The sequence below is a fragment of the Iodobacter violaceini genome (assembly GCF_011601265.1).
GTDB lineage: Bacteria > Pseudomonadota > Gammaproteobacteria > Burkholderiales > Chitinibacteraceae > Iodobacter > Iodobacter violaceini.
Genome location: NZ_JAAOLX010000009.1, coordinates 1 through 115,343 on the forward strand (window position 1 = coordinate 1; position 115,343 = coordinate 115,343).

Annotated in this window: 80 protein-coding genes and 6 tRNA genes; 44 read left to right on the top strand and 42 right to left on the bottom strand. The window is 48.0% G+C overall.

Annotated elements, in window-relative coordinates:
- The first annotated feature begins 50 nt into the window (after nt 1-50).
- The 9 genes from HA050_RS16610 to HA050_RS16650 all read left to right on the top strand — a co-directional run bounded on the left by HA050_RS16610 (nt 51) and on the right by HA050_RS16650 (nt 6,866).
- Nucleotides 51-126: transfer RNA gene (locus HA050_RS16610), tRNA-Val, on the top strand.
- Nucleotides 127-168: 42 nt separating this feature from the next.
- Nucleotides 169-245: transfer RNA gene (locus HA050_RS16615), tRNA-Asp, on the top strand.
- 50 nt (nt 246-295) lie between these two features.
- Nucleotides 296-371, top strand: a tRNA-Val gene (locus tag HA050_RS16620).
- A gap of 37 nt (nt 372-408) precedes the next feature.
- Nucleotides 409-485: transfer RNA gene (locus HA050_RS16625), tRNA-Asp, on the top strand.
- Between the two features lie 22 nt (nt 486-507).
- A tRNA-Val gene (locus HA050_RS16630) sits at nt 508-583 on the top strand.
- Between the two features lie 224 nt (nt 584-807).
- On the top strand, nt 808-1,959 hold the full coding sequence (locus tag HA050_RS16635; protein WP_166828593.1) for a PAS domain-containing protein: 1,152 nt from the start codon (nt 808-810) through the stop codon (nt 1,957-1,959).
- Between the two features lie 407 nt (nt 1,960-2,366).
- On the top strand, nt 2,367-4,556 hold the full coding sequence (locus HA050_RS16640; protein ID WP_166828596.1) for a LamG-like jellyroll fold domain-containing protein: 2,190 nt from the start codon (nt 2,367-2,369) through the stop codon (nt 4,554-4,556).
- A 12-nt stretch (nt 4,557-4,568) separates the two neighbouring features.
- Entirely contained in the window at nt 4,569-4,763 is a 195-nt protein-coding gene (locus HA050_RS16645; RefSeq protein WP_166828599.1) for a hypothetical protein, read from the top strand.
- 45 nt (nt 4,764-4,808) lie between these two features.
- Nucleotides 4,809-6,866: a phosphocholine-specific phospholipase C gene (locus tag HA050_RS16650; protein ID WP_166828602.1), complete on the top strand. Its 2,058-nt coding sequence runs from the start codon at nt 4,809-4,811 to the stop codon at nt 6,864-6,866.
- A 184-nt stretch (nt 6,867-7,050) separates the two neighbouring features.
- Here the strand turns inward: HA050_RS16650 and HA050_RS16655 are convergent, their stop codons facing one another.
- Nucleotides 7,051-7,914, bottom strand: coding sequence for a LysR substrate-binding domain-containing protein (locus HA050_RS16655; protein ID WP_166828605.1), 864 nt, complete (start codon nt 7,912-7,914; stop codon nt 7,051-7,053).
- Nucleotides 7,915-8,104: 190 nt separating this feature from the next.
- Here HA050_RS16655 and hrpA point away from each other — a divergent pair, with 190 nt between their 5' ends.
- Nucleotides 8,105-12,028: an ATP-dependent RNA helicase HrpA gene (hrpA, locus tag HA050_RS16660; protein WP_166828608.1), complete on the top strand. Its 3,924-nt coding sequence runs from the start codon at nt 8,105-8,107 to the stop codon at nt 12,026-12,028.
- Between the two features lie 105 nt (nt 12,029-12,133).
- Here hrpA and HA050_RS16665 read toward each other — a convergent pair whose 3' ends face one another.
- From HA050_RS16665 to HA050_RS16675, 3 genes are read right to left on the bottom strand one after another with little or no spacing between them, the layout of a single operon-like run.
- On the bottom strand, nt 12,134-12,625 hold the full coding sequence (locus HA050_RS16665; RefSeq protein WP_166828611.1) for a YfiR family protein: 492 nt from the start codon (nt 12,623-12,625) through the stop codon (nt 12,134-12,136).
- A 2-nt stretch (nt 12,626-12,627) separates the two neighbouring features.
- A complete protein-coding gene (locus HA050_RS16670; protein ID WP_166828614.1) occupies nt 12,628-14,601 on the bottom strand; it encodes a TonB-dependent receptor plug domain-containing protein in 1,974 nt (657 codons plus the stop codon).
- Complete coding sequence (locus HA050_RS16675; RefSeq protein ID WP_166828617.1) at nt 14,598-15,872, bottom strand: sensor domain-containing diguanylate cyclase; 1,275 nt, start codon at nt 15,870-15,872, stop codon at nt 14,598-14,600. The genes HA050_RS16670 and HA050_RS16675 overlap by 4 nt, the downstream gene beginning before the upstream one ends.
- A gap of 328 nt (nt 15,873-16,200) precedes the next feature.
- Here HA050_RS16675 and HA050_RS16680 point away from each other — a divergent pair, with 328 nt between their 5' ends.
- Nucleotides 16,201-16,626, top strand: coding sequence for an FKBP-type peptidyl-prolyl cis-trans isomerase (locus HA050_RS16680; protein ID WP_166828620.1), 426 nt, complete (start codon nt 16,201-16,203; stop codon nt 16,624-16,626).
- A 63-nt stretch (nt 16,627-16,689) separates the two neighbouring features.
- Here the strand turns inward: HA050_RS16680 and aceK are convergent, their stop codons facing one another.
- The 3 genes from aceK to HA050_RS16695 form a co-directional block, all read right to left on the bottom strand.
- A complete protein-coding gene (gene aceK, locus HA050_RS16685; RefSeq protein WP_308418912.1) occupies nt 16,690-18,492 on the bottom strand; it encodes a bifunctional isocitrate dehydrogenase kinase/phosphatase in 1,803 nt (600 codons plus the stop codon).
- A gap of 240 nt (nt 18,493-18,732) precedes the next feature.
- Nucleotides 18,733-19,914: an acetyl-CoA C-acetyltransferase gene (locus HA050_RS16690; RefSeq protein WP_166828623.1), complete on the bottom strand. Its 1,182-nt coding sequence runs from the start codon at nt 19,912-19,914 to the stop codon at nt 18,733-18,735.
- 158 nt (nt 19,915-20,072) lie between these two features.
- Nucleotides 20,073-21,794, bottom strand: coding sequence for a PHA/PHB synthase family protein (locus HA050_RS16695; RefSeq protein WP_166828626.1), 1,722 nt, complete (start codon nt 21,792-21,794; stop codon nt 20,073-20,075).
- Between the two features lie 244 nt (nt 21,795-22,038).
- On the opposite strand from HA050_RS16695, the gene HA050_RS16700 reads away from it, so the two are divergent.
- Nucleotides 22,039-23,124 (top strand): serine hydrolase, encoded by a 1,086-nt coding sequence (locus HA050_RS16700; protein ID WP_166828629.1) that lies wholly within the window; start codon nt 22,039-22,041, stop codon nt 23,122-23,124.
- Nucleotides 23,125-23,182: 58 nt separating this feature from the next.
- On the opposite strand, the gene apbC is transcribed toward HA050_RS16700, so the two are convergent.
- The 3 genes from apbC to HA050_RS16715 form a co-directional block, all read right to left on the bottom strand.
- Nucleotides 23,183-24,268 carry an iron-sulfur cluster carrier protein ApbC gene (gene apbC, locus HA050_RS16705; RefSeq protein ID WP_166828631.1) on the bottom strand — a complete coding sequence of 362 codons (1,086 nt, stop codon included), beginning with the start codon at nt 24,266-24,268 and terminating at the stop codon, nt 23,183-23,185.
- Between the two features lie 192 nt (nt 24,269-24,460).
- Nucleotides 24,461-24,745, bottom strand: coding sequence for a PsiF family protein (locus HA050_RS16710; protein ID WP_166828634.1), 285 nt, complete (start codon nt 24,743-24,745; stop codon nt 24,461-24,463).
- Nucleotides 24,746-24,775: 30 nt separating this feature from the next.
- Nucleotides 24,776-26,980, bottom strand: coding sequence for a patatin-like phospholipase family protein (locus tag HA050_RS16715; protein WP_166828637.1), 2,205 nt, complete (start codon nt 26,978-26,980; stop codon nt 24,776-24,778).
- A gap of 54 nt (nt 26,981-27,034) precedes the next feature.
- Here HA050_RS16715 and HA050_RS16720 point away from each other — a divergent pair, with 54 nt between their 5' ends.
- The 3 genes from HA050_RS16720 (at nt 27,035) to HA050_RS16730 (ending at nt 31,018) form a co-directional block, all read left to right on the top strand.
- Complete coding sequence (locus HA050_RS16720) at nt 27,035-27,709, top strand: glycerophosphodiester phosphodiesterase (protein WP_166828640.1); 675 nt, start codon at nt 27,035-27,037, stop codon at nt 27,707-27,709.
- Nucleotides 27,710-27,753: 44 nt separating this feature from the next.
- Complete coding sequence (locus tag HA050_RS16725; RefSeq protein ID WP_166828643.1) at nt 27,754-28,524, top strand: substrate-binding periplasmic protein; 771 nt, start codon at nt 27,754-27,756, stop codon at nt 28,522-28,524.
- 169 nt (nt 28,525-28,693) lie between these two features.
- Nucleotides 28,694-31,018, top strand: a complete 2,325-nt coding sequence (locus tag HA050_RS16730) for a Tex family protein (RefSeq protein WP_166828646.1) — start codon at nt 28,694-28,696, stop codon at nt 31,016-31,018.
- A 25-nt stretch (nt 31,019-31,043) separates the two neighbouring features.
- Here the strand turns inward: HA050_RS16730 and HA050_RS16735 are convergent, their stop codons facing one another.
- Together HA050_RS16735 and HA050_RS16740 are read right to left on the bottom strand one after the other, a co-directional pair.
- Complete coding sequence (locus tag HA050_RS16735) at nt 31,044-31,454, bottom strand: hypothetical protein (RefSeq protein WP_166828649.1); 411 nt, start codon at nt 31,452-31,454, stop codon at nt 31,044-31,046.
- A 75-nt stretch (nt 31,455-31,529) separates the two neighbouring features.
- Complete coding sequence (locus HA050_RS16740; protein ID WP_166828653.1) at nt 31,530-32,843, bottom strand: anaerobic C4-dicarboxylate transporter family protein; 1,314 nt, start codon at nt 32,841-32,843, stop codon at nt 31,530-31,532.
- A 186-nt stretch (nt 32,844-33,029) separates the two neighbouring features.
- On the opposite strand from HA050_RS16740, the gene HA050_RS16745 reads away from it, so the two are divergent.
- Entirely contained in the window at nt 33,030-33,836 is an 807-nt protein-coding gene (locus HA050_RS16745) for a flagellin N-terminal helical domain-containing protein (RefSeq protein ID WP_166828656.1), read from the top strand.
- A 36-nt stretch (nt 33,837-33,872) separates the two neighbouring features.
- Here the strand turns inward: HA050_RS16745 and HA050_RS16750 are convergent, their stop codons facing one another.
- Both HA050_RS16750 and HA050_RS16755 read right to left on the bottom strand, forming a co-directional pair.
- Nucleotides 33,873-34,778 (bottom strand): diguanylate cyclase domain-containing protein, encoded by a 906-nt coding sequence (locus HA050_RS16750; protein ID WP_205836482.1) that lies wholly within the window; start codon nt 34,776-34,778, stop codon nt 33,873-33,875.
- 70 nt (nt 34,779-34,848) lie between these two features.
- Nucleotides 34,849-38,637 (bottom strand): response regulator, encoded by a 3,789-nt coding sequence (locus HA050_RS16755; protein ID WP_166828659.1) that lies wholly within the window; start codon nt 38,635-38,637, stop codon nt 34,849-34,851.
- 206 nt (nt 38,638-38,843) lie between these two features.
- Here HA050_RS16755 and HA050_RS16760 point away from each other — a divergent pair, with 206 nt between their 5' ends.
- From HA050_RS16760 to HA050_RS16780, 5 genes are all read left to right on the top strand, one after another.
- A complete protein-coding gene (locus HA050_RS16760; RefSeq protein ID WP_166828662.1) occupies nt 38,844-40,472 on the top strand; it encodes a flavin monoamine oxidase family protein in 1,629 nt (542 codons plus the stop codon).
- Between the two features lie 10 nt (nt 40,473-40,482).
- Nucleotides 40,483-41,523, top strand: a complete 1,041-nt coding sequence (locus tag HA050_RS16765) for a TRAP transporter substrate-binding protein (RefSeq protein WP_166828665.1) — start codon at nt 40,483-40,485, stop codon at nt 41,521-41,523.
- A 196-nt stretch (nt 41,524-41,719) separates the two neighbouring features.
- The gene (locus HA050_RS16770; RefSeq protein ID WP_166828667.1) at nt 41,720-42,292 is read left to right on the top strand and encodes a DNA-3-methyladenine glycosylase I; all 573 of its coding nucleotides are present in this window, start codon (nt 41,720-41,722) and stop codon (nt 42,290-42,292) included.
- A gap of 393 nt (nt 42,293-42,685) precedes the next feature.
- Nucleotides 42,686-45,430, top strand: coding sequence for a response regulator (locus HA050_RS16775; protein WP_166828670.1), 2,745 nt, complete (start codon nt 42,686-42,688; stop codon nt 45,428-45,430).
- Nucleotides 45,424-45,813 carry a response regulator gene (locus HA050_RS16780; protein ID WP_166828672.1) on the top strand — a complete coding sequence of 130 codons (390 nt, stop codon included), beginning with the start codon at nt 45,424-45,426 and terminating at the stop codon, nt 45,811-45,813. Before HA050_RS16775 ends, HA050_RS16780 begins: the two co-directional genes overlap by 7 nt.
- Before the next feature lie 44 nt (nt 45,814-45,857).
- Here the strand turns inward: HA050_RS16780 and trhP are convergent, their stop codons facing one another.
- The 3 genes from trhP to HA050_RS16795 form a co-directional block, all read right to left on the bottom strand.
- A complete protein-coding gene (gene trhP / locus HA050_RS16785; protein ID WP_166828675.1) occupies nt 45,858-47,228 on the bottom strand; it encodes a prephenate-dependent tRNA uridine(34) hydroxylase TrhP in 1,371 nt (456 codons plus the stop codon).
- A gap of 405 nt (nt 47,229-47,633) precedes the next feature.
- Nucleotides 47,634-47,900 carry a DUF2798 domain-containing protein gene (locus HA050_RS16790; protein ID WP_166828678.1) on the bottom strand — a complete coding sequence of 89 codons (267 nt, stop codon included), beginning with the start codon at nt 47,898-47,900 and terminating at the stop codon, nt 47,634-47,636.
- A 227-nt stretch (nt 47,901-48,127) separates the two neighbouring features.
- The gene (locus tag HA050_RS16795; RefSeq protein ID WP_166828680.1) at nt 48,128-48,415 is read right to left on the bottom strand and encodes a hypothetical protein; all 288 of its coding nucleotides are present in this window, start codon (nt 48,413-48,415) and stop codon (nt 48,128-48,130) included.
- A 194-nt stretch (nt 48,416-48,609) separates the two neighbouring features.
- On the opposite strand from HA050_RS16795, the gene HA050_RS16800 reads away from it, so the two are divergent.
- On the top strand, nt 48,610-50,052 hold the full coding sequence (locus HA050_RS16800; RefSeq protein ID WP_166828683.1) for an aminotransferase-like domain-containing protein: 1,443 nt from the start codon (nt 48,610-48,612) through the stop codon (nt 50,050-50,052).
- Here the strand turns inward: HA050_RS16800 and HA050_RS16805 are convergent.
- The 5 genes from HA050_RS16805 to HA050_RS16825 all read right to left on the bottom strand — a co-directional run bounded on the left by HA050_RS16805 (nt 50,049) and on the right by HA050_RS16825 (nt 55,968).
- Nucleotides 50,049-51,338, bottom strand: coding sequence for an HD-GYP domain-containing protein (locus HA050_RS16805; protein ID WP_166828686.1), 1,290 nt, complete (start codon nt 51,336-51,338; stop codon nt 50,049-50,051). The genes HA050_RS16800 and HA050_RS16805 overlap by 4 nt on opposite strands.
- Before the next feature lie 113 nt (nt 51,339-51,451).
- Nucleotides 51,452-52,747, bottom strand: a complete 1,296-nt coding sequence (locus HA050_RS16810) for an HD-GYP domain-containing protein (RefSeq protein ID WP_166828689.1) — start codon at nt 52,745-52,747, stop codon at nt 51,452-51,454.
- 234 nt (nt 52,748-52,981) lie between these two features.
- Nucleotides 52,982-54,844, bottom strand: coding sequence for a 1-deoxy-D-xylulose-5-phosphate synthase (dxs, locus tag HA050_RS16815; RefSeq protein ID WP_240929121.1), 1,863 nt, complete (start codon nt 54,842-54,844; stop codon nt 52,982-52,984).
- Nucleotides 54,844-55,737 (bottom strand): polyprenyl synthetase family protein, encoded by an 894-nt coding sequence (locus tag HA050_RS16820; RefSeq protein WP_166828692.1) that lies wholly within the window; start codon nt 55,735-55,737, stop codon nt 54,844-54,846. The genes dxs and HA050_RS16820 overlap by 1 nt, the downstream gene beginning before the upstream one ends.
- The gene (locus HA050_RS16825) at nt 55,738-55,968 is read right to left on the bottom strand and encodes an exodeoxyribonuclease VII small subunit (protein WP_166828695.1); all 231 of its coding nucleotides are present in this window, start codon (nt 55,966-55,968) and stop codon (nt 55,738-55,740) included.
- Between the two features lie 372 nt (nt 55,969-56,340).
- Between HA050_RS16825 and HA050_RS16830 the strand changes: the two genes are divergently transcribed.
- From HA050_RS16830 to HA050_RS16840, 3 genes are all read left to right on the top strand, one after another.
- Nucleotides 56,341-57,195 carry a beta-1,6-N-acetylglucosaminyltransferase gene (locus HA050_RS16830; protein WP_166828698.1) on the top strand — a complete coding sequence of 285 codons (855 nt, stop codon included), beginning with the start codon at nt 56,341-56,343 and terminating at the stop codon, nt 57,193-57,195.
- Between the two features lie 86 nt (nt 57,196-57,281).
- Nucleotides 57,282-59,069 (top strand): glutamine--fructose-6-phosphate transaminase (isomerizing), encoded by a 1,788-nt coding sequence (glmS, locus tag HA050_RS16835; RefSeq protein WP_166828701.1) that lies wholly within the window; start codon nt 57,282-57,284, stop codon nt 59,067-59,069.
- A 163-nt stretch (nt 59,070-59,232) separates the two neighbouring features.
- Nucleotides 59,233-60,822, top strand: coding sequence for a methyl-accepting chemotaxis protein (locus HA050_RS16840; protein ID WP_166828704.1), 1,590 nt, complete (start codon nt 59,233-59,235; stop codon nt 60,820-60,822).
- A gap of 76 nt (nt 60,823-60,898) precedes the next feature.
- Here HA050_RS16840 and HA050_RS16845 read toward each other — a convergent pair whose 3' ends face one another.
- The 7 genes from HA050_RS16845 to HA050_RS16875 form a co-directional block, all read right to left on the bottom strand.
- Nucleotides 60,899-61,174: a hypothetical protein gene (locus HA050_RS16845; protein ID WP_166828706.1), complete on the bottom strand. Its 276-nt coding sequence runs from the start codon at nt 61,172-61,174 to the stop codon at nt 60,899-60,901.
- A complete protein-coding gene (locus tag HA050_RS16850) occupies nt 61,171-61,563 on the bottom strand; it encodes a phage holin family protein (protein WP_166828709.1) in 393 nt (130 codons plus the stop codon). The genes HA050_RS16845 and HA050_RS16850 overlap by 4 nt, the downstream gene beginning before the upstream one ends.
- Nucleotides 61,564-61,565: 2 nt before the next feature.
- Entirely contained in the window at nt 61,566-61,865 is a 300-nt protein-coding gene (locus tag HA050_RS16855; protein ID WP_099398611.1) for an ElaB/YgaM/YqjD family protein, read from the bottom strand.
- Between the two features lie 71 nt (nt 61,866-61,936).
- Nucleotides 61,937-62,770 carry a carboxylating nicotinate-nucleotide diphosphorylase gene (gene nadC, locus HA050_RS16860; RefSeq protein ID WP_166828713.1) on the bottom strand — a complete coding sequence of 278 codons (834 nt, stop codon included), beginning with the start codon at nt 62,768-62,770 and terminating at the stop codon, nt 61,937-61,939.
- Between the two features lie 71 nt (nt 62,771-62,841).
- The gene (locus HA050_RS16865) at nt 62,842-64,194 is read right to left on the bottom strand and encodes a phosphomannomutase/phosphoglucomutase (protein ID WP_166828716.1); all 1,353 of its coding nucleotides are present in this window, start codon (nt 64,192-64,194) and stop codon (nt 62,842-62,844) included.
- Nucleotides 64,195-64,204: 10 nt separating this feature from the next.
- Complete coding sequence (locus HA050_RS16870; protein WP_166828719.1) at nt 64,205-65,203, bottom strand: YheT family hydrolase; 999 nt, start codon at nt 65,201-65,203, stop codon at nt 64,205-64,207.
- Nucleotides 65,204-65,329: 126 nt separating this feature from the next.
- The gene (locus tag HA050_RS16875) at nt 65,330-66,934 is read right to left on the bottom strand and encodes an ABC-F family ATPase (protein WP_166828722.1); all 1,605 of its coding nucleotides are present in this window, start codon (nt 66,932-66,934) and stop codon (nt 65,330-65,332) included.
- Nucleotides 66,935-67,758: 824 nt separating this feature from the next.
- On the opposite strand from HA050_RS16875, the gene HA050_RS16880 reads away from it, so the two are divergent.
- Together HA050_RS16880 and HA050_RS16885 are read left to right on the top strand one after the other, a co-directional pair.
- Nucleotides 67,759-69,276, top strand: coding sequence for a cyclic-di-GMP receptor FimW-related protein (locus tag HA050_RS16880; protein ID WP_166828725.1), 1,518 nt, complete (start codon nt 67,759-67,761; stop codon nt 69,274-69,276).
- A 104-nt stretch (nt 69,277-69,380) separates the two neighbouring features.
- Nucleotides 69,381-69,470, top strand: a tRNA-Ser gene (locus HA050_RS16885).
- Between the two features lie 163 nt (nt 69,471-69,633).
- Here HA050_RS16885 and HA050_RS16890 read toward each other — a convergent pair.
- The 5 genes from HA050_RS16890 to edd form a co-directional block, all read right to left on the bottom strand.
- A complete protein-coding gene (locus tag HA050_RS16890) occupies nt 69,634-70,731 on the bottom strand; it encodes a porin (protein WP_166828728.1) in 1,098 nt (365 codons plus the stop codon).
- 288 nt (nt 70,732-71,019) lie between these two features.
- Nucleotides 71,020-72,114 (bottom strand): porin, encoded by a 1,095-nt coding sequence (locus tag HA050_RS16895; protein WP_166828731.1) that lies wholly within the window; start codon nt 72,112-72,114, stop codon nt 71,020-71,022.
- Between the two features lie 861 nt (nt 72,115-72,975).
- Nucleotides 72,976-73,992 (bottom strand): type I glyceraldehyde-3-phosphate dehydrogenase, encoded by a 1,017-nt coding sequence (gene gap, locus HA050_RS16900; protein WP_099398614.1) that lies wholly within the window; start codon nt 73,990-73,992, stop codon nt 72,976-72,978.
- Nucleotides 73,993-74,210: 218 nt separating this feature from the next.
- The gene (eda, locus tag HA050_RS16905) at nt 74,211-74,837 is read right to left on the bottom strand and encodes a bifunctional 4-hydroxy-2-oxoglutarate aldolase/2-dehydro-3-deoxy-phosphogluconate aldolase (protein ID WP_099398602.1); all 627 of its coding nucleotides are present in this window, start codon (nt 74,835-74,837) and stop codon (nt 74,211-74,213) included.
- Between the two features lie 124 nt (nt 74,838-74,961).
- Nucleotides 74,962-76,788: a phosphogluconate dehydratase gene (edd, locus tag HA050_RS16910; RefSeq protein WP_166828734.1), complete on the bottom strand. Its 1,827-nt coding sequence runs from the start codon at nt 76,786-76,788 to the stop codon at nt 74,962-74,964.
- A gap of 304 nt (nt 76,789-77,092) precedes the next feature.
- Between edd and zwf the strand changes: the two genes are divergently transcribed.
- The 12 genes from zwf to HA050_RS16970 all read left to right on the top strand — a co-directional run bounded on the left by zwf (nt 77,093) and on the right by HA050_RS16970 (nt 100,903).
- Nucleotides 77,093-78,547, top strand: coding sequence for a glucose-6-phosphate dehydrogenase (gene zwf, locus HA050_RS16915; protein WP_099398600.1), 1,455 nt, complete (start codon nt 77,093-77,095; stop codon nt 78,545-78,547).
- Between the two features lie 64 nt (nt 78,548-78,611).
- A complete protein-coding gene (gene pgl, locus HA050_RS16920) occupies nt 78,612-79,313 on the top strand; it encodes a 6-phosphogluconolactonase (RefSeq protein ID WP_166828738.1) in 702 nt (233 codons plus the stop codon).
- A 123-nt stretch (nt 79,314-79,436) separates the two neighbouring features.
- A complete protein-coding gene (gene hexR / locus HA050_RS16925; RefSeq protein ID WP_115226158.1) occupies nt 79,437-80,288 on the top strand; it encodes a transcriptional regulator HexR in 852 nt (283 codons plus the stop codon).
- Nucleotides 80,289-80,309: 21 nt separating this feature from the next.
- Entirely contained in the window at nt 80,310-81,956 is a 1,647-nt protein-coding gene (pgi, locus tag HA050_RS16930; protein WP_099398597.1) for a glucose-6-phosphate isomerase, read from the top strand.
- 125 nt (nt 81,957-82,081) lie between these two features.
- Complete coding sequence (gene aceE / locus HA050_RS16935; protein WP_166828741.1) at nt 82,082-84,739, top strand: pyruvate dehydrogenase (acetyl-transferring), homodimeric type; 2,658 nt, start codon at nt 82,082-82,084, stop codon at nt 84,737-84,739.
- A 102-nt stretch (nt 84,740-84,841) separates the two neighbouring features.
- On the top strand, nt 84,842-86,470 hold the full coding sequence (gene aceF / locus HA050_RS16940; RefSeq protein WP_166828744.1) for a dihydrolipoyllysine-residue acetyltransferase: 1,629 nt from the start codon (nt 84,842-84,844) through the stop codon (nt 86,468-86,470).
- 174 nt (nt 86,471-86,644) lie between these two features.
- A complete protein-coding gene (gene lpdA / locus HA050_RS16945) occupies nt 86,645-88,423 on the top strand; it encodes a dihydrolipoyl dehydrogenase (protein ID WP_166828747.1) in 1,779 nt (592 codons plus the stop codon).
- 250 nt (nt 88,424-88,673) lie between these two features.
- Entirely contained in the window at nt 88,674-93,539 is a 4,866-nt protein-coding gene (locus tag HA050_RS16950; protein WP_166828749.1) for an EAL domain-containing protein, read from the top strand.
- A 72-nt stretch (nt 93,540-93,611) separates the two neighbouring features.
- Complete coding sequence (locus tag HA050_RS16955) at nt 93,612-94,742, top strand: response regulator (protein ID WP_166828752.1); 1,131 nt, start codon at nt 93,612-93,614, stop codon at nt 94,740-94,742.
- 213 nt (nt 94,743-94,955) lie between these two features.
- Complete coding sequence (locus HA050_RS16960) at nt 94,956-98,678, top strand: PAS domain S-box protein (protein WP_501037371.1); 3,723 nt, start codon at nt 94,956-94,958, stop codon at nt 98,676-98,678.
- Nucleotides 98,679-98,739: 61 nt separating this feature from the next.
- Nucleotides 98,740-99,264, top strand: coding sequence for a glutathione peroxidase (locus HA050_RS16965; protein WP_166828758.1), 525 nt, complete (start codon nt 98,740-98,742; stop codon nt 99,262-99,264).
- Between the two features lie 307 nt (nt 99,265-99,571).
- Complete coding sequence (locus HA050_RS16970) at nt 99,572-100,903, top strand: lytic polysaccharide monooxygenase (RefSeq protein WP_166828761.1); 1,332 nt, start codon at nt 99,572-99,574, stop codon at nt 100,901-100,903.
- Between the two features lie 162 nt (nt 100,904-101,065).
- Here HA050_RS16970 and ahpF read toward each other — a convergent pair whose 3' ends face one another.
- On the bottom strand, nt 101,066-102,610 hold the full coding sequence (gene ahpF / locus HA050_RS16975; protein WP_166828764.1) for an alkyl hydroperoxide reductase subunit F: 1,545 nt from the start codon (nt 102,608-102,610) through the stop codon (nt 101,066-101,068).
- A 122-nt stretch (nt 102,611-102,732) separates the two neighbouring features.
- Nucleotides 102,733-103,296 (bottom strand): alkyl hydroperoxide reductase subunit C, encoded by a 564-nt coding sequence (ahpC, locus tag HA050_RS16980; RefSeq protein ID WP_166828767.1) that lies wholly within the window; start codon nt 103,294-103,296, stop codon nt 102,733-102,735.
- A 244-nt stretch (nt 103,297-103,540) separates the two neighbouring features.
- Here ahpC and HA050_RS16985 point away from each other — a divergent pair, with 244 nt between their 5' ends.
- Complete coding sequence (locus HA050_RS16985) at nt 103,541-104,119, top strand: TMEM175 family protein (RefSeq protein WP_166828770.1); 579 nt, start codon at nt 103,541-103,543, stop codon at nt 104,117-104,119.
- 39 nt (nt 104,120-104,158) lie between these two features.
- Here the strand turns inward: HA050_RS16985 and HA050_RS16990 are convergent, their stop codons facing one another.
- On the bottom strand, nt 104,159-104,458 hold the full coding sequence (locus HA050_RS16990) for a YkgJ family cysteine cluster protein (RefSeq protein WP_166828773.1): 300 nt from the start codon (nt 104,456-104,458) through the stop codon (nt 104,159-104,161).
- A gap of 517 nt (nt 104,459-104,975) precedes the next feature.
- The gene (locus HA050_RS16995) at nt 104,976-107,657 is read right to left on the bottom strand and encodes a bifunctional acetate--CoA ligase family protein/GNAT family N-acetyltransferase (RefSeq protein WP_166828776.1); all 2,682 of its coding nucleotides are present in this window, start codon (nt 107,655-107,657) and stop codon (nt 104,976-104,978) included.
- A 261-nt stretch (nt 107,658-107,918) separates the two neighbouring features.
- Between HA050_RS16995 and ppa the strand changes: the two genes are divergently transcribed.
- The 3 genes from ppa (at nt 107,919) to HA050_RS17010 (ending at nt 110,400) form a co-directional block, all read left to right on the top strand.
- Complete coding sequence (gene ppa, locus HA050_RS17000) at nt 107,919-108,446, top strand: inorganic diphosphatase (RefSeq protein ID WP_099397856.1); 528 nt, start codon at nt 107,919-107,921, stop codon at nt 108,444-108,446.
- A 187-nt stretch (nt 108,447-108,633) separates the two neighbouring features.
- On the top strand, nt 108,634-109,401 hold the full coding sequence (locus HA050_RS17005; protein WP_166828779.1) for a hypothetical protein: 768 nt from the start codon (nt 108,634-108,636) through the stop codon (nt 109,399-109,401).
- Nucleotides 109,402-109,950: 549 nt separating this feature from the next.
- Nucleotides 109,951-110,400 carry a hypothetical protein gene (locus HA050_RS17010; RefSeq protein ID WP_166828782.1) on the top strand — a complete coding sequence of 150 codons (450 nt, stop codon included), beginning with the start codon at nt 109,951-109,953 and terminating at the stop codon, nt 110,398-110,400.
- A 550-nt stretch (nt 110,401-110,950) separates the two neighbouring features.
- Here the strand turns inward: HA050_RS17010 and fghA are convergent.
- The 3 genes from fghA to HA050_RS17025 form a co-directional block, all read right to left on the bottom strand.
- Nucleotides 110,951-111,784, bottom strand: coding sequence for an S-formylglutathione hydrolase (gene fghA, locus HA050_RS17015; RefSeq protein WP_166828900.1), 834 nt, complete (start codon nt 111,782-111,784; stop codon nt 110,951-110,953).
- 196 nt (nt 111,785-111,980) lie between these two features.
- Nucleotides 111,981-113,099: an S-(hydroxymethyl)glutathione dehydrogenase/class III alcohol dehydrogenase gene (locus tag HA050_RS17020; RefSeq protein ID WP_166828785.1), complete on the bottom strand. Its 1,119-nt coding sequence runs from the start codon at nt 113,097-113,099 to the stop codon at nt 111,981-111,983.
- A 78-nt stretch (nt 113,100-113,177) separates the two neighbouring features.
- Nucleotides 113,178-113,564, bottom strand: coding sequence for a hypothetical protein (locus HA050_RS17025; RefSeq protein WP_166828788.1), 387 nt, complete (start codon nt 113,562-113,564; stop codon nt 113,178-113,180).
- Between HA050_RS17025 and HA050_RS17030 the strand changes: the two genes are divergently transcribed.
- Nucleotides 113,559-114,428, top strand: coding sequence for a LysR family transcriptional regulator (locus tag HA050_RS17030; RefSeq protein WP_166828792.1), 870 nt, complete (start codon nt 113,559-113,561; stop codon nt 114,426-114,428). The genes HA050_RS17025 and HA050_RS17030 overlap by 6 nt on opposite strands.
- Nucleotides 114,429-114,787: 359 nt before the next feature.
- Here HA050_RS17030 and HA050_RS17035 read toward each other — a convergent pair whose 3' ends face one another.
- Nucleotides 114,788-115,144 carry a translation initiation factor Sui1 gene (locus HA050_RS17035; protein WP_099397860.1) on the bottom strand — a complete coding sequence of 119 codons (357 nt, stop codon included), beginning with the start codon at nt 115,142-115,144 and terminating at the stop codon, nt 114,788-114,790.
- Nucleotides 115,145-115,343 lie beyond the last annotated feature (199 nt).

Here is a 115,343-nt window from a genome sequence, read left to right on the forward strand (position 1 = left end):
GCGGGTTCGAGTCCCGTCCGCTCCGCCAAGTATTATTATTGTTGTTCAGTGGGTGATTAGCTCAGTTGGTAGAGCGTCTGCCTTACACGCAGAATGTCGGCGGTTCGACCCCGTCATCACCCACCACTTAGTCGAATAAGTGTGCAGAAAAAATTAGTTATGCAAAGAGGAGTGGTAGTTCAGTTGGTTAGAATACCGGCCTGTCACGCCGGGGGTCGCGGGTTCGAGTCCCGTCCGCTCCGCCAACTCATAACTGGTTTGTTTTAAAGATTTATAGTCTTACAGTTTTACAAATGGGTGATTAGCTCAGTTGGTAGAGCGTCTGCCTTACACGCAGAATGTCGGCGGTTCGACCCCGTCATCACCCACCAAAAGCTAGTGTAGTAAAGATTTAAAATATACCGCTGCGGAGTGGTAGTTCAGTTGGTTAGAATACCGGCCTGTCACGCCGGGGGTCGCGGGTTCGAGTCCCGTCCGCTCCGCCAAGTATTATTATTGTTGTTCAGTGGGTGATTAGCTCAGTTGGTAGAGCGTCTGCCTTACACGCAGAATGTCGGCGGTTCGACCCCGTCATCACCCACCACCTCCCTTCTTTTTGCCTTTCCCCCAAATAATAAATCCTTTCTCATATATTGCATTTTTTTTCACCTAACTGAAAAACAATGTCACTATTATTATTTTATATCCCAATTAATTGATCATTTGTTGTTTCGCAACCACTATTTTTTGTTTTTTTGTGATTCATTCATCGCAAATAAGAGATTCAACCGCTAAACTAGCAGCCTCTTAGCAAGGTGGTCACAGCATATGAATTCTCCCCTTGCCATGATCGCAGCGCTGTCAACGCGCATGATCTGCCTTGCACTGGCTGCAGGTATTTTGGCATTGCACTTTCTTTTAGCACAACAGCCAAGCCCGGTGGGCTATGCGCTGGAGCTATGGTTTCTTGCCTGCGCCCTCGCCCTTTTTTTGCGAAAAAAACAAAAAAACATATTATCTAATCCAGATACAGAAACACGGCTTGCCGATGATTTCTCAGCATGCCTGCCCGATTTAATCTGGTGCATCAGCTTTGCTAATCGCAGTGTTAATCCGCTGAACCACAGCTTTGCCGACATTCATCCCCAAGCCACCGCCGAAAATAAAAAAATATCCAGCCTGTTTCCAGCCCGAATCTCCCGCCAGTACCTGGAAGCCTTAATTTCTGTGCAAAGCACACAAAAACCACAAACCTTTGAATACCAGTATGGGGGCAATGATCAGGTTAAGCGTTATTTTGAGGCCCGTTTATTGCCGCAATCCTCAAGAGACTGCATGGCCGTTATTCGTGATATCACACATATCAAAGATACCGAGCAGGCATTATTAAACCAGCAATTGTTTGTGCATCAAATTATTGATTCCAGCCCTAATTTAATTTTTGTGCGGGATAAACACGGGCGTTTTCTGCTGGTTAATCACGCAACACAAACGCAACTTGGCCATGAGCTTTTAGTGCAATCGCATATGGGCTTAGTTGATTCACCCCAGCCTTTTACGCTGGGTGATGCAGATGTACTGGAAAAAGGCGAAACAATCCGCCATTTAGATTCGTGGCTGATGCCGGATAATCAGGTTCACTGGTTTGATATCACCAAACTGCCGATTGTGCGCGATGAAAATACCTATATTTTGTCCATCGCAATGGATATTTCGCATTTAAAAAGCACAGAAGCAGCAATGGAAGATATCCAAAGCCTTATTCGCAACGTAGCCGATGCGCTGCCTGTGTGCTTTGTATTAATTGAACAGGGTGTGATTACCTTTGCAAACCAGGGCGCTGAAGCTTTATTGGGCCAGACCAATAAAGAACTCACCGGAAAAACACTGACAAGCTTAATTGATCCCAATGGTGATTCCAGCAATTATCAGATTATTGAGCTGACTAATATGGCAAACCAGCTGGTGATTTTTAAATAGTCCCCCTGTCGCCAGCCCGCAAGGCGCAAAAAAGGGTCTGAGACCTTTTTTGACCCAAGCCTGAAAATAGCCACATTCTGCGATGTGGCTATTTTTTTATGCAAAAAATACAGAACACTTCATTTTGAATCGTATTGCTATCCCATTCATGCACAGGCCTTGCCAGCAAAGGCTGAAGTCCCGCCCCCCCCCTGCCTTCAGCAACAAATAAATAATATTAAAAATATAAATTAGTCATACTCAAAAAAAACTTAATGGGGCACTTATAAAACTTAAGTTTTTTTTAATCCGCAGGTCACCCCTCCTCCTTATGCTAAGCGCCATAAACAGCATTCAATATGCTCAGAAAATTGATTGATTTATTTTTAAATCCATCGTTTTACACGCGCCCGAGGAAGATCTCTCCAATGTCTAAAAGTATTTATTTATCAATCACACTCGCACTCTCCAGCGCCATGATCAGCGGCTGTAATTCTTCTGAAGATACCCCTCTCAGCACAAGCCCTGGCACACCAGGCAGTGTAACCACCCCCAGCCCGGTGCCTCCCCCTGTTGTCACCCCCACACCTGCCCCAGAAAACCCCAATCCAACGCCAGACCCTGTTCCCACGCTGGCCCCGGTTCCAAGCAATGTACCCACCTTGCCACCGACACCCGTTCCAACCACGCCTCCCAGCCCACCCCCTGTACCAACGCCCGCTCCCGTTCCGGGCACTCCGGTGATTCCTACACAAATACCGCAGCCCCCACTTGGGCCTGCCACTAAAAAAGCACTGCTGATTGGTGTGGATGGTGTCCAATACGATGTGCTGCTTGATGCACTCGCAAATAAGCAATTAAACAATATTGCACAGCTTAATTTAAGCCCAAGTTATGCAGGCGGAATTGCTGGCTCTGCCACTCAGCAACAAACCCTCAGCGGCCCGGGCTGGGCATCCATCTTAAGCGGGGCCTGGGCCAACCGCCATGAAGTGCGCTCTGATTACGCGGGGCAAGTATTCAAAACAGATTCAGTATTCAAACAATTAAGCCAGGCCCAGTCCACCAGCATTGCCAGCTGGGGTACCTTAAATAAATTATTAAAACTGGATATCAATACCGGGCAATTAAGCAATGCAATTGATTGTGCAGGTTTTGACAGCTGTGTGGTTTCATCCACCCAAACTGCCATTAACAGCGGCAATTTTAATTTAGTGGTTTCCAATCTGCACGCCCCGGAAGAAACAGCATTACACAGTGGCCTTGCAAATGATTACAAGCAGACACTCAAAACATTAGATCAACAAATTGGCGTTTTAATTGAAACGATTAAAAAACGCCAGGAACAAAACAATGAAGACTGGCTGCTGATCCTGACCTCCAGCCACGGCCTGAGCGAAGGAGGTAACAGCGACGGGCTGCCAAGACCTTCAAATCAGGCAGGCTTTATTGCTATCAACAAACCCCTTGCTGAAAAAGTAGCGGGCGTGCCGCTTAAAGCCCCGGCAAATATTGCAGATTGGTATAGCTATGCCAGCCAGGCCGATATTGCACCTACTCTGCTGAATTATTTAGCAATCAGTAACACAGCCGAAAACCATAAAATGGATGGTGTTTCTTTATTAGAAGCCCCTGCGGTAAAACAATTACAAGCCCGTGCCAACCCGGACCGCAGCAGCATTACCCTTAGCTGGAAATCACAACAGCCAGTGCGTATTTATCGTAATGGCAAGTTAATTAAAGAGCTGGCGGCAGGTGTAAATAACTTTACGGACAATGCTTTGGATGTTTCCAAAAACGGCTTGTATAAGTTTAATTACACCTTAAGCGCAGGCAAAACACTTACCTCTTATCTGGCTCAAATTGACTATATAAAACCAGCCACACTGGATGAAAGTATTTTAGTGGGCTTAGCCCAGTATTTCTCTTTAGACAGCACCCTGAACGCCAATAAAACTAATCCTGCGTTAACAAGCTTTATTGCCGGGCGTACCGCCAATTATGTAAATGGCCCATTTGCAAATAAAGCCCTGCAATCAACATCCAATGGCAGCACACCAGTCTGCGCCAGCTGCGATGGAGGGTTTAAAACCCCCTTAATCGTTGATTTCACTAAAAATCCAAGTTTCTCTATTGGCTTTTGGTTCCGCTCTGATGCGCTGCGTAATGATGTGCCGGTGATTGCCAATAAAGATTATAAGAGCGGAGCCAATACAGGCTTTGCCTTTGGCCAGTATTTAAACAGCATTAAATTTAATATTGGTGATGGCAAAAACCGCGTTGATCCGCAGCTTTCATTTACCGCTAACAGCTGGGTTTATTTAGTAATGAGTGTGGATTCAATTAAGAAAACCGCACAGGTGTTTATTGCCGACCCTAATCGCCCATTGCAAACAGCAACAGCCAATCTTTCCGCTTTTGATTTAAGCAAATTTACCGGTCTGAATGTTTTAGGGATTAATGAAGACGCACAGGGCAATTATGTAACTGCAGGCAAAGGCGGCACAGCAGGCTCATTTGATTACAGCGATTTAGCCATCTGGAATCGGACACTCAGCCAGGACGATGTTTTAGGCCTTGCCACGACCGGTAAATCACTTAAATCGTTTAATCCTTAATCAATGGAAAGCATGATGCACATCACCCGTAAACGCTTGCTGAGCCTTGCCAGCAGCCTGCTTTTGCTTGGCCTCGCCGCATGTAACAGCGATGAATCCCCCGCGAAAGATAACGCAAAACCCGCATCTGCGGCTGCCGCAGCGGCCTCCGCGGCGACAAGCTCTGGCAATAAACCCCAGCCACCCGCTTTGCACTGCGCCCCTTAATTCTGAGCGACAGGCTCCTCAGAAGCACAACAGGTTATTGATAAAATGAACGCAATTAATCGCAGAAATTTCTTAAGCCTTGCAGCAAAAACAGCGGGAGGCGCAACGGCGCTCTCATTTATCCCGCCAAGTATTATGAAAGCACTGGCTATTCCGGCGAACTCCCAAACCGGCACAATCAACGATATAGAGCACGTGGTGATCCTGATGCAGGAAAACCGCAGCTTTGATCATTATTTTGGCACCCTGCATGGCGTGCGTGGCTTTGGCGATAAGCTGCCCATTCCTCTGCCTGGTGGCAAATCGGTCTGGAACCAAAAAGATGGCACAGGCAAAGAAATGCCGCCATTCCATCTGGATACCCGCCTCACCAGCGCACAACGTGTACCCGGCACGCCCCATTTAATGCCTGACGCACAAAGTGCATGGGCGGGCGGGCGCATGGATGAATGGCCCAAATTTAAAACCCAGTATTCGATGGGCTATTACCGCCAGGAAGACCTGCCTTTTCAATTTGCACTGGCCAATGCCTTTACCATTTGCGACAGCTATCACTGCTCGTTTCACGGCGGCACCAATCCAAACCGCCTGCATTTGTGGACCGGCATGATTGATCCAACAGGCAAAAACGGCGGCCCTGTCATTAATAATGACGGGGAAAGTAAAACGTCCCCGGCTGAATACTCCTGGACTACCTATCCGGAGCGGCTTGAAGAAGCCGGTGTCAGCTGGCGTATTTATCAGGATGCTAACGATAATTTTGGCGATAACTCGGTGGAAGGCTTTGCAAACTTCCGCCGCGCCAAACCAGACAGCAGCCTGTGGCGAAATGCCATGTCCACCTGGACCATGGAGCAATTTGCCACCCACGCAGCTGGCGGCACCCTGCCGCAAGTGTCCTGGCTGGTTGCCCCCGCCAAATACTCCGAGCATCCCGGCCCATCCAGCCCGATCCAGGGCGCGGAATACACGCAGCAGGTGCTGAACGCACTTACCGCCAATCCCGATACCTGGAGCAAAACGGTCTTGTTTGTGATGTTTGATGAAAACGACGGCTTTTTTGATCATGTACCACCACCTGCCGCCCCTGCCAAAAATAACGATGGCAGCTTTGCGGGTAAATCAACCGTTGATACCCGGCTCGATTACCACACCAACGGGCAGATTTATGGCCTGGGGCCTCGCGTGCCCATGTATGTGATTTCCCCCTGGAGCAAGGGCGGCTGGGTAAATTCAGAAGTATTTGATCACACCTCGGTGATTAAATTTCTGGAAAACCGCTTTGGGGTATTCGAGCCCAATATCAGCCCATGGCGACGTGCAGTGTGCGGTGATTTGATGTCGGCATTTAACTTTGCCGCACCCAATGACACTACTGTGCCGCCCATGCCCAGCACCAGCCAGGCCGATACGATTGTGCTTAACCAAAGTAAATTACCTAAGCCTGCAGCGCCGCTGATACCGGTATTACCAAGGCAAAACCAGGGAACCCGGCCATCCCGTGCCCTGCCTTATGAATTACACACCAGTGGCCGCAGTGAAGCTGCCAACGGCAAAATGTGGCTGATTTTTAGCAATACCGGCAAGGCAACAGGCGTGTTTCATGTTTACGATCAGCTGCATCTGGATCGTGGCCCGCGCCGCTATACTGTCGAGCCAGGCAAGTTGTTATCAGACGATTGGAATACCACGGGCGATCAGGGCTTATACGATTTATGGGTGCTGGGGCCAAATGGCTTTCACCGCCACTTTAAGGGCAATACCAACAGCCAGGATAATAATCCGGAAATCCGCGTTTGCTACGACTATGTGAATGGCGATGTTTACCTGCAGCTGCAAAACACCGGCAGCAAGGATGCGGCTCTTACCATCACCGCCAATGACTACCGTACCGACGGCCCATGGCCTGTCAGCATCGCTCCTGGCGCAAATGCAGAACACTCGTGGCCTTTATACGAAAGTGGCCACTGGTACGACTTTAGCGTAACAGGCAGCAATGGCTTTGTAAGGCGCTTTGCAGGCCGGGTAGAAACCGGAAGACACTCTATCAGCGACCCGACCAATGCAGGAACAGTGATGAGGTATAGAAAACGAGCCAGCTAAAACGCATCATTTCAACAGCCCTCAGGGGCTGTTTTTTTATGTGAACAAAACCCAAATCTTGAACCACCAAGAACACAAAGTTACACAGAGAATACCCTGAGAAATAACTTATCTATTTTGTGCCATTCATATTCTTTATAAATATCTCCCTTAACGCGCCTGCGTCATTACGCCTGAACACGCCCTAAGCTAAAGGCTCAATATGCCGTAAAAAAGCGGCAATTAAAGGCACTTTTTCTCTGTCTTTCAGATAATAAAGATACTCATAAATCAAAGGACTGGTTTGTCTGAATGGCAAAATACAGAGTGCCAAATGATCAGGCACTTCACCTTCAGACATAATGCTCGCGCCAAAGCCATGAATAATTGCCTGCCGGATCGCCTCGCCATTGGCAATACACGAACTTGATTTGGGCTGAATCCCATGTTCCTGCAAAAATTGCTGAGTCAGCTTTTGTGTTTCAGAGCCTTCTTCACGCAATAAAAGATGAACTCTGGCTAAATCAGCAATATCCAGGTCTTTTTGCTTTGCTAATGGATGATCGCTTCTGATGGCCAAAACTAAAGGCTCTGCAGCCAGCAAAATACAGTTTAAGCGGGCATCTTCCATTTTTTTTGAAGACACAGTGATATCAATTACATATTCATTTAATGCCTTCAGCATTTCTTTAGAATTACCAAATTGCATAGAAAGCTGAATTTGCGGATGTGCCGCATGAAAACGGGCAATGCTGTGGCTAATAAAATAAGGCCCCGTTGCACCAATACGCAAATTACCCTGCTGAGCGCCTCCTGCATTTCGCAGAGTAAAATCAATATTGGCTTCTTCCTGCAATAAGCGCTCTACCATAGGCATCAGGCGAATGCCCGCATCGCTGAGTACCCAGCGTGCGCCGCCCCGGTAAAACAATTCAATTTGATAAATTTCTTCTAACTGGCGAATTCGTGAAGTAATGGTTGGCTGGCTTAATTTAATCTGCCTTGCAGCTAATGCCACACTACCCTGGCGGGCCACTTCAAAAAATGAGCAGAGTAATTCACTTAACATGATTTCATTTAATCATAAAAAAACAAGCAGTTTAAGAGCCGCTGATTACAATCAAGCGATGATTTAAACTGAGTCCCCCTGATCAGTAAAACGCCCCTTCATTCAGGCCCTTGCTATTTATCGCCTTAGCATCATGGGGCCAGCATGGTAAAATCGCCGCCTTCTTATCTGTACAAGCTTAACCCCAGCGATGAATTCCACGGCCACCGGCAGCGCGTCTAGTCCTCTTCCAGAGCAAAACTACCTTCAGCAAATTGCCAACACGCAATTAACCGACAGAGGCAATCTGGAACGCCTGCTGCACCGCCTGAATCAGCGGCAAGCCAAACAGCAGCCTTGCGATAAAGAATTGCGTGAGCTGGAAGCGGGTATTGCCAAATCGCTGGCCAAAAGTGAGCAGCGCAGAAGCCGTCTGCCCCGCCCGGAATTCGATGAAAATCTGCCGGTTAATCAGCGTAAAGACGAGCTAAGCGACGCGATTGCCAAACACCAAGTTGTAATTGTGTGCGGTGAAACCGGCTCGGGTAAAACCACCCAGCTGCCGAAAATTTGTCTGGAGCTGGGCCGTGGTGTGCATGGCCTGATTGGCCACACTCAGCCGCGCCGCCTTGCCGCCAGATCGGTCGCAACACGTATCGGGCAGGAATTAAAATCTGAAAACGCCGTTGGTTTTAAGGTGCGTTTTACCGATAAAACCACCGATGCCAGCTATATCAAACTGATGACAGACGGTATTTTGCTGGCCGAAACGTTATCTGATCCTTACCTATTAAAATACGACACGATTATTATCGACGAGGCGCATGAGCGCAGTCTGAATATCGATTTCTTACTCGGCTATATCAAGCAGCTGCTGCCCAAGCGCCCCGAGCTGAAAGTCATCGTTACCTCCGCAACGATCGATGCCGATCGCTTCAGTCAGCATTTTGCCGGAGCACCTGTCATGGAAGTCTCTGGCCGTACCTTCCCGGTGGAAGTGCGCTATCAGCCACTGCACGCTGTGGATGAAGACGATCAGGAACTGGAAATGGAAGAAGCCATCGTCCAGGCCATTGAAAATCTGTGGCGGATTGACGGCAGCGGCGATGTGCTGGTGTTTTTGCCGGGCGAGCGCGAGATTCGCGAAACCGCCGAAGAGCTGCGCAAAGCCAAACTGCGCGACGCCGAAATCCTGCCGCTGTTTGCACGGCTTTCTAACGAAGATCAGCAGCGGATTTTCCGAAGCTCCAGCAGTGGCCGCCGTATTGTGCTGGCCACCAATGTGGCCGAAACCTCGCTCACCGTACCAGGCATTCGCTATGTAGTGGATTCGGGCCACGCGCGGATTAAACGCTATTCACCCCGCGCAAAAGTAGAACAGTTGTTGGTTGAGAAAATCTCCCAGGCCTCGGCACGCCAGCGTTCTGGCCGTTGCGGCCGGGTGGCTTCCGGTATTTGCGTGCGGCTTTATGATGAAGCTGACTTTAATAACCGCTCCGAATTTACCGATCCGGAAATTGTTCGCTCGTCTTTAGCAGCGGTTATCTTGCGTATGGCGGCGCTCAAGCTGGGCCATATCGACAACTTTCCTTTCCTGGAAGCGCCATCCAGCCGTTTAATCAGCGATGGCTATCAGCAGCTGCGTGAGCTGGGTGCGGTCGATATCGCAGACCAGCTGACCCCCATTGGTAAGCAACTCGCCCGCCTGCCGGTGGACCCGCGCATTGGCCGTATGCTGCTGGCCGGGCGGGATGAGCATTGCCTGGCCGAGATTCTGATTATTGCCTCGGCACTGTCGGCGCAAGACCCGCGCGAGCGCCCATTTGACGCCAAAGAAGCCGCGGCCCGTGCCCAAGCCAAATTTGTGGATGATAAATCCGACTTTTTATCTTTCCTGCGCATGTGGGAATTCTTTAACGAGGCGCTGGAAAATAAAACCAGTAATCGTCAGCTGATTAACCTTTGCCATGAACACTTTTTATCCTATCTGCGCCTGCGCGAATGGCGGGATTTACATCGCCAGCTGGCCGAAATTTGCCAGGATATGGATTTACAGCTGAATGATTTAAAAACAGCGCCGGGCACTCCTGAGCAAATTTTAAAAGCGCTGATGACCGGCTTGCTGGGCAATATCGGCTTTAAGCAGCCAGAAAACGATGAATACCTGGGCGCGCGCGGGATTAAATTTAATATTTTCCCTGGCTCCGGCCTGAAAAAAGCACGCCCCAAATGGATTATCGCCGCCGAAGTGGTTGAAACCACCAAGATCTATGGCCGCTGCGTGGCCGCCATCGAGCCGGAGTGGGTGGAGCGCATCGCCGCCCACCTGGTGAACCGCCATTATTTTGATCCGCACTGGGAAAAAACCTCCGCGCAAGTGAATGCCAGCGAGCGCGTTACCCTCTATGGCCTGCCGATCGTGCCCAAACGCCGCGTGCATTTTGGCAAGATTGATCCTGTGGCCTCACGCGAGATTTTTATCCGCGAAGCCATGGTGAACTTTAATTACAACAGCCGCGCCAAATTTTTTGAACACAATAAGACGCTGATTCTGGATGTGCAGGATTTAGAACATAAAGCCCGCCGTCAGGATGTGCTGGTGGATGATGATGCGCTATTTGCGTTTTTTGACGCCAAAATTCCAGCCGATATCGTGAATGGCGCTGGCTTTGAAGCATGGCGTAAGTTGATTGAAAAAGACAATCCCCAGCACCTGTTCCTGGCCCGCGATGATTTAATGCAGCACGGCGCAGCTGCGGTGACAGAAGAGCAATTCCCGGAATTTTTCCGCCTGAACGACGCCAAGCTGCCGCTCTCTTATCGCTTTGAGCCAGCACACCCGCTCGATGGCGTGACCATCACCCTGCCCCTGCATCTGTTAAATCGCGTGAATCACGCTGTTTTTGACTGGCTGGTGCCGGGCATGATCCGCGAAAAAATCACCCTTTTGATTAAGTCCTTGCCCAAAGCAATCCGCCGCATCTGTGTGCCGGTGCCGGAATTTGCCACCAAAATGCTGATTGAGCTGGATAAAGCCTCCAGAACCGAGCCGCTGCTGCCGCAACTGGCGCAAGCAGTGGGCCGTGGCGCGGGGCTGATTGTGCCCAGTGATGCTTTCAGCCCCAAGGATCTGCCGCCCCATCTGCAAATGAATTTCAGAATTGTGGACGACGCAGGCCAAGAGCTGGCGCAAGGCCGCGACCTGATTGCGCTGCGTGCCCAGCTGGGTGAAGCAGCACAAATGACCTTCCGCGATGCGGCGGACGACAGCGTCAGCATCGAAAAAACCGGCATTATGAAATGGGATTTCGGCGATCTGCCCGCCAAAATCAATTTCAAACGCCAGGGCCGCTCAATTACTGGCTTTCCTGGCCTTGTGCCTGAAGAAGATGCAGTAGCGATTCGCCTGTTTGATACCGAATACGCCGCCGCTGCAGCGCATCGGGACGGGGTAATTTGCCTGCTGAAATTCGAGCTGAAAGACCATGTAAAACAGCTGCCTAAATCGCTGCCAACTTTTAATCCATTGGCTTTACAGCTGCGCGGTGTATGCAATGGTGACGAGCTGATGGAAGATATCGTGGCCTGCATTTGCGATCGCGCCTTTATAGGCGAAGACGATGCGCCGCGTAAGCCCAAAGAATTCGACGGCCAGAAATCCCGCGCCAAAGTACGCCTGCCCTCAGTGCGCGATGCCGTAATGCGCATCCTGGCCGAGCTGACCCAGGAATACGTGACACTGAATAAACTGATCGCCAAACCATCACCCTTTGCCAGCGCCATGACAGAATTACTTGGCCAGCTGGTATTTAAAGGCTTTTTACACAAAACCCCCTGGGAGCAATTACCCCGCCTGCCCATCTATGTAAAAGCCATGCGCATCCGCGCTGAAAAACGCGTTGCCAATCCACAAAGAGATGGCCAGCGCGGTGCGGAAATCAACGAGCTGTATAAGCGCTGGGAAACAGAGATGCTGAAATGGGAAAAAGAAGGCCGGGATACCGCGCCACTCGCCCCTTTCCGCTGGATGATAGAAGAGCTGCGCGTTGGCCTCTTTGCTCAGGAGCTGAAAACGCCTTATCCGGTATCGGTAAAGCGCTTAAGCAAAGTGTTTGAAGATTTAACTAAACACTAATCAGTAAAAAGGCCGGCGAAGCACCGCCGGCCTTTTCCACACTGCATCATTGCTTGTAACAGCAGCCACTCTGCTGCTGAACAGGCACTTCAGTTTCGCTCTGATTCAGCGTACTTCTTTTGCTAATTTAAGCAATTGCGCACTCATCACCAAACCAACCTGATTAGCCTGTGAGCGGTTAATTTTAAAACTGATGCGGTTGGGCTCGGTCACCAGAACAATCATCGCTTTTTCTTCAAATGCTTCTGCATTTTCACCAATCACTAAAATAGGTAAAGGCAAAACCACCGCCAGATTAATCCGCTCTTGAGCACCAATAAAAAGCACATTACAGTCTGTTGCCGATTTCACAGACGAAACCTTTACAACCTTAACCGGATTACCATTTATTCTTCTGTCTTTAAATTTATCCAATTCATCATAAATACCTTTGGCCCCTAAAACACAAAGCAGGGTTTCTTTATTCGGCGGCAGTGGCCAGGTTGTAAATTGAGCAAAGCGAAAAATAAAATTCGCTTTTAATTCAGTTTCATCTGCAGCAGCCCATACGCGGGCAAAGAGCAGTGAAAATAAAAGCATCAATATCAGCTTAGCCATTATTAATACCTGACATTGATTTTAAGCCGGATATCACGGCCATCTTGTTTTAATGAAAACCGATCAAAATTAACATACCTTGTCGCCTCCTCATACGATACATCCGCAAGATTATGCACAGAGAGTGATACAGCGCAGTCTTTACTGATATCACCATTCAGCGCAATATCTGCCAGCCATTGTTTTGGCAGCTCACCAAAGAAAATATCTCTGCCGCTGATATATCTAAGCTCAGTGGCTAATTTCCAGCGGGAATCAGCAAATGGCAATAAAAGTTTTAAATTCAGCATATGCCGTGGCGAATTAAACAAGGCTATATCATTACCAATTTCAGTTTTTTGTAATGAATAAGCCAGCTTTGCCTGAATTCCTGCCTCAAACCGCTGCTCCAGCTCCGTTTCAAACCCCGTACTGACTACTTTTTCTAAATTGGTGTAAACCAGACCATCCTCTGCAGCAGCCTGACCAATTAAATCATTCATTTCATAATGATAAACAGATCCATTTAATTTAGTGCTGGGTGTTAAATAATGCTCTGCCACCAGCTCCAGCGTTGTAATTTTTTCTGCTTTTGCTTCAGGGTAGTTAATTGCGGTATTACGGGTTTGCTCAAAAAAATTAGGATTTCTAAAGGCAGAGCCATACAATAATTTGATATTTGTTTTATCCAGCGGGTTCCAGATCAAACCCAGCCGGGGATTAAGATACTCACCATATTCAGTATGATCGTACCTTGCCCCCGCAATAAAAATAAATCCATCAGCAAAATTGTATTCATCCTGAGCAAAAAAAGCATAATGACTGGAGGACTGCTCTATTGGGCTTCCTTCATTTAAGCCCTCGGTATAGTTATTCCAGAATTGCTCAGCATTCACCCGGCCCTCCAAACCCAATAAAATTTTATGCCCGGGCAGCTGATTATATAAAGCATGCAATTCACCATCCCACCAGCGGCCATTTGCATTTTCTTTATCTACAAACATCGTTTCAGAATTATAATAGACTGGAAAACTTCCTTTATATTCTTCCTCGTGGTAACTCAATCGCGCCTGCATATTCCAATCTGAAAATAATTCAAAATCATAGCTTAAGCTGATCAGCGAACGCTGGCTCTCATTTAAAGTTGTGCCATTTTTAATACTCAGCACAGGCGAATCAGCGGAGCCAAATAAAACTGGATTGGTTTTTTCCCTGCTGGAAAATACCCCGGTCAGCTGCAAGCCATCCATTGATATTTTAGTAAAGAGATAACGGCTTAAATCGCCGTCTGTAACCGGGTCTCCATTAAATTCCGGTGCTGGAACAGCGTAATCCATGTAATAAGGATGGCTGGGGCCGCCTCTGTAAAACTGGCTGGCCGAAATTAAATACTCAAGACCATTATCTAAACGATTCGCCATACTGGCACGTAATTTACTGGTATTAAAACTTCCATATTCAAGCGAAGCTTCCGCACCACGCAAGCTGGCCGCACCGCGCGTTAATACATTGACTACGCCTAAGAAAGCGTTATTACCATAAATAGCTGACCCAGGGCCGGGCACATATTCTACTCTGTCGATTAAATCCACATCGAGCGGAAATTCATTTCCCACAAAAGCACTATCAAATACATTATTATTTAAACGGATTCCATCAATTAAAATTAATACGCGGGTATTGTAATCGCCCGGAATAGCCACACCGCGGGCCCCCAGAAATGTATTCTGCCCGTCATAGCTGGTAAACAGCCCTGGCATACTGCGTAATATTTCCCCAAGAGTACGATAACCAAACAGCTGGATATCATCACGGCTGATCACCCGAACTGCCGATGGCGCATTTTTAACCCCCTGAGAGAATTTAGATGCCGTTGAAACATCCACATTATGAGGAGGATTAATTAAAGCCGTATCGAGTAAATCCTCAAGGCTGGGACCGCCAGAATCTGCTCTGGCAAGGCTGAATAGAAATAATAAAAGAAACAGTGATTTCATTTTTTTTCAGAATAAACACAGAAAGTATTTTTGCCTGCCTTTTTAGCCTGATACATCGCCAGATCAGCATAGTGCAGCAAAGTTTTTGGATCATCGCTGTGTAAAGGACAACACGCAATACCAATACTAATACCGACCGGCATGACTTCACCATGAACAATAATTGGCTGCTTTACACCGGCGACCAGTCTTTCAGCTAAAATCTTAGCGGCTTCTTCATCTGCGATTTGCGGCAAAATAGCCGCAAACTCATCCCCGCCCAAACGGCAAGGCATATCGGTACTGCGCAGAATATTTTTTAAACGCTGGGAAATAATAGTCAGCACTAAATCACCGGCCTCATGCCCGAATTGATCATTTACATATTTAAAGTTATCTAAATCAATAAACATCAGTGCTGAAAACTGATCCTCTAAAATAGAACGCCCCACCGTTGTTGCTAAAGCCTGATGAAAATAATGGCGATTAGGCAGCTGAGTTAAATTATCATAATTTGCCAGAATATCTAAACACCGCTCTGACTCCTTGCTTTGATTCAATTCTTCTTTAATATCGTTTTCCCATTTCTCAATTTTTGCCAGCATCTGATTAAAATGAAAAGACAATCTGCCTAACTCATTATTGCTGATATAACCGGAGCGCAAACTGTAGTTGCGCTGTAAAGCAACATTCTCTGCAACAGTAGACAGCTCAAAAATAGGAGCCAATGCCCTGACCTGCAGGCGGTTTAAAATATAGGAAGCCGTTACTATGGCAATAGCCGTTAATATCAGCCCCAGTAAAAAGAATTGTAGTGTTTCTCTGTAAACTGCATCAAAACCAATCTGTAATTGCACGGCCCCCAGCAACTCACCATCCAGCGATACAGGCACCAATACCGCGATATGATCAAAAGACATATCTGTCTGAGGCTGATTAGAAATATGAGTAAACGAAAAGAGCTGGCTGTCCTGATGCAAAGCGCCCCAGTCCGCAAAAATTTGGTTTTGCGAATTTACAATGCTTAAATAGGCAAGATCCGGCATAGTGATAAATGAGTGGACTAAGGTTTTAGCTGCTTTCTGATCGTTAAAAACCAGCATAGGCGCAATATTTGCAGCCAGAATATTGGCATTGACGATGGCCTCAGTTTTTAAACGCTGCACGGCAAGATAACTATAAGAAACAGAAAACAAGGCAAGGCAAACGAGCAATGTGCCAGCAATACCAAGCACATTCAGCAGCAATAATTCTTTTGCCAGTGGTAGATTTTTAATTCTGCTCTTTTCCATTTAAAGCCTTATTCATGAGCCCAAACATACTGTGATTGCCACATTTTTACACAAAGAGGCTATCGATGCTGAAATATAGCGCACTGGCTGATTTATCCTAAGCCACTTGCAAATATTTATTAAACAGGCGGACCAGTGATTACATTACAAGGCAGATTTTCTATCAATACGCTGCGCTAATAAGGAAGTAAATCCCGCCATTCTATCCATGCCCGCTGTATGCTTTTCAGTGTATTGAGTGGCTCCATTACAAAAATACATTCCCTCTTACGTAAATTAAGTAACAATGGCATGTTATAGTCAACATAATGTAAGGAGAACCCATCTGATGAAAACCCGTTTATTTGCAATTGCGCTCTGCTTTGCCGGTTTCACGCATGCACAAGCCGAAGCGGCTGCCGCTGCGCCCATCACAAAGCTTGAAGTAATTGATGTAAAAGCCGGCAACGGTAAAGAGGCCACAGCAGGCAGCACAGTCACTGTGCATTACACCGGCTGGCTTTATGATGCAAAAGCCGGTAAAAATCACGGCACGCAATTTGACAGCTCAGTAGGAAAAACACCATTTAGCTTTCCGCTGGGTGCAAAACGCGTCATTAAAGGCTGGGATGCGGGCGTGGCAGGAATGAAAACAGGCGGCAAGCGCACACTGATTATCCCCGCAGAAATGGCCTATGGTGAGCGCGGTGCGGGCAATGTCATCCCACCCAATGCCCCCTTAGTGTTTGATGTTGAGTTGCTGGATGTAAAATAATTTTCACCCTGTAAAAAGGCAGGGCCGGTCACGGTGCCCTGCCTTTTTTATCCACTGCATCAATCAGACTGACACGCCCTTCGCCTTATCAGGGTAGCGTTTTGCAAAACGCTCTGTCTGCGGATAGGGGTAAAAATCTTCAATAAAACCCTGTTTGATTCTGTCTTTTGCATGCTGCCAAAAACGCACGGTAAGCAAATCAGCGTGATGCTGCATAAAGATTTTTTTGACGTCCGGGCGGCCTAACAAAAAAGTGCCGAATTCTTCCGGATACACTTCATTCGGATTGCCGCTAAACCAGGTATCACTGCTCATTTCAAATTCTGGTGCAGGTGGGGGTGGAATACGGCGGAAATCACAATCCGTCATATATTCAATTTCATCATAATCATAAAATACCACCCTGCCTTCGCGGGTCACGCCAAAATTTTTAAACAGCATATCGCCAGGGAAAATATTGGCAATGGCCAGTTCGCGCAGTGCATTGCCATAATCTTCAATCACGCTGGCAATTTCTTCATCATGGCGTTTCTCTATAAAGATATTCAGCGGCGTCATCCGCCTTTCAATATAAAGATGGCGCAAAATTACTTTATCTTCGCTTTCCTCTAATATTGATGGCGCTAATTTACGGATCTCGTCTAAAAGCTCTTCATTAAAACGCTCTTTGGGTAAAGCCACATCCGAGAATTCTAATGAATCGGCCATTCGCCCAACCCGGTCGTGCTGTTTCACCAATAAATATTTGGCTTTTACTATCGCCCGGTCTACCTCTTTGGGTGGTGCAATGACATCCTTAATTATTTTAAATACAAAAGGAAAAGATGGCAGGGTAAATACAATCATCACCATGCCCTTGGTGCCTGGCGCAAACACAAAGGAATCAGTGGAATGCCGCAGATGATGAAACAGCTCACGGTAAAACATGGTTTTACCCTGCTTGCCCAAACCCAGCATGGTGTAAAGCTCGGCACGTGATTTATCCGGCATAAGCTTTTGTAAATAGCGCACATAGGCCGATGGTACTTCCATATCGACCAGGAAATAAGCACGGGATAAGGAAAATAAATGGCTGATTTGCCATGGCTCAAACAGCGCGGCATCCAGAAATAGTTTTCCATCAGCATCACGGCAAAGCGGCAGGGCAAAAGGGATTTCTAAATCTTCATGAATGGCTTTGCCAATAATATATACCGCTTTATTGCGATAAAAAGGTGAGGCTAATACCTGAATTTGGGTATTCAGTGCAAACTCTGGCCAGCGGCCTAAAAACTTGTGCAGGGCCCGCAACAGGCGGCGCACATCGCGCTCTAAATCTACAAAGGGCAGCTCAAAATTAAAATCAGTAAACATATTGGCCAGCGTCGCATTCAGCCCTGTCTGAATAGGGTAATAGCTGCGATAAATAGGTGGCTCTGATTCTATATATTCTGTAGAGACGGCCGGGCGATAAAAAATAAAGTCATTATGAAAATAAGTGCGGTGCAAAATACGGCAGCATACCGAATTAAAAAATGTTTCAGCCAGCTCAGGCTGCTGATGATTAATCAGTAAACCAATAAAATAGAGTTTTACTTTAGACCATGTCGCATCCGGCAAGCTGTCTGCATTAAAATCCTGCTTAAGCCGGTCTGCCGTTTCTATGACACGCAAATCATAAAAAGCGATTCTGTCGCGTACTTCTGCACGCTGAGCATGAAAATCACCTTCAATAAAATGAACTTTGGCCTTACGGCTGGATTCCCTGAATAAACGATAGTGCCAGTCAAAACCTTCCTGCAGGGCAAGCGCAATTGCGGCGACTTCCCAGTGATCAGGGTTAGGGCTGTCCAGGCTGGAATCCAGTCTTACGCTATTCATTGGCATAGGTACTTTCCTTTTAAATAAAGTAACCTTTTATTTGCATCATCAGATGATATTTACTTATTTATAGACAATATCTTTGCCGGCAGCGCATCTTTAGAAAAAATGCTCTTTTTTACTGCAATTTCAAAGTTTTAAAATGATTGAACCAAGATACACGATTTATTTTTTCTGCTCATTATGTAAATCCCTAAGAAAAAAGCCCCCGGCATATCCGGGGGCTTTTTTCGGGGATTAAAAAGATTAAGCCCGCTCTACTGCCAGTGCAACGCCCATACCACCACCAATGCATAATGTAGCAAGGCCTTTTTTAGCATCACGGCGTTGCATTTCATGTAATAACGTCACCAGAATACGGCAACCCGATGCACCAATTGGATGGCCCAAAGCAATTGCACCACCATTCACGTTTACTTTATTTAAATCCCATTTCAATTCACGGCCTACACCAATGGCCTGGGCTGCAAATGCTTCATTACCTTCGATCAAATCAAGATCATCAATGCTCCAGCCCAAGCGTGCCAATACACGTTGTGTGGCAGGCACCGGGCCCATACCCATAATGGTTGGATCCACGCCGGCAGAAGCCGCCGCGCGAATGGTAGCCAGAGGCGTTAAGCCCAGTTCTTTCGCTTTAGCCGCGCTCATCAGCATCACGGCTGCAGCGCCATCGTTAATACCGGACGCATTACCTGCTGTGACGGTGCCTTCCTTATCAAAAGCGGCGCGCAATTTAGCCAGCGATTCTGCTGTGGTGGCAGGTTTGATAAATTCATCCTTATCAAACACAATTGGATCACCTTTCTTTTGCGGAATCACAACAGGGAAAATTTCTTCTGCAAAGCGGCCTGATTCCTGAGCTGCAGCGGCTTTCATTTGTGAGGACAAGGCCAAAGCATCTTGCTCTTCACGCGTAATGCCATATTTTTTGGCGATGTTTTCGGCAGTCACACCCATATGGTAGTTGTTATAGGCATCGGTTAAGCCGTCATACACCATGGTATCGACCAGTGCAGTATTGCCCATACGGAAGCCATCACGGCTGCCTGGCAGAATATGCGCCGAAGCAGACATGTTTTCCTGGCCACCCGCAATCACAATCTCACTTTCACCAGACAGAATGGCCTGTACGCCTAAAGCCACTGCTTTTAAGCCTGAACCACATACCTGATTAATGGTTAAGGCAGGGATTGCATCTGGCAGCCCTGCACGGCGCAGCGCCTGACGTGCCGGGTTTTGGCCCAGGCCCGCAGTCAGCACATTGCCTAAAATCACTTCGCTGATTTGGTCTGCTGCTACACCGGTCTTTGCCAGCAGGCCACGAATTACTGTCGCACCTAATTCTGCAGCCGGCACTTTAGCCAGCCCGCCACCAAAATTGCCCAGAGCAGTACGACCAGCAGCAACAATCACGATCTCAGTCATGCGGTATTTCCCTTTTAAAAGGCTGTTTTGGGCATTGACCCAACAGCTGATTAAGCAATGCATTTATCAGCAGAATTAATCTGCCATCATTTACAGCGTAATAATCGCTTATTGCTGTTTCAGTTTTTCAGGCTAAAGCAGCTCAGCGACTCTTTTAATTAGTCTAAGCGCTCTTTTACATAACGGCCCGGCGCGGGTTCTATCGGTTTGAAAGTAGCATTTCCATGCGTTTTAGACGCGGCAACCTGCTCACCTGAAAATGGAATCAGCCATTGGCTCCAATCCTGCCACCAGCTGCCAGGCCGGGATTCAGCACCTTCAAGCCACGCTTCTGCATCACCCGATAAATCTTCATTTACCCAGTAATTACGCTTATTTGCTTTTACCGGATTAATCGCGCCTGCGATATGGCCGGAAGCCCCAAGTACGTAGCGCAGCGGGCCTTTAAAAATACGTGTGCTTAAATATGCAGATTGCCATGGCACAATATGATCTTCACGCGCCGCAAAAATATAAGTAGGCGTAATGATCGTGGTTAAATCAATCGGCACACCGCAAAGGCTGAATGAATTAGGCTTGGTAAGATTGTTTTCCAAATACATATTTCTTAAAAAGAAAGTATGCATAGGCAAGGCCAGATTAGCCGAATCGTTATTCCAGTAGAGTAAATCAAATGGCGCAGGTGTTTTGCCCTTCAGATAATTATTAACCACGTAATTCCAGATCAGATCATTTGAGCGTAAAGCAGAGAAAGTACGTGATAACTCTTTACCACCAATCACACCACCTTCACTTAACAGGGCCTCACGCTTGCGGATCAGATTCCAGTCAATAAAGTGCTTGATATCACCCGGCTCAGTATGATCAATCATTACGGTCATTAAAGTAACCGATTCAATCCAATCCAATCCACGCGCCTGCATTACCGGCATGGCAGTAGAAACCAGCTCGCCGCCAATGCAGAAAGACAGCACATTTATTTTTTCTGCCTTGCCAATTTTACGCACCACATCACACGCGGTGATCACGCCGTTTTCAACGTAATCATCCCACTCAAGGTGGCCCATTTCAGGCGTGACCGATTTCCAGGAAACCAGAAAGGTTTTAAAACCCTGGCTCACAGCATAGGCAACAAGAGAATTATCAGGCTGCAGATCCATGATGTAGTACTTGTTTACACATGGCGGCACAATCAGGAGGGGGCGAGAATAAACTTTGGCGGTAGAAGGGGTGTATTGCAGTAATTGGAAGAGATCATTTTCGAAGACGACTTGTCCGGGGCTGATGCCCAGATTTTTTCCGACCTCAAACTGAGATTCATCCGTCATGGTGATAGTGCCTTTCTGCATATCCGCCATTAACTTCTTCATGCCTTCCTGCAAGCTTTCACCTTTACTCTCCAAAGCCAGCTTCATTACTTCAGGATTTGTAAAAGCAAAATTTGCCGGGCTCATTGCATCGACATACTGGCGGGTAAAAAAGCTCATTTTCTCGCGAGCGGCATCATCCGTATGCGCTTGCTCAACCATTTGCAAGAGCCAGCGGGAAGTCACCAGATAATTCTGTTTGATGTAATCAAACAGTGGTTGCTCCCATTCCGGCGCATTGAAACGGCGGTCCCCTTTCTCCGGGACGGCTACGGGTGCTTTTTCTTTGGCACCAATCAGCCCCAGCCACAAATCAAGCTGCTGTTTATAAAAATCGCTGTGTTGTGCGATAAAAGGATTACTTTGCGTCAGACCGGTCATTATCTGCTGCATAGGTGCCAGGTCAGCGGCTGGCTCACCTGGTTGTGAAAGGTTAACCCAGCTTTGCAACAGTTTCTGGTTGGTCTCAGTAAGCTGCTGGAAGAATTCATCCATCGATTTGTTATTAAACATCGGTTTTCTCCGAAAGCAACTCGAAAGGAACACCATTCTAGCAAGTTATTGCTGCACCGCAACAACTAACTAGCGTCAGTAAAATAAAAACGTGAAAAATTATTCTAATCCCATTTCTAACAAATCGTACCGTACTATTTGATTTAACATGACATTTTAAAAATCATTGCGTAAAATAAGAGCACAATTATGAAGGATGACGGTGCCATGTTCCGGCCATCCCTAGCCTCGGAGTTACTATCTCATGCTGTACCGCATTTTTTCCTGCTGCACTCTTGTTGCAGCGCTGGGCCTGACGGCGCCAGCCTTTGCGGCGGCACATACTGACCATAAAACGGTCACAAAAACGTCAGCAAAGAAATCAGCAACCCAAACAACAAAAAATACTTCAAAAGCTAAAACAACAAAAACCAGCAAAGCGTCTAAAAAATCGAATACCAAAACATCAAATAAATCCGAAAGTGTTGCAAAACAAGGCAATAAGCATGTTACAAGCCGTGCGATTGCCAATGCCCGCAAAGATGTTTCGATTTCACGCGCTTTAGCTTTATCCACCACGCTGGATAATCCGGGAGTGCAATCAGCAGGTGTGCTGGTGCTCAATGAGCAAAATGGCGAAATCATGTATGAAAAAAACGCCGATTCGCTCACCCCAATTGCTTCTATTACCAAATTAATGACGGCAATGGTGACGCTTGATGCGCAACTGCCATTAAATGAATTACTCACCATCAGCCAGGCTGATGTGGATACTTTAAAAAACACCAGCTCGCGCCTTACCGTGGGTACAACACTCACCCGTGGTGAATTACTGCTTTTAGCGCTGATGGCCTCTGAAAACCGGGCGGCCTCTGCATTAGCCCGCACATTTCCTGCAGGCCAGGCGGTTTTTATTCGAAAAATGAATGAAAAAGCGCTGTCATTAGGAATGAAAAACAGCCGGTTTTATGATTCAACAGGCTTAACACCTAATAATGTTTCCACCCCACGTGAATTAGCTTTAATGGTTAAAGCGGCGCACCGCTATCCTGAAATTCATGATTTCACAACCAGCAGCGAATATAGCTTTATCTCTAATCAATCAGGCAGGAATATGGCGTTTCACAACACCAACCCGCTGGTTAAAGAAGTCGATTGGAATATTGGTGTATCAAAAACCGGCTTTATTAATGAAGCAGGCCGCTGCTTAGTTATGCAAGCCACCATTAATGGCACGCCAGTAGTGATTGTATTGCTCGATTCAAATGGCAAATACACCCGTATCGGTGATGCGCAACGTGTTCGCAAGTGGATTGAAACCACATCGCTGAGCAAATCACGCGCTGGCTGATATTCAGAGCACTAAAAAGCCCGAATTAATTCGGGCTTTTTAGTGGCTGCGTGCAAAATCAGGTGTTTTTCTGAATCACAATCTTGGGAAACTTGCTGGAGAAATCCTGTGATTTAGCCGCAATTTTAACGGCGGTTTTACGGGCAATGGCTTTATAAAGCTCAGCAATTTTGCCATCAGGATCGGCAACGACCGAAGGCTTTCCGGCATCTGCATTCAGGCGGATCGATAAATCAAGCGGCAATTGGCCCAGTAATTCGATCCCATAATCAGCCCCCATTCTGGCCCCTCCCCCCTCGCCGAAAATAGGCTCGGCATGCCCGCAATTGCTGCAGATATGCACGCTCATATTTTCTACCAGGCCCAGAATAGGTACGCCCACTTTTTCAAACATTTTAATGCCCTTACGCGCGTCCAGCAGGGCAATATCTTGTGGCGTGGTCACGATAACAGCACCGGTTACCGGCACTTTCTGGCTTAAAGTGAGCTGAATATCGCCGGTGCCTGGTGGTAAATCAATCACCAGATAATCTAAATCACCCCAAAGTGTTTCATTGAGTAATTGCGTTAATGCCTGCGTAACCATAGGGCCGCGCCAAACCATAGGCTGTTCGGTATCAATTAAAAATCCAATCGACATCGTTTTAATGCCGTGATTTTCAACCGGCAAAATATATTTGTTTTCTACGGCTTCAGGCTTTTGTTCGGCCACGCCCATCATAGTGGGCTGCGATGGGCCATAGATGTCGGCATCCAGCAAACCCACACTTGCGCCTTCTGCCGCTAAAGCCAATGCCAGATTCACTGCCGTTGTCGATTTACCCACCCCACCCTTGCCACTTGCCACCGCAATAATATTTTTAATGCCTTTTTGCAGCGGCAGGCCGCGCTGTGCGGAATGAGCAACAATATGACTGGAAACTTTCAGCTGAACCGAACTCACACCTTCCACAGCCTTTAATGCCTGCTCAATTTGAGCCGAAATTGCAGCGAACTGGCTTTTAGCCGGATAGCCAAGCTCAACTTCAAGACTAGCCACACCCTGGGCAAATTTTAAATTTTTAATACATTTAGCAGAAACATAATCACGGCCCGTATTGGGATCAATAACAGAGCTAAGGGCTGCAAGTAAGAGGTCGGGCATGGCAGATGTTCCAGTGGTCTTACGAAAGAGACGGTCAAGAAAGGTCATAATCAACTTGGGGCAATAAATTTAAATGTACCAGAGGGGCTACTTACAAGGCTGGCGGCACATCAAACCTTGCTCAATCAGAAATATGGGGATGATCAGGCGCATTTCAAGCCGCCTGAATACCGGTTCAGGCGGCCATCAGGCTTACTTCTTCAGGCAGTTGCTCATAAATGCTTTGCGCTCATCGCCCTTCTTACCTGTTGCATCTTTATTACACTGCTTCATTTTATCCTGCTGCGTCATTGCAGGAGCCGAAGCAGGAGCAGCTTTCAGGCAAGTACTCATAAATGCTTTACGCGCATCGCCTTTTAAAGACTGAGCTCCGGCATCTTTATTACACGATGCCATTTTCTCCTGCTGAGGCCCGGCGTAGGACGTTGCAGCAAAAGCCAGTAGCATTACACCACCAAGCAGACTCTGTTTTAACATAACCCTCTCCTGAAAAAAGTGTTTTACTGATTAAAATTGATTACCCAGCATCAAATAGTAACGCAATTTTTTATTATCGCCGTAAGCCGCGCCTAAATAAAACGGCCCCAAATAAGTATCCGCTGCCCAGAACCCCGTAACAGATGTATGCCAGCCTTCCTGTGTCTCATCCAGCACATTAAACATCCGGCCCGTCTCGATGGCGGCTCCCAAATAACTGCCGCCTACACTTAAGCCCAATAATGAAACAGGAGAATAAAGCTGCGCTTTTGCATAAATTGAGTTTTCACCCAATAACTCATTTTTACGATAACTGGACAGATTTAAAAACCCGCCTAAAGACTGAAAATCAGGCAAAAATGGCGCATCTTTGTAGCTATAGCTCCCCTGTACGGCCAGATTCCCTTTTACACCATTAAAATTAAACGCGTGCTCTGCTTCTATACCAATCCGGCCATATTTACTAAAATCACCCTGCCCTTTTAATGCGTAATAAGCATTGATATTGACCAGATCCCCCTTGCCAGGGAAATAAAGGTGATCCAGCTGATCGTAATAAACTTTCAGATTAACGCCATAATCCCCATCGGTACTGTCTGAAGCAATTGCAGCACCAATTTGCTTAGCCGCATCAAAATGCTGATAAGAAACACCTAATCTCACCTCACCAAAGCGAGTCAGGCTGGAGCCAAGATCAAGCCCGAAACGGGATTGTGCATAGCGATATTGAGCAAGGTTTTCTCCGCCTTGCCAAATGGAAACAGGGCTTGATTTATAACTGAATGAAGGCGCAATAAAGGCATAACCATCGAGCTGTAAAGGCTGATAAAACTCTGTCTGAAAAGCCATTGTGTCGCCCACCCGAAGAGAAGACTTCCACTCTGCCCCCAGAGAATTAATCCAGGTTCGCTTATACATTGCGGTTAATGCATAAGGATTATTGCCTTCAAAATCGGTCCCCATACCCATACCAAAAGACAGGTAATTAGGGCCCCAGTCTTTTTCCCTTGGCACCAGCGTTAATTGCTGTGCGCCATCATGATCAGTCAGCTCATAATCCAGCTGAGAAAAATCACCGCGTGCATAGACTTCTGCCAGGCGCTTATGAAAATCATCGCTGTTTAATTTCTGCCCAATTTGCACATCGAGCGCTTCTTTCAGCACATCCGGATTCACATTACGCATCGGCACAACGTCCACCATTTGCACGGGCTGAGGCTGGAGCTTGTGCGCTAATTTATTTTTTTTCCATGCTGCATAATCTGCTTCAGATAAGGAATACTTACTCAGCTGATATAAGCTCAGCGTTGCAGCTTCTTCTCCCTTCGCAATAAATTCCTGGCCCTTTTTGAAATCTGCCGAGCTTAAAGTACCTAAATTAGGCGTAATTAAAACATCTGTCGGTTTTAAGCTTTCTAATTGTGGCTTCACATTTTGCGCCACCATTAAACGGGTATATTGATCAGCCGTACTTAAAATGCTATTGATCTGATCCCGGTTTAAAGGCTGCGCGCCCACATCCACAGCAATGATCACATCGGCACACATCGAACGTGCCACATCTACCGGCACATTTCTGGCAAGGCCGCCATCAACTAATAAACGCGAATCCCGCGCTACGGCCGGAAATAAGCCAGGTACAGCCATACTGGCACGCATTGCGGTCACAATATCGCCATCTTTAAGCACCACCATTTCGCCCGTTTCAATATCAGTAGCGACCGCCCGATAGGGAATGCTCAGAGAATCAAACGAGGCAATAGTCCCGCCAAAAGTCATTTCACGTAAAAACAAGGCAATTTTCTGAGTACTGATTGCTGCAGAAGGCAAAGCCACTTCGCCACTATCCCGCATGCCCAGCTCTATCCCCACCAGATTAAGCTTATCGTCCTGTTTTTTTCTGACCGCACTCAATTGGCGCGGCAAGCTTGAGCTGAGTAAATCATCCCAATTTGCTTCAACAGCCCTGCTGGCTAATTCTTCCGGAGTACGCCCGGCTGCGTAGGCCCCGCCCACCAGGGAGCCGATACTGGTTCCTACCACACAATCAACAGGCACACGGGCTTCTTCCAGGACTTTCAGTACACCAATATGGGCTAAACCCCGTGCGCCGCCACCGCCCAGCACCAGCCCGATCCGGGGGCGTTCGGCTGAAAACGCCTGCAGGGAAACGCAGCTGAAACCCAGTACGATGATAAATGCAGATTTACTCAGAAAACTTCTGGCACGAAGCATGCATCGCATCCTAAAATTGAAATATTCATTTTTTCCAAGAGTGTAACCGATTCTATGTTGCGACTTGCACATCGCGGTTTACACCGCACAGCCCCAGAAAACACGCTTGCGGCTTTTGCTCTGAGCTTAACGGCCGGCTTTGCTGGAATAGAAACAGATGTACGCTTATCTGCAGATGGGGAAGCCGTTTTATATCATGACCGCAATGCACCCGATGGTACGGCCGTAGCCACATTAAACCGCAGCGAATTATCCCATTTATCCGGTTATATCGTCCCGACTTTATCTGAAGCACTCGATGCGTTTCCTGATGCCTATTGGAATATTGAAATCAAAACGCCCTCTGTTTTACCTGAATGTCTGGCTATTTTGAACAACTATATCCATAACAGGCAACTTCTTATCAGCTCGTTTCACCACGAAGTTGCACTCCATATTGAAAAAGAGCTTCATCTGGATTGTGCTTTTTTAATTGCACACCGCCCGGCACAATTAAACGAATTTCTATTGTCTGCCATGCCACACCCGCGCCTGCGCACCCTCATATGGGATTATGAAGTGCTTGATTTGGAATTACTCAATCAAAGCTATGCACAGGGTTTTAATAATTTTGTTTATGGCGCTCAGACAGAAAAAGAGCATCTTATTTGCAACGCCTTTCCCCTGCAGGGCATGATCACTGATTACCCGGAGTTCGTTGGCCTGACACCGGGGTTTGCACGCCAGTAGCTTTAATCATAAAAATGATAAAAATCACCTGAAAAGGTAAGAAAATGAAGCTCCGTTTATTATCTAAGGCAATCGCATTCAGCCTGATGCTGGTGCCTCTCAGCTATGCCAGCGACCCGATTAAAATCCGCCTTTCCAATCAGGAATGGGCCCCTTATATGGGCAAAGATTTAGCTGAATTTGGCATTTTATCCAAGCTGGTGTTCGAAGCCTTTGCCCGTGAAAATGTGCAGGTCAGCTACGAATTTTACCCAAATAACCGCACGCTTGAAGTGGCCAGAAAAGGCATTCTGGATGGCAGCTTTGGCTGGGCTATTTCGGCCGAAAGACAAAAAGATTTGCTCTATACCGACCCGGTACTTTCAGCCACCATGGTATTTTTTGAAAGAATTAATGATAAAAAACCATGGAAAAAATTAAGTGACTTAAAAAACAACCGGATTGGAGTCACACTGGGAAATTACTACTCAGATGAATTTGCTCTTTTAGAAAAGCAAAAAATTTTAAATACAGACCGGGCGGCCGATGATTTAACAGGCTTCAGAAAACTAATTGCCGGCCATATTGATTTATTTCCCATTGATATTGAAGTAGGCCAATATTTATTACAGCATAACTTTGCACCGGAAAAACGCGTTCAAATCACCTGGCAAAAACAACCTTTCTGGCTGGCCCCAATGCATGTGGTTATCTGGAATAAACATCCGCGTGGTAAAGAATTAATTGACAGGTTTAACAGTGGTTTAAAAAAACTGAAAGCAAGCGGTGATTTTCAAAAAATCGTAGATGAAACACGAAATAAAATCAATCAATAAAAGCATTTGATAAGTAAGCAGGCTGGAAAAAATACCATTTACATTGCCGGGCAAATATCTGCCGGGCAGCGTTGCTTAATCACCATGATATAAAAATGCAGCTTATCCCGCCACGCTTACAATAAAAGCCGTAAAATACAACTCTTCCCGCTTTTGTAGAATCTGCACCATGCTGCCTTCAATTCACCAACGTATTGCCACCGAAATTGCCTGCCGCGAAGCACAAGTGATTGCTGCTGTCAGCCTGCTGGACGATGGAGCCACCGTGCCATTTATTTCCCGCTACCGCAAAGAAGTCACCGGCGGGCTGGATGACACCCAGCTGCGCAATCTGGAAGTGCGCCTTGGCTATTTACGTGAATTGGAAGAGCGCAGAATTGCCATCATTAATAACATCACCGAACAGGGCAAGCTGAACCCTGAATTAAAAATACAATTACTCAGCGCAGATAATAAACAGCGCCTTGAAGACCTTTACCTGCCCTTTAAACAAAAACGCCGCACCAAGGCGCAAATAGCCAGAGAAGCGGGCCTTGCACCACTGGCAGAGCAACTGCTTGCCAATCCGCAGCTCAGCCCTGAACAAGCCGCCAGCGCATTTATCAATGCAAAGGCAGAGATCAAAGATGCCAAAGCTGCGCTTGATGGCGCGCGCGCAATTTTGATTGAAACCTTTAGTGAAGACGCGGAGCTGATCGCCCGGCTGCGCAGCTTTTTGCAAGGCAATGCCAGCAGCAAAACATCGGTGATCGCAGGCAAAGAAGCTGAAGGCGCTAAATTTGCGGATTATTTTGATTACCACGAAAAAATCTCTGCCATGCCTTCGCACCGTATTCTGGCTATTTTGCGCGGCAGAAACGAAGGCATTCTGAATTTATCAATTCTATTACCCGAAGAATTAGCCGCCAGCCTTGCAAACGAAAAAACGCGAAACAGCGCACCCAATATTTGCGAAATGCGTATCGCAGAGCGTTTTGGCATCAAAAACCAGGACAGGCCTGCAGATAAATGGCTGATCGATACTGTAAGACAATGCTGGCGCACCAAAATCTTTTTAAGCCTGGAATCCGAGCTGTTAAGCCAGCTGAGAGAGCAGGCTGATATTGAGGCCATTAAAGTATTCGCCAGCAATATGAAAGATCTGCTGCTGGCCGCCCCCGCAGGCCCTAAGGTCACCATCGGCCTTGATCCTGGCCTGCTTACCGGCGTAAAAGTAGCCGTGGTTGATCGCACCGGCAAACTGCTGGACACCGCCACAATTTATCCGCATGAGCCGCGCAAAGCGTGGAATGAATCGCTGGCCACCCTGGCCGCACTGGCAAAAAAACACGGTGCAGAGCTGATCTCTATTGGCAATGGCACGGCCAGCCGTGAAACCGATAAGCTGGCTATCGAGCTGATTAAGCTGATGCCGGAGCTTGCCATGCAAAAGCTGGTGGTGTCTGAAGCGGGCGCATCGGTTTATTCTGCCTCTGAGTTTGCCGCCAAAGAATTTCCTGAGCTGGATGTCAGCCTGCGCGGTGCGGTATCCATTGCCCGCCGCTTGCAGGATCCGCTGGCCGAATTAGTTAAAATCGAGCCCAAAGCCATTGGCGTGGGCCAGTATCAGCATGATGTAAACCAAAACGAGCTGGCACGGATGCTCGATACCGTAATCGAAGACTGCGTGAATGCAGTAGGTGTGGATGTGAATTCGGCATCGGTGCCGCTCTTAAGCCGCGTATCAGGCCTGAGCGCCACCATGGCGGCGAATATTGTGGCCTACCGCGATCAGCACGGGGCTTTTGCTGAGCGTAAAGCGCTGCTGAAAGTGCCACGCATCGGCGATAAAAGCTTTGAGCTGGCAGCCGGATTCCTGCGCGTGATGGCGGGAAAAAACCCGCTGGATGCTTCTGCCGTTCACCCGGAAGCCTATCCGCTGGTAGAAAAAATCATCGCTAAAGTGGGCAAAAACATTGGCCAGATTATTGGCGACAGCAGCCTGCTTAAAAGCCTGAATCCAGCCGAATTAGCCGACGCGCAATTTGGTGTGCCCACCATTAAAGATATTCTGACCGAGCTGGAAAAACCCGGCCGTGATCCCCGCCCGGAATTTAAAACCGCCAGCTTTCTTGAAGGTATTGAAAAAATTGCCGATTTAAAGCTGGATATGGTGCTGGAAGGCGTTGTGACCAATGTAACCAACTTTGGCGCATTTATTGATATTGGTGTGCATCAGGATGGCTTAGTGCATATCTCGGCGCTATCCAGCCGCTTTATTAAAGATCCGAGGGAAGTGGTTAAAACCGGTGATGTGGTCAAAGTTAAAGTGGCTGAAGTTGATGTCGCCAGAAAACGCATTGCGCTGACCATGCGTTTAAGCGGCAGCGCCACGCCAGGTGGTGAACCGGTGAAGCAAAGCATGACAGCCAGGGATAAAAAAATAGTTGAACGTCAGCCGGAAGCACAGGGTGCGATGGCTGCGGCACTGGCAGCTTTAAAAACCAAGCGCTAAAAATAGACGAAAAAAAAGGCAGCCACTAGGCGGTGGCTGCCAATCCTGCTCCTGATTCCGTCCCCGTGACAGAAGATATGGCCCGGTAGCTGGCCAGGGCATTTTCTATCCTTTGCGGATGGCGGACTGAAGACGCCGCCATATCCTGCCTTGCAGAGTTCATGGCCAGCTGAGGCCAATATAGTGCAGAAGCCATCAGCATTTGCGACAGCAGCAATTGCGTATCAAGCGTCTTTGTTTCCAGCACACTCCGGTGCACTTGCAAATCCAGCGGCTGTGACTCATCCGCCTTCAGCTCACTGATTTCATCTTTGAAAGCGCTTTTTTCCGTGCGCGCAGCCATCCTTTGCAGGGAAAACTGCTGCCTGTTGTGCACGTCATCCTGTTGATTACGTACACTTCCGCTTGCCGGTGAAGTTTGAATTTGGGTATCCATCTCTGCATCATCAACGATTTTTCCGATTGATGACCAGGAAGGATTACCCAAAGCGATGGGTAATTTTTCTTTATATTACAAGAGGATATGAGACAAAGCGAAGCCAGATCCCACTGAAACCGCCGAGCAGACAAGGCCTGGCAGCATAAAGCTGTGATTCAGTAAATACTTGCCAATCCCGGTTGTACCCGTGCGGTCAAAGTTAATTGCAGCGATCACAGTTGGGTAATTAGGGATAAAGAAATAACCGTTTACACTAGGAAACATCGCAATTAAAGCCGGAGCAGGAATCCCAAGGGCAATCCCCAGGGGAAGCAATGCGCGAATCGTTGCGGCTTGTGAATACAATAAAATCGACATGCCAAATAAGGCGATTGAAAACAGCCATGGCTGAGCAGTCACAATCTCTTTCACCGAGCCGGAAAACAGCGCCATATTGGCTTGAATAAAAGTGTCGCCCATCCATGCCACACCAAAAATCCCGATCACTGCAGCCGAGCCAGCCCTGAATACCGAGCCCTTCACAACTTCATCTGGCTTCACTTTGCAAAAGAGCAACATCAAAGCTGCTGCAGACAACATTACAATCTCAATTGCCTGCGCCATATTCAGCTGCACGCTTTTGCCTGCTACCAGCCACTCTGGCCTGAGTGCCGGAAAAGTACCCAGCATCACCACAGAAAACACCGCCAGTAAAAACAGCCATACCGAACGGCTGGCTTCCTTTGGTAAAGCCAGGCGCTCCTCAGCTTGCAAAGCCTGAATTTCACCCCGCTCTAATCTGCCACGATAAACAGGATCAAGTTTCAGCTCGCAGCCCTGATGGCTGGCCGCAAATGCCCCGGCCATCGTCCCCATCAGAGTGGCAGGAATGGCAATCATCAGAATATCGCCTAAATGAATTCCGGATGGTGAAAGCAGCGAAAGCAAGGCGACTGTTGCTGCAGAAATGGGGCTGGCTGTAATAGCGGCCTGCGATGCAATCACAGCAATCGATAATGGGCGCTCAGGCCGTACACCCGATTCATGTGCAACCTCGGCGATGACCGGTAAAACCGCATAAGCCACATGGCCGGTACCTGCGAAAAGCGTAAAAAAATACGTTACCAATGGCGCATAAAAGGTGATGCGTTTTGGATCGCGGCGCAGCAGTTTTTCAGCGATACGCACTAGAAAATCCATCCCCCCCGCGGCTTGTAAACAGCCCGCCGTTGTGATTACGGCAATAATCATAAGCATTACATCAATTGGCGCAGTTGTAGGCTGCAAACCAAAAATAAATACCAAAATGGCCAAACCCAAACCGCCCATTACCCCCAGGCCGATTCCAGAAAGCCTGGCACCCAGTAAGATTGCGGCAATCACCACCAAAAACTCTAGTGCAATCACAATATATATCCTCAAAAATTCTATTTGCTATATTGCCATGGCCCGCAATAGCACAAGCTGAGGCAGCGCAAACCCGGCCGATATAGGCTGAGCCCAACCGCAGGTCTGTGCCGGGGCGCTTCAGCATTGAAGGCAGAGCCTAAGCAGAGTATGGTTTAAGAGAGGATTGTCTTGGGAGTAAATATCATGGCTTTAGGAATTTCTGCTAACTTGCCATCGCTCAATGCACAGAATAGTTTAAACAGCACAGCGCTGAGCAAATCACTGAGTGAGCTGTCTTCAGCCAAACGCAGCAGCCAGGCCGACCCGGCCAGCACCGTGCTGATTGAGCAATTTGCAGCACAAATTGCGGGCAGCAACCAGGCCAGATCCAATTTAAACGACGGTATTTCGCTGACTCAGGTTGCTGACGGCGCCTTAAGCACCATTCAGGATAACACCCAGCGTATTCGTGAGCTGACCATTGCTGCGGGGAACGACACCCTCAGCCCCCAAGACAGGGCCGCCATCCAGGAAGAATCCAATCAGCTGTCTTTAGCTAATAGCGATATTGTGCAAAACACCAATTTCAATGGCACTGCTTTGTTACAGGGGCAGGGAAATTTAAATTTTCAGGCGGGTGCCAATGCCGGTGACCAGCTTGCGCTGTCAAGGCCAGATCTGACAAAACTTAACAGCAGCAACGGCCAGATTGATTTATCCAGCGCAGCAGCAGCCGGGCAGGCTTTATCCAGGCTGGACAGTGATTTAGCTTCTGTTTCCAGCGCCCGCTCCGATTTTGGTGCGGTCAGCAACCGCCTGACAGCCAGCGCGGCTAATTTGCAAAACCGCTCTGAAAACCTTTCTGCGGCAAAAAGCAGAGTAGCCGATACCGATTACGCCGCCGCAACCGCAAACCTTGTACAGCAACAGGTTCGTGCACAGGCCAATATCGCGGCTCAGGCTCAGGCCAATGCCGCCCCGCAGCAAGTGCTCTCACTTCTTCGCTCATAAATAAAAACGCGGCACTTTAAAGTGCCGCGTTTTTTTTCAGACTACAGCAACATCCTGAACCACACGATTACGCCCGGACGTTTTTGCCAGATAGAGCTGAATATCTGCCCGCTGATACAAAGGGCTGGCATCTGAGCCGTGCGATGCAGCGATTCCCATACTGACCGTAACATATTCAGAAATTGTTGAGGTCTGATGCGGCATTTTAAGCGAAAGCACAGTTTTTCTGATTCGCTCTGCCACAATATATGCCCCCTCCAGGCTGGTTTCCGGTAATAAACAAGCAAACTCTTCCCCGCCAATTCTGGCGGTTAAATCAGCCGGGCGTCGCAATTCTGCTGCAATCACCGCAGCAATCCGCTTTAAACATTCATCACCCGCAGGATGGCCATAATAATCATTAAAGTGCTTAAAAAAATCGACATCAATGAGCACCAGAGAAAGCTGCCCGCCCTGCCTTTGTAAACGCTGCGTTTCCTGCTTCAATGCTTCATCAAAATGCCGGCGGTTGGCAAGGCTGGTTAAACCATCCGTAATGGCCAGACGATGCAAAAGCTCTCTTGTACGCTTCATTTCCAGCTGATTACGAATGCGGGCCTTAATACTCAGTGCCCGGCAAGGCTTCACAATATAATCAGCCCCGCCCACGGAAAAGCCTCTTTCCTCCTGCTCAGGGTCCCCCAGTGAAGTCACAAAGATCACCGGAATATCCAACGTTGCAGGGTCTTCTTTCATTCTTTGGCAAATGGCATAGCCATTCATATCGGGCAGCATCACATCCAATAAAACCAGATCAGGTTTAGGCAGCTCTTTCATTGCGGCTAATGCATCCTGGCCGCTCACAGCGAATCGCAATTCGTACTGATCATCCAGCATCACAGCCAGCAATTCAATATTACTTGGTTCATCATCGACAACTAAAAGAATAGGCTGGTGAATCAAGACTAGCTCCGGTACATTGAACAAAATTTAAAACTTGCTGCTGGCATATGATACATGAATACTATTTCAATCAGACTAAGTCTCTTTTAATATCAATAGATTGCAATGTTTCTCTGGCACTTTGATAATCCAGCTGATCCAAAGCCATACTCATTTGCATTGCTTTATCTTTATCCAAACGTACTAAGCCAGCTTGAAACTTCATAAAACACTTTCGTGCACTCAGGCTTCTTAGCCTGAGTAATTCATCTAATTCCTGCAAATCATCAAGAGAAAGCCGGATATCCCCTAAAACGCCCTGCAAAGCAGGTAGATTTCCATCTGCCAGCCAGCCACTAATACTGCTCACCACCTCTTTTAAATCTCTGTCTAAACCGCAAATTAAATCTTCAATTGAGGTATTTGAACTATGCAGCTGATCCTCTATTTGTTGAGAAATTTGATAAACCTTCCCTGCCTCTAATGTACCCGCGACCCCTTTTAAAGAATGCGCAAGACGCTCAGCCTCATAAAGCTGGTTAGCGTCAATCAACTGCCGCAGGCGGGCTGGTGTATCAAGATATTGCTCTCTTAGTCTTGGCAACATTCTTTTAAGTAAAGCAAGGCTGCCAAGGCGATCAAGCGCTTTTTCCAACCCCAAACCGGGCAAATCCGGCAAGCTGGCAATCATTTCATCGGTTTTTAATAAAAGCTGGGGCTGATGGCTCAATTTATTGGTCCAGTGCAGTAATACTTTTAATAAGTGCTGCGGATTAATCGGCTTAGCTAAGTGATCATTCATGCCAACTTCCAGGCAACGACGTCGCTCTGCTTCCATCGCATGAGCGGTTAAAGCAATAACAGGCAATTCAATGGCGGATAATTGAGTACGGATAATGCGTGTGGCTTCCATGCCATCCATTTCAGGCATTTGTACATCCATCAAGACAACATCATATGTTTTCTGCTGATTTAAAATCAAATCCAGCACTTCTCTGCCGTTTCCAACAGCCTCTACAGAAGCGCCTAATGAGCTCAATAAAGAAACGCTCATTTCACTTAAAAGCGGCGTATCTTCAGCCAATAGAATTTTAACGCCATGCAGCGGTTCTCCTTTTATTTCCGGATAGCCCGCTGTTTTATTCACAGAAAGGCGGTTCAAATCCAGGCTGCGGCTGATAGTTTCATACAAAGAAATAGCGACAATAGGCTTACTTAATGAATAAACAAATGGCCTGGCCCCCCAATGCCCCATCACTTCTTCATGACTTAAAATCGTGGTCAGCAGGATAATCGCCATATCCTCACGGCTGCCCCACAATTTTTGCATGACTTCTGGTTTAGCCTGATCAAAGATACAGGCATCCACAATCAGCAAATCAAAAGGTGAAGCATTGCTTTGCATCTGTGTTATCACTTCAAATTCCGAGCATGCATCACTGACATGCATGCCCATTTTTTCCAGATACAAACATAATTGAATCCGGCTTGCAGGATGCTGATCGGCAATCAGCACACGGCGATCCGGAAACTGTGGAATCACATAATCATGCGAGCTTATTTTTTTCAGGCAGAGGGTAAAATGAAAGACAGATCCTTTGCCCTGAGTACTCTCAACGCTGATATCCCCCCCCATAATATGAGCCAGTTGTTTGCTGATTGCCAAACCCAGGCCCGACCCGCCAAAACGCCGGGTAGTCGATGAATCTGCCTGAGTAAAAGGGCTGAATAAACGAGCCAATACATCCGGGCTGATTCCAATTCCTGTATCATAAATACTGAATTTCAATTCACACAGATCATCTCCTTTATCACGAGATAAAACCGCAAGCTCAACTTCACCCTGATCTGTAAATTTTATGGCATTATTAATTAAATTAAGTAAAACCTGCCCTAATCTGAGCGAATCCCCAATAAAGCACTGCGGTACATTGACATCAACACTATATATCAGTGCTAATTTTTTATTTTCAGCCTGAATAGCCGCAACACCCGCCAGATTTTCCAGCAATAAACACAGATTAAACTCCGATTCTTCTAATTCTAATTTTCCAGCTTCAATTTTAGAAATATCCAGAATATCATTAATAACACCCAGCAGCAGATTGGCTGATGACTGAACTTTTGATAAATAATCTTTTTGCCGGTTGGCAAGCGGGGTATCCAGCATTAAATGGGTATAGCCTAAAATAGCCGTTAAAGGCGTTCTGATTTCATGGCTCATATTCGCCAAAAAATCCCCTTTAATCTGTAAAGCCGCTTCTGCCTGATCCCGGGAAATGATGAGCTCTTCTGACTGGGTTCTCAGTAAAATGCTTGCATCTCTGAATACCAGCAAGCTCTTTGCCATAACAGATATCTCATCCTGCCCTGCCACATCGATATCCACATCAAACTGACCTTTTGCAATGCTTTGCATATTTTCCGATAAAACAACCAATCTTGAGCTGATTCTTTTTCTGATATAAACAGAACCGATCCCAAAAGAAATAATCATACTAAACAAGGCAAGGCCCGCTAACAGCCATGTACTTTTTTCGAGGCGGACAGACAGCATGAACATTTCATCATTTAATTCATGCTTAATCGTTTGTCCTGTCAGCTCGGCATGATTAAGCAAAAGCTGCATCGCGCTTCTGTTTTTTACAATAAGCTGCTGCAATTCATTATTTAATTTTAATCTTTTTAAGCTGACGGAAAAAACACCCTCATTTTTCTCTGTCAGGGCAAGCATATTATTCAATTCACGCTTTAATATCCCGGCCCCTTCCCCCTGATTAATTTTCCCTAAAATAGTTTTTGCATTTTCTGTGGTTTGAATAAAAGAACTTTGTATTTCTTCAAGACGAATCACGCTTGGCGCATTTGCGGCCTGAGTAATCAGGCTGGCTAACAGCAAAAAATCTCCCCGAAAATGTTGTACCGCACTCAGTGAAGACACCTGCTCTGCCACCAAAACAACCACAGCATTGGTCGAATCCAGGGTGATCTGATCACTGCGGGAAATCATTTTTATAGTAATTTGATTAATTAATGGCAGCAGCACTCCATCAAATGCGGCTACTGCGCGCGCCACATCTTTGCGTGAATCTGCCATTGGAGCTTGTAAGCTGGTGGCCAAATTGTTCCCTGCCTCCTGGGCCAGGGGGTCCGCTTTTTGCAGATGTACCTGAATGCCCGCAAGCAGGCTGGCACTTCGCTTACGTAAGGAAGTTTCTCCCTGCTCACCAGCGATGGCCATCAGGCGGAACGCATCTGCCCTTGCCTGCTGCAGTGCATTTAATTCTGAAAATTCATTATCAATCAGTGAATGCACAGAAGCACCTGCTGCAACGGATGCCTTACGCGTTGCAGACAATAATTCCGCATTTTTTGCCATCAGAACAGGGTCGATCGCATCCAGAAAGCGCTGCTGCACATCACCAGCCTGCTGCAGAATATTATTTTTGCGCTCGTCCAAATCTAATTGCTGGCTGACCAAATCTGCCGTTAATGGCACATTTTTTGATAATTCCACCACCAGAACCGACAGCTTTTCTGCCTCGCTCGGGCGGCTGGCCATCAGGTCATTAATTTGTCTGGGCAAATCAGCAAGAGCCAGCTTTGCTCTGGATAAAGCACTGTCTCGTGCAGGGATATTCTGCGCATTGGCAAGGCTTGCCAATGCAGAAGAGAACTCTAAGCTGCTGGCCTCCAGCCTGGCCGAAGCAAGGGAAGCCGGAAAACTCTGCTTAGCCACAATTGAATAGGTACTGTCTACCGAGTGAAAAACCCACAATGCGGCACCAGATGCCAGCAGCGTGGTTGCAGCCACAGCACCAAAAGCCAAGCGTAAACGCAGCGCAATCGACTTTCGAAATGGGCCTTCTTGTGCTTGCATTCCCCCTCGCTCCGGCGGCCAGTCATCCTTAATAAAGCAGCAGGCTTTTAATTGTCTGCAATCTTGCAATTGATATTAATATATACCTCATAAACATTCACTTAAATTTCCAAATTCTTACAAACAAAAATTTTTTTATGATTTTAAAATCATTCAAAAATACGCTATGAAGGTAGTTTATGTGCAATCAATTTCTGGAGTCTGTCATGTCTAGCTCTTCTTACATGTTTGCAAATGTACCTTCTAATTCAGGATCATTACGTGCAGCTTATGAAGCATGGCTAAAAGCCCGCTCACCACAGCAGACTGAACAGAAATCTTCTCCTTCAGCCAATATCCGCGTTGGCATCGTAGGTGCGGGGATGGCCGGGCTTTATTCTGCTTTACTACTGAAAAGCCGGGGTATAGATTGCCGTATTTTTGAAGCCCACCCGGATCGCCTTGGCGGCCGCGTTTATACCCACCGCTTTAATCAGGAAGCCAATCAGTATTTTGAAGCGGGGGCCATGCGCCTGCCACAAACGCCGGAGCAACAGCCTGTATTTGACCTGATTCATTATTTAAATGAACAAATCCCCCCTGAATCTAAAATAGATTTAATTCCTTACCAGCTTTACGATCCCACTGGCAACCTGGTTTATGTGAATGGTAAACGTGCATTTGGCGGTGCCACCATGACACTTAATTACGCCAATGAGCACCCGGAAGCACTGGGATTTAATCTTGCCCCGGAAGATCGTAATAAAACGGCCTCTCAGCTGTTAGATGAAGTATTGCAGCCGTTTTTTGATTTGCTTGCCGTTAATTTTGATCTCGGCTTTGCCAAAATTGTGCAATACGATAATTATTCGCTCTATACCTACCTGACTGAAATAGCCGGCTGGAGTATGGAGAAAGTCAATTATGTAGAAGTCATGAATTCTGCCAGTAATCAGTTTCAAAGCAGCTTTACAGAAATGGTGATTGAAAGCATGGATTTCTCCGGCGCGAAATGGAGCACCATCGCCAATGGAATGGACAGGCTGCCCAATGCCTGCGCCTCTCTCATCGGGGCAGAATCCATCACCATGAATGCGCCGGTGCGACAAATAGAAAACCTGCAGGATGGCCGTGTTGCGATCCATTATGGCGACAGGGGTGAATTTGATACCTTTGACCGTGTGATTCTTGCCCTTCCCCCTGCTGCACTGCGCATGATTGCTACCCCACAGTGGTCGCCCACTAAATCACAAGCGATTCGCAGCATGCATTTTGAGCCGCTGTATAAAATTGGCCTGCGATTTAAAACCCGCTTCTGGGAGCAATTACCGCAAGCCGCTATGGGCGGGCAATCCAGCAGCGATCTGCCTATGCGCTGGTGTGTCTATCCTTCTTACGGTTTAGGCGATGCCGGAGCAGGCGTTTTGCTGCTGTATTCGTGGATGACGGACGCCTATAACTGGTTGCCACAGAGCCCGGAAGAGCGTCTGCGATTAGCCCTCAGAGACTTACAAACGCTGTATCAGAATACCGTTGATATTAACGGGCAATTTATCGAATCCTTTGATGTAGCCTGGCCTTCGGAATGGGCCACAGGGGATGCGATGTTTTATCCGGGACAATTCAGGCAGCTTTTTAATACTGCCCGCCAGCCTGAGCAGAATATTTATTTTGCCGGTGAGCATTTAAGCGTTCACCACACATGGATTGTGGGCGCACTGGATTCTGCCCTTTATGCCTGCCAGCAACTTCTGGGAGATGAAACACTCGAGCCGCTGCACCCATCCCAAACGCCGCTCACCCCGCATCTTCACGATTACAGCCAATGTGTAGCTGCCCCCTTTCTTCATCGCTAAGGACAAAGCCATGCTGCGCAAATCGTTGCTAATTTTAACTTTTCTGCTCAGCAATCAGCTCCGGGCTGAAGAAGAGTTTGCTCCCGAGCCATTAAAAGCCATTGGCTCCTGGAGCATGCTCAGCCAGTTTAAAGATTATGAAAAACCGTTCTGGACTGAGCAACTGCCAAAGCTCAGTGAGGGCAGAATCAAGGTTCGGCTCAATGCCTTTAATGAAGTAGGTCTAAAAGGCAGTGAAGTGCTGCGCCTGATGAAGCTGGGCATGACAGACTTTGGCACAACTATTTTGTCGTATATCTCCGAGCAGGATCCGCGGGCTGAGGCCGTGGATCTGGCAGGACTGACCACAAGCGCAGAAATGGAGCATCGTGTTGTAAACAGCTACAGCCCGGTGCTCAAACAGTATTTTGAACAAAAACACGGCATAAAGATGCTTGCCATGTGGCCTTATTCTGCACAGCTGCTGATGTGTAATGAGCCCATTAAAAATCTGGAAGGTCTAAAAGGAAAAAAAGTAAGAGTCAGCATGCGCACCACCAGCGACCTGATTGAAGCCTATGGCGCCGTTACGCTCAGTGTTCCTTTTGATCAGGTTTATCAGAAAATGAAAGATAAACAGCTCGATTGCCTGATTACCTCGGCATTGGCTGCACACACGGCACGTTTTTATCAGGTAGCAACGCATATTTATAATTTGCCATTAGGCTGGAGTGTGGTCATGCTGGGCGTGAATCAGGCCTCATGGGCTCAGATTGATATTCAGGACCAGAAAATAATCGAAGCAGGCATTAACCGCCTTGCAGAAGATTTATGGCAGGTTGCCGATAAACAAACCGCGCTCGGGCTGGCTTGTAACACGGGGAAAACATGCTCTCTGGCCGAGCAAGGCTCAATGACGCTGATTAACCCCACAAGTGGTGACGAGGCTCGCCTTGCTAAAACAGTGCGCCAAGTTGTACTCCGGCGTTGGGCAGAGCGCTGTGGCAAAGATTGCGTAGCAGAATGGAATAACAGCATAGGAAAAATACTGAATATCACGCTGCAGCCCTAGAATTGTGAATGAAACGTCAACAACCCCCAGAGTAAAAAAGTGTGTCCGCAACTTGCATTTTACAAAAAAACAACCGCCGGGCCGCAGTGCACAAAAAATAGGCAAGCCATTTTTATTCAAAAAATACAATGAGTTAGCATTTAAGCTAACAGCTTATCCACAGACCGGCACCACCTTTTGGGGGATAAAAGCCACAATGTCCACAAGTGATTTAAGCCGCTGCGCATGGTGCAGCAGTGACCCGCTTTACCAGAATTATCATGACGATGAATGGGGCCAGCCACTCTTTGATGATCAGGCACTGTTTGAGCTTTTATGCCTTGAAGGCGCTCAGGCAGGCCTGTCGTGGATCACGGTACTGAAAAAACGTGAGCACTACAGGGTAGTATTTGATCACTTTGATGCAAATAAAATAGCCGCTTACGATGCAGATAAAATAACCAGTTTACTCAGCGATGCCGGCATTATCCGCAACCGGGCTAAAGTCGCCGCCTTTATCAGTAATGCAGCAGCCTATCTGCAATTAAAACAAGAAGGACGCTTCAGCGATTTTCTATGGTCTTTTGTAAATGGCAAAACGATTGTCAATCAATGGGCAAACATCGCCGATACCCCCGTTGCCACAGCAGAATCAATTGCCATGAGTAAAGCCTTAAAAAAACGCGGCTTCAAATTTGTTGGCCCCACCATTTGCTACGCCTTTATGCAGGCCAGCGGCATGGTGGATGACCATAGCCCAGGCTGCTGGAAACGAACCCAATCTGTTTAAGATGGGCAAAATGATTCCACACTCTGTAAAAAAACCTGTACAGCCTGTTTACTGCTGATTAAACAAGCAGCCATGGCCGGCTCAGCCCGCCCGCCATGGCTGAGGTAAAACACATGCTCCTACAACAAGTACCTTCTTATTATTGCAAGGAGCCCGCTGCACTAAACAAGCACCCGCATTCTTTATCCAGCCTGATCATATTCAATTGATTGCAGTCATTCATTTTTATCCCCCTTTTTTGTAAGACTCTGAAAATTAATCAAACAAAAATGATAAAGACCTTGTTAGCCAGTTCATAATCTCCTATGAAAAGAATAAGGAGCCTTGTGCACAGACACAAAGGTGCCTGGCAAGCCATATCCTGTGGTATTGCACAGCAGCAAGGACAATTGCGTGCATGACTCCCTTACGGCCATCCCTGATCATTTCCTCAGTAAATGGCAAAATACAATCAATGTAATGGCCAGCCTCTTTAATGTGCCTGCTGGTTTAATGATGCGTGTATTGCCCGGGCAAATTGAAGTCTTACTTTCCAGTGAAACCAAGGGCAATCCTTACGAACACTCGGAAAAAGCCAATTTACATACGGGCCTTTACTGCGAAACGGTCATGGCAAGCCAGGATTTATTACATGTGCCTAATGCGCTGGAAGATGAACATTGGAAAAACAACCCGGATGTTGCTTTAAATATGATTTCCTATCTTGGTGTACCACTCTTATGGGAAAAAGATGAGGTATTTGGCACCATTTGCGTGCTTGACAGTAAAACGCGCCATTTTCAAAAAAAATATTTTAATTTATTGTGGGAAATAAAAAAAAGCATAGAAGCGGATTTCAAAATCATCCAGCAACAGGAAAAACTAGCTGCTTTTAATACGAAACTACTCCTTAATAACCAACAGCTCATTATTGCAAAACAGGCAGCAGAATTCGCCAACCAGAGCAAGAGCAACTTCTTAGCCAATATGAGTCATGAAATTCGCACGCCCATGAATGCCATTATTGGCATGTCTTATCTTGTGTTAAAAACAGAATTAAATGCACGGCAAAGTAATTACATCAAAAAAATACAAGGCTCCGGGCAGCACCTGCTTGGCATCATTAACGACATTCTCGATTTTTCAAAAATTGAAGCAGGTAAATTAACGATAGAAGGTATTGAATTTGAATTAGAAAAAGTACTGGATAATGTGGCTAATCAAATCAGTGAAAAAGCCGTCAATAAAGGTTTAGAGTTTATTTTTAATATTGACCAAAATGTTCCGCCCAGCTTATTTGGAGACCCGCTTCGGCTTGGGCAGATTCTGATTAATTATGGCTCAAATGCGGTGAAATTTACAGAAAGGGGTGAAGTTGAAATCATTATTCAAAAAAAAGAAGAATCTGCACAAAGCGTATTACTTTATTGTGCCATACGTGACACCGGCATAGGGCTGACTGAAGAGCAAATCAGCCGTTTATTTCAAAGCTTTTCACAGGCAGATACCTCGATTACCCGCCAATTTGGTGGTACTGGCCTTGGCCTGGCTATTTCTAAAAAACTGATTGAGCTGATGAATGGAGAAACGGGAGTAGAAAGCGAGCCAGGTAAGGGCAGCCTTTTCTGGTTTACTGTCAGGCTTCAAAAAAGCAGCGTTCAAAGCAGGAAATTATTACTATCCAGCGATTTGCAAAATAAACGCGTCTTAGTTGTTGATGATAATAAACAGGCCCGTCTGGTATTAAATAAGCGGCTCAAAAATATGCAATTAAAATCAGATCATGTTTCATCCGGCTATGCGGCAATCGAGGCAATTAAGCAGGCAGATACAAAAAATACACCTTATGAAATTGTGTTTATCGATTGGGAAATGCCTGAAATGGATGGCGCAGAGACCGCCAGACAAATCAAAGCTCTTGATCTTAAATTAATGCCGGCAGTCATTCTGGTCTCTGCTTATGGGCATGAAGATGCCATCAAGGCCACAGAAGGCGCAGTCGTCACCCACACATTAATTAAACCAATCAATGCCTCCCAGCTCTTTGACAGCGTAGTCAGTGCATTAGGTGGAAACATTGAAACGCCATATATCTCCAATCATCAGAATGATTTTGCTTTGCAATTGAATTCAATCCGGGGGGCCCGGATTCTTCTGGTTGAAGACAATCATATCAATCAGGAAGTAGCCCGCGATTTATTAAACTCAGAAGGCTTTATTGTCGATATTGCTGAGAATGGCCTGCAGGCTTTAGAGCAGCTGCAAAAAAGCCACTATGATATTGTATTAATGGATATGCAAATGCCCCTTATGGACGGCTTAGTGGCCACACAGGAAATCAGGAAATTAAATGATTTCAATTCATTAGCCATTGTGGCAATGACAGCCAACGCCATGCAGGGTGATCGGGAGCGCTATCTTGCCGCTGGCATGAACGACCACGTAACCAAACCTATTAACCCTGAAGAACTATGGAAAGCTCTGCTTAAGTGGATTAAGCCAGAATACATCGTGCCGGCAACACGCCTCGTTATTTCAGAACTCTGCGCACAAAATGAAGAAATAGCCATTCCCTCAGAGATTAACGGGCTCGATATTGATTTAGGGCTTAAACGTGTATTTGGTAAAAAGAAACTTTATCTCTGTATTTTAAATCAATTTATAACAGAGCAAAAAGACTGTATTCCTAATCTTTTTCATGCAATGACAAACAGAGACTGGCCCACTGCAGAGCGTATCGCCCATACGCTAAAAAGTGTTGCCGGGCTGATTGGAGCAGAGCGCATCCAGAAACAAGCAGAGCAAATAGAAACAGCACTGCGCCAGGGGCATACCCATCAGCAAATCAGGCCCCTGCTCAACAAAATAGCTCATCCACTGGGCCATCTTATTACAGAGCTGGAGCATAAACTCCCTAAACAACAAGATCAGTCAAATATAATAATTGACCCTCAGAAACTAAAAGAAGTCTGCCACCAGCTTGTTTATTTGCTGGAAGATGGTGATTCCGAATCGATTAATCTGTTTAAAGCCAATGCAAGCCTTTTACATACCGCATATCCAAAACACTTTCGCATCATCAATGAAAAAATACAGTCATTTGATTTTGATATCGCACTGGAAGCCTTAAAAATTGCGATGAGTGCAGCAGAATGCTAGATCAGCCGCCTTCTACATTACTCATTATTGATGATTCAGCCACAAATCTCACCATGCTCAGCAGCCTGCTGCAGGATCAATATAAAGTAAAAGTAGCCATTAATGGAGAGAAAGGCTTAAGGTTAGCCAAAGCATCACCGCCCGATTTGATTTTGCTCGATATCATGATGCCTGTTATGGATGGTTTTGAAGTTTGTATTCAGCTTAAAAATAATCCTGGTACTGCTCATATCCCAATTATTTTCTTATCAGGAAAAAACGAAATAAGGGATGAAGAAAAATGCAGGCAACTTGGCGCAGCGGGCTATATTGTGAAGCCCATTGATCCAGACAAGCTCTTATTAAGTATTCAGCAGCAACTGCTAAAAAAACAAGGTGCCTAGCCAACGCTTAGCACCCTGTTTTATTTACTGCATTTCAGTCAACATTAAGCAGCTAATTCTTCTGCCGTGAACAAGCGTGAAATCAGCGCTTTTTCAAAACCGGCTTCCATAGGAATCGAGATTTTTACACCATTGCCTGCAGCAATTTCGCAAGGATTGCCGCTCTTATCGCGCATTTCGGCCAGCGTGATAATGCGGTTGCCACTTGGGTGAATAATTTCGAGCTGATCGCCCACGGCAAAGCGGTTTTTCACCTCAATCCTGGCCCAGCCATCCTGCACACTCAGCACCTCGCCCACAAACTGGCTTTGCTTGGATTTGGAATGACCATCCAGGTAATTCTGCGCTTCATGGGTGTAATGGCGCTGATAAAAGCCATCGGTGTAACCACGGTTGGCCAGGCCATCCAGATCAGCCAAGAGTGCCGGATTAAACGGCCGCCCCGCCACCGCATCATCAATCGCCTGGCGGTAAACCTGAGCGGTACGCGCCACGTAGTAAAGCGATTTAGTCCGGCCTTCGATTTTGAGCGAATCAACACCGATCTTGGTCAGACGCTCAATATGCTGCACCGCACGCAGATCTTTGGAATTCATAATATAAGTGCCGTGCTCGTCTTCCATAATCGGCATCAGCTCATCCGGGCGGCTTTGTTCTGCGATCAGATAGGTTTTATCCGCAGAAGGATGGCGCTCAGCACCACCACAGGCGGCAAAACTCTGATTAGCGTCTTCCATGGCTTTATTAAAATCAAACTGAATCACCTGCGGTTTCACGTCCCCCGCATCGTCCTCCACCGTGTCATTCATTTTGTAATCCCAGCGACAGGCATTGGTGCAAGTGCCTTGATTAGGATCGCGGTGGTTAAAGTAACCCGATAAGAGACAGCGGCCAGAATAAGCAATACACAGCGCGCCATGGACAAACACTTCGAGTTCCATATCCGGGCACAGCTGACGGATTTCTTCCACTTCATCAAGGCTCAGCTCGCGGGATAAAATCACCCTCTCCAGCCCCAGTGACTTCCAGAATTTCACCCCGGCGTAATTCACGGTATTGGCCTGCACGGACAGGTGAATCACCTGCTCGGGCCATTTTTCCCGCACCATCATAATCAGACCAGGGTCGGCCATAATCAGCGCGTCCGGCTTCATGGCGATCACTGGCTCCATATCGGCGAGGTAAGTTTTAACCTTGGCGTTATGCGGCAAAATATTGCTGGCTACAAAGAACTTCTTGCCACGCTGATGCGCCTCGATAATCCCCTGGCCAATTTGTTCGAGCTTAAATTCATTATTACGGGCACGCAGTGAATAGCGTGGCTGGCCGGCATAGACCGCGTCTGCACCGAAATCATAAGCGGCGCGCATTTTGTCCAAAGTGCCAGCGGGAAGAAGAAGTTCTGGGGCTTTCATGATGATCCGATCTTATAAGCGCCTGCAGTAAACCAAGCAAATGGCTGCCATGCAGATTGTAAAAAACGCGATTATAGCACGGACTTTTTGCCTATTTTTTAATCAGACATAAAAAACACACTGAAAACAGCAGCTTAATTGGCTTATCCACAAGCCATCCACGGACTTGCTGGATCAATTCTTGGATAAACGGCAAATACTGCTTAAAAAATATGCAGTACAAAAAAAACCTGCCGGAGCAATGACTTGCCTGACTTGTCCACAGGGCGTGCACAGGCTTGTTCGCGCATGACGGGGATAAGCTGAAACTTTATGACACAGGCCCCGGCTGTGCAAAAACGGGGCCTGTGTGCACATCAAAATAAACGGATTAAATGGTTGTAACTCAAAGCCACATGGCCAGGCTTAGCCCTGATCAATCAGCAAAGCGGTCAACTTTTTTACTAAGGGCAAAACCAAGAGCAGGGTAGGAAAAGCCACCAGCCAGGATAAGCCCCAAGCGCTTGGCCAAAGATCAAACAGCCTGGAGGTAAAACCCACACCACGCAAAGTGCTGATCAATGAAACAACGCAAGTCATTAATACAGAGAGTAAAAAAGGCATGACCAAATTGGCGTGCCTGGCGGGAATAAAGCCTGACCGGCGACGAGCGGAAGGATTTGATGATTTCATAGTAACTCCATAAGCCGGACAAACAAGCGCCTTTTTGCAGCAATGCGTCTTAAGCCCTTACCCAAGGGAAAAACGCTCATAAGAAGAAAAATTCTTATGGTCAGCAGCAAAAAACAAGCACCGGAAATATCCGGCGGCTTTAGCGCGTTGATTGACGTAAACGCTTACGGTAAATCAAGAGATGACTTACGCAACCATCATATATAAAGCAGCAAGCAAGTTCAAGCTTAAAATCCAGCCAGTAATCCCTGGATTTTCCAAGCCCAGCGGCGCACAGGCGATGTATCAATGAGGTGTATTTCTGCCCCATCGCCTGCCAGGCTCACCCAGCCTGCTTCATCAATTAATTCAAATTCGCCTTCAAGCAATACCCGGGTCTGGGTCAGTAAACACTCCCCCATATAATGCGGCGAATATTGAAGATGCAGCTTGCCCTGCAGCACCATAATCTGCGTGCCTGCCCTTAAATAGCCACGCAACACCTGCCCTTTTCGTAATACTTGCCGCTTTTCCATCACTTTGCTCCACCGCTTTTTGATGCAAACCATCTTAATGAGCAGCAAGGTGTAAAAACAGCGACAAGAAACGGTCATCTGCTACGCAGCAGAGGTGTTTTTTTTAATCTGTTATGGTGTGGTTTATTGCGATCTATATCTATGTAAAAGCACGCTGTTACCGCATGATTCCCCCACAACAGGCGGAGCCGTTTATGGATTACCTTTATCAGCGCTGGGCAGCGCATTATCTCAGTGCCATTGTCTCTGGCACGCTAAAAGCAGGCGAGCGCATGCCTTCATTGCGGGAGCTCATGCGCCTGCATGGCATCAGCCTTTCTACCGCCTTGCAATTGTGCCGCCAGCTGGAAACCGATGGCTATCTGGAGGCAAAGCCCCGCTCTGGCTATTTTGTCCGCCAGAGAATGCGTATCACGCCAGTGACTGAGCCAAGGCTGGAGATCGATCAGGCTCAATATGTAGGGATTCATGCCCGTGTTTCTGATTTTATCGCCCGTGGCAGGCAGCAGGCGATACAGCATAATTTCTCTGTAGCCCGCTGCTCGCCTGACCTTTACCCCGGCGAAGCACTTAAAAATGCAGCGATTCGGGCCATTAAGCAAAATCCTGGTTTATTTGTCAGCGCCGTCCCAAATAAAGGCCATCCGGCATTTCGGGCTGTGCTGGCAAAGCGCGCAATGCGGATGGGTGTGCTGATGTCACCCGATGATGTATTGATTACCCACGGCTGTATCGAGGCGCTGAATCTGGCGCTGCGGGCCGTTACTCAGCCAGGCGACACCATTGCGGTTGAATCGCCGACCTTTTACGGCCTGCTGCAAATTTTAGAAAGCCTGGGCCTGCGTGCAATTGAAATCCCCACCAGCCCGCAAACGGGTATATCCATTGAGGCACTGGAGCTGGCCTGCCAAACTTACAACAATATCAAAGCCGTGGTGGTGGTGCCGCATTTACAAAACCCGCTGGGCAGCATCATGCCCGAGGCACATAAAGACCGGCTGGTGGCGCTCTGCGAAGCGCAGGCGATTCCATTAATCGAAGACGATACTTATAGCGAGCTGATCAACGAAGATATTCCGCTGCGCGCCTTAAAAGCGCGGGATCAAACCGGCAACATTATTTATTGCGCATCGCTGCATAAGATTTTAGCGCCAGGCATGCGCTTGGGCTGGATGAGCGGCGGGCGCTGGCAGGCGCGGATTGAAATGCTGAAGTACGCACAAACGCGCGATAACGAGGCATGGTCGCAAATCGCTGCAGCCGAATTTATGGGCTCCAGCGCGTACGAGCGGCATTTGCGCAAGCTGCGCAGCACGCTTAAAACCCAGCGCGAACGCACTGCTGAAGCCATTGCCCGCTATTTTCCTGCCGGCACGCGGCTGAATGTGCCCCATGGCGGACTGGCTTTATGGGTAGAATTACCCGATCAGCTGTCATCAAAACACGTTTTTGATGCGGCTCTTAAGAAAGGCATTTTAATTGCGCCCGGGCTGATGTTTTCTAATTCAAATCGCTTTGAGCACTTTATTCGCATCAACTGCGGCTGGCCGTTCAGCCCGGACATTGATCGTGCTTTACAAAGCTTAGGCAACCTCATTCATGAAATGAGCCGCCTGAACACCCCTTATCCTGCTTAAATTTCCCGCAAATGAAAGACCAAGTCCTTTAATGCTTCTTGCGATATGCCATCCAGAGCGGGTGAACGGCGCTCTATTTCATTGGCAAGATCAAAGAGCATCCATTCCATTTCACTCAGCATGGCTTGTAATTCAGCCAGCATCTCCGGGTCTTCCAGCCCATAGGCCTGCACCGCCTGTACATCGTCTGGATTTAAGCCCGCCTGAACAATCAGCGCACGAATACTCTCCATTCGCTCAAATAAAAAACCAAGCGGTGAATCGTGGCTTGCCCCTTCATTGATTTGGCCTTCCAGCGTGGCATGTAATGCCAGCCATGATTGAAGAAAATCCGCAATATGCGCTAATTGCACAGAGGTATCCCTGACCACCACAGCCTGATGCTCTTCACTGCTCATCGAGCCTAATAAGTCTCTTAAGGCCTTTACCGCAGGAGGGTCAAAACGGGAACGCAGCAAGGTAAACAGAGCATCCAGTCTTTTTAAATCAAAACGGTGCAATACCGCATCGCTTACATCAGCAATAGCAATAATCTGCGCTAAACGGCTGATCGCCTCCTTACGCAAACCATAGGGATAGCCACTGCCATCCAGCCGCTCATGATGCTGCAAAATGGCATGGCAGGCAGCAGTAGAAAACGCTGGAAAAGAGTGCACTACCATATAGCTGGTAATCGGATGCACATGAATATAACGGCGCTCTTGTGGCGTAATAACATGCCCGGAGGTCAGCAGCTCCGGGTCAGTATGCATCTCACCCAAATCATGGCATAAAGCGGCCAGCGTTAATGCCGTTTTATCGGAGTCTGATAATTTAAGCTGCTGAGCCAGCGAGTATGAAACGATGCAATTCCTAAGTGCATGTGCAAACAAACTGGGGCGCTGATCATGCATCACGGTCAGCCGAAATCGAATCGGCAGAGGTAAAACAAGCAGAGCAAGCTGATGCTTAATCGCCAGCACATCACCCGATCTGCTCACTATTTTTGCAATCAGCGCATCTTTTTCGATGATTTTCCCCGCTTCAAAAGCCAGCTGCTGGCCATCAACCGGCTTGTCGGTTGCCAGCGCCTGATCAAGCGGAGTAGATAATTTATGCCTGGTCAGCAAATCAAACTGATGGCTGCTGATCTTCGCCCCCTTTGCCAGCAACTTCATGCCGTTTTCCGCAAAGATATCCTGATCGGCGATCACCTCACGCTTATCGCCCATTTTGGTTGCTGCGCGAATATAGTGAGGGTTTTCTTCGGGAAGCTCAGAGATTTGAGCAAGCGGATCAGGCAACATCATTGCGCCTTAAAGCCGGAAAGCTTAAGAAAATAAATATAACCATATTCATCAGGCCTTAATAAATATAATTAAATAAGAAAAAACTATCAGTACTTATAAATAAAATAGCATTAGGGAGCGCGTATTTCACGCAATTGCTGCACTAATTCTTCAAACATATTGGGCGGTATGCCATCAGATAATGGCGAGCGCCGCTCTATTTCATTGGCCATCTCGTTCAGTATCCATTCCATTTCATTGAGCATCGTTTGCAACTGCTGCTGTAAATTAGGGTCCTCTTGCGCCACTGTTTGCATGCCATGAATATCGTCCGGGTTAAACCCCATTTGCAAGACCAGAGAATGCACCCCATCCATGCGCTCAAATAAAAACCCGATGGGGGAGTTTTGAGCCGCGCCTGCTTTCATTTGCACACACAACATTGCGTGCAATGCCAGCCACCCTTCTAATAAATCGGCAATATGATGCAGTTGCAGGCTGGCTTCACCACTCTTACAGGCCAGTTGCGAATCAAAAGGCAGATCGTGCACCAATTCTCTGAGCGCTTTAATCAGCCGGGCATCAAAACGTGATTTATTCAGCGCAAATGAGATTTGTAAACGCAGCAAATCAAAGCGCCGCAAAATGGCGTCCGCCGTATCTGCCACGGCGATATATTGTGAAAGCGGGTGGATTCTTTCTTTTTGCAAACCATAGGGATAACCACTGCCATCCAGCCTTTCATGGTGATGCAAAATGGCCTGTGCGGCCATTCCGGAAAAATCATCGACTTTAGACACCACCAGATAGCTGGTAATGGGATGCACATGCAAATAACAGCGCTCAATCAGGGTGACGCTATGGCCCGAAGTGAGCAGCTCCGGATCAGTATGCATCTCGCCCATATCATGGCAAATGGCAGCAAGCAGTAATTGATCACGGTAAATCTCAGGCAATTTAGTTTGCTGAGCCAGAGCATGACACCAAATACTCACACGTATCACATGCTCAAACAGATTAGGCCGCTGCTCTTTCATGACCGTCAGCCTGAATTGAACCGGTGAAGGTAAAGCCAGCTGCGCTAATGCCTGCCTGACCATCAATACGCCACCAGCTCTGGCCACCATTCGGGCCAAAAAGATATCTTCTGCCAGAATTTTTGCCGCATCCGCAGACAGCTGATCCGCATTCACAGCATTCTGGACCAACAGGCTCTGATCAATAGAAATAGATAATTTATGCCGGGAAAGCAGATCAAACTGATCGCTGTTAATCCGAGAACCTTTGGCCAGCAAAGGAATGCCTGCCAAGGTCAAGATATCCTGATTGGCAATCACTTCTCTGGAATCGCCCATCTGAGTCACGGCACGTAAATAGTGAGGTGTTTCTTCTGGCAGCTCTGACACATGAGCTAAAGAATTTTGCATTGTTTTCAGAATTCGCTAATGAGACCTTATTAGCTTAGGATATTTAAATCATAAATTAAGCAACGCCAGCCAGTAAAACAACAATTTCAGCATTTATTGCAAAAATCATCCGGCATATCAGTAAAAAATATATCTGAAAACAAGAATCAATTTGCAGCTAAGCTTGCATCACTGATATTGACCGCCAATAAAAAAACGAGGCATCGCCTCGTTTTTTTATTTCAGTGCAGCCGCTTAAAGCGTCCAGCGCTGCCGGATACCCGCCTCAATACCTGCCGCATCCAGCCCGCATTCTGCCAGCTGCACATTCTGATCAGCATGCTCGATATAGCGATCAGGAAAGCCCAGCTGCAAGACAGGCTTGCACAGCTCCTGAGCCATCAGACTTTCAATCACGGCAGAGCCTGCTCCGCCCATAATGGCGCCTTCTTCAACCGTCACCAGATAATCATGGCTGGCAGCTAATTCAGCAATCAGGCTGATATCAAGCGGCTTAACAAAGCGCATATTGACTACAGTTGCATTTAAAGCTTCGCCCGCCTCTAAAGCAGCGGCCAGCACCGGGCCAAATGCCAGGATGGCGATCTTGCTGCCCCGGCGGCGCACTTCTGCACAGCCCACAGGGATGGCGGTCATCTCGCTTTGCACCTCAACACCAGGCCCCGTTCCGCGGGGGTAGCGCACTGCGCTTGGGCCATCGTGCAGAAAAGCGGTGTAGAGCATCTGACGACATTCGTTTTCGTCCGATGGCGTCAGCACCACCATATTGGGAATACAGCGCAGATAGGACAAATCAAATGATCCGGCATGGGTCGGGCCATCTGCCCCGACCTGGCCTGCACGATCAATCGCAAACACAACAGGTAAGTTTTGCAGGGCAACATCATGAATCAGCTGATCATAAGCGCGTTGCAAAAAGGTGGAATAAATCGCGACCACAGGTTTTAAACCTTCACAGGCAAGGCCACCCGCAAAGGTCACCGCATGCTGTTCGGCAATGCCCACATCAAAATATCGATCCGGATTTTCCTGTTCAAAACGCACCAGCCCGGAGCCTTCACGCATGGCAGGGGTAATGCCTAATAAGCGTTTATCTTTTTTGGCCATATCACACAACCAGTCACCAAACACCTTGGTGTAGCTGACTTTGGCTGCCTTCGCGCCTTGCATGCCATCTTCTTTTTCAAACGGCGTCACCGCATGGTATTTCACCGGATCAGCAACGGCTTTTTTATAACCTTCGCCTTTACGCGTCACCACATGCAAAAACTGCGGACCTTTAAGCTGCCTGATATTAGCCAGCGTGGTGACCAGGGTATCCAAATCATGGCCATCAATCGGGCCGATATAATTAAAGCCGAACTGCTCAAACATGGTGCCGGGCGTCAGCATACTTTTTACATGCTCTTCGCCTTTTTTTGCCAGCTCTTTCAGTGGCGGCACGGCTTCCAGCACCCGGGCAGATTTGCTGCGGATGCCGTTATAAAACTTACTTGATAATAATTTAGACAGATAATTGGTCAGTGCGCCCACATTGGGTGAAATCGACATTTCATTGTCGTTCAGCACAACCAGTAAATTCACATCACGGTGGCCCGCATTGTTCAGTGCTTCAAAAGCCTGGCCAGCCGTCATTGCGCCATCGCCAATCACAGCAATGGCGTGGCGGTCTTCGCCCTTGAGCTTAGCGGCTTCGGCAAACCCCAGTGCCGCGCCAATCGACGTACTGGAATGCCCCACGCCAAAAGTGTCGTACTCGCTTTCTTCACGCTTTGGAAAACCCGCAAGGCCATGCTGTTTGCGCATGGTATGCATTTGCGCGCGGCGGCCCGTTAAGATTTTATGCGGGTAGCTTTGATGGCCCACATCCCAAACCAGGCGATCGTGTGGGGTATCAAATACATAGTGCAGCGCGACGGTCAGCTCCAGCGCGCCCAAATTAGAAGCAAAGTGCCCACCGGTCTGGCTGACAGAATCAAGCAGGTAGTTGCGCAACTCATTGGCAAGCTGAGGCAAATCGGCTTTGGCCAATTTTTTAAGCTCCAGCGGGCAAGACACTTTATCAAGCAGGGGATAACTCATATCGAGTTTCTTCATTAGTTAACGCGTTCCACAATAAAATCGGCCAAGAACACCAAACCACGGGCTTTTTCACCAAAGGGCTCAATCGCCGCCAGCGCCTGGGATTTAAGCTCCGCCGCCTTTTGCTTAGCCGCCGCTAAGCCAAGCAGGGAAACGTAGGTGGGTTTATTATTGGCCGCATCTTTTCCTGCTGTTTTGCCAAGAGTGGCCGAATCAGCCTCTTCATCCAGCACATCATCAACCACTTGAAATGCAAGACCAATACATTGTGCGTAATCATCCAGACGGGCACGCTCTTCATCGCTGATAGCGGTACCGCAATAGGAGCCCAGCAAGACCGCGGCGCGAATCAAAGCACCCGTTTTTAAACCGTGCATTTGTTCCAGCTCGGGAAGGCTTAAGGCCTGGCCTACACTGTACAGATCAATCCCCTGGCCACCGCACATCCCCATGCTGCCTGACGCACGAGCCAGAATGCTGATCATTTTAAGCTGATCAGCCGGCGCATCGGCCAGCGTATATGAGCTGAGGACATCAAATGCGGCCGTTTGCAGCGCATCGCCCACCAGTAAGGCAGAAGCTTCGCCAAATGCGATATGACAGGTCGGCTTGCCACGGCGCAGCACATCGTTATCCATAGCCGGCATATCATCATGCACAAGAGAATAAGCATGAATTAACTCAACGGCAGCGCCCGCATATTGCAAGCGCTCAGGAGATGCATCCACTACGGCACCTGCGGCAAAAGCCAGCAGAGGGCGCACACGTTTGCCACCATCCAGTACGGAATAGCGCATGGCAGTATGTAACTGAGGAGGAATATGATCCTGAAGAGGCAAAACAGCCGCGAGCGTCTGCTCCATACGGGACTGGACGTCTTGCATCCAGCTTTTAAAATCTGATGTCATTTATTCTTTATCCGCAGAGAAAGGCTTGAGCTCCGCACCTTCAAGCACACGAATCCGTTGCTCTGCATCGGCTAAGCGGTTTTCGCAAAATTGCAACAGTTCGGTGCCACGTTTATAAGTAGTGAGGGCTGTTTCCAGCGGTAAATTACCCGCTTCCATTTCAGCAATCAGGCCTTCTAACTCCTGAAGTCCTGCCTCAAAGCTAACGGGGCTTTTAGTTGCTTTCGGCATGCGCTAAATATCCCGAATAAAACCGCAAACTTTAGCCCTCTGAGGCTATGCAGTCAATATTGATCAGAGATTTACCCAGGCAATAGCAGGGGGTTCTGCACGATTTCACCCGTATTAATAACAGAGGTTTAATTACCTGGCTCTGCATGCTGTCTTTAATTTAATTTTTCTGTGCTTAATTATCCCCGGATCCCTCTGCCAGCCCGCAAAAAAACCAACAGGCCGGATGTGCCGTAAGGCTTGTGCTGCGCCACTCACAGCACTTCAGGACATTCAGAGTATTACGCCCGAATATTAGCCTTTGTGCATAAGATCGTTTATTTAAAAATGATTCAGGTTAAAATTAAAACTATTTATAAAATGGAAATCCGAATGCGTATTGGCTATTTAATCCTGAGCCACGCTCATCCCGCTCAATTGGGCCGGCTTTGTCAGCAGCTTTTTGCTGAAAATACCCGGCTTTATATTCATGTTGATGCCAATACCGCAGCCAGTGATTTTTCCGCTATGCAAGCCGCAGCCCCTGAAGAGGCACAATTTATCGCAAGGCAGGCTTGCCGCTGGGGAGGTTTTTCACTGGTAGCAGCAACGCTTGCGCTGATTGAGGCCGCCATCAAAGATGATTGTGACTATATGGTTTTGTTATCTGCCCAGGATTACCCGCTTAAACCGCATGCTGAGATCGTCCGCCAGCTGAAAAACCACACCGGGTTTATTGAATTTCGCCGCCAGCCAGACCCTGACTTTGATATCCGCTACCGCTACCAGAGCTATCACCCTGAATCACTGAAAGGCAGCCTCGCTGGCAAGTTATTGCAAAAAATACAACGCCCGCTCCTGCGATTCGGACTGCTTCAGCGCAAGCTGCCCGCTTCACTACATACGGTTTATTCCGGATCTCAATGGTGGTGCCTGTCCAGACGGGCCTGCCTCGCCCTGATCAAATTTTGCCAGGATCATCCGGATGTAATCGCCTATTTTCGCCAAACGCTGGTGCCGGACGAAATGTTTGTGCAAACCATTCTGATGCATACGCCTGTGGCAGCAGAGCTTATCAATGATTCACAACACGATCTGGAATGGGAAAGTGGCGCATGGTCGCCCCGCACATTTACCCCGGACGATCTGCCCCGCCTGCTGGCCAGCAGCTCATTATTTGCCAGAAAATTTGCTGCGGACGGAGAAGTCAGCGGGCTGCTTAAGCCCTATTTATGCCCAAATCAATAAAAGCACGGCTGCCTGCTCAATTGCTTAAGTAAAAAAAATTTTATATCAGATAATTAAAAGGAGAAACACAATACCGGAGCAAGAAAATGGGCGCTTTGCTTGGAATGATTTCGCAAGAGAATGTACTGCAAAATATCAGCCAGCAGCTTCACCCTCTGATTGAACAAGGGCATTGCAGCGCAACATTAATCAGCGATCAGGCATCAGCACAAATTTTATCCTGCCCAACCCTTACCTTACACCTGCATCTGCACGGACAAAGTGCTCATCGTGTACTGATCCGCTTCGATTGGGATCAACCCCATCACTGCAGCATTGCCAGCAGCCGTGACTCAATTACCGTGTGTTGCCGTGGTCTCATTGAAAACAGTGAAGCCTTGCAGGATAAATTATCCATTCTGGGTTATATCAGTGAGCCAGCCAATACAGCACAGCTGGCGGCTGACTTAATTCACTGGCATTACCGCAGCCAGCACGATTTATTAAAAGCCGTCCATTTAGCGGCCAGTGAAATCATTGGCGTTTACGCCATCAGCGTGATGTCTGCAGAACATACTGGCGAGATCATCTGCACCTCGCGCCACATTCCCCTTTTTATTGCCAAAGGGGTGCGCTGCATTGCTTTTTCAGACCAGCCTCAGGCTTTACAAGGCATTGCGCCAGAAATGATCCGGCTGGGGCCAGGGGACACCGCCAAATTAAGCAGTAATGAATTTACCCTCCTCAACCCGCTGGGGGAGCCTTGCATCAGAGCCACCGAAAACTTTCAGCAGACCCAAATCAAGCTGCATGGTTTTCATCACTATATGCAAAAAGAAATCAGCGAACAGGCAGGCATTTTTGCTGACATTCTGGATGACACCGGTTGCGACGCAAACTTAGCCCAATTACTCGATAACGATGCCGCGCGTATTTTGTGCGATATCGAAGGGATTACGCTGCTGGCCAGCGGCAGCAGCTACCACGCAGCTTTAACAGCCCGTTATTGGTTTGAATCGCTGGCCGGATTACCCTGCACAGTAGAATTAGCCAGCGAATACCGCTACCGGGATGCAGTGCAACACCACAACACGCTAATCATTGCTGTTTCTCAATCCGGCGAGACCGCCGATACCATTGCTGCGCTGAAATATGCACAAAGCCTGGCGCATGAGCACACCCTCGCCATATCAAATGCATCCCCCAGCAGCCTGATGCAATTGGCCCGGTTTCAGCTGTTTTTAGCGGCAGGGCCAGAAATCGGGATCACCTCAACCAAAACATTCAGTACCCAACTGCTTACTCTGTACCGGCTGGCGCTCTGCTTTGCCAAATTACGCGATCATCTTTCTGCCGCTGCAGAAGCGGCCGCCATTGATGATTTACGCCGCCTGCCACGAGCCGCTACCGAGCTTTCAGCAATTACCGGGCAATTACAAGAATGGGCGCAGAAAATCTTTAGCAGTAAACAACTCTTTTTTGTTGGCCGCCATCTTTATTACCCTCTGGCCCAGGAAGCCGCCTTAAAAATGCAGGAAGTGGCCTATATCCACGCCTTTGGATTTCCTGCGGGTGAGTTAGTCCACGGGCCACTGACTTTAGTAAACAAAGACTTGCCCGTTATTGCATGCCTGCCATGGAATCGCTTAACCGAAAAACTACTCGCTAACTTGCAAGAAATCAGGGCCAGAGATGGGGAGTTATTTATTTTGTCTGATGCCGGGCTGTCGTCTGCCGAGCACTATCATGTGATTTGCATGACCAATAATTTGCATGATCTGAACCCCATTTTGTATGGCATAGCCTTACAAACACTTGCATATAATACGGCCATCCTGCAAAAAAATGATGTAGATACACCAAGATTTCTAAGTAAGTCCGTAACTAAAACATAAGCATTAATGCGCGCTAAAAAATACTAACGACAGGCTGTAGAAAGCGAGCAACAATCAATTAGACCAGCAGTTTAAAACTCTCGTTTTTTGTCATGCAAATGCAACACAATAGTCATAGTCTTCGCCGGTTTCTTCCATATTGAGTTAATGAAATCCGATGAAAATGGCCACGCAATTAAAATGGGTGAGTGGATTTACCGTAGCCGCCCTCGTTTCCCTCGCAAGCTGGATGACATGGGAAAGCAATGCACTGACGCGTGATTTTCAATTTCATCACCATAGCCAGACGGCCGTCGCCGCCTTAAATCATACCCGCAGCACCATGCTGTTGATTTCCAGACTGGATCCTCTGGCTGAAAATGCCAAACAGCAACTTGAGGCGGCCGGGCAGACGGTACAAAGCGCGGTTCCCATCATCAAACCTCATCTGGCAAATACAGAGCAGCAACAGCTGGAAGCCGCGCTCAGCGGGCACTGGAAAAACTATCTGACCCAATTTCAGAGTGCCATCACCATCGCCAGTGACAGCCCTCAGGATGCACTCAGCATTCCAGAGCAAATCTATAAGAATGATTTAGAGCCCACACTCAGCGTTCTGAACCAGCTTGAAAAAGGCTTACAGGCCCAGTCTCAGCTCGCCAATAAAGCAATTAATTTGCGTATCGATCAGCTTCTGCTGACCGTGCTTTTACCACTGTTGCTCAGTGCATTATTAATTGTGCTCAGCCAGCTGCATTTTGCGCGCAAGCTCAAAAGCCGCTTGCACGATATGGCGGCTGAAACGGCGAAACTTGAGGCGGGAGATTTAACTTCGCGTATTGCAGAAACGCCGGACGAATTAGGTGAATTAGGCCGTGGTATGAATCGCTTTATCAGCCAGCTGGAAAACACGCTCCAGCAGGCCAGACAAGCCTCACAGCTATCACGTGAAGAAGCAACACATGTCACCCATCTTGCTAAGGCTAACCATGACGGTGCGACTTTACAAAGTCATCATTTGTTAGAAATCGGCTCCAGCAGTGTGCAATTGCAAAACTCGATCAGCCATATCAGCGAGCAAGCCGTCCGCACCGCCAGCATCAGCCAGCAATCACTGAGTAATGTGCAGGCGGCCCATTCAGCAGGACAGGGTTCAAAACTCAGGCTGGTAGCCCTCTCGGGCGATTTTAATCAGATAGAAACCACGATGCAGGCGCTGACTAATGCCATCCAGCAAATCGTGAATGTAGCCAGCATGATTGAAGATATTGCCGGACAAACCAATCTGCTGGCGCTGAATGCCGCCATCGAGGCAGCGCGCGCCGGTGAGCATGGCCGGGGCTTTGCTGTGGTTGCTGATGAAGTACGTAAACTATCGCAACTTACGGCCGAATCCACTAAGGATATCCGCCGGATACTGAATGACACGCAAACGTGTACGCAAGAAACACTGGAGGCGATGCAATCGGCGGCCAGCCGTGTAGGTGAATGCCAGCAGGACAGCCATACCATCAGCCAGGTATTGGAAGAATTAAACCAGGCCGCCAGCACCGTGAATAAGATGATGATGACGATTACGGCCTCTGTTGAAGCGCAAAGCGCTTCCAGTGAAGCGATCAATGAAAGATTGCATGATATTGGCGGCAATGCCCAAGCCAGCAGCCAGCGCAGTGAACAAATGCTTAGTGAAATGAATGAGCTCACGCTTGCGGCAAACCATTTGGACAGCCAGCTGGCCTTCTTTAAATTTCACCGCCTGATCGCTGCAGCTTAAACCCAGCTTGTGAATTGCATTTTGCCTTAAAAAAAGCCGGATCATCGTCCGGCTTTTTGCTTTCATCGACACTTTATCATTCTGGCTGCCTGCGCTTTTTTATCACAAAACGCGCAATCTGCAGCGCCGCCAGAGCAAGTGCAAGATGCTTCTTAATACCTTCAGAGCGCAGAGCCAATCTGGCCAGCTTTAACCAGCCCAGTACGCCCCCTGTTGGCTGGCTCATTGCCAGGCCTTCTTGCAATAAATTCACAGGCTGAGCAAAAGACTTAAGCTCTTGTCTGAGCGCCTGGCGCTGCTGCTCAGCTTTAAGCTGCAAAAACTGCTTGCGGTAGAAGCGCGCTAATTTCATGCCTCTTCCTCAGCGGCAATATGAAGCAAAGCCTTGCGATCACGGACCAGCTCGGCGCAGGTTGCGGGGAATAAATCCGGAGCATGCTTCAGGCGGTGTCTTAAATAGCAGGCAAAAGCAACCGCCCCGCCGCCGTAAACCAGCATCAGCCCCACCGCGACCGCAATGCGGTGACTGTCCCAGAAAATAATCAGCAGTAAAACAGCTGCAAGCGCAAGGCACAGGCCTCCCAGCACAACAGCGACAGCACCCAGAATAAAATCAAACACCAGCCGCTGCAAAGCATCCTGCAGCTCCAGGCCAAACAGCTCAAGATGCGTGCCAAGTAAACCTGCAGCCTGCGCCAGAATCCGCCGCACGCCCGCTAAAAATGGAGGCGAAGATTTCACGATCAACGACGCGAAATCAACATACCTACCAGTGCACCAACCGCCGCAGCCACACCAATGGCCTGCCACGGATGATCGTGCACATATTCATCCGTTACTTTTGCAGCCTGTTTTGCCTTAGCAACAGCAACTTGCTCAACTTCATACAGGCGGGTTTTTGCAGCACGCAAACGTTCCACAGCACGGGCATACAGCGCCTCGGCATCTTTGCCCCCTGCCTGAGAAGCTTCAGCCAGCAATTGCTCTGCTTCTTGTAAGATATCTTGTGATTGATCGAGTAATGTTTCACTGTTGGTATTCATAAGAAAAACTCCTTAGAACTACATGAGAAAAAAACTGACACAAGCTAAGAGATAGCGCAAAAGTTCCTTACTTACACAAAACGCATAGAGAGATCTACCGCCTGAATATCCTTAGTGAGCTTGCCAACAGAAATACGCTGTACGCCTGTTTCGGCAATCTCCCTGACCGTGGTTTCATCAACCCCGCCCGAGGCTTCAAGCACTGCACGATCGCCAGCAAGAGCGACCGCTGCGCGTAAATCAGTCAGGTTCATATTATCGAGCAAGACTAATTTAGCCCCGGCATGTAACGCCTGCTCCAGCTCATGCAGGGTTTCTACTTCTATCTGAATACTAACACCAACAGGTGCAAGTTTTTCGGCTGCATGTAAGGCTGCGGCAATACTACCAGCAGCCATAATATGGTTTTCTTTAATCAGTATGCCATCGTAAAGGCCAATGCGCTGATTCTCCCCTCCGCCTGCGGTGACAGCATACTTCTGTGCAAGCCGCAAACCCGGCAGCGTTTTGCGCGTGTCATGGATTTTTGCCTTAGTGTGTGCAATCAAATCCACATAACGCCGCGTTTCAGTGGCTACAGCAGAGAGCGTTTGCAGAAAATTCAAAGCACTGCGCTCTGCCGTTAATAAACTGCGCGCTGCGCCCTCAATACGGCAAAGCGGCTGATCTGCAGCAATTTGCTCCGCTTCTTTGATCAGCCATTCTACTTTTACCCCGGCATCCACCTGACGAAATACTTCATCAAACCAGGCCTGGCCGCAAATCACCGCGCTTTGCCGGGCTATGACCGTGGCTGTGCCCTGAACATCGTCCGCAATCAGCATAGCAGTCCAGTCACAAATTCCCAGATCCTCCTGCAAAGCAGCAGAGACTTGGGCGGCAATAAGGTGCGAAGCAGGAATCATTGTTTTTCCATCATTCAATCTTTTGGGGATAAGTGGCCTTGCTGCCCTGTTCAGGATCAAGGCCTTAGAAATTACTCACAACAGGGAAGCACTAAAGGGGCAATGGCGGCCGCCAGCTCTTGCTGAATTCTCGCCAAGCCCTGCGCCGTTTGCGCCTCCATTCTGAGTGTAAGCACGGGCGTTGTATTGGACGCCCTGATCAAACCAAAACCATCCGCATATTCAATACGTAATCCGTCGATTGTAAAAATACGTAAGGCACGCGGAAAAACTACATTTTTAGCAATATCAGCCACAAGGCTATGGCCATCCTGCTCTAAAGCCACTTGTAACTCGGGGGTAGAAACCGACTGAGGCAAAGCCGCGAGCATCTGATCTAAATCACCGCCGGCAATCATGCTTAAAAACCGCGCACCTGCAAAGAGCGCATCATCATCAGGCCAGTCTTTAAAGGCAAAATGCCCGGATAACTCCCCGGCCAGCAAAGCCTTTGAAGCGTACATATGCCGCTTCATATGACCATGCCCGGTTGGAATCGCAGCGCATGTGCCGCCTTTGCTGCTCACCCACTCACCAATTAAGCCGCTTGATTTCACATCATATAAAATATGCCCCGGCTGCTTTTCCAGCAGCGCCGCAGCAAACAACATCAGTAAGCGATCGCCGGGAATACTTTCACCGTGACGGGTAACCACGCCCAGACGATCGCCATCACCATCAAATGCGAGACCAATATCCGCCTGCTGCTCCTGCACCACCTGCTTTAAATCGGTCAGATTGGCTTCCACCTGAGGATCAGGATGATGGTTTGGAAAAGCGCCGTCCACCTTGCAATAAAGCTCAACCACCTCACAGCCCAGAGCGCGGTATAAATCCGGCGCAAAAGCGCCCGGAACACCATTACCGCAATCCACCACAATTTTAAAGCGTTTAGCTATGGGACATGCTGCCAGTACAGCCGCATAATACGCGTCGGCAATTTGCAGCGTTGTATGCTCACCCTGCCCCCGGACAAAATCATCGGCTTCAATTCGTTGCCGTAAAGCCTGCAAAGCTTCACCGTCGATGGTTTCGCCTGCCAGCGTAATCTTAATACCATTATAGTCAGCAGGATTATGGCTACCTGTAATCATCACCCCCGATCCTGCAGCATACTGGCGCGCAGCAAAATACAGCAAGGGCGTGGCGGCCAAGCCTAAATCCAGCACATTTATCCCGCTTGCCAGCAGCGCATCAATCAATGCCTGAGCTAATGCGGGGCTGGAAAAACGTCCGTCTCTTGCCAGCGCAATTTGCTTTACACCACGCTGATGTGCTTCAGCACCGATACCAAGACCAATAAAATAGGCAGCTTCAGGGGTAAGCAATGAAGTTTGCGCACGAATATCATAGGCTTTAAAAAGCCGGGGAGAAATGACTGGCACGTGTTATTCCTTAACGGGGTAACGGCAAGTGGCTCTGAAAAAAACGATGCAGGGTTTGAGGCAGCCATTGCAATTTACCCGGCATAGCGCCCGATGCAAAGCCCACATGGCCACCTTCCAGAGGTTGAACCAAAGTAACGTGCCCGGACACATCGCCTTGCGCGGGTAAAGATTCTGCCGGGACAAAGGGATCGTTTTTCGTATTAATGACCAGGCTGGGCAAGCTGATTTTAGATAAATAAGGCTTACAGCTCGCGCTTTGCCAGTAGTGCTCTACACTCTTAAAGCCATGCACCGGAGCCGTGACCAAATGATCAAACTCCCGCAGCGTTGTGGCAAGACGCAGGCTGTGCTGATCCAGAAAGGGGTTATCGACGAGTTTCAGTTTAGCAAAGGTTTTCTTACGTAAGCTGCGCAAAAATTCACGCGTATAGACCCTGCGATTAAATCCCTGATCCAATGCATTGCCTGTGGCCGTTAAATCCATGGGCGCGCACACCGCTGCAGCCGCATTAATAACTGCCGCCGCTGCATCGCCCTGCTCTCCCAGCCATTTAAGTAGTGCATTCCCCCCCAGAGAAACACCTACAGCAAAGATAGGCACATCAGGATGCTGGGCACGAATACGGCAGAGCACCCAATCTATTTCCCCAGAATCCCCCGCATGGTAAGCCCTGGGTAAACGGTTGATCACATTGCCACAGGAACGAAAATGCGGCACAACACCCCGCCAGCCTTGCGTATACAGAAAATCAAACAAAGAGGTGGCGTAATGACTACGCGAACTCCCTTCCAGCCCATGAAATAACACCACCAGCGGCGTACCTGCACGGCCATCGACCCAATCCACCACAATGGAATCCAAATCAGGTGTAATCCAGGATTCCCTGCGATATGCAGGTGCTTTTTTCCACATCAGCGTGGCAGGATAAATGGTTTGCGCGTGCCCGCCAGGTAACCAGACAGGGGCCGAATAAGCCGGTATAGCAAAGGGAAAAGCGCGAGACATAGAATGAAACCCGGACAAACAACAGAAAAAAGGGGCGAATTAACGCCCCTTTATTTTACTACAAATGCTTACACATCATTTGCTTCAGATTTCAAATAAATAACATCTTTGCAATTGATCCTGCGTTTAATCAAGACCACGGCTAGCAAGGTAATCCTCATAACCACCCACATAGTAGTTATATGTGCCATCACCATTCAGCTCTAAGATTTGCGTAGCCAGCGAGCTTACAAAAATCCGGTCATGGGATACAAATAACAGAGTGCCTTTGAATAAATCCAAAGCCAGATTCAAAGATTCGATCGACTCCATATCCATATGGTTAGTCGGCTCATCCATAATCAGCACATTAGGTGTCTCTAAAATCAGTTTACCGTACAGCATGCGGCCTTTTTCACCGCCTGACAGCACTTTGACCGATTTTTTAACATCGTCACCACCAAATAATAAGCGGCCTAAAATACCGCGGATCACTTGGTCATCGGTGCCTGGCTGGCTCCACTGCTTCATCCAGTCAAACAGCGTGATATCTTCTTCGAAATCAGCTTCATGATCCTGAGCAAAATAACCCAGCTGCGCTTTTTCTGCCCATTTGATCTTGCCGCTATCGGGATGAATCACATCCATCAGCAGCTTCATCAGTGTGGATTTACCCACACCATTACCACCAATTACGGCAATCTTCTGGCCCGCCTCCAGAATCAGATCAAGATTTTGAATCAAAGGCTGATCAAAAGACTTGGAAACCAGGGAAAGCTCAACAGCCTGACGATGCAGCTTGGCTTTTTCATCCACTTCAAAACGGATATATGGATTCTGACGGCTGGATGGTTTGACATCCACCATGCCCTCTTTAATCTTATCAGCCAGCTTCAGACGGCTGGTCGCCTGACGAGCTTTGGATTTATTAGCAGAGAAACGCGCAGCAAAGGAATTAAGCTCAGCCACTTTTTCTTTGGCTTTCTGATTATCTGTCAGCAAACGCTCACGTGCTTGCGTAGAAGCAATCATGTAATCATCGTAAGTGCCCGGATAGATGCGAATTTCACGGAAATCCACATCCGCCACGTGAGTACATACCTGATTCAAAAAGTGCCTGTCGTGCGAAATAATAATCATGGTGGAATCGCGCTCATTGAGCGAGTTTTCCAGCCAGCGAATCGTGTTGATATCCAGGTTATTCGTTGGCTCATCGAGCAGCAACACTTCCGGATTAGAAAACAACGCCTGCGCCAGCAATACGCGAAGCTTCCAGCCCGGAGCCACATCACTCATCGGGCCAAAATGCTGCTCAATCGGAATACCCGCCCCCAACAGCAATGCGCCAGCGCGCGCTTCAGCGGTGTAACCATCGTATTCGGCCACTTTGCCTTCCAGCTCAGCAGCACGCATATAATCATCTTCTGTTGCTTCTAAATTAGCATAAATCGCATCGCGCTCAGCCAGTACCGCCCACAGCTCTGTATGGCCCTGCATGACCACATCAATTACGCGGCAGTCTTCAAAAGCAAACTGGTCCTGCTTCAGCTTACCTAAGCGCACACCTGGCTCTAAGCTTACATTCCCGGCAGTTGGCTCTAAATCGCCACCCAAAATCTTCATAAATGTAGATTTACCGCAGCCATTTGCACCAATCAAACCATAGCGATTGCCATCACCAAATTTTACTGAAACCTTTTCAAATAAAGGCTTTGCACCAAATTGCATTGTAATATTAAAAGTACTGATCATGATTCGTTTACCCTATTGCTGCACACAAACACCGTTGTATTATTTAAAAAAATGATGGCTTGCCGCTTTCGCACAGATTCTTAATCTGCAATATTTAAAGCACTCATTTTGCTTTGTTGACTATGGCTCAGACACAGTGCTGTTTTCTAAAACAAACACAAAGCGGCCCCTTGCTTACTTATATAAATCAGCCAAGCATGCCAAGTGCTGTCTACCCTGTTTCCATACAGATACATCATTGTATTTTAAAGAAAAATATCTTTTGCTATTTTGCCTGGCAAGATACAGCAGCCATACACAATGTACTGATTTTCCTCTTTACAGCGCACAAGCATCATTAAGAGTTATAAACGGGTATGCGCCACCGCAAAGCTATGCAGCCTGTTGCGCCAGCATAAAGGCGGGGATTTTATCACAGCACGGCCACTTGATCGCCATGCCATGCATACCAACCGATCAGATGCAGTACAGAAAGGGTGAAAACAATGGCTGCAGCGGCATTAATTCCGTAAGCAAAGCTTTAATCAGCCAGAGCTGCGACGCTATACTAAAGCGACTTCCTTTCAATTTACCTATACTCATGTGGTACTTATCACAGGCAGCATCTGCTGTTGTAAAGCAGAGAATAATGACAAAAGCATATTTCTTTCTATTTATGTAAAATAGCGCGGCATTTAGCCTGAATAATTAACACAATTAGCTTTCAATTATATTAAGAATATAAGTTATTCAGCATATTAATATCGCCACTTACTGAGTCTTCATTCAAAAAAAACTAATTAAATATCTTTTAACCACTTTTGTGCAGCAAGGTAGGACAAGCAATGTTTGATATCAAAGGCCTTGTAAATTCACTCTTTCAGTCTGCCCCGCAAGAGGGCGTTTTTGATTTAAAGTCAGCCACTATTTTTATGGAAGAGCTGCCTGAAAGCGATATTTTGCAAGCACAAATAGAAATTGTAAAAGCGTTAAAACAACTCAATAGCAATCCTAAAATCAGCATGAACGAACGCTTCAAGACGATTCCCTATCTTGAAGAAAAAGCCCAGCCACTGCAAAGCCACCTTTTAGATATTTATCATGGGCGCGTTATTGAAGAAGGCACCACATCTCACCAGGTGCTGCCTGCCATTTTAAATTTCTGGTATGAAATGGCAACGGGATATTTAAGCTGCATTAAGCAAGGCAGCCAGAAGAAATTTATCTCATCACAAAAAATTGAATATTTCACACTCAGGGCAATGGATCTTTATGCGATCCAGGCACAGTATGCTTATATGCGCCATTTAGAAATTGACCACCATATTTGGCGCAACCTTAACCGCCTTTATCTGTTTGCCGAGCAAGGTGGTTTTACAGATAAACCCCAGATCAGCCAGGCCAATATCAGTATTTATCAAATCTATGTGCAAGCACTGATGCTCTCTTTATCTGCTCCGGAAAAAATACAGTCCGCACAAATTGAGCTTATCGCCATCTGGCTTAAAAAATGGGCTGCTGATCTGGTTTTAGATAAAGAACTCAAACCTCATCATCACTTATTTGCCATCAATATATCTGGCAGCACGCCCCCAAAAAGAATCCGCCGGGATATGGTTGGGGAAAACTGGCGCTACTGGTCTGCAGATTCAATTACCGCGCAAATCACGCCATTAATTGAACAATTCAGCAAAGGGCAAACCCCTGCAGCCTTAGGCCTGCCGGCTGAATCGAACTCTCCTTCCAACTTAGAACTATTGCATACGCTGCGTAATTTGTGGTCCCGTGATGCGGTTACCCCTGTCAGAAAGCACGAAAGGCAAAGTAATAATAAATCAATCAGGGTGATTACTGGCTTACACAACATCGTGCCATTTATAGCCCAGCAGGGAAAAGTAGCCACAAACAGCGCAGATCAGATCAATGCAGAAAAATGGGAGCTGGGAGATGAAAGCAGCAGCGGATTTGGCTTAAATTACCATAGTGAAACTCAAATTGAAGTGGGTGAGCTATTGGGCCTGAACAATATAACAAACCATCCGTTTACAATTGGCATTGTGCGGCGCTTTAACCGCAGCCAAAAAGGCTATGTCAGCGTTGGTGTAGAAACACTGACTCAAAGCCCGATTATTGTTGAGCTTACCCCCTTGCTGGCCGAAGAAAGTACGGCATGCATTTATGCACCGGAAGGCCCAAGCAGTAACCCTGCACGTTTTCTGATTATTCCTCAGGCTATTTTTGCAGATAGCAGAGAGTATAAATTTACTGCGCAGGGAAAAAGCTACCGTATCCGCCTCTCCCCCGCACTGGAACACACGCCCAACTTTGTACTAGCCAAATTTACAGTACTGGAAAAGCTCTAAGCCCCCTGCCCAATATTTTTTATTTTTTTAACAAATTTCTTTACACATTCTAAAAAGTTCCGCTATAATGCGTTCCTGTCTGAGTCGCAAGACAAAGACCCCAAGGAAGTGTGGCCGAGTGGTTTAAGGCAGCAGTCTTGAAAACTGCCGAGGATGCAAGTCCTCCGTGGGTTCGAATCCGACCGCTTCCGCCAGGATTCAAAAACCCCCTGATGAAAATCAGGGGGTTTTTTCATTTGTATATCCCTAAATAGACAATCTCAAATACTCCTCCCCATTACTCGAAATAGAATCAACAACGCAAAAAACCCCGCCGAAGCGGGGTTTTGATATTGTTTATTACTTAAACAATTAAGATTAGAAGCCTGTCCATGTACCAACAACCAGACGTTGCATGCTGTCTTTGTTGCCAGCAATACCTTGGGCTTGCCATGTGAAACCAACTGGGTTCTTGCCTGCATCGCCCAATTTGATGTAACGGTATTGAACAAAAGCCATGGTGTTTTTAGATACATTGTAACCAAGCTGAGTGCTAAACTGATCAGCCTTGTTATCGCCGCCACCGTTATCCTTGATGTGAGTCCAACCTGCATTCAAAGACAATTTGTCATTGAAGCTGTAACCAACTTTACCGTGGATCGCATCTTCTTTCACATCAGTACGGTCAAACTTGTCATGAGCCCAGTCCAAAGACAATGTAACAGGGCCAAACGCACCACGTGCACCAACAAAGAATGTGCTGTCGTAACCACTTGCAGCAACATCCGGGTTACCGGCAACTACCTTACCAGATGAATCTACCGAACCAGGAGTGGCATAAGAACCATTCTTTTGAGCCAGGTAAGAAGCATCTACGTGGAAAGCACCGAATGTTGCACCACCACCCAACTCATAACCTTGTGTGCCATTCTTTTTGTCTGTAAAGCCATTACCCAGATCAACAGATGCAAAAACGTTTACGTTGCCAAAAGTACCTTCGTAGCCAACTGCGTTGTCAAAGAATGCACCCGAACCCACACCACGGTCTTCACCAGTGTTACCCGAACCATCTGTCAGATAAGGCCAGTCTTTTTGCAAGTAAGTTTGTTGGAAAATACGACCAAACTTAACTGTACCAAAACCACCTTTTACACCAATGAAAGCTTCACGGCTACCAAATGTTTGGCCAGGAGCAGCTTTACCATCAGCAGAATAACCAGTTGCCTTGTCACTACCGCCAGGGCCTGGTTTTTGTGAAATGCGCCAGATAGTTGACAGACCATTATCCCACTTATCTGCGCCATCAAAGCTGATAATTACAGGAGTATCAATCGCGAACTTACCCTTACCATCAGCAGTTTGGTTGGTGTAATACATTACATCCAGTTCAGCAGAACCACTAATTGTAACTTCTGCGTAAGCAGAAGCGGAGCATGCTGCTGCAACAGCAGCAACGATCAGAGCACGTTTAAACATTATTCATCTCTCTCTAAAAGGGAATATGGTTTTTTTTAACTTCAGTACATCAAGGCATATTTGCTTGTGTTACGAAGCAAGAATACTCAATAGGTACAAACCCATGCAATATTGCGTCGCGTATCTGCAACATTGTGTATCCCAAATGCAACATACCCCTCATGAGAATGGCGTAAATGCTGGCACGCATGAAAAAACGCCACGATTTACATCGTGGCGTTTTTTTAGACTTTAAAGCGTCAGACCAACATTAAATGCCAGCCCGTCACTCTTATGGCAGGTTCTGAATTAGAACGCTGTCCATGTACCTACTAACAAGCGTGTTGCATTTTTCTTGTTTGAACCAACAGAACCATCCAGCTGCCAGTCATTTTTCATCACACTAGCCTGACCAGCTGTGTCGAACATGTGATGGCGAACTTGAGCAAAAGCTACAGTGTTTTTAGACAGTGTGTAGTTGTACTGAGCGTTGATAACGTTCATACCGTCATCGTACTTAGTGCCATCAGTTTTGCTGTCTTGAACGCGTTGGTAGCCAAGGTTGAAGTTGTTTTTACCCATTGTGTAACCAGCAGCCACCAAGAATTGGTCAACTGTAGTTTTTTCACCTGGGCCTGCGTTCAGATTTACGGCACCATTCCATTCATTGCGTTTGTAGCCGGCTTTGAAATCGAATGCACCCATTTTATAAGCTGCATCAATATTGTAAGTACGCAGTTTGTTTTCTGCAGCACCTACAGTGAAATCACCTGAATGACCCCATTCATTACCACCGAATACCATAGGCTCGGAAGAAGCGTGCTTGCTGTTTTTAGCTTCAGAAGCGCCAGCAGAAACATTGAAACCGTAGCCTGTGTAGTTAGCTGTCAGTTCCATTGCACGTGCTGAGTTACGACCGTTACCTAAATCGTATTGACCAGCAAAGCTGAAGCCACTGAATTTAGGCGAGAAGTAGCTTACGCCATTCGCGTATTGAACTTGGTTAGAACCAAAGTCAGCCCACAGGTTACCTTGGCCTGAAGATGCAAAACCATCTAGCTCAAGGTATTGGTTAGAGAACTGGTTACCGAAGCGAACTTCACCGAATTTAGTTTCGTAACCGATCCATGCTTCACGCTTACCAAAGCTGTCGTAACGACCTGGAGTCGCTACTTTTTGAGCAATGCGCCATTTGAGTTTATCGCCAGAATCCAGTTTGTCTGAACCATCAACATTGATAACTACAGCGATTTCTTCTGCAAATTTGCCCTTACCATCTGTACCAGCCTGGTTAGTCTTGTACATCAGATCCATTTCAGCAGAACCGCTGATTGTTACATCGGCGAATGCAGGAGCTGCAAACATTGCGGATACGGCAGTAGCGATAAGAACGCGCTTAAACATACTGAGATTCCTTTATCAATTTTAGAGCCACGAATTCATAATTGAATTCGGATCCATAGGATTTGAAAGACCACTCAGCAGCGCATTTTATTTAAAGCCAACTCAGTAAAAAAACCGAATCTACTTAATTAAAAATTGAGCGAGCTAAGTGCTCCGAAGCCCGTATATAACCACAGCGTTTAATTTTGTTCTGCTGTAAAAATACCAAACCCCTATACGTAAAAATACCAACCCAATATCGATATGGCATACACTAGGTAATACACTTTATATATTGATAATCGGGCGCAAAAATACATTAAAATACAAAACAAATGTTGGAAATAATTGCAAAGAAAATTAGTAAATATTCAGCTTTTTTTTAATTGGAAATAATATATGTAAATCAGAAAAAATGAATTATTTATTTAAATGTCATTCACCCGTGACGTAATTATTTTCCCTGACTCAGCAGATAAAGCTCTTAAAAAGACCTCAGGATCTGCCAGCAATACAGCAATAAAACAGGACGACAGAACTCTCATGTTGCACATTTGCAACATGGTTTTTGCTTAAAAACTGACACTTTAAATGCTCAGTTTTAATTTACAGGGGCCCTGCCAGGCTAACTGTCGCTCATTCCCACGGCAAAGTAGCGCCCCCCAATCACACATAGAACAGCACAGGGCATACGATTAGCCATCACCATTCACTCTTAGTGTGAGGCCCTGCTAAACGGCCCCGGCACCGCGATAATAAGTGCTGTTGAAGCGTCCATGCATTGGTAAAGCCCAAGCAGCCCAAGCCCCGGAAAACAGCAGACAAAAAAATACCCGCATTGCTGCGGGTATTTTTTTAAACCGGTTAAAGCTTTAGAAGCGCTTATTTAGCGTTCCACAGAGCCTTAGTGGTATCAAGCATACGGTTGGAGAAGCCCCACTCGTTATCGTACCAGGACAATACTTTCACCAAAGTACCGCCGGAAACCTTAGTTTGCGATGCTTCATAGGTAGAGGATGCTGGATCATGGTTGAAGTCGATCGATACCAATGGCAGGTCGTTGTAGTTCAACACGCCTTTCATTGGGCCTTCGGACGCTTCTTTCATGATTTGGTTGATTTCTTCAACAGTCGTTGCACGTGCAGCAGTGAAAGTCAGATCAACCAGAGATACATTGATTGTTGGTACGCGAACAGCGAAACCATCCAGCTTGCCTTTCAGCTCTGGCAATACCAAAGCAACCGCAGCGGCAGCGCCAGTCTTAGTAGGGATCATCGAATGCGTTGCAGAACGGGCACGACGCAAGTCTTCGTGATAAACGTCTGTCAGAACCTGATCATTGGTGTAGCTGTGGATCGTGGTCATCAAACCAGAAACAAGGCCGATTTTATCGTTCAGAGGCTTAACCAGCGGCGCCAGGCAGTTGGTTGTGCATGAAGCATTCGAAATAACGGTATCGCTTGCTTTCAGCGTGTCGTGATTTACACCGAACACGATGGTTGCATCAACATCATTACCACCTGGTGCAGAAATAATGACTTTTTTCGCGCCAGCAGTAATGTGTGCTGAAGCTTTTGCCTTGCTGGCAAAGAAGCCGGTACATTCCATCACGACATCAACGCCGATTTCTGCCCATGGCAGATCAGCCGGATTACGCTGAGCACAAACACGGATTTTGTCGCCGTTTACAACCATGAAATCGCCATCAACCGATACTTTGCCAGCAAATTTACCATGCACGGTATCGTATTGAGTCAGGTGAGCATTGGTCTTAGCGTCGCCCAGATCGTTAATTGCCACGATTTGGAATTCATCAGTACGGCCAGACTCATACAAAGCGCGCAGTACATTGCGACCGATACGACCGTAGCCGTTAATTGCGATACGAATTGCTGCCATTGCCTGGTGCTCCTCAGAGAGTTCAGAAAAAACGCGCCCGCTACTGAGACGCGCATAAAAAAATTGAATACAAAGAATACCCAACTGTCGTCTTGCTGACGATATGGCTATTCCCTATAAATAATGAAATATTGATGTAAATCTTAGGGCAGGCAAATTTTTATACCCACGCACAGAGCGATGAAAGACGCGCGGGAAAAAATCAAACCACCATACTTTTATGACTTAGCTAATGCAGCTGCGGCACGGGCCAGCGCAGTAATACCAGCCCAATCGCCAGCAGCAACCATTTCTTTAGGGGCCAGCCATGATCCGCCCACACACCCAACATTTGGCAAGGCCAATAGCTTAGGTGCTGATTCCGGGCTTACACCACCAGTCGGGCAGAATAAAATTTGCGGCAATGGGCCACCCATTGCTTTAAGCATGCTTAAACTGCCTGCTTGCTCGGCAGGGAATAGTTTCAGTGCATCGAAACCTTCTTCCAGTGCTGCAATCGCCTCGGATGGTGTCATTACACCGGGCAGTAATTCAATTTTTGCTTCGCGGGCAGCAGCAGCCAGCTTAGGGGTCAGGCCAGGTGTCACCGCAAATACCGCACCTGCAGCTTTAGCTTGTGCAAATTGCTCCGGGCGAACGACGGTGCCCACACCCACAATAGCACCGGGCACGTTATCCACAATGGCACGCACAGCAGCCAAAGCGGCATCGGTACGCAGAGTGACTTCCAGTACACGAATACCGCCTTCAACCAAAGCCTTGGCCAAAGGGACTGCGTGCTCTACTTTCTCGATTACCAAAACCGGCATCACCGGACAAGAGCGCATGATTTCGCGAATTTGCATGGGGTTGTTCTTCCTGTTCTCGTAAATATTTAATAGATCAGATTGCTTAAATTCCATTTTATATACTTAAGGGCGACTTAGCCGCCCAGAAAGCAATGGAATCAAACCAATCTGAATGACTTCATTAATGGGCAAGGCCCATGCTGATTGCGCCTTCTTCAGCGCCAGTTGCTGCAGCCCGGAATGTGGCGAACAACTCGCGCCCCATACCATGCTCATTAGCGGACAAATCCGCTGTATCCACGGTACGCGCGGCCCATTCAGCAGCATCGACCTTCGCTTCAACCACACCCGCATCCGCATCAAGGCGGATGATGTCACCATTTCTCACCTTGCCCAGAGGGCCGCCATTCAAGACTTCTGGCGTCATATGAATAGCAGAAGGCACTTTGCCCGACGCGCCAGACATACGGCCATCGGTCACCAAAGCCACTTTAAAACCACGATCCTGCAAGAGGCCCAGCACAGGAGTCAGCTTATGCAGCTCCGGCATCCCATTGGCACGCGGCCCCTGGAAGCGCAGAACCACCACAAAGTCTTTTTCCAGCTCACCGCGCTTAAATGCAGCCAGCACATCGTCCTGATCATCAAATACAATGGCTGGCGCTTCTACACAGCGATTTTCTGGCTTAACCGCAGAAATTTTGATGACAGAGCGGCCAAGATTACCCGCCAGTAAACGTAAACCACCGTCAGCACTAAATGGGTTGCTTGCATGGCGAACCACATTATCATCGACAGGCTCAAGAGGAGCCGGACGCCATACCGCTTTGCCATCTTCGCCAAGGAAAGGCTCGTTCGCATACGGGCGCAAGCTCTTGCCAGCTACCGTCAGCACGTCTTCATGCAACAAGCCCGCGTCGAGCAATTCACGTATTAAAAAGCCCATTCCGCCCGCTGCATGGAAATGATTTACATCGGCAGAGCCATTTGGATAAATTTTTGCCAGCAAAGGAATAATGGCCGATAAATCGTCAAAATCGCTCCAGTCAATAATGATGCCCGCAGCCCGTGCAATGGCAATCAAGTGAATGGTGTGATTGGTCGATCCGCCCGTGGCCATCAGACCAACAATGCCGTTTACGATACATTTTTCATCGACCACTTTACCTACTGGCGTAAATTCATCGCCTTTATATGTAATAGCAATCGCACGTTGCGCCGCAGCAACAGTCAGGGCTTCGCGTAAGGGAGTATTAGGATTAACGAAAGCTGCGCCAGGCAAATGCAGGCCCATCACTTCCATTAACATTTGATTTGAGTTGGCTGTACCAAAAAATGTACAAGTGCCTGCTCCGTGATAAGAGCCTTCTTCAGAAGCCAGCAGTTCTTCACGCCCGCATTTGCCCTCAGCAAATAACTGACGCGCTTTGGCTTTTTCACTATTTGCAATACCCGAAGTCATCGGGCCGGCAGGAACAAAAACTGTTGGCAGGTGGCCAAACTGCAGGGCTCCAATCAGTAAACCCGGCACAATCTTGTCGCAGACCCCTAAGCAAACCACGCTATCAAACACATTATGCGAAAGCCCCACAGCGGTGGACATAGCAATCACATCACGGCTGAACAGGCTAAGCTCCATGCCTGGCTGGCCTTGCGTCACGCCATCGCACATGGCGGGAACACCACCTGCAAATTGAGCGGTAGCCCCTGACTGACGCACGGCTTCTTTAATAATGGCGGGAAAGGCCTCAAAAGGCTGATGCGCCGACAGCATGTCATTGTAAGCAGAGACAATTCCCAGATTGGGCTGACGCATTTCGCGCATCATAATTTTGTCGTTTTCTGGCGCTGCAGCCCAGGCATGAGCCTGATTAGTACAGGCTAAGCCTTTACGCAGCGGCTCCTTACTGGCAGCCTTCTCAAGGCGTGCTAAATAACGGGAGCGTGGGCCTTGGCTTCTTGCGATAATACGCGCAGTGACTTCGGCAAGCTTGGGATGAACAGACATAGACAAAGGCTCCGAGTTACGGCGCGATCACAGCACGCCACGTGCATTTCTATAAAATTGATCGTAGTTTTACTACAAAGCACCTATAACTTCAACCGCAGCAGCTTGGAAATTTCATTTCATTGCGCTGCATCAATAGTCAACATTTACACAGGGTTACCATTCTGCGCTACGTGTTAACCCCCACCATTCATGGCCCTTGGCGAATTTCGTTTGCGCCGCTATTTAGCTGTGTAGTAAGATTACAAAGTCTTACGTGCCCGCCAAGGCCCGAAAACCGACTCAAGAATAAGGACTCTCGCGGATGACTCAGATCGACGCTTTCGACATGGTGCTGTTCGGCGGCACTGGCGACTTGGTAATGCGCAAATTACTTCCTGCGCTCTACCATCAACATCAAGAAGGCAATCTGCCCCAGGAAGGACGCATCGTCTGTTTGGGCCGCAGCGTTCCGGATACTGCCGCTTACCTCAAAAAAGCCCATGCTTTAGCTGTAGGCTATCTGGGCAAACACTACAACGACGCCGACTGGGCAACGTTTGCTGAACGGATTGAATATCTGCAACTGGATGCCAACCACCCTGCAGAATTCACCAAGCTGGCCGATGCACTTAATGCCTTTCCAAAACGCGTTCGTGTGTTTTATCTGTCAACTGCACCTGATTTATTCGCCCCTATTTCTAAAAGCCTGTCTGAAGTTGGCCTTGCCGCTGGCAATGCCCGTGTGGTGCTTGAAAAGCCGCTGGGACACGATTTAGCTTCATCAAACAAGATTAATGATGAAGTCGGTGAGTATTTCCAGGAACACCAAATTTATCGCATCGACCATTATTTGGGCAAAGAACCTGTTCAGAACTTAATGGCTCTGCGCTTTGCCAACACCTTGCTCGAGCCACTATGGCGCAGAGAATGGATTCGCGATGTACAAATCACCGTGACCGAGCAGGTCGGTGTTGAATCGCGTGCCGATTTCTACGATAAGACCGGTGCGCTGCGTGATATGGTACAAAACCATCTCTTACAGCTGCTGACAATTGTCGCCATGGAGCCGCCTGCATCGATCGATGCCGACGCGGTTCGTGATGAAAAGCTTAAAATTTTACGCGCCTTAAAACCCCTCTCTACTGAAGATGTGCACACCAAAGTCGTGCGCGGTCAGTATCGTGCAGGTGCCGTGGCTGGCAAGCCTGTACCGGGTTATCTGGATGAGCCGGATGTTCCGGCTGGCTCAAAAACCGAAACCTTTGTTGCTCTGAAGGCTGAAATCCAAACCTGGCGCTGGGCAGGCGTACCGTTTTATCTGCGCACCGGCAAACGTTTATCCGAGCGCCTTGCTGAGATCGTGATTAATTTCCGTGAAGCGCCGCATTCTATTTATGGCCGCACAGCCAGTACGCCAAACCGCCTGGTCATTCAGCTGCAACCTGATGAATCCGTACGCCTCTATATGATGGCAAAAGAGCCAGGTAATCAGGGCCGCCTGCGTCCTGTTCACCTGGATATGGATTTCAAAGAAACCTTCAAAACACGCAGCCCTGAAGCCTACGAGCGCCTGTTGCTGGATGTGATTCGCGGCGATCTGTCGCTGTTTGTACGCCGCGACGAGCAGCGTGCCGCATGGCGCTGGGTTGAGCCTATCATTGATAACTGGGAAAGCAGCTCTGATGGCCCTAAGCCATACACTGCAGGAACATGGGGCCCGGCAGCATCATCCGCCCTGTTGTCCCGTGATGGCCTGTGCTGGCACGAAGAAGATTAAATCAAGTATTTGAATCAGGCGGGCCGGTTTTCTGGCCCGCTCTTTCATTATCATGAGGTAAAGCATGTCATCACTGTCATGGCACGAATGTTCATCCAAAGACGAATTAGATCAACAACTGGCAGATTTTATTGCTGAGCAATTAAGCACTGCCATTGCTGCACGCGGCCAGGCGGGGATTGCTGTCTCAGGTGGCAGAACACCTGCAGGCATGTTTAAAGCGTTGCGGGTAAAAGAATTAGACTGGTCAAAAGTCATCGTTACCTTAGCGGATGAGCGCTGGGTTGCTCCCGATCATGCAGACAGTAATGAGCGCCTGACGCGTGAAAACCTGCTGCAGGACAATGCAGCCAAAGCGACTTTTATTTCGCAAGTGTCAGATGCCAGCTCCGCCCATGAAGGCCAGCCAAGCATTGAAGCACGCCTCGCTGCACTGCCCTCGCCACTGGATGTCCTGATTTTAGGCATGGGAGATGATGGCCATACCGCATCGCTGTTCCCCAATGCTGCAGAGCTTGAAAGCGCCTGTGTATCCAGCGCCCTGTGCGCAGCCGTCACCCCTCCGGCAGCGCCGCATCAGCGCATTACGCTCACCCTGCCTGCGCTTGCCAAAGCGCGGTCGGTAATCGTACATATCACTGGCGGGAGTAAAAAAGCATTATTGCAAGTGGCACTCTCTGAACAAAAACCACTTACAGAGCAATACCCTATCCGCCGTGTTCTGGATAAGGCAGAAAGCGCCAAACACGTGTTCTGGGCAGCCTGATTCGGATGCTTCAACTCCCTGATAAGTGCTTTTGCAAAATTTTCCCGGCAGGTATTCACTGCCAGGAAGATTTTACACAAGGGCTTCACCCCCATAAAACTCGTGTTTGAGTGAGAAAAAGACATGCTCGAACGTATCAAGGCCGCACTCGATAGCCTCAGCAAATCAGAACGAAAAGTGGCAGAGCTGGTTATTGAACAACCTAATCTGGTTGCCAATGCTCCGATTGCGCAAATTGCCGACTTAGCGCTTGTTTCACAGCCTACCGTGATTCGTTTTTGTCGCTCACTCAACTGCTCCGGCTTGCAGGATTTCAAGCTGCGCCTCACACGCAGCCTGGTATCCGGCGTGCCCTATGTGCACTCCATGGTGAGCCGCGACGATTCAGCACACGATTTGGCACGTAAATTATTCGACAACAATATTTCGCACCTGCTGCGCTGCCGTAATGAGCTCGACACCGAAGTACTGGAGCGTGCCATTACGATCATGTCGAATGCCAAAAAAATTGAAGTTTACGGGCAGGGACAATCGGGTGCCGTCGCAATAGACGCACAGAATAAGTTTTTCCGCTTAGGTGTGCCTACCGTCTCCTATACCGACCCGCATATGCACGGCATGAGTGCATCCATGCTGGGGCCGGGGGATGCCGTTGTTGCTATTTCCAACTCGGGCCGCACGCTCGATTTATTGCGCTCAGTAGAAATTGCCCGCGATGCCGGGGCCGATGTGATTGGGATTACCCATTCCAAATCACCACTGGCCAAGCGTTGCTCGCTCTGCCTTTTTGCCGACACGATGGAAGATCCTGATCTTTACACCCCAATGATTACCCGGATTGTGCATCTGGTGATTATTGACGTACTTGCCGTCGGTGTAGCACTCAGGCGCGGACCAGAACTCATAGACCAACTCGAAAAAATGAAGCGCAGCCTCAAAGAAAAGCGTGTTCGTGGTCATGACAACTACAGCTGATTTTTAAGGACTTATCCACACATGCAAAACCTGACACAAACACCAGCCTGGCTTGCTTTAGAAGAACACTTCAATGAAGTGTCTTCTTTGCATCTGCGCGATCTGTTTAAGGACGATCCACAGCGCTTTGAAAAATTTTCACTTGAATCAGGCGGCCTGTTTTTTGATTACTCAAAAAACCGCATCACAGCAAAAACCATGACTTTGCTGATGGATCTGGCCCGGCAATCCGGTCTGCAAGAACGCATCAAAGCCATGTTTGCAGGCCAGAAAATCAATACCACAGAAAACCGTGCCGTATTACACACTGCGCTTCGCAACCTGGATAAACATCCATTGATTGTGGATGGCGAAGATGTCATGCCTAAAGTGAATGCCGTAAAAGATAAAATCGGCGTTTTCTCGGATAAAGTCCGCTCGGGTGAATGGCTGGGTTACACCGGCAAGGCGATTACCGACATTGTAAACATCGGTATTGGCGGCTCGGATCTGGGCCCGCTGATGGTTTGCCAGGCGCTGAAAGATTACGGCCACAAACGCCTGAAAATGCATTTTGTTTCCACCGTTGATGGCGACCAGGTTGTATCCACACTGGCAGAACTGAATCCGGAAACAACGCTCTTTATTATTTCTTCCAAAACATTTACCACCCAGGAAACGCTGACCAATGCCCGTACATCACGCGCATGGTTTGTAAAAGCTTCGGGTGATGAAAAACATATTGCCAAGCATTTTGTGGCCGTTTCAACCAATGCCAAAGCCGTCAGCGAATTCGGTATTGATATTGAAAATATGTTTGAATTCTGGGATTGGGTAGGCGGCCGCTATAGCCTGTGGAGTGCGATTGGTTTACCGATTGCTATTTATCTGGGCAAACACAATTACCAGGATCTTTTGCATGGTGCATATACCATGGACCAGCATTTCTGCAGCAAGCCATTAGAGCAGAATTTGCCGGTGATTATGGGAATGCTTGGTGTTTGGTACGTTAATTTCTTTGGCGCATCCACCCAGCTTATTTCACCCTATAACCAATCGCTTTATCGCTTCCCTGCGTATTTGCAACAACTGGATATGGAATCAAACGGTAAAACGGTTGATTTGAATGGAAAACGCGTGAATTATCGCACCGGGCCTGTTGTATGGGGCGATACCGGTATTAACGGCCAGCACGCGTATTACCAGTTATTGCATCAGGGCAGCCAAATCGTACCCGTCGATTTTATTGCCACAATAGAACATCCGGATATTCCTGAACCGCACAATACCATTCTGATGGCTAATGTATTTGCCCAGACAGAAGCGTTTTTACGCGGTAAAAATGAATCGGAAGTTCGCGCAGAATTAGATGCACAGGGTATTACCGGCGAAGAACAGGATGCTTTAGTTCCGCATAAAGTATTTGAAGGTAATCGCCCGACCAATACCATCTTAATGCAGCGTTTATCACCGCGGCGTTTAGGTGCACTGATTGCTTTGTACGAGCACAAAGTATTCGTACAAGGCACGGTCTGGAATATTAATTCCTATGACCAATGGGGTGTTGAATTAGGCAAACAATTGGCAAAAGCCATTGAGGCTGATTTAACCACTCCGGGTTTAACCACTAACCATGACGCTTCGACCAACGGTCTGGTGAATTATTACAAGCGAAATACCCCCCGTTAAACGGGATGTATTTTTATATGCCTATTACAATGCAGGCCTTTTAAAGCAGGCTGGTCCACACAACCGGCCTGCCTCCGCATCAAAATCTGCGGAGTTATTAACCCACTCACAAGGTAGAGAGACCAATGGCAGAGCAGCTTCATGACCTCGATCCCCAAGAAACGCAAGAATGGCTGGAGTCACTCGATAGCGTCCTCGAAAAAGAAGGCGCAGAGCGCGCCCATTTCCTGGTTGAAAAGCTTGTAGATCATGCACGCCAGGATGGCGTCAACATTCCGTACACTGCAACTACCGCTTATATCAATACGATTCCGGCGTACCTGCAAGCCAAGCACCCTGGCAAGCCTAATTTGGAAGAACGCATTCTGGCCTATACCCGCTGGAATGCAGCCGCAATGGTGGTAAAAGCCAACCGCGACGAAGCAGAGCCGGGCGGCCATATTTCCTCGTTTGCTTCGGCAGCCACTTTATACGATGTGGGCTGGAATCACTTCTGGCATGCACCAAGCGCAAACCACGGTGGTGATCTGGTTTATTTCCAGGGCCACTCTGCGCCTGGCGTTTACTCACGCGCCTATCTTGAAGGCCGTATTACCGAAGAACAACTGAATAAATTCCGCCGTGAAGTAGATGGCGGTGGTTTATCGTCTTATCCACACCCTTGGCTAATGCCGGATTTCTGGCAATTCCCAACGGTATCGATGGGTCTTGGCCCGCTGATGGCGATTTACCAGGCCCGCTTTATGAAGTACCTGGACGATCGTGGCTTTAAGCAAAAAGGCGATCGTAAAGTTTGGTGCTTCTGCGGCGATGGCGAAATGGACGAGCCAGAATCGCTGGGCGCGATTTCCCTTGCTGGCCGTGAAAAGCTCGACAATCTGATTTTTGTCATCAACTGCAACCTGCAGCGCCTTGACGGCCCAGTGCGCGGTAACGGCAAAATCATTCAGGAGCTGGAAGGCGACTTCCGTGGCTCGGGCTGGAATGTAATTAAAGTAGTCTGGGGCACAGGCTGGGATGCCATCCTTGCTCAGGACAAAAAAGGCCTGCTGCAAAAACGCATGATGGAAGTGGTCGATGGTGAATACCAGACTTACAAATCCAAAAACGGCGCTTATGTACGCGAACACTTCTTCGGTGCTTACCCGGAATTACTCGACCTCGTTTCAGCCATGTCAGATGACGATATCTGGCGTCTGACCCGTGGTGGTAACGATCTTTACAAAGTTTACGCTGCCTATAAAGCCGCAGTTGAGCACAAAGATCAGCCAACCTTGCTGCTGGTTAAAACAGTAAAAGGCTTTGGCGTTGGCGCTGCAGGCGAATCGCAAAACGTAGCGCACAACACTAAAAAGCTGTCGGACACCGATCTGCTTTACCTGCGCGACCGCTTCAATATCCCGCTGACCGACGAAGAAGCCATTGCATGCAAATTCTACCGTCCTGCTGATGACAGCCAGGAACTGAAGCATATGCACGAGCGTCGTGCCGAGCTGGGCGGCTTTGTGCCATCCAGAAAACCGGTAGATGAGCCTTTGCAAGTGCCGGGCCTTGATGCATTAAGCGGCCTGCTGGGCAGCACGGGTGAGCGTGAAATGTCCACCACCATGGCTTTTGTCCGTATCCTGAACACTTTGGTGAAAGACAAGCAAATTGGTAACCGCATCGTGCCTATCGTGCCGGATGAATCGCGCACCTTTGGTATGGAAGGCATGTTCCGTCAGCTGGGTATCTGGTCTCACGTGGGCCAGCTGTACGAGCCACAAGATGCTGATCAGCTGATGTTCTACAAAGAATCCAAAACTGGCCAGGTATTGCAAGAAGGGATTAACGAAGCTGGTGCGATGAGCGACTGGATTGCTGCGGCAACGTCCTACGCCAACCACGGCGTCACCATGATTCCGTTCTACATCTACTACTCTATGTTTGGTTTCCAGCGTATTGGCGACCTGGCATGGGCAGCGGGCGATTTACGCGCCCGAGGCTTCCTGGTAGGCGGTACAGCGGGCCGCACTACGCTGAACGGTGAAGGCTTACAGCACCAGGATGGTCACGGCCATCTGTTTGCTGAATTTATCCCGAACTGCGTGTCCTACGATCCAACCTTCGCTTACGAGCTGGCGGTGATTGTGCAGGACGGTATGCGCCGTATGTATCAAAACCAGGAAAACATTTATTACTACCTGTCAGTAATGAATGAAAACTACAGCCACCCGGCCATGCCAGAAGGCTCGGAAGCCGGCATCCTGCGCGGTATGTATATGTTCCGGGAAGGTGCCAAAGACGCTGCTCTGAAAGTACAGCTGATGGGTTCGGGTACTATCTTCCGCGAAGTCATTGCTGCGGCTGAACTATTGAAAGCCGATTTCGGCGTGGATGCAGATATCTGGTCTTGCCCAAGCTTTAACGAACTGCGCCGTGATGGTATGGCGGTTGAGCGTCACAATATGCTTAACCCGCTGGCTGCGCAGCAAGTGCCTTATGTTACTGAATGCCTGACTGGCCGTACTGGCCCTGTGATTGCGGCAACCGATTACAAACGCGCGTTTGCAGATCAGGTTCGTGAATACGTTCCTGCAAAATATGTTGTGCTGGGTTGTGACGGCTATGGCCGCTCTGATTCACGTAAAGCATTGCGCAGCTTCTTTGAAGTGGATCGCTTCCACGTAGCGGTTGCTGCACTGAAAGCCCTGGCTGACGAAGGCAAAATTCCTGCAGCGAAAGTTGCAGAAGCCATCGAAAAGTACGGCATTGCAAACCGCCCGGCGCCTTGGACCGTGTAAAGCAGTGAGGCTTTGCCTTCAGGCATCAGGCTGAAAGGCAAAGCACCATGGAGGGACAAGTGCCCTCCTCCTCACTCCATACCCCTCACAGGATTCGTATATATGAGCACATTGATTGAAGTAAAAATCCCCGATATCGGCGGCCACGAGGGCGTTGAAGTAATCGAGGTTTTTGTAAAAGCTGGCGACACCATTGAAGTAGAGCAATCGCTCATTACATTAGAAACCGACAAAGCGACGATGGAAGTGCCATCGACCCACGCCGGTATTGTTAAAGAAATGAAGATTAAAATTGGCGATAAAGCCTCTGAAGGCAGCATCGTTTTACTGCTCGAAGCAGCAGACACCGCAAGCACAGCAGCGCCTGCGGCGGCTCCGGCAGCGGCACCTGCCGCAGCGCCGGTTGCAGCGCCGGCAGCCAGCAGCGTGGCCAGCAGCATTGAAGTGCGCGTACCGGACATCGGTGGCCACGATGCTGTAGATGTGATCGAAGTCTTTGTAAAAGTCGGCGATGTGGTGGAGAAAGAACAATCACTGATCACACTGGAAACAGACAAAGCCTCGATGGAAGTACCATCCCCGGAAGCGGGCGTCGTTGAAAGCATCTCCCTGAAAGTGGGCGATAAAATCAGCGAAGGCGGCCTGATCCTGGTACTGAAAGGCACAGCTTCAACAGCAGCGCCCGTAGCTCCCGTAGCTCCCGTAGCTGCTCCGGCACCGGTTGCTGCCCCAGTGGCCGCAGCCCCTGCTCCGGTCGCAGCGCCTGTTGCAGCAGCTGCAGCACCACGTACCATCAACGAAGCAGGCTTCAAAAAAGCCCACGCCTCGCCTTCGATTCGCAGCTTTGCCCGTGAATTAGGCGTTGACCTGAGCCTGGTTAACGGCACCGGCCCTAAAGGCCGTATTTTGCATGGCGATGTACAAGCCTATGTGAAATCAATCATGAGCGGCGCAGCAGCCGCACCAAGCGCAGCCGCTGCTATTGGTACTGGCTCAGGCCTTGATCTCTTGCCATGGCCAAAAGTTGATTTTGCCAAGTTTGGCCCGATCGAAACCAAGCCGCTGACGCGTATCCAGAAGCTTTCAGGTGCCAACCTGCATCGCAACTGGGTAGTGATTCCGCACGTTACATTTAACGATGAATGCGATATCACCGAGCTGGAAGAATTCCGCAAATCCATCGGTAAAGAGTGGGAAAAATCAGGCCTTAAACTCTCGCCTCTGGCCTTTATCATTAAAGCCGCTGCCGAAGTGCTTAAAGCCTTCCCAACCGTGAATGCCAGCCTCGATGGCGATAATCTGGTATTGAAGCAGTACTACAATATCGGTTTTGCGGCAGACACGCCAAATGGTCTGGTTGTACCGGTAATTAAAAACGCCGATCAAAAAGGCCTCAAGCAAATCGCCAAAGAATTGACCGAGCTTTCCGCCCTGGCGCGCGAAGGCAAGCTCAAGCCAACCGATATGCAAGGTGCAACCTTTACCATTTCCAGCCTTGGCGGCATTGGCGGCACAAGCTTCACGCCTATCGTTAACGCACCGGAAGTGGCGATTCTTGGCGTTTGCAAATCGCAAATCAAGCCGATCTGGAATGGCAAAGAATTTGTACCACGCCTGATGTGCCCATTGTCCTTGTCCTTCGATCACCGCGTGATCGACGGTGCACTGGCTGGCCGCTTCACAGTGCAACTGGGCAAGCTGCTAAGCGACATCCGTCGCCTGGTGTTGTAAGCAGATAAAGATAAAATTTCTGTAGACTCAGCGAACACCGCATTTGTAAGTTGGGTTAGCGGTCTGCGTGCGGGATTTACCTCGCTCAGCGATCGCATAACCCAATCTGCGATGCTACAGAATTTTTTGATTTTTACTGCCTTAGCCCCTTGCACAGATCAAATGGAATAAATGATGAGCAATCTAATCGAAATTAAAGTCCCCGATATCGGCGGCCATGACAATGTGGATATCATCGAAGTCTTCGTAAAAGCCGGCGACACCGTGGCTGTTGAAGAATCCTTGATTGCGCTGGAAACCGACAAAGCGACGATGGAAGTGCCTTCCACCCACGCGGGTGTGATTAAAGAAGTGAAAGTGGCCGTGGGCGGCAAAGTATCCGAAGGCAGCCTGCTGGTGATTTTAGAAGTGGCAGCTGCTGCCACTGCTACTCCAGCCGCAGCGCCAAGCCCGGCCGCAGCTGCGCCATCCCCGGCACCACAAGCTGCTCCTGTCGCTGGCAGCCACAGCGGCGCTGCCGACTACGAATGCGAAATGGTCGTGCTCGGTGGTGGCCCCGGTGGTTACTCTGCGGCTTTCCGCTCTGCTGACCTTGGCATGAAAACCATCGTGGTTGAGCGTTTCTCTAAGCTTGGCGGTGTGTGTCTGAATGTAGGTTGTATTCCTTCCAAAGCCCTGCTGCACAATGCAGCGGTAATTGACGAAGTAAAACATCTGGCTGCCAACGGGATTAAATTTGGCGAGCCGGAAGTCGATATCGACGCACTGCGTGGCTTTAAAGAAAAAGTCATTGGCAAGCTCACCACGGGTCTGGCTGGCATGGCCAAAGCGCGCAAAGTGGAATTTGTACGTGGTATTGGCCGCTTTATTGACCCGCATCATCTGGAAGTGCAAATCACTTCGGGTGAGGGCAAAGAAATCACTGGCGAGACCAAAATCATCAAGTTCCAGAAAGCGATTATCGCCGCTGGCTCTTCGGTATTTAAGCTGCCTTTCGTGCCAAATGATCCACGCGTAGTGGATTCAACTGGTGCGCTGGAGCTGAAATCCGTACCCAAACGCATGCTGATTCTGGGCGGCGGGATTATCGGTCTGGAAATGGGTACGGTTTACTCCACACTGGGCGCACGCCTGGATGTAGTAGAGATGCTCGACGGCCTGATGCAGGGCGCAGATCGTGACCTGGTTAAAGTATGGGAAAAATGGAATTCCCACCGCTTTGACAACATCATGCTCAAGACCAAAACCGTTGCACTGGAAGCCAAAGAAGACGGTATCTGGGCGACTTTCGAAGGCGAAAACGCCCCGAAAGAACCACAATGCTACGACCTCGTACTGCACGCCACTGGCCGCGTACCTAACGGTGGCAAAGTAGGCGCAGAAAACGCCGGTGTGATCGTGACTGATCGCGGCTTTATCCCGGTCGACAAGCAAATGCGCACCAATGTGCCGCATATTTTTGCAATTGGCGATCTGGTTGGCCAGCCTATGCTGGCGCACAAAGCCGTGCACGAAGCGCACGTGGCCGCTGAAAACGCAGCAGATCACAAAGCCTTCTTTGATGCCCGCGTGATTCCGGGCGTGGCTTATACCGATCCGGAAGTGGCCTGGGTAGGCGTGACCGAAGATGAAGCCAAGAAAAACGGCATCAACTACGGTAAAGGCGTATTCCCATGGGCAGCTTCTGGCCGTGCGATTGCCAATGGCCGCGATGAAGGCTTTACCAAGCTGATCTTCGATCAGGACACCAAGCAAATCATCGGCGGCGCGATTGTTGGCCCGCACGCTGGCGATATGATCGGTGAAATCTGCCTTGCCATCGAAATGGGTTGTGATGCCGTGGATATCGGCAAAACCATCCACCCTCACCCAACTATGGGCGAATCGATTGGTATGGCCGCCGAAGTATTTAAAGGCGTATGTACTGATCTGCCTCCGCAAAAAAAGAAATAATTTCTTTTGCTCAGTAAAAAAACCCGGCTTGCCGGGTTTTTTTACGTTTAAACCTCTGCAATTTCTAAAACGAACAAAACGCCTAAGAAACCATTCGGAAATTCTTACAATAAAAAAACAAAAAATGACTAATTTCCAACTAAAAATATACCTTTAAATCGGTATTAAATTACAAGTAACTTGAAGCTTGTCAAGACTAACCTAAGCTATAAAAGGAAATAACAAACAAACCACTCAAGAGACACTCTTAATGCCTGCCGTGTTCAATGATACAAGCCAGCTGCAACTTATCGATCAGATACCTAGCTGCATTTATTTGTGTCATGCCAGCGGGCAATGCCGCTACACCAACTCAGCCTTACAAACGATGTTTGGCCTGTCAGCGGAAGAATGCGCGGGCTATGGATGGATGAAAAGTCTGCACCCTGATGACAGCAAACTAGTGCACGAACAATGGCTGCAGGCGCTCAGGACACAAGCTGATTTTGAACTTTCCTTTCGCATTTTGCCGCCGGATCAGGACATACGATATGTCCGCGCAAAAACCCGCCCGCTTTGGGATGCTCACGGGCAAATTTCCGGCTATATCGGCTCAATAGAGGACATCACCTTTGAGCACAGCCCTCTGAAACACAGCCTGCACCTGATTGAAATTTCCCCCATCCCTCATGTGCTGTTCAATGCACAGGGTGAAATCGTTTACCTGAATCCGGCATTTAGCAACAGCTTTGGCTATGTGGAAGCAGATCTGCCTCAACTAAGCCGCTGGTGGAAGCAAGCCTTCCCCGATCTGGCCCGCTGGCAAGAGGGTAATGCTCAGAATATACAAGTTGCCCCGCTCACCACAGACCCCGTTTCCCCGGCTTCAGAGCTGCAAATTAGCTGTAAAAATGGCGGCTTTAAAGCAGTTAAAGCCAGCCAGACCCTGTTAACGCTGGGGCAAGAGAAGGCACAGCTGATCACCCTGATCGATCTAAGCGAGCTTTATCAGCAAAAATCTGATTTGCAAGAACAAGCGCAGCGTTATCGCCAGCTGTTTGATAAAGCAGATCTGTCGATCTGGAATCAGGATATGACGGCGCTTTTAACCCACCTCACCGCTCTGCGTGAAGCGGGGATTACTGATCTGGCGGCCTATCTTGAAGAAACACCTTCTTCCTTACTGAATATGATCAGTATGTTCAAAGTCATTGATATCAACCCAGCCACACTGGCCTTATTTGAAGGCACAAGCAAGGCTGAGTTTATGCAAGGCTTTGCAAGTTTATTTGGTGAAAGTGCGCTCACTGTTATTCGCCAGGAGCTGCTGGCTTTCTGGCGCAAGGACACTATTTTTCGCAGCGAAATTAATCTTAAAACACTTCAGGGCAGATCTTTTCAGGCACTGATCTCCTACCCTATTCCTGCGACTGAAGAAGAAGCCTGCATTGTACCGGTGAGCATTCAGGACATCAGCGAGCTTAAAGAGAGCGAAAGCCGCTGGCAATTTGCAATTGAAGGGTCAGGCGATGGGCTTTGGGATTGGGATATAAGCAGCAATACTATTTTTTACAGCCGCCGCTGGAAAGAAATGCTCGGCTTTACGGATGAAGACATTAACAATACTTATCAGGAATGGGAAAAACGGGTGCACCCGGCAGACTGGCCCAAAGTGATTAACAAGGTAAAAGCTCATCTGAAAGGCGACACACCATTTTTTAGTAATGAATACCGTATCCGCAGCAAGGAAGGCAACTGGAAATGGATCGTTGATCGCGGCATGGTGGTCTGCCGCGATGAAAAAGGCCTGCCGCTGAGGGTGATTGGCACTCACCATGATATTACCGAACGCAAAAACAACGAAAATGCACTCTTAGCCAACCGGGCCCAGCTGGCCGGCATGATTGATTCGGCCATGGATGCCATTGTCACCACCGATGCTGAATTCAACATTATTCTGTTTAATCAGGCAGCAGAAAATATGTTTGGCTATCCGGCCCAACAAATGCTGGGCTGCCCGATTGAAGTACTGATTCCCGTTAAGCTGGCAGCACAGCACCGTGAGCAGATGCACAAATTTGGCGGGCAAGGTGAAGGCCATCGCAAAATGGGTGGCAGCTCGGCACGCCAGGTGATGGGCAAAAGAGCCGATGGCAATGAGTTTCCTATCGAAGTGGCCATTTCTTATCTGGATAATTTTGGCAGCCCCATTTACACCGCCATGGTGCGCAATATTACAGACCGGCTGGCCTACGAAACCAGCTTACTGCAATTAACCACAACGCTGGAACAGCGTGTTATTGAGCGTACCTATGAATTAGAAGCCGCTAAACAACAAGCCGAAAATGCCAATCTGGCAAAAAGTGCATTTTTGGCCAATATGAGCCACGAGATTCGCACCCCGCTCAATAGCGTACTGGGCATGGCGCATTTGGCCCAACTCACCCCTTTAAATACCAAACAAAGTGATTACCTGCAAAAAATAACGCTCTCCGCCAATCACCTGCTTGATCTGATTAATGACATTCTTGATTTTTCAAAAATTGAAGCCGGTAAAATGGAAATCAGCAGCCATGATTTTTCTCTGCATGAGCTGATTGACCATGTACGTGAATTAATTCAGCAAAAAGCGGAAGAAAAAGGCCTGCAACTTCATATTGTAATTGGCATACAAGTTCCCTCATTCTTGCAGGGCGATGATTTACGTATCAAGCAGGTGCTGATTAATTTACTCAGTAATGCCATTAAATTTACTCAGGACGGAAAAATCACTTTAACCGTCAGCCTGGATTCAAATGAAAATGTGGCTTTTAGTGTTTGCGATACAGGAATAGGGATTCCCGTTTGCGCACAGGCGCAATTGTTTCAATCATTTCAGCAGGCAGATAATTCAATTACCCGCAAATATGGGGGCACAGGCCTGGGGCTTGCAATCAGCAGCCAGTTAGTACAGCTTATGGGAGGGGAATTAACCGTCACCAGCCAGCCGGGTCAGGGCAGTGAATTTAAATTCAGCCTCAGCCTTCCAAAAATTAATGCACTGGCTCCTTCTCCGGCCCATCAGAATCATTCAATCAGCGATCATTTCCTCGCAGGGAAACATATATTACTGGCCGACGACCATCCGTTTAATCAGCAAATTGGTGCAGAGCTGTTACAAATAGCAGGCGCTGAAGTAGTGATTGCCAATAACGGGCTTGAAATACTGCAATTAGCCAAACAACACCATTTCGACGCGATTCTGATGGATGTACAAATGCCTCAGATGGATGGCATTACAGCCAGCCTGGCCCTTAGAAAAATGCCCGCATTTGATCCCGTCCCCATTATCGCCATGACCGCCAATGTATCGCGCGAGTATCGCCAGAATTGCCTGAATGCAGGTATGAATGACTTTATCGGCAAGCCCGTGCAGGCAGAGAAAATCTACCAGACTCTGGCTTACTGGCTGGGGCCGCAGGCCACAAAGCTGCCCGCTATAAATCGCCCTCAGCCGGAAGCAGAGCTTCCCCGTCCGGAAGAAGCATCCCAGACCGGCAGCGCCAGCAGTGAGTCTGGCCAGATTATCGATTTTTCAGAATTACGCAGTATGCTGGGCGATGATGCCGACCGCCAGCGCAAATATTGTGCAAAATTTGCGCAATCTTTTGAAGAAGGACTGGCCAGCATTCTTTATCTTCATGAAAGCAAGAGCCTGATAGGCCCGGAATGCCACAGACTGAAATCGATCGCCCGTACGGTTGGCGCAATGCCATTAGGCCTGCAGCTTGCCTCCATGGAAAAACTCGATCAATCCACGCCATCCGATGTGCAATCAGAAAAAATCAGGCAGCTGAAATCTTTATTTCAGCAAAGCTGTGAAGTGCTGCAAAAAAATGGCTTGCTGGATGGTGCAGGCAGCCCCAACCCAGTCGCAACGTCTGTACTGGAGAACAGCCCGCTTTGCATTCTTTTAGTAGACGATGACCGCTTTATTCTGGAAATCATCCAGCAACATCTGAATGATTTAGGCATTACACAAATCCTGTCATTTTTAAAAGCAGAAGATGCACTTAAAAGACTTGCCCTGCCCCCTCAGCCTGACTGGATTTTTTGCGATTTACAAATGCCCGATATGGATGGTGTCGCCTTTTTGCGCCAGCTGGGTTTACTGCAGTACGAAGGCTATATCGCCATTCTTTCCGCAATGGATAAGCAAGTATTAAAAGCGGCAGAGCGGCTGGCTCATTCTTTTCACTTAAAGCTGGGCGGATCGCTCACCAAGCCGGTCAAAAAAGAAGAGCTGGCACAAATATTACTCCTGCACCCCGCGCATTCAGGCACAGAGCACACTGGCAGCCACATGCCCCAGCTGCAACTGCTTGAAGATGAAATACGCAACGGCCTTGCTGCAGGTGAGGTTGAACTCTATTACCAGCCCAAAGTCAGCACCAACGGGCGCGGCGTACTTGGGGCAGAAAGCTTAGCCCGCTGGCGTCACCCCCTGCGCGGGCTGCTTGGGCCACATTTATTTGTTCCGGCCATTGAAGCTTTAGGCTTAATCGATGATCTCACCCTCTGTGTATTAAGGCTGGCCAGCCGTCAGCTGCGAATATGGCTCGATCAGGGTGAGCACATCAAATTATCGATTAATGTATCGATGGGCAATCTGCACCGGCTGGAGCTGCCAGAGCTGTTTCAGGAAGTACTGCGCGAAAGCAATATCAGCCCCGAGCTGATTACGCTGGAAATCACCGAAACCCAGCTTACCCATGATTATGTACTCAGCCTGGATATTCTGACCCGCTTGAGGATCATGGGTTTTGGCCTCTCTGTAGATGACTTTGGCACGGGCTTTTCAACCATGGAGCATTTAATTCAGATTCCATTTACCGAATTAAAAATCGATAAAACCTTTGTCAGCGGCGCCACATCCGATGCTTCCGCCCGAACCATTCTGGAACACAGCGCAGATTTAGGCCGGAAATTTTCCCTTAACCTGGTAGCAGAAGGCGTAGAAACGCAGGCCGACTGGGATTTGGTTTCCAATATGGGCTGCCACGAAGTACAGGGCTATCTGATCGGCCACCCTATGCCCGCAACCGAATTTATACACTGGAAAAAAATGTGGGAAAGCCATCTTTCCAGCGTCAAATAAGCGGCAAGGTAATGAATTTTTTATTCTGCAGATCCATTCAAAACCTCAGGCCCTGAGCCAAGGATCAATATCATGAACGACAAGCCACTGGTACTCATCGTTGACGACGATCTTTTTATGCTGGATTTTATCTTTGATGCCCTCAGCGAAACATGTAATGTGATTACGGCAGAAAATGGCAAAGCAGCTTTGCAGCTGGTGCAGCAGCAGCACCCGAAACTGGTATTGGCAGATGTAAAAATGCCGGAAATGGATGGCTATGAGCTGTGCCGCCAGATCAAAGATGATTTTGATATCAGCGATACGCCTGTACTGTTTTTATCCGCGCTGGATGGTATCGAGGACAGGCTGCAGGGCTTTGATGTAGGCGGAGAAGATTTTGTCCTCAAGCCTGCTAACCCTAAAGTATTGCAAGCCAAAGTGGCGCATGTTCTGCAATTGATTGAAGAGCGGCAGCAATTAAAATCCCAGGCTCAATACGCGACCAATACCGCCATGCTGGCCATGGCCAGCATGAGTGAAACGGGCTTACTGATCGAAGGGATTAAGCGTTTCAATAATTGCACTACCCCGCTCGATTTAGCCAAGGCCTTAATCAGCGCCATTGCCCTGTTTGAAGTTGACAGCGTTGTTGAGCTGATTCTTCCCGAAGGAGGCTCTTTAGCGGTCAATGCGCGGGGACCGGCGAGCGCATTGGAAACCTCGATCATGCACCATATGTCCACGATGGATCGTATTACTCAGTTTAAAAGCCGTATGGCCATTACTTACCCGCATATTCGTGTGTTTATCAGCAATATGCCCGAGCATGACAATGATCTCTGCGGACGCTTGCGCGATAACCTGGCCATTCTGATTGAATCAACCGAATACCGGCTTGAAGCACTCAATATCATGGTCAAGGCTAAAGGACGGGATATTACGATTGGAGCGACAATTAAATCGCTCACAGATGCACTTAGTAAAATAGACGAGCAGCAAAGAAACGGCCGAACCTCAATTGCAATTATTCTGAGCACAGTCACTTCCCGCATTGAAGCTGCCCTGGTTGGTTTGCAATTAACCGAACGCCAGGAAAGCTCATTAATCGACATTGTGAGCCGGGGTTTAGATGAAGTCTCTAATACCATCAGTGCCGATGCTGATTTTCAGGATCAGCTGAGCAATGCAATCAAAGCGCTCCAGAACACCATGAACAGTTAATCAGATGATGAATCAACGCCAATAAAGAACCAGCAATTTTTCACATATTTTGCCCAATACAAAGCTCAATTTCTCAAAGTTGATAACACTATGATCTTAAACCGGAGACCTCTGCGCTCACTGCAAAACAGAATCATCTTATTAATGCTGTTACTCTTTGTTGCTTCGATTCTATTGCTGACATTCTATGCAAAACGTGTTTTTCAAAAAGAAATGCAGTATCTGGTCAGTAATCAACAGCTCTCCAGCGTGAGTATTATTGCCAATGACATTGACCATCACTTACAAGAAAACATCAATGCTCTGGAGTATTTTGCAAAAAAAATAACCGCACAATCCTTAAAAAACCCGCCAGCCCTTCAGTCCGGGCTTGAAAACCACAGCGTGCTGCAGGAGTTATTTAACACAGGCATTTATATCAGCACACCCGAGAACCATTTAATCATCCCTTCTGTTTCCCTTACCCGTCAGCCCATCAGCTATGCCCTCCATCAGCCATCTGTTGCACAGTCACTGACACAGGGAATCAATTCGATTTCTGCTCCACAACAGGATCAGCAACAAAAAGCCCCTATATTTGTGATCACGGTTCCAATTAAAAATAATCAGGGGCAAGTAATTGCAGCCTTATCCGGAGCCATTAATCTGAACAAACCCAACTTTATTAATGAAAAAATCAAAAACAATAATGGTAAAACCGGGGGCTATGCCCTGATCTCCCCAGAGCAGCACTTATTCATCGCCGCCACCGATCAACGTCTGGTCATGAAATCAACGCCACCCGCAGGTGTAAACCCCGTTATTGACCGGATGATGCAGGGCCAGGAAGAATCAGGCATTTTTGTTGATTTACTCCAAACCAAAGTACTTACCTCAGTTAAAAAAGTAAACCTGGCTGGCTGGTATGTTGCAGCGACCCTTCCCGCTGCCGAGGCGTTTTATCCTATTCAACAAGCAGAGCGGCATATTCTGGGTGTTATTTTATTAATGACCCTGATCCTATCCCTGCTGATTGCCTGGATTTTAAAACAACAACTCTCTCCATTACACACGGCAATTAAGTGCCTCAATACCATGGCGGATAGTGACATTCCTCCCCGCCCGCTTACCATTACCAACAACGATGAAATTGGAAGCCTGCTCAGCAGCGTTAACCACTTACTGACCACATTGGGTAAACGGGAAACAGCACTGAAACAAAGTGAGTTATTCATCCGGACAGTAACCGAAAACATACCGAGTATGCTGGCTTACTGGACAGCTGATTTACATTGTTCTTTTGCAAATAAAGCCTATTGCCAGTGGTTTGATCATAGTGTGACCCAAATTCATAATATCGCTATGCAAGATTTACTAGGCCCTGAGCTGTTTCATGCCATTAAACATTACATTCACGGGGTGCTGGAAGGTAAAGAACAAAACTATGAACGCTCATTAATTAAACCCGATGGCAAACAAGCCTATCTGCTGGCGCAGTATATCCCTCATTTTCAAGCAGAAAAGATTCAAGGCTTTTTTGTATTACTTACGGATATTACTGCAATTAAACAAGGAGAAGAGCAATTAAAATTAAGTGATGCTGCTCTTAAAGCAATATCACAAGGCGTACTGATCGCCGATGCCAGCCGGAATATTATTTCAGTCAATCCACCACTGCTTGCCATTACCGGATTCAGCGCAGAAGAATTTATTGGGCGTAATTGTAGTTTTTTACAAGGACCTATGTCCAGTCCTGAAACTATCAATGCAATTCGTAATGCACTTAATTCCGGAAAAGAATTTAATGGCGAAATTATTAACTACCGCAAAGATGGAAATTCATTCTGGAACGATTTGAGCATTTCACCTGTATTTAATGAAAATGGCGTTTTAACTAATTTCATAGGCATTACCCGGGATATTACCGAAAGAAAAAATTCAGAAAAAGAAAAATTAAACAAACAAGAGCAACTCTTAGGCATGATTAATACTGCCATGGATGCCATTGTAAGTGCAGATGCACAATTTAATATCATTTTATTTAATCCTGCAGCAGAAAAATTATTTGGCTACTCTGCAAAAAACATACTGGGTCAGCCGATTGAATGTTTACTTCCAACAGACCTTGCAAATGGGCACAGGGAAGAAATGATACAATTTGCAAGAAATAAAGAAAAACCAAGACAAATGAAAGGCCGCTCTGTAAGACCAGTAGTAGCAAGGCATCAGCAAGGGCATGATTTCCCGGCTGAAATTGCAATTTCTTATTTAGAAAACAATGGGGAACCTATTTTTACCGCAATGATCCGCGATCTGACTGAGCGTAAATTACTTGATGAAGCACTCATGCAATTTGCGGCTACTTTAGAGCTGCGTGTTATTGAACGGACACAAGAACTGGAAGCAGCCAAGCGACAGGCAGAAAACGCAAATCAAGCCAAAAGCGTATTTCTGGCTAATATGAGTCATGAAATTCGTACGCCACTCAATAGTGTGCTGGGTATGGCTCATCTGGCACAGTTAACCGAATTAACACCAAAACAGCGTGACTATCTGCAAAAAATAACTTTATCTGGCACGCTCTTGCTTGATTTAATCAATGATATTCTGGATTTTTCAAAAATAGAGGCTGGTAAGCTCGATTTAAACACTGTAGATTTTAATTTATCTGACCTTATTCATCATATTAGCGGGCTTATTCAGCATAAAGCCACAGAGAAAGGCCTTATGCTTAACATTCAAATCGATAAAAACACCCCGCTTGCATTGCATGGTGATGATTTACGTATTAAACAGGTACTGCTGAATTTACTCAGCAATAGCATTAAATTCACCGACAGCGGCAGTATTACGCTCATTGTCCATCCTTATAAAGATGATTACACTTTGCAATTCAGCATTATCGACACAGGCATAGGCATTGCTCCTGAAGTGCAAAAACTATTATTTCAGTCTTTTCAACAGGCAGACAATTCCATTACCAGAAAATATGGTGGCAGCGGATTAGGACTGGCAATCAGCCGTCAGCTGGTACAACTGATGGGCGGTGAGTTGTCTATGAAAAGTGAATCAGGCAAGGGCAGTGAATTCACATTTCATATTGTGCTTAAAAAAGCGGAAATGACCCCATCCGCATTAGAAATACCAGATAAAGTAAAAAATAATGAATTATTCTTTAAAGACAAACTAATTTTACTTGCAGACGATCATATTTTTAATCAGCAAATTGGCAGTGAATTATTAGAGCTAAAGGGCGCTAAAGTAATATTGGCAAACAATGGGAAAGAAGCTGTTCAATTAGCACAGCAATACCATTTTGATGCCATATTAATGGATGTACAAATGCCTGAAATGGACGGCATTACCGCCAGCCAAATTCTAAGAAAGAATCCCGATTATGACGCAGTTCCAATTATTGCAATGACGGCCAATATTTCAGCAGAGTACCGTCAGCGTTGCTCCCAGGCGGGCATGAACCATTTTATTGGTAAACCTGTACAGGCAGAAAAACTCTATCTTGCATTAATGATGTGCTTTAGACAGCAAACAGAGCTGGAATTGCCTTCTTCAGCAAGTACTAAAAATATTGCCCCCTCTTCTGAAGGCCAGTGGATAAACCAGCAGGAACTGCAAAGCATGCTGGGTGAAGAAATAACACGCCAGCGCAAATACTGCGAACGTTTTTCAGATGCCATGAAAAACGGGCTTGCAACCATTGACGACGCCCTGGCTAATAATCAACTTGATTTAATCAAAACAGAATGCCACAGACTTAAAGCTATAGCGAATACAGTGGGCGCACTGCCACTCGGTGAACTACTCGCCAAACTTGAGAAAAACGAGCACACTTCAGAAGAGCTAAAGCAAGCAATAGCACAATTAAAATTACATGTTCAGCATAGCTGCGCAGCGCTAAAAAACATGGATCTGCTCGATCATTCTTTAGAAATTCAATAAGCAGACAGCTCAATCTGGTTTACTTACCACGGTTCGTCCTTAACGCCACAAGGATTTTTATATGCGTATCCTCGCCCTGCTTGGTTTCTACAGCTCCATCAGCCTGGCCGCCTGCCCGCCTTTGCTTGATTACCAAAGTAAAACGCTCAAAGGCGAGGCTTTTGATTTTTGCAGTTATAGCGGCAAACCTATTTTAGTGGTGAATACCGCCAGCAAATGCGGCTTTACCCCGCAGTTTGATAAATTAGAAAAAATCTACGCCAAATATAAAGACCAGGGGCTGCTTGTGGTTGGGTTTCCTTCCAATGATTTCAAGCAAGAGCTGGCCGACAATAAAGAAATTGGTGATTTCTGCCGCCTCACCTATTTTGTAGAGTTCCCCATGCTGGAGAAATCCAGCGTACGCGGCGCCAATGCAAACCCTCTGTTTAAACGGCTGAGCACTGCTGCCGAGACCACACCCAAGTGGAATTTCTACAAATATTTAATTGCCCCCGATGGCAAAACAGTCACAGCCTATAGCTCGATCACCGAGCCTGACGATAAAGAAATCATCAGTAAAATTGAAGGCTGGCTGAACAAATAATCCATATACAGCGCCATCCCCATGCTCTGCTAAGCAAAACGGCCAGGGCCGCAGCATTTTTCAGGGTTGGCCTGACCACTCAAACGGCTGATCAAGGATAAGTGACTGAAGCCATACTGCTTACTCTTCATTCAGCAGGCTTGTTTTCTACTCAGGCAGATACAAAACAAACGACACTTGTAATTAAACATAAGTATTTTAACCACAAAACCCCAATTGAGTTTTCTCATGTCTTTCAATAAGCTGATTATGGTTATTTGGCGCAGATCAAAAACCATAACCCTTATAAACAATGGATGAGAAAACAATGAATAAATATGCTCTGCCCGCCCTGCTGGCCAGCCTGCTGGCCCCGCTTGCCAGTGCCCATGGCACCATGGAAGTGCCAATCAGCCGTATTTTAAGCTGCTTTAATGAAGGCCCTGAAAACCCCAAAACGGCAGCCTGCCAGGCCGCAGTGGCGCTCTCCGGCCCGCAAATGCTTTACGACTGGTCTGGTGTAAATCAGCTGCCCAATGGTAATCACAAAGCTTTTGTACCGGATGGCCAGCTTTGCGCCGGGGGAAAATCAAATTATGCAGGGATGAACCTGGCCCGTACTGACTGGCCGGTCACCCCCATTGCGCCTAATGCCAATGGGCAATTTGATTTCATTTACACGGCCCCCGCCGCGCACCAAACCCGCAACTGGCAATTTTTTATTACCAAAGATGGCTGGAATCCAAATAAGCCTTTGGCTTGGTCTGATCTGGAAGACACCCCGTTTTGTACGCTTGGTAATACCGCAGCGGTGGATAAAAAGTACAAACTCACTTGCCCGCTGCCCAAAAAAACCGGCGTGCATATTATTTATAATGTGTGGCAGCGCAGCGACAGTGATGAGGCGTTTTACTCCTGCTCTGATGTCAATTTCTCTGGCAACCTCTCCACCTATAAAGAGCTGGGCCAAATCCGCGCTCAGCAGGATTTAAAAGCAGATACCAAGGTGACTTTCCGCCTGTTTGATAAAGATGGCCGTGATGTGGAAAGCTTCTCGGTCACCACTGGCTACGATAGCCAAACCGGTGAAAATACATCTCTGGCTGCTAACTGGCCTTTCTATCTTGCCCAAAAAGTAAATATCAACTCACGCTATATCAGCGTGGGTGTACTGGCGGGCAACGGCAGCATATCCCCGGTTAAATCAGTACAAGACAACCGTGTGTATGTCAGAAACAATGGGGAATACAGCTTTAAGGTAGATATTGGCGGCGTGATTGTGCCAACACCAACGCCGACACCTGTTCCGACTCCGGTTCCTACACCTGTACCGACGCCAGTACCAACCCCGGTTCCTACACCGGTACCAACACCAGTGCCAACCCCGGTTCCTACACCGGTACCAACACCAGTGCCAACCCCGGTTCCTACGCCAGTACCAACACCTGTTCCAACCCCGGTTCCAACACCAGTACCCACTCCGCCACCATCAACAAGCTGCGCACCTGATTGGAAGGCAGGCAGCACCTATGCCACGGTCAACACGAAGGTCAGCCAGAACCTGCATAACTACCAAAACAAATGGTGGACCGTCGGTGAAGAGCCAGCAAAAAGTGGCCAGTGGGGCGTGTGGCAAGACTTAGGGGCTTGCAAGAAGTAAATCTTGTCAGGGCCAGCTGTTTACAAGCTTTTAAGACTTAAATCTGGCGGTTTCAGCCCCCCTGAACATGATGCATTGCTTGCTTATGAGTAGTAGAAATAATGACAAACAGCCGCGAAAACCCACAGGTCTTCGCGGCTGTTTTTTGAAAGATGCTTAGCTTTAACTACGCATCAAATGATCAAATGCACCAAGAGAAGCTTTTGCACCATCGCCCATGGCAATCACGATTTGCTTAAAGGGCACGGTGGTTACATCGCCTGCGGCAAATACACCCGGTAAGGAGGTCTGGCCACGGTTATCCACTTCAATCTCGCCATGTTTGCTTAAACCCAGCGTGCCTTTCAGCCAGTCGGTATTGGGCAGCAAGCCGATTTGCACAAAAATCCCGGCCAGATCGACCTGATGCGATTCACCGCTCTGGCGATCGGTATATTGCAGGCCGCTGACCTTCTGCCCATCGCCCAACACTTCCGTAGTTTGCGCTTGCTTGATCACCACCACATTGGGCAGGCTGTAGAGCTTTTTCTGTAATACCGCATCGGCACGCAGCTCTGCACCAAACTCCAGCAGGGTCACGTGTTCCACAATCCCGGCCAGATCAATCGCAGCTTCTACGCCAGAATTGCCCCCGCCCACCACGGCCACGCGTTTGCCTTTAAACAGCGGGCCATCGCAATGCGGGCAATAGGCCACACCCCGGCCACGGTATTCTTTTTCACCCGGCACATTCATTTCGCGCCAGCGTGCACCGGTCGCAATAATCACCGACTTACTCTTTAAGGTTGCACCACTGGCAAGGCGAATCTGGCTGATGCCGTTTTCATCCAGGCTCAGCGCTTCGGCGCGTTGCAGATTCATAATATCCACATCGTATTGCTTAACGTGCTGCTCCAGTGCGGTAACCAGCTTAGGCCCTTCGGTTTCCTGCACCGAGATAAAGTTTTCGATACTCATGGTGTCCAGCACCTGGCCACCAAATCGCTCGGCCACCACCCCGGTGCGGATGCCTTTACGTGCCGCATACACCGCCGCTGCCGCGCCAGCTGGCCCGCCACCAATCACCAGTAAATCAAACTGATCCTTGTTGGAGATCGCCTCGGCTTGACGCTCAACCAGGCCGGTATCCAGCTTAGCCACGATTTCTTCAATGCCCATGCGGCCCTGGCCAAAAGCTTCGCCATTCAGATACACCGAAGGCACGGCCATAATTTGCCTTGCGTTCACTTCATCCTGATACAAGGCACCATCAATCATCACATGGCTGATTTTAGGATTAAGCACCGCCATTAAATTAAGCGATTGCACCACTTCCGGGCAGTTTTGGCAGGTGAGCGAGATAAAGGTTTCAAAGCGCAGCTCGCCCGGCAAAGCCTTAATTTGCTCGATCAGCGCGGCTTCAATCTTGGGCGGATGGCCACCGACTTGCAGCAGGCCCAATACCAGAGAAGTAAACTCATGCCCCATCGGAATCCCGGCGAAACGCACGCGGGCTTCCTCGCCAACACGGGCAATCCCGAATGAAGGCTTGAGTGCGGCATCAGCAAAACGCAGAGTGATTTTGTCTGAAAGCTCGGTAATTTCTTGCAATAAGCTTTGCATTTCCTGAGCAGCGGCGCTTTCGTCCACAGAGGCAATCAGCTCGATCGGGAATTGCAGTTTTTCTAAATAAGCAGCAAGTTGAGTTTTGATATTGGCTTCAAGCATGATGAATTCTCCGAAATAGTTTTTATTGAAAAAGCGCCTGGCGCCAGTTTAAAAAGTGCTTTTGCAATAAAAGCGATCATCGCAGGGCGGTTGAAAACCGCCCCACGCATTTAATTAACTCATTAAATCTTGCCAACTAAATCAAGCGACGGTGCCAGTGTTTCTGCACCTGGCTGCCATTTAGCCGGGCAAACTTCGCCTGGGTGCTTGGCAATGTATTGAGCGGCTTGCACTTTGCGCATCAGCTCAGCTGCAGAGCGGCCAATACCGTTATCGTGGATTTCGCACAGCTTGATTTGGCCTTCCGGGTTGATCAGGAAAGTGCCGCGCAGTGCCAGGCCTTCTTCTTCGATCATCACATCAAAATTGCGGGTCAGTGTGCCGGTAGGGTCTGCCAGCATCGGGTAGTTAATCTTTTTGATGGTATCTGATGTATCGTGCCAGGCCTTGTGGGTGAACTGGGTATCGGTAGAAACCGAGTAAACCTCTACGCCCATTTTTTGGAATTCCGGGTAAAAATCAGCCAGATCGCCTAATTCGGTAGGGCAAACGAAAGTAAAGTCAGCCGGGTAGAAAAACACTACCGACCACTTGCCTTTCAGATCAGCTTCGGTCACGGAAGTAAATTTACCTGCGTGGAATGCGTTTACTTTGAATGGTTTAATTTCGCTGTTAATCAATGACATGGTGTAACTCCTGAGTAGAGAAAGTGTTGTTTGTGAAGCAGTGAAGTCATCTTAATCCCCCGCTTCTCTCAGGTCTAATTGATAGTTTAAATCTTGCGCATTGAAAATTGCTATACACAAAATCTATTCATATATCATGGCAAGAGCGTCTCTGCAACACGCACAAGCGTGCTGAAAATGGCGGTTGAGAAAGCCCGGCCTGATTCAGCTAGAATGGAAAAAACAACTTAAATGAGCAGCAAGAATGGGCAAAACGCGTTTGGAAGCATTTAGTGACGGGGTGATCGCTATTATTATCACCATCATGGTTTTGGAGCTTAAAGTACCGCACGGGGAAGATGCCCATGTGCTCTTGCCGATGATTCCTATTTTTCTGGGCTATGTATTCAGTTTTATCATGGTGGGGATTTACTGGAATAATCATCATCATATGCTGCATATCGTGCACAAAATAAACGGCCCCGTTTTGTGGGCCAATTTGCACTTACTTTTCTGGCTGTCTTTAATTCCGGTTACCACCGCATGGATGCAGGAAAGCCACTTCGCCCCACAAGCAGTCGCCCTGTATGGCTTTATACTTTTTATGGCCAGCGTGGCCTGGCCAATACTGGCCCACTTTCTGATTAAAATTCACGGCAATCAATCCGAGCTGGCCATCGCTTTTGGCGAAGACCGCAAAGGAAAAATATCGATGCTGATGTATCTGCTCGCCATCCCGCTTGCCTTTCTGAATGTATGGATAGCGATTAGTCTATATATTGCAGTGGCCGTGATCTGGTTTATTCCGGATCAGCGAATTGAAAAAAACCTGCATCACGAATAGAGGCAGGTTTTAGACTGGTTTTCTTTAGCGAAAGCGCGCTTATTGATTGAGCTGCCAGCGGGCAGTCAGGACGGGGATGCGCTTTCTTTGCTCCATGCAATCAAAATCTCCCTCCTGATAATCCCGGCAAATCCACGGTCTTTGCTCATAGATCGTACACATCATGCTGCGGCGATCCAGCGCCGCGCACCAGCCATCCTCCAGCCTGTGCATAATCTCGCCGCCCCATGCATCCTTCTCAACATACTCCGGCGGCACATCATCATCCCCGGCAATCAGCATCACTTCCAGCTGGCAACAACAGGCTTTACAGGTACTACAGGATACGGCGGAGGACATAAAGTTACTCAATTGTGCGGTGTTTTATAGGGATTGCATCATTTGCAGAGCGGGTGAAACCCGCCTGACTTGTTGTGAGATTATAAGTTCGGCGGATTTCGCTCCAGCGCACCAAACAAAGTCAAAAAGATCATTTTTACTAGTGCCTTCGGCACGTTGATTTAGATGCGGGAGTCCCCCGCATGGGACTCCCTTTCTTGAACGGCCAAGAAAGGAAGCAAAGAAGGCCGCCCCGAACAGCACGAAGGCCCCTCACTGCGGACAATCGAGACGGCGGCTGCGGGACTCACTCGCTTCGCTCGCTCAAACATCCTCGCCGAAACCCCGCCCCGCTTGTTCCTCGTTTCGGCGTGCTTCAGGGGAGATTTAAGCCCCGTGCGACTAAGCGTGATGAAAGCCAAGGTTAGTCAATTTGATAATGCCTAAGATCCAAAGAAAATAGCTTAATTCAATGCCTGCTTTTCTCCGTGAAACTCCGTGTTCTCTGTGCCCTCTGTGTTTTAAGACTTGGGTTTTGCTACAACTCCTTCACCACCCACTTCAGCCCATTGTCTTCCGGGTGAGTCTGAATCGTGAAGCCAAGGTGCTTCATAAAGGCCAGCATGGTTTTATTGCTGGTCAGCACTTCGCCTTCGATGGTCGATAAGCCCATATCGCGGGCGGCGGTGAAGAGGGCTTCCATCAGGCGGTTGCCAAGGCCCTTGCCTTGCCAGGCATCATCAATCACCACGGCAAATTCACAGCTGTCTTTATCGGGATTGGCAGTATAACGGGCCACGCCGATAATTTGCTCGCCCTGGCCTGCCTGCACCGTGGCGGCAATGGCCATTTCCCGTGCGTAATCCAGATGGGTAAAGCGCGCCAGCAGGCTTTGTGGCAGCGACTTAAGCACGCTCATATAGCGGTTGTAGCGCGTCTCATCAGACAGGCGGCTGACAAACTGAATCAGCAAGTCTGCGTCCTCCGGGCGGATCGGACGCAAAATCATAGGCATACCGGTTTTGAGCTGGGTAAGCTGCATTAAATGCGATGGATAGGGATGAATCGCCATATGCGCATAACGGCCCGCTTTAGAGTCGACTGCAGCCACGATAATGCTGGCATCTACCGCAATCACGCCGTTTTCATCGCTGATCAGCGGGTTGATATCCAATTGCTTAATCTGTGGCAGCTCGCAAACCATTTCAGACACGCGCAGCAGCACATTTTTAACCGCCTCAATATTCACAGCGGGCTGGTTTCTGAACGATGCCAGCATTTTTTTAATCCGCGTGCGGCGGATTAAATGCTCGGCCAGATAATCATTTAAGGGCGGCAGAGATACCGCAAGATCGTTGAAAACTTCTACAGCAATTCCACCAGCACCAAAGCTAATCACCGGGCCAAAGGCAGAATCGTTGACCACCCCTACCATCAGCTCCCTGGCGTGCTTTTTGCCGTGCATAGGTTGCACTGTCAGGCCGCGCACGCGATCAACACCCAGCTTATCGTGGGCACGACTGAGCATTTTATTGGCTTCGCTGGCCACTGCAATCAGGCTGTTTAAATTAAGCACTACGCCGTCGATATCGGTTTTATGCATCAAATCGACGGCGTCTATTTTCAGCACCACCGGCAGTCCCATGCCCATGGCAGCATTCACTGCATCATCGGCGCTATTGGCACGTACCGTCATGGCAACGGGAATATGAAACGCTCTTAGAATCGCTTTTGATTCAATTTCATCCAGCAGGCTGCGGCCATCGGCCAGCACTTTATCAATCACCATATGCGCCGTTTCCATATCCGGCGCTTCCCACTCACCCAGCGGTGCAGGGGTTTGCAATAAAAGCTGCTGGTTATGCTGCCATGCGGCTAAAGAATAAAACACTTCTACAGCGTGCTCAGGCGCAGAAAAGCTGGCACAGCCTGCCTTCACCAGCAGCTTGCGGCTGGCATCAACTTTTTTACCACCTATCCACGCCATCAGCAGTGGCTTATCGCTGGTTTTTTTCAGCGCAATCATCGCTTCGGCAGTACGTAAATGATCGGTGCCTGCCTGCGGGGTAAACACCACCAGCACGCCATCAATATTTGGGTCGGCCAGTACGGCCTCGACCACCAGTTTGAATCGCTCCGGCGAGGCGTCCCCCAGGATATCGACCGGATTATTACGGCTGGCTTGTGCGGGCAGATTTTTAGCCAGCCAGGCCACAGTGGCGGAAGAAAGCTCTGGCAGCTGCACATGTAAATCACGCGCCCGGTCTACCGCCATCATCCCGGCCCCAATGCCGTTAGTTACGATAGCCAGACGGCGGCCCTTGGTTTTAAACGTGCCATTTAATACTTTTGCAGCCGTAAACAGCTGATTTATTGAGCGTAAACGCAACACCCCGGCCCGTTTAAGCGCGGCATCAAATACATCATCACGGCCGATCAGCCGCTCTGAATGAGTACGGCCATGCGCGGCAGAAGCATCGTTATAGCGCCCTACTTTCAGCGCCATCACCGGTTTGGAGCGCGCCGCAGCCCGCACGGCCGACATAAAGGTGCGTGCCTCGTGCAGGTCTTCGATATACAGCAAAATGCTCTGGGTTTTAGGGTCGGCCACCAGATAATCCAGTACCTCGCCCACATCCACATCGACGGCCGAGCCTAAAGACACCACAGAAGAAAAGCCCACATCGTGCGATTCGGCCCAGTCTAAAATCGCCGAGGTAATCGATGAGGATTGTGATACCAGCGCCATGCTGCCATTTTTTAACTTGCCCTGATAATTACCCGCCATTAATTTAGCGCTGACACGGCACAAGCCAAAAACAGTAGGGCCAATAATCCGCAAGCCATAATGCCGGGCCCGCTCCATGATTTTTTCCAGCAGAATCTGGCTTTTTTTATCTGTCCCCACAAAATCGCAAGACATGATCACGGCGGCTTTAATACCCCTTCTGCCGCTTTCCTCAATTAAATCCATCAGCGTTTTGGCGGGGGTAGTGATAATGACTAAATCCACCACCATCGGCAGCCTGGCTAAGGATTTAAATGCTGCAACGCCCTGCACCTGCTCGTGATGCAAATTAACCGGGAATAATTTCCCCGTGTAACCGCCATCCAGCAAATTGGCAAACACGGTAGTACCTACCGCGCCAGGCGTTTCAGACGCACCCACCACCGCCACAGAGCGGGGATCAAACAGAGGAGAAAGATAGTGTGGTTTCATGGCTGACAGATCATAAAAGGCTGACCCCTAGTGTATACCGGCAATGTGCTTACTGCAGTGTAGGTATTACTTTTATCAGGCAAATTCTCACTCACCTTTATGCCAGCACATGCGGGCCTTCCTTTTGCGCTTTATCATAAGAAAGGCTTAAAAACTTTTGCCCAGGATAAGGCACGCAAAATACCTGCAAGCAAAGGTGCATGCACCCGCTGCAAGCCTTATAATTGCCGCCGTTCTCAATTGAAACTATGGAATCATCCAATGGACATCAGCAAAATTGCCGCAGGCAAAGATTTACCAAACGATTTCAATGTCATTATCGAAATCCCTGCTAACGCACCCCCAATCAAATACGAATTCGACAAAGCATCAGGCGCGATTATCGTCGATCGTTTTGTTGGCACATCGATGTCCTACCCAATGAACTACGGCTTTGTGCCGCACACCCTGTCTATGGATGGCGATCCTGTGGATGTGCTGGTTCACACTCCATTTCCATTGCTGCCGGGCATGGTGATCAAATGCCGCGCAATCGGCGTATTGGGCATGGAAGACGAAGCCGGCATGGACGCAAAAGTGATTGCCGTACCCGTAGAAAAAGTATGTGCCATGTACGCACACATCCAGAAACTGGAAGACCTGCCAGAACTGCTGTTGGCTCAAGTAAAACACTACTTCGAGCACTATAAAGATCTGGAAAAAGGCAAGTGGGTAAAAATCACTGGCTGGGGCGACAAAGCCGCCGCCCACGCAGAGATCATGGAAAGCTACGATCGCGCACAGAAGTAATTCATCTCTGGCAAAGGGCAGAAGCCCGATGTAGCATAAAAAAACGGCGGATTTTTCCGCCGTTTTTTTATGTGCAAAATCTTATTCAATTTCTCCCCCAAAACTCATCAAACCTCGCCACCCAGCTTACCAATTTAGCCACAGCCAAACTTGGATTACAGCTCACTTTGATTGAAGGGTTTAAACTATGCCACAGGCCGCAGCCGGCCAGAAGCAGACACCGATTTGTATTGCTCAGGTTCTAGAGAGATTTAACGTGAAAAAAAGAAAAAGAGCATCTACAGCGCCCAAAGAGCCACCCGCTCGTTATCAAGAATGGATGAACTATATCTTTTCTTTTTCAGCCAGTTCGTTTTGGAGCTTAGATGCTGAATCCGAAATCTCTACATTTGACGCCACAGATGCAGAGCTAGTGGATTTGGCTACATACATGCTTGAAAATTGTGGGCGGGAGTTTGCTAGTTATTCAAATGAAAAAATAAGCTCAGCTTTGGAATTTGTTTTTAACAATTCCTATTCTGATATTGCTTTCAGCCTTATAAGTGACTCCGTTTCATTGGAGAGTCGCTTGCGCTTGATTAAGTCTATCTACTGCCTTTACTGCGATTGCTTTGATGTACGGTGCGCAAAAGTCTTGGGGCACCTAAGTGAAACGACGGACAATTCTTTAAACCAAATCTGCTATATGTTGTGGGATGTCTCCCCAATTGCATATTTAGGTGACAGAAAAAACAAGCAGCTGCTATACGACACAATGATTGATGTTCTTGAAGAATGCCTGAGCTTGGCCAATCCCGCTTGCGTGGAAAGTGCACTTCATGGACTAGGACATTTGTATGGCGTAAGCGAGGACAGAATCGAAACTCTGATTGCATCCAAGCTTAAAAGCATAGTTTTTATACCAACTAGTCTTAAATCATATGCTGAACTAGCAATGAAGGGGCGTGTTCAATAACTTTGCGCTTCGAAGATACAATTCCGCTTTGGGTCGAAAGCAGAAGTTTATTACTAATTATTTTTATTAAAGACCAGTGAATCCGGAATCAGGTCTTGCATTAACACATTTGACAACAAACAGTTTTAGTTTATTCAAACAATTGAATCGCAATGTTTGGCCCTCCTACTACTTAATAGTAAGAACCCCGCTCTTTGCATAGGGCTTAAACCCCCCTTGAAACACGCCGAACGAGGAATAAGTAGCTCGGGGTTTCGGAAAAGGGGTAGCGAGGCAGCGAGCGAGCAGCCTTTTCCGCCGAGTTGCTTATCCGCAGAGAGGGGCCTTCGTGTTTTTGAGGTTGCGGCTTCGCTTCCTTTCTTGGCCGTTCAAGAAAGGAAGGCCCCCGCGGTGGCCAACCGCACCAAAATCACTGTGCCGAAGGCACTAAATACATAATCCGGCGCGCAATTTACCGACGCCGGCTATGTATGTTTCAGCTATAGTTGGGCTTAGCTATGCTCAGCACCAAACTAGCTGCGATTTGCCTAATTATGGAATTAAATATTAATGGATTTATTTACACCTAAAAACGCACTAATGCGACCAGCCTTAAAAATATTAAGGTTAATCGCCAGCATATCAATTGCATTGTCTCTATTTTTTGCTACCTATTTCGCCACAGCGGTATCAATCCCATACGGACTATCAATTCCCAATTCACTACTTGGGTCATCAGTAGCTGCACAGTCAATATATATTGTCATTATTCTTATTGGCCTTATAGCTTGGATTATCCTTTTTATCTTGTCCTTCAGTTGGGCATTGCAATTTAAAATAAAAAGGCGCACAGTGAAAATTGGCATAATAATAGGCATTGCTTCTTCTATAGCACTGGGTTTGATTTTTATAACAATAATTCCAATTTTTTTTACTTGGCTGTTTGCACTATTTTTATACAGAAATCAAGAAAGAATGGGGCTAGTAGAAAACACTTCTTCTAACAAAGACATGCCTTGAACCGGCATCGCCTTCGTGGAAATCCGGTATCAGGTCTTGCATTAACATATTTAACAACAAATAGTTTTAGTTTATCTCCAACAACGGCTATGCCCATACAAAGCCGGTGCAGGTTAATTCCGCACCGGCTTTTATATTTAGTGCCTTCGGCACAGTGATTTTGGTGCGGTTAGCCACCGCGGGGCCTTCCTTTCTTGAACGCCCAAGAAAGGAAGCGAAAGAAGGCCGCCCCACGAAACACGAAAGCCCCTCTCTGCGGATAAGCAGCTCGGCGGAAAAGGCTGCGCGCTCGATGCCTCGCTACCCCTTTTCCGAAACCCCGAGCTACTTATTCCTAGTTCGGCGTGTTTCAAGGGGGATTTAAGCCCTATGCAGAGAGCGGAGTTCTTAAGGCATTGGCGGTGTTGGGTCTTGCCTTAAAACATTTCCAAATCGATAAATATTAAACTGCTCGCAAATAAAAAAACCGGTGCAGCATTAACTGGCACCGGCCTTAAATAAATTACTAAATATTCAATTGCACTTTGGTTGAAATACTTTAAATGCCTAATTACAAGACCAAATGCTGTGCATGAAAACGCAAATGCGCTTCAATAAAGCTGGCAATAAAGTAATAGCTATGGTCGTAGCCCAATTGAATATTCAAGGTAAATGGCCATTGCCGGGCTAGCGCAATTTGCTCCAAGGCCTGCGGCTGCAATTGCAGCGGCATAAAGCTGTCCTGATCGCCCTGGTCGATCAGGATGGGCAGCATCTGCTTGGCTTCGCGCATTAAATGGCAGCTGTCATAAGCTAGCCATTTGCTTCTGTCATCGCCCAGATATTCGCTAAACGCCAGCTCCCCCCATGGCACTTGCGCCGGGTTGACAATGGGGGCAAAGGCCGAGGCGGATTGGTAGGCCTGCGGGTTTTTCAGGGCGATCATCAAAGCGCCATGGCCGCCCATGGAGTGCCCGCTGATGGATTTATGCTGGGTCACCGGAAAATGCGCCTCGATTAAGGCGGGTAATTCGCTAACCACATAATCGTACATCTGGTAATGCGCCTGCCACGGGGCCTCTGTGGCATTGACATAAAACCCTGCCCCCTGGCCCAGATCATAGCGGCCCGCATCGGCCACATCGCTGCCGCGTGGGCTGGTGTCTGGCATGACCAGCGCTATGCCCAACTCTGCGGCCACGCGCTGGGCACCGGCTTTGGTGGCAAAGTTTTCGTCATTGCAGGTCAGGCCAGACAGCCAGTAAAGCACCGGCACCTTTTTGCCTTCTGACGTCTGCGGTGGCAAATAGATGGCAAAGGTCATTTCGCAATCATTGCTGCTCGAATGGTGCTTATAACGTTTATGCCAGCCACCAAAACTGCGGTTACTGCTAATCAGTTCCAGAGACATGAGTATCCTTTGGATCTATAGACAAAAAACCTTAAAACAGATCTGTAGAAACAGAGAACACAAAAAAAAACACCAAGAAAACCTTTAAGAAAAAGCAACTCTAAATTCTTTCGTTTTCCTCTGTGTGCTCTGTGCTCTCCCCGTTCTTTGTGACTACAGACCTTAGGATTTTTATAAACGGATCAAACCATTAAAAATGGATCACCGAACGAATTGATTTGCCTTCATGCATTAAATCAAATGCAATATTGATGTCTTCCAAAGGCATGGTGTGGGTGATGAAATCTGAAAGCGCAAATTCGCCTTTCATATAGCGATCCACAAAGCCTGGCAGCTCGCTGCGGCCACGTACACCGCCAAAGGCCGAACCGCGCCATACCCGGCCGGTAACCAGCTGGAATGGCCGGGTAGCAATTTCTTCCCCTGCCCCTGCCACACCAATAATCACCGATTCGCCCCAGCCCTTGTGGCAACACTCCAGCGCTGAGCGCATCACATTCACATTGCCGATGCATTCAAAAGAGAAATCTACCCCGCCATCGGTCATTTCGACGATCACATCCTGAATCGGCTTTTCAAAGTCTTTAGGATTGATCACATCGGTTGCGCCCAGCTGTTTGGCCAGCTCAAACTTGCTGGTATTGATATCGATCCCAATAATGCGGCTGGCCCCGGCCATACGCGCGCCAATCACGGCGGACAAGCCAATGCCGCCCAGACCAAAAATCGCTACGGTGTCGCCGGCTTTTACTTTGGCGGTATTCATCACCGCGCCCATGCCGGTGGTCACACCGCAGCCCAACAGGCAGACTTCTTCTAAAGGCGCTTCTTTATTAATTTTTGCCAGCGAAATTTCGGGCAACACGGTGTATTCAGAAAAAGTAGACGTGCCCATATAGTGATAAATCGGCTGGCCGTCTTTATAAAAACGCGTGGTGCCATCGGGCATTAAACCCTTGCCCTGGGTGGCGCGAATTTTCTGGCACAGATTGGTCTTGCCCGAGGTGCAGAATTTACATTCGCCGCATTCCGGGGTGTAAAGCGGAATCACATGATCGCCAACCGCAACGCTGGTTACGCCCTCACCCACCGCCTCTACCACGCCAGCGCCCTCATGCCCCAACACCACAGGGAAAACCCCTTCCGAATCCTTGCCCGATAAAGTGTAAGCATCGGTATGGCAAACCCCGCTGGCCACGATACGCACCAGCACCTCGCCTTTTTGCGGCGGCATCAGGTCCAGCTCTTCAATCACTAAAGGCTGATTAGGGCCCCAGGCTACGGCTGCACGTGTTTTAAGCATCTTCATGGCGAATCCTTGTGTTTAATTGCAGCCATTTTAAGCGTTACCCAATTAAAGATAATTAGCCTAATAAGAAAGATATTGTTACTGGTGTGCAATAATTGGAGGGAATAGGAAGCAGGTGGTGGCTGTTGACGATAGTTGGTACTTAAGATTCTTTTTATCCGCAAACAACCCAAAAAATACAATAAGCACGCTCTCCGCATAGGGCTTTTTAAAGTCCCCTTGAAACACGCCGAGGCGAGGAACAAGCGGGCGGGGTTTCTTTGATGCCTGTTTGAGCGAAGCGAGTTCCGCAGCCGCCGCTGTCCGCAGATGAGGAGCCTTCGTGTAATGCTGTTGTCGCTTGGCTTCGTTTCTTGGCGAAGCAAGAAAGGAAGGCCCCGCGGTGGCTAACCGCTCCAAAATCATCGTGTCGCAGACACTAAAAAGAGTTTTAGACTTTAACCAGCCGAGAATCAAACCATGCAATGGCAAGGAATTGTTGAATTTATCAGCGTGGCTGAAACGCAAAGCTTTACGCTGGCAGCGCAAAAGCTGGAGATGTCGGTAGCGCAGGTTAGCCGCCAGGTCAGCGCGCTGGAGCAGCGCCTTGCCGCGCGCTTATTGCACCGCACCACACGCAAAGTCAGCCTTACCGAGCAGGGCCAGCTCTATTATCAATACTGCCGCCCGCTGCTCGATGGCCTGCACGAGGCCGAGCTGGCGCTGCTGCAAACGCAAGACAAGCCGGTTGGTAAATTACGTATCACCGCGCCGGTTTACTATGGCGAAACCGTGGTGGCCCCCATCCTGCACCAGTACCTGATTGATTTTCCCCAGCTCAATGCAGAATTACTGCTGGATAACCGCAAGGCCGATCTGGTGGCCGATCATATCGACCTGGCGATCCGGCTGGGGCCGATGGATGAATCATCCCTGATGGTGACGCAGCTGGGCAGCCGTATCCACCATGTATGCGCATCGCCGCAATATTTAGATCAATATGGCACCCCGCATACGCTGGCCGAGCTAAAGCAACACCAGTGCTTGATTGGCGCGGTGAATATGTGGCGGTTTAAGGAAGGCATGCAGCACCGCGAAATATCCGTCAGCGGGCGTTTGCGTTGTAATAATGGCAGCAGCCTGGTACAGGCGGCGCTAAAAGGGCTGGGCTTGGTGCAATTGCCAGATTATTACGTCGATGCTTATTTGCAAAGCGGCCAGCTGATCAGCGTGCTCGAACCCTTTGCGCTCACAGACGGCATCTGGGCCATCTACCCCCGCAGCCGTTTTATCCCCCCCAAAGTCGGCCGCTTTATTGAGTACTTGAAAGCGGCTTTATTGGCAGAATAAAAAAACGGTAAAACCCAAACCTTGAGCCACGGAGGGCACGGAGTTTCACGGAGAAAATCTGGCTTTAAATTAAGCCACTTTCTTTAAACTTTAAACAAATTCAACCTGCCATTTGATTCAATACCTGCAAGCGGCGGTGGCAGACTGGGATAGCCATTAATTTAAAGCATGGCTGCAGTGCTGTTCACTTAAAGGTTTTGACCTTAGCCTCCCCCTTTGTAAAAGGGGGAAACAAGTACACCAAACTTCTATAGATGCTTATGCCCTCGAAGCCGAGTTAGAAAGCCTCATTCCCGAGAGCTTTTATAATTGATCCAGCCCAGCGACTGGATTCCCGCCTTGCGGGAATGACAGGATAGTCAGCCCCCCGCCCGCTTCACCACCCAGCCCTTAGGCTTTAAGAATTCCAGCACCACATCGCAATGATCGCCCTGCACTTCAATCACGCCGTCTTTCACTGTGCCACCTGATCCGCAGCGGGTACGCAGCTGCTTAGCCAGCACGGCCAGCTCATCATCATCCAGCGGCACGCCTTTGATCAGCGTTACGCCCTTACCCTTGCGGCCCTTGGTTTCCCTGGAAACGCGCACCACACCATCGCCTGCCGGGCGTGGCTGTTTTTTACATATGCAGGCATCTTTGGGCTGGCTGCAGCCCGGGCACATCGTGCCGTGTTCGGTGGAATAAACAAGACCACCTAAAGCTTTTTTCATCATGATATTTTTAGGGTAGAAAACCAGACAGCGGCAGTCTAGCAGCCTGCAGCACTTTCGTGTTCATTGCGCGGTAAGAGGCCAACAGGCAATGCAAACGCACCGAAACCACGCAGGCCCGCTATTTCTGACTGATTTATGAATAAAAAATGACTAATTTATAGTAAGGGTGTTGACACACGGCCAGAGGGGTCGTATTATT

Bases quoted from the DNA above. Each gene is read 5' to 3' on its own strand.
- HA050_RS16715 (WP_166828637.1), bottom strand. From the start codon at position 26,980: ATGCTTCGTGCCAGAAGTTTTCTGAGTAAATCTGCATTTATCATCGTA.
- HA050_RS17035 (WP_099397860.1), bottom strand. From the start codon at position 115,144: ATGATGAAAAAAGCTTTAGGTGGTCTTGTTTATTCCACCGAACACGGC.
- HA050_RS16845 (WP_166828706.1), bottom strand. From the start codon at position 61,174: ATGAAATTAGCGCGCTTCTACCGCAAGCAGTTTTTGCAGCTTAAAGCT.
- edd (WP_166828734.1), bottom strand. From the start codon at position 76,788: ATGTCTGTTCATCCCAAGCTTGCCGAAGTCACTGCGCGTATTATCGCA.
- HA050_RS17010 (WP_166828782.1), top strand. From the start codon at position 109,951: ATGGATTTATTTACACCTAAAAACGCACTAATGCGACCAGCCTTAAAA.
- HA050_RS16710 (WP_166828634.1), bottom strand. From the start codon at position 24,745: ATGTTAAAACAGAGTCTGCTTGGTGGTGTAATGCTACTGGCTTTTGCT.
- HA050_RS16770 (WP_166828667.1), top strand. From the start codon at position 41,720: ATGTCCACAAGTGATTTAAGCCGCTGCGCATGGTGCAGCAGTGACCCG.
- HA050_RS16680 (WP_166828620.1), top strand. From the start codon at position 16,201: ATGAAAACCCGTTTATTTGCAATTGCGCTCTGCTTTGCCGGTTTCACG.
- ahpC (WP_166828767.1), bottom strand. From the start codon at position 103,296: ATGTCATTGATTAACAGCGAAATTAAACCATTCAAAGTAAACGCATTC.
- apbC (WP_166828631.1), bottom strand. From the start codon at position 24,268: ATGCCCGACCTCTTACTTGCAGCCCTTAGCTCTGTTATTGATCCCAAT.
- pgi (WP_099398597.1), top strand. From the start codon at position 80,310: ATGCAAAACCTGACACAAACACCAGCCTGGCTTGCTTTAGAAGAACAC.
- aceE (WP_166828741.1), top strand. From the start codon at position 82,082: ATGGCAGAGCAGCTTCATGACCTCGATCCCCAAGAAACGCAAGAATGG.
- HA050_RS16635 (WP_166828593.1), top strand. From the start codon at position 808: ATGAATTCTCCCCTTGCCATGATCGCAGCGCTGTCAACGCGCATGATC.
- HA050_RS16790 (WP_166828678.1), bottom strand. From the start codon at position 47,900: ATGAAATCATCAAATCCTTCCGCTCGTCGCCGGTCAGGCTTTATTCCC.
- aceK (WP_308418912.1), bottom strand. From the start codon at position 18,492: ATGCCAATGAATAGCGTAAGACTGGATTCCAGCCTGGACAGCCCTAAC.
- HA050_RS16960 (WP_501037371.1), top strand. From the start codon at position 94,956: ATGCAGTATCTGGTCAGTAATCAACAGCTCTCCAGCGTGAGTATTATT.
- HA050_RS16720 (WP_166828640.1), top strand. From the start codon at position 27,035: ATGTTGCGACTTGCACATCGCGGTTTACACCGCACAGCCCCAGAAAAC.
- HA050_RS16825 (WP_166828695.1), bottom strand. From the start codon at position 55,968: ATGCCGAAAGCAACTAAAAGCCCCGTTAGCTTTGAGGCAGGACTTCAG.
- HA050_RS16855 (WP_099398611.1), bottom strand. From the start codon at position 61,865: ATGAATACCAACAGTGAAACATTACTCGATCAATCACAAGATATCTTA.
- HA050_RS16840 (WP_166828704.1), top strand. From the start codon at position 59,233: ATGGCCACGCAATTAAAATGGGTGAGTGGATTTACCGTAGCCGCCCTC.
- nadC (WP_166828713.1), bottom strand. From the start codon at position 62,770: ATGATTCCTGCTTCGCACCTTATTGCCGCCCAAGTCTCTGCTGCTTTG.
- HA050_RS16830 (WP_166828698.1), top strand. From the start codon at position 56,341: ATGCGTATTGGCTATTTAATCCTGAGCCACGCTCATCCCGCTCAATTG.
- HA050_RS16890 (WP_166828728.1), bottom strand. From the start codon at position 70,731: ATGTTTAAACGTGCTCTGATCGTTGCTGCTGTTGCAGCAGCATGCTCC.
- HA050_RS16650 (WP_166828602.1), top strand. From the start codon at position 4,809: ATGAACGCAATTAATCGCAGAAATTTCTTAAGCCTTGCAGCAAAAACA.
- HA050_RS16800 (WP_166828683.1), top strand. From the start codon at position 48,610: ATGGATTACCTTTATCAGCGCTGGGCAGCGCATTATCTCAGTGCCATT.
- HA050_RS16675 (WP_166828617.1), bottom strand. From the start codon at position 15,872: ATGGAAAAGAGCAGAATTAAAAATCTACCACTGGCAAAAGAATTATTG.
- dxs (WP_240929121.1), bottom strand. From the start codon at position 54,844: ATGAAGAAACTCGATATGAGTTATCCCCTGCTTGATAAAGTGTCTTGC.
- HA050_RS16725 (WP_166828643.1), top strand. From the start codon at position 27,754: ATGAAGCTCCGTTTATTATCTAAGGCAATCGCATTCAGCCTGATGCTG.
- HA050_RS16695 (WP_166828626.1), bottom strand. From the start codon at position 21,794: ATGTTTAATAACAAATCGATGGATGAATTCTTCCAGCAGCTTACTGAG.
- HA050_RS16880 (WP_166828725.1), top strand. From the start codon at position 67,759: ATGTTTGATATCAAAGGCCTTGTAAATTCACTCTTTCAGTCTGCCCCG.
- HA050_RS16810 (WP_166828689.1), bottom strand. From the start codon at position 52,747: ATGCAAAATTCTTTAGCTCATGTGTCAGAGCTGCCAGAAGAAACACCT.
- HA050_RS16805 (WP_166828686.1), bottom strand. From the start codon at position 51,338: ATGTTGCCTGATCCGCTTGCTCAAATCTCTGAGCTTCCCGAAGAAAAC.
- HA050_RS16780 (WP_166828672.1), top strand. From the start codon at position 45,424: ATGCTAGATCAGCCGCCTTCTACATTACTCATTATTGATGATTCAGCC.
- HA050_RS16755 (WP_166828659.1), bottom strand. From the start codon at position 38,637: ATGCAAGCACAAGAAGGCCCATTTCGAAAGTCGATTGCGCTGCGTTTA.
- HA050_RS16670 (WP_166828614.1), bottom strand. From the start codon at position 14,601: ATGAAATCACTGTTTCTTTTATTATTTCTATTCAGCCTTGCCAGAGCA.
- HA050_RS17030 (WP_166828792.1), top strand. From the start codon at position 113,559: ATGCAATGGCAAGGAATTGTTGAATTTATCAGCGTGGCTGAAACGCAA.
- eda (WP_099398602.1), bottom strand. From the start codon at position 74,837: ATGCAAATTCGCGAAATCATGCGCTCTTGTCCGGTGATGCCGGTTTTG.
- HA050_RS17020 (WP_166828785.1), bottom strand. From the start codon at position 113,099: ATGAAGATGCTTAAAACACGTGCAGCCGTAGCCTGGGGCCCTAATCAG.
- pgl (WP_166828738.1), top strand. From the start codon at position 78,612: ATGTCATCACTGTCATGGCACGAATGTTCATCCAAAGACGAATTAGAT.
- HA050_RS16700 (WP_166828629.1), top strand. From the start codon at position 22,039: ATGCTGTACCGCATTTTTTCCTGCTGCACTCTTGTTGCAGCGCTGGGC.
- HA050_RS16995 (WP_166828776.1), bottom strand. From the start codon at position 107,657: ATGAAACCACACTATCTTTCTCCTCTGTTTGATCCCCGCTCTGTGGCG.
- HA050_RS16875 (WP_166828722.1), bottom strand. From the start codon at position 66,934: ATGATCAGTACTTTTAATATTACAATGCAATTTGGTGCAAAGCCTTTA.
- HA050_RS16965 (WP_166828758.1), top strand. From the start codon at position 98,740: ATGCGTATCCTCGCCCTGCTTGGTTTCTACAGCTCCATCAGCCTGGCC.
- HA050_RS16765 (WP_166828665.1), top strand. From the start codon at position 40,483: ATGCTGCGCAAATCGTTGCTAATTTTAACTTTTCTGCTCAGCAATCAG.
- HA050_RS16665 (WP_166828611.1), bottom strand. From the start codon at position 12,625: ATGGCTAAGCTGATATTGATGCTTTTATTTTCACTGCTCTTTGCCCGC.
- HA050_RS16690 (WP_166828623.1), bottom strand. From the start codon at position 19,914: ATGACTGAGATCGTGATTGTTGCTGCTGGTCGTACTGCTCTGGGCAAT.
- aceF (WP_166828744.1), top strand. From the start codon at position 84,842: ATGAGCACATTGATTGAAGTAAAAATCCCCGATATCGGCGGCCACGAG.
- HA050_RS16645 (WP_166828599.1), top strand. From the start codon at position 4,569: ATGATGCACATCACCCGTAAACGCTTGCTGAGCCTTGCCAGCAGCCTG.
- HA050_RS16985 (WP_166828770.1), top strand. From the start codon at position 103,541: ATGGGCAAAACGCGTTTGGAAGCATTTAGTGACGGGGTGATCGCTATT.
- lpdA (WP_166828747.1), top strand. From the start codon at position 86,645: ATGAGCAATCTAATCGAAATTAAAGTCCCCGATATCGGCGGCCATGAC.
- ahpF (WP_166828764.1), bottom strand. From the start codon at position 102,610: ATGCTTGAAGCCAATATCAAAACTCAACTTGCTGCTTATTTAGAAAAA.
- glmS (WP_166828701.1), top strand. From the start codon at position 57,282: ATGGGCGCTTTGCTTGGAATGATTTCGCAAGAGAATGTACTGCAAAAT.
- HA050_RS17005 (WP_166828779.1), top strand. From the start codon at position 108,634: ATGCCACAGGCCGCAGCCGGCCAGAAGCAGACACCGATTTGTATTGCT.
- HA050_RS16730 (WP_166828646.1), top strand. From the start codon at position 28,694: ATGCTGCCTTCAATTCACCAACGTATTGCCACCGAAATTGCCTGCCGC.
- HA050_RS16640 (WP_166828596.1), top strand. From the start codon at position 2,367: ATGTCTAAAAGTATTTATTTATCAATCACACTCGCACTCTCCAGCGCC.
- HA050_RS16870 (WP_166828719.1), bottom strand. From the start codon at position 65,203: ATGTCTCGCGCTTTTCCCTTTGCTATACCGGCTTATTCGGCCCCTGTC.
- HA050_RS16745 (WP_166828656.1), top strand. From the start codon at position 33,030: ATGGCTTTAGGAATTTCTGCTAACTTGCCATCGCTCAATGCACAGAAT.
- HA050_RS16955 (WP_166828752.1), top strand. From the start codon at position 93,612: ATGAACGACAAGCCACTGGTACTCATCGTTGACGACGATCTTTTTATG.
- HA050_RS16655 (WP_166828605.1), bottom strand. From the start codon at position 7,914: ATGTTAAGTGAATTACTCTGCTCATTTTTTGAAGTGGCCCGCCAGGGT.
- ppa (WP_099397856.1), top strand. From the start codon at position 107,919: ATGGACATCAGCAAAATTGCCGCAGGCAAAGATTTACCAAACGATTTC.
- gap (WP_099398614.1), bottom strand. From the start codon at position 73,992: ATGGCAGCAATTCGTATCGCAATTAACGGCTACGGTCGTATCGGTCGC.
- HA050_RS16990 (WP_166828773.1), bottom strand. From the start codon at position 104,458: ATGTCCTCCGCCGTATCCTGTAGTACCTGTAAAGCCTGTTGTTGCCAG.
- HA050_RS16950 (WP_166828749.1), top strand. From the start codon at position 88,674: ATGCCTGCCGTGTTCAATGATACAAGCCAGCTGCAACTTATCGATCAG.
- HA050_RS16970 (WP_166828761.1), top strand. From the start codon at position 99,572: ATGAATAAATATGCTCTGCCCGCCCTGCTGGCCAGCCTGCTGGCCCCG.
- hexR (WP_115226158.1), top strand. From the start codon at position 79,437: ATGCTCGAACGTATCAAGGCCGCACTCGATAGCCTCAGCAAATCAGAA.
- hrpA (WP_166828608.1), top strand. From the start codon at position 8,105: ATGAATTCCACGGCCACCGGCAGCGCGTCTAGTCCTCTTCCAGAGCAA.
- HA050_RS16795 (WP_166828680.1), bottom strand. From the start codon at position 48,415: ATGGAAAAGCGGCAAGTATTACGAAAAGGGCAGGTGTTGCGTGGCTAT.
- HA050_RS16735 (WP_166828649.1), bottom strand. From the start codon at position 31,454: ATGGATACCCAAATTCAAACTTCACCGGCAAGCGGAAGTGTACGTAAT.
- HA050_RS16820 (WP_166828692.1), bottom strand. From the start codon at position 55,737: ATGACATCAGATTTTAAAAGCTGGATGCAAGACGTCCAGTCCCGTATG.
- zwf (WP_099398600.1), top strand. From the start codon at position 77,093: ATGACTCAGATCGACGCTTTCGACATGGTGCTGTTCGGCGGCACTGGC.
- HA050_RS16895 (WP_166828731.1), bottom strand. From the start codon at position 72,114: ATGTTTAAGCGCGTTCTTATCGCTACTGCCGTATCCGCAATGTTTGCA.
- trhP (WP_166828675.1), bottom strand. From the start codon at position 47,228: ATGAAAGCCCCAGAACTTCTTCTTCCCGCTGGCACTTTGGACAAAATG.
- HA050_RS16760 (WP_166828662.1), top strand. From the start codon at position 38,844: ATGTCTAGCTCTTCTTACATGTTTGCAAATGTACCTTCTAATTCAGGA.